Raw genomic sequence first — 113,516 nt, forward strand, 5'->3', positions numbered from 1 at the left:
TTCTGGTACCTCCCGACGGTCGTCGCCGATGTGGGCGAGGACGACGAGATCGCGCAGACCGAGGTGTTCGGGCCGGTGCTCACGGTCGTGCGGTACGACGGCGATGACGACGAGGCCGTCCGGGTGGCGAACAACTCGGTCTACGGGCTGTCGGGCTACGTGCAGACCTCCGACCCCGAACGCGCCTGGCGCATCGCCCGACGGCTGCGTACCGGCACCGTCAACCTCGGGCCCGCGTTCTACCTGTCGCCGGACACGCCGTTCGGCGGCTACGGCGTCAGCGGCGTCGGCCGCGAGCACGGCGAGGACGGCTTCCGGGAGTATCTGCAGGCCAAGACGATCGCGTACCCGCAGGTGTCGGCATGACCGGCCGGCTCGACGGCAAGACCGTCCTGCTGACCGGCGCCGGCTCCGGTCTGGGTCGCGAGAGCGCCCACCTGTTCTCCGCCGAGGGTGCGCGCGTGGTTGTCACCGACGTGCGTCCCGAGCGGGTCGAACGTGTCGTCGGCGAGATCAAGGCGGCCGGCGGGGATGTCACCGGCACGCCCTGCGACGTCCGCGACCCGAAGGACTGTGCGGCCGCCGTCGCCGCGGCGGTGGCGACCTACGGGCGGGTCGACGCGCTCATGTGCTCGGCCGGCATTCCGGAAGAGGGGTTCGGCGCGACACCGTTCGAGGAGGCCACGCTCGAGTCGTTCGTGGACGTCGTGTCGACCAACCTCTTCGGCGTGTACCACGCGGCGCGCGCCGTGGTACCGCACATGAAGGCGAACCGGGCGGGGACGATCCTCGCGGTCTCTTCGATGGCCGGGCTGGTCGCCTACCCCGGCTTCCCGGGCTACGTCGCCGCCAAGCACGGGGTCAACGGTCTGGTAAAGTCCCTGTCGCTCGATCTGGGGCGGTTCGGCATCCGGGCCAACGCGCTGTGCCCCGCGCACGGCATGAGCGTGAACTTCGCGATGCCGCCCGACGCCGAGGTGCTCGGCCTGTCGTACGAGCAGGCGCAGCCGTCGTGGGACCCCTACGCAGGGTCGATCCCCCTGAAGCTGGCCCGTCCCCCCGCTCTTCGCGACAACGCCAACGCCGCCCTGTTCCTGATCAGCGACGAGTCGGCGTACATGTCGGGCGTGTGCCTGCCGGCCACGGACGGCGGCAACCTCGCCCGCAGCTCGATCATCTTTCCCAGCGACCTCGACGCGTCGTCGGACACGGCACCCGACGGCGTGCTGCCCGCCGACCAGGCCGCCCGGCTCGCCTAGGCAGTGGAGGAACCATGACCGACAAGATCTGGGCCAGCTCGGCCGACTCCCATGTGCTCGAACCACTCGACCTGTGGAAGCGGGCGCTGCCCGCGGCGCTCGCCGAGCGGGCGCCGTGGACGGTGCGTGACGACAACCGCGAGACTGTGTACGTCGACGGTCAGGTGATGCGGCGCGACCCCATCTCCTTCTCCGACGCGATGCGACCCCCTGGCGCGGAGGACGTGTCGGCTCGGCTCCAGGACCTCGACGAGCAGGGCGTCTGGGCGGAGGTCGTCTTCCCGTCCCGCGGCCTGTGGATCTCGAACATGAGTGATGCCGAACTCTCCCGCGAGTGCGCCCGGGCCTGGAACGACTGGTGCGCCGCGGACTTCGCCAGCGCGTCGGCGCGGCTGCTGCCCTCGGCGATCGTGAGCGCGCTCGACGTCGCCGACGCGGTGAGCGAGCTGGGACGCGCGAAGGAGCTCGGCTTCCAACACGTCTACCTACCCACGACGCCGCCCGCCGGGATGCCCTACAACAACGAGATCTGGGAGCCGCTGTGGGCGGCCGCCGCCGAGGCCGGGATGGCGCTGTCGTTCCACGTCGGCACCGGGGCCTCGCCCGTCGTGGCGCGCGGTCCTGGCGGAGCCGTCATCAACTACGTCGAGACGACGATGCCGGGGCAGCGCGTGGTGACCCATCTCGTCGCCTCCGGTGCCCTCGACCGGCACCCGGACCTCAGGATCGTCATCGCCGAGGGTGGCTGCTCGTGGATCCCGGCGCTGGCGGACCGGATGGACGAGGGCTACCGGCAGCACGACATGTTCGTGCGCCCGAAGCTGTCGCGGCTGCCGAGCGAGATCATCTTTCGGCAGGTCTACACATCGTTCCAGCATGACCGCAGCGCGGTGCCGACGGTCGAGGCCCTCGGCTACGACAAGGTCATGTGGGGTAGTGACTATCCGCATCTCGAGGGGACCTTCCCGAACACGCAGAAGGTCCTGCACGAGCTGTTCGACGGGGTGGACCAGGCGGTCATCGACCGCATCACCGAGGGGACCATGCGCGAGCTGTTCGACCTGCCCGAACGGATCCCGGCGTGACGGCTGCGCTGACCACGGTCCGTGGCTGGGGCCCGCACGGGGTCGTCCTGTGCGCGTCGTGCCGCCGGACCGGCCTCTGCCGCCTGGGCGTCACCAGTGAGATCGTCGACGGCGACGCCGTCGCGTACGAGTTGCACTGCCCGCGCGAGCACGAAGGCGGCCCGAACGTCGCGCACGGCGGCTGGACAGCCGGGGTGCTCGACGAGCTCGCCGGGCACGTCGTGGTGCTCCGTGGGCAGCTCGCGGTGACGGGTCAGCTGTCGGTGCGCTTCGTCAGACCGGTGCCGGTCGAGCGGCCGCTGCTCGGCAGGGCGTCGCTCGTGCGCCGGGAGGGCCATCGGTGGTTCATCGAGGCCCAGATTGTGCTGGCGAGCAGCGGAGCGCAGCTCGCGGCGGCCGAGGCCGTCCTCGTGGCGCGGGACGCCGACCACTTCGCCCGCCACGAGCGATGGCTCGCCGAGCAGGAGGGATCGGCATGACCCACGGCCGCCCGGTGGCCGTCGCCGGTGTGCACGTCACCGAACAGGCGCGTCGCCTCGACGGGCGCACCTCCTTCGACCTGGCGCTCGAGTCGGTGCTGGGCTGCCTGACCGACGCGGGCCTGGACCGCGCCGACGTCGACGGGGTGCTGCTCGACTGGCCGGGCCCGGGCGGCATCGCGGGCGAGACGAGCTCGTGGGCCCGGCTGCTCGGGCGGCGGGCGTCCCTGTCGAGCGACACGATCATGGACAACGCCGGTGCTCGCGGGCTGCTCAAGGCGACCGCGATGGTGGCGGCCGGCTTCTGCGACGTGGTGGTGGTCGGGGGCGGCATGGCGGGCGTGTTCGGCGGCGGCCCGGTTCCCGGCGGCTCCGGCGCCACCTACAGCGACCTGTGGGGTTGCTACGTGGTGCCGCACTTCGCCCTGGTCGCGCAGCGGCATATGGCCGACCACGGCACCACCGCCGAGCAGATCGCCCGCGTCGCGGCAGTGATCCGCAACAACGGCCACGTCAACGAAGAGGCGGTCATGCACGGCCGCGGTCCGTACACCGTCGACGACGTCCTCGCGTCGCCGATGGTGGCGTCGCCGCTGCACCGTCTCGAGGTCTGCCTCACGGCGGAGGGCGGGGCGGCGTATGTCGTGACCACGCTCGATCGCGCCCGTGACCTGCGCCAGAAGGCGGTCGTCGTCCGCGGGGGCGGCATGGAGTACCACCAGGGCGCCTACGCCAACCCGGCCCTGCTGCGCGAGGTCGGTGACCTCGGGGCGCTCGCCATGCGGCGCGCCCTCGGCCTCGCCGACCTCGACCGCGGCGACATCGACGTCCTGTCCGTCTACGACCCCAGCTCCTTCGAGGTCATCCGGCAGCTCGAGGCGCTCGGGTTCTGCGAGGCGGGCGACGGCGGTGGCCTCGTCGACGCGGGGGTCATCGAGCTCGACGGTGCGCTGCCCGTCAACCCCGACGGCGGATGCCTCGCGCACTCCTGGAACGGAACGCAGCAGATGTCGATCCGCGTCATCGAGGCCGTGCGCCAGCTGCGGGGCACGGCCGTCAACCAGGTGGTCTCGGCCCGGCACGCCCTCGTGGCCAACGCGGGGTCGGGCGCCCAGCACTATGAACTGGCGATCCTCGGGGCGGACCGATGACGGAGCTGCCTGTGCCCGTCTTCGACGATCTCTGGGGGCCGTTCTGGAAGGAGCTCGTCGACGGCCGGCTGACGATGCCGCTGTGCCCGAACGGGCACAGGTTCTTCGTTCCGGAGCCGGTCTGCCCGACGTGCCTGAGCGCAACCTGGTCGTGGTCGCCGGCGGCCGGGCGCGGCTCGCTCTACTCGTGGTCCGTGGTGCACCGCGCCCCGGTGGCGGATGTCGCGACGCCCTATGTCATCGCCGTCGTCGACCTGGACGAAGGCTGGACCCTGATGACCCACCTCGTCGACGTGGCCCCCGGCCGGCCGTTGCTGGCCGGGGACCGTGTCGCGCTACGCATCACCCATCGCGGCGGGTGGGCGCTCCCGACCTTCGCCCTTGAGGAGGACCAGTGATCCTCGACGGGATCCGCATCGTCGACCTGACCACCGGACTGGCCGGTCCGGTCGCAACCCAGCTGCTCGCGGAGGCGGGCGCGGAGGTCCTGAAGATCGAGCCCCCCGCGGGCGATCCGGTCCGGTCCCGGCAGCCCACGGCCTTCGAGACCTGGAACCGCAGCAAGGACGGCCTCGTGCTGGACCTCGGCGACAGCGGCGACCGGGCCCGCCTCGACCAGCTTCTGGCCGGGGCGGATGTGCTGGTCCACGAGCTGACGCCGGCCCAGGCCACCGCGCACGGCCTCGACGACACCCAGCTCCGAGCCCGGTTCCCCGACCTGATCGCCGCCTCTGTCATCGGGTACGCCCACGGCCACTTGGACGCCGAGCGGCCGTGGGCGGAGATCCTGGTGCAGGCGCGGTCCGGGGCGATGGACGAGCAGCTCAGCCACCGCCCGGGGCCGTGCTTCCTGCGCTTTCCGATCGCGAGCTGGCCGACGGCGTACCTCGTGGCGGCTGGCGTGCTGGTCCGGTTGATCACCCGGCAGCGGACGGGCCGGGCCGGTCCGGTCCACACCAGCCTCCACCAGGGCCTGCTGGCCGTCCTGGCGATGCTCTGGAACGACGCGGAGTCTCCGAGTGACTTCCTGCGCGCGAAGATTCCGCTGCCCAAGGCGATGCCCTACGTCACGATGACGCTTTTCGAGTGCAGCGACGGTCGCTGGGTGCAGACGCTCGGCGGGTTCATGGAGAACCCGCTCGTCCTGGAGTCCTGCGCGATGCTCGGGGAGGAGCCGCCCTACTCGCCCTTCGGCACGATGCCGTCCGCCGAGGCGCAGGCGCTGTGGCGCCGGATGTTCAGGACCCGCCCCGCGCACGAGTGGATCGAGTCGTTCCACGCGACCGACGTCCCGGCGGAGTACGTCGAGGAGCTCGGCGCCGTCTTCCGCGACGAGCAGGTCCGGGTGAACGACTATGTCGTGGATCTCGACCATCCCCGGCTCGGCCAGGTCCGTCAGGCCGCCGCGCCCTTCACCACCTCGCCACCCTCCCGGGTGCGACGACCTGCTCCCGCACTGGACGAGTCCTGGACGAACTGGACAGACCGGCCCGCGGCCCACGTCAGGAACGAGCCGTACGCCGCCCGGCCGCTCGCGGGTATGCGCGTGCTCGACCTGGGCTCCTATCTCGCTGGCCCGCTCGCGCCGATGCTGCTGGCCGACCTGGGCGCAGACGTCATCAAGGTTGAGTCGACGACCGGGGAGCGGATGCGCCGCAGCGAGATGCTCTTCATCGGGGCCCAACGCGGCAAGAGGTCCCTGGCGGTCGACCTCAACCGGCCGGAGGGGAAGGAGGTACTGCGGCGGTTGATCCGCTGGGCCGACGTCGTGCACCACAACATGCGAGGCCCCGCGGCGGACCGGATCGGCCTCGACGAGGCGTCCGTGCGAGCTGTCAACCCCGGCGTCGTCTTCTCCCACGTCAGCGCCTACGGGCCGCACGGCGAGAAGTCGGCGTGGCCGGGCTACGACCCGATCGCCCAGGCCGCCAGCGGCTGGATGCTCGCCGGTGCCGGCGAGGGCAACCCGCCGCTGTGGCACCGCTTCGGCATGATGGATCACCAGGCGGCGCTCGCCTCGCTGCTGCCGACGCTTCTCGCCGTCTATGAACGCGATCGAACGGGCCGTGCCACCGGGACGACGTCCTCACTGCTGGCCGCGGCGACCATGACCAACAGCGAGACCTGCCTCGACCGCACGACCGGCGAGGTCGCCGCGGTCCCGGCCGTGGATCCGAACCTGTTCGGCCTCGACCCCTACTATCGGATCTATCCGGTGGGCGAGCGGTTCGTCGCGGTCGCTGCGACGACGCCCGAGCAACAGGACGCACTGCGAAGCGTCTGCGGCGCCTCCGACCTCGCCGCTGCGCTCGCCGACCGCGAGCCCGAAGAGCTGCTCGCGGAGCTCTCGCTGCGTGGCGTTCCGGCGGAGCTCGTCCGGACCGAGCAGGAGCTGGCCTTCCTCCGGGACGAGGAGAACCAGCGCCTGGGACTGGCGGTGTCCTACCAGCACCCCGAGTACGGCCGGCTGACCCAGCCCGGCGCCTTCTGGGACTTCGTCGACCAGGACCTGTTCCTCGACCGGCCACCGCCGACGCTCGGCGAGCACACGCGTGAGGTGTTGATCGAGCTCGGCTTCTCGGCGAAGGAAGTCGGCGCATTCAGGAAGGCCGGCCTCATCGCCGGCCCAGGGTTGGAGGACTCGTGAAACTGTCCGTCGGAAGCCGCCTGCACAGCCGGGTGGGGACCGCGTCCGTGATCGTCATCCGGGCGCCCAAGATCGATGTCGAGCTCGCGTGCGCCGGTCAGCCGATGTCGGACTCTGACGGCGACCGCGTCGCCGCCGACGACCTGGCTTTCGACCTGCCGATGGGCAAGCGCTTCGAAGACGCCGGACTCGGGCTCGAACTGCTCGTGACCTCGGCAGGATCCGGTCCGTTGAGCGTTGACGGCGTGCCCTTGACCATCCGCGCGCCGCGCACTCTGCCTGCCTCGGACTGACAGGTCGTCAGAGCAGGGGTCCTCGGTCTGGGCCGCGTAGTAGCTACAGGCTGTGGCCGGCCCGGCCTGTGCTCAGCGCAAGGTGGGAGGGGACTGTGACCTTCGCTTTGGTTCTGTGCGGTGGTGGCGTGGCCGGTGTCGCGTGGGAACTGGGCGTTCTCCGCGGGATCGCCGACGTCGACGAACCGCTCGCCGCGCGTCTGCTGGCCGCCGACACCGTCATCGGCACGTCGGCCGGCTCCACGGTCGCCGCACAGATCACCGGTGACACCCCGCTCGCCGCCCTCTACGACCGTCAACTGGCCCCTTCCTCCTCCGAGCTCGACATCGAGCTCGACCTCACGGAGCTGGCGAGTCGGCTCGGCACGGCGGTCGGCGGGGCCAGGGACGCCGCCGACCGCCGCCGTCGCATCGGTGCCCTCGCCCTGGCCACCGACACGGTCAGCGAAGCGACCCGTCGCGCCGTCATCGCAGGACGGCTGGACAGCGATCTGTGGCCCGTGCGGGACCTGCGCATCCTGGCCGTCGACGCGGCCACTGGCGAGCTCGTCGTGTTCACCCGCGACTGCGGGGTCGGCCTCGTCGACGCCGTGACCGCCAGCTGCGCGGTGCCGGGTGTCTGGCCGCCGGCCACCATCGGCGGACGCCGTTACGTCGACGGCGGCGTGCGTTCGGCGAGCAACGCCGACCTGGCCCGGGGAGCCCAGGCGGTACTCGTGCTCACCCCCTCTCCGCCGGGCCAGCCCGGCGCGTGGGGTGACCTGGGCGCGGAGCTGTCCTGCCTTGCGCCGGCCCGCACCAACGTCGTGTTCGCCGACGAGGAGTCGATCGACGCCTTCGGCGCCAACCCGCTCTCGGTAGCCACCCGCGGGCCGTCCGCCCGCGCCGGACGCATCGTCGGCCGCGCGGCCGCCCAGACGGTCGGGACGTTCCTGAACCCGAAGCAGTAGCCAGGACCGTCAGCACGCCTGCAGTCGCCCGACGGCCAGCCCATCAGCCGGAGAGCCAGGTCACCCGCCACCCGGGCCGGGCCGGCCGTGCTGAGCGCACGGGGAGCGGACGCACGAGTCCCGCGGACAGAGCTCACCACTCGGCCCCCGTCCTCAGGACGAGGCCTGACGGCGCGCCCGCCTCTCCCGTACCGCCGCCAGGAAGGCCTGGTGGTCGTCGTCGCCCATGCTGAATCGCTCCGCGACGAGGGCGTAGCTGCGTGTGGCGGCCATGTTCTGTTCGAGTACGAGGTTCAGGGCGCGCTTGGTGTCCTGCGCCGCGCGCGCGGGAAGCGCGGCGAGCCGGCCCGCAAGCTCACGGGCCACGGTCATCAGGTCCGCGGCCGGCGCGACCCTGTTGGCAAGCCCCATCGCGACCGCGCGGTCCGATCCGATCCTGTCTCCGAGGAGAAGGAACTCCTTCGCGTGCAGCATGCTCACGTGCGCCGGCCAGGTCGCCGATCCGCCGTCGCCGGCGACGAGTCCAACCGACACGTGGGGATCCGCGAGGTACGCGGAGTCGGCCAGCACGACCAGGTCGCACATGACCGCGATGCTGGCACCGAGGCCGACGGCGGGACCGTTCACAGCCGCGACCAGCGGGAGCGGAAACCGGAGCATCTCCTCGATGATCCGGCGGCCTTCCTCCATCACGCGCCAGCGACCCGCGGGGTCGACCGCCTGCATCATGAAGGCAAAGTCGCCGCCCGCGCAGAAGTCCGCACCCACGCCGGTAAGGATCGCGGCGCGGGCGCCGGGGTCCGCCGCGATCTCGGCCCAGACGGTGGCCAGCCGGGCATGCAGCTCGGCGTCGACCGCGTTGTGCGCGGCGGGCCGGTTGATCGTGATGATCCGGATGTCACCCTCGGCCGCGATCATGATGGCCGGCTGATCGGCGTCGCCCACCCGTCCTCCCGTCTCCTCGCATGACTGCTTCGGCCACCCTAGAGGGTTTTATGTCCCGCAGTCCATTAATAAGACCTACGTCTACGCCTCCATCGGCAAGGTCACGGCTGCAGTCCCGCTGGCCGGTGCCGCCGAGATCGACCTCGCCGCCGTCAGGTCACGGTGAAGCCGCCGTCTACGGCGAGTGTCTGCCCGGTGACGAAACTACCGGCGTCGGAGGTCAGGAAGACCAGCGCCGCGGTCAGTTCCTCCGGTTCGCCGAGCCGTCCGCCGAGTACGCGGGACATCTGGGCATCGAGATAGCCCGGCTGATACTCGTCGGTCATCTCGGAGCGGAAGAAGCCCGGGGCCAGGGCGTTCACCCGGATGCCGCGCCGGCCGGTCCACTGCTGGGCGAGATCCCGCGTCATCCCGATCAGCCCCGCCTTGCTCGCCGCGTAGGCGGCCTGTGGCAGACCGGCGGTGGTCAGACCGAGGATGCTGGAGATGTTGACGATGCTGCTGCCGGGCCGCATGACCCGGGCCGCTGCCTGGGCCATCCAGTAGCAGCCGTTCAGGTTGACGTCGATGACGGAGCGGAACTGCTGCGGGGTCTCTCTCAGCGCGGGGACAGCGGTGCCGATCCCGGCGTTGTTGACCAGAATGTCGACGCGGCCGAAGGCTTCCACCGCGGCGACGACAAGCGCGTCGCAGGAGGCCGGGTCGGCGACGTCGGTGGCGACCGCGAGTGCGCGACGGCCCTCCTTCTCCACGGTCTCGGCGGTGGTGGCGAGCCGATCGACCCGGCGGGCGCCCAGGACCACGTCCGCGCCCGCCTGGGCGAGGCCCCGGGCGAAATCCACCCCGAGACCCGAGGATGCTCCGGTGACGACGGCGACCCGACCATCCAGCCGGAACCGTTCCAACACTGACATGGCACACTCCTACTCGGTGAACTTCGGTCTCGGACCCGCGCCGATGATCGCCTGCGAGGTTTCGGTGACGGGAAAGTGCTTCCGAATTGGAAGCTCCCCGGCTCGTCGAAGCCGTTGGCCTCCGCCCGGACGCCGCCGCCGAGCTGCTGCCGGCCGCCGGCGACAACACCGACGGCGTACGCTCGGAATCCGCTTTCGTGAAGCTGTGTGGAGTGAGCCCGATTCCAGCATCGTCCGGTGAGACGAACTGGCACCGGCTCAACCGCGGCGGGAACCGGCAGGCGAACGCTGCACTCTACCGCGCCATGATCGTACCTATGCGCTGGCACCAGCCGACGGTGAACGACCGGACGACAAGCGCGGCAAGCTCACCGCGGCGGGGCGGTCGCGCCACACGTAGAAGCCGGAACGGGAGACGTCAAGCCAGGCGTACATCTGGATGATGGACGGCGCCGGTGTGCGGGCATTCGCGGTGGTGCGGGTGGCGTACTCCGCATCGATGAACTCGAACCTGTCGCTCACGATGATCCTTGGCGAAGTACGCTGCGGCTTTTTCGGGACCTCGTTTTCCATGTGCAGCTCACGGTTCTGCCGTTCGCGTTCGCGTGGCCGGACGTCGTCGTCGGCGGTCGGTGGCGGCGCCTCGCTGTGGAAATGGCCTCTGATCAGGCGCGGGCGAGGTGGCGGCTGATCACCATGCGCTGGATCTGGTTGGTTCCTTCAAGGATTTGCATGATTCCGCGGATCACGCTGCATACAGCGGCTGCTTGGTCTGCATGACCCGTTCGCGGAAGTACGGGTTCCGGATACTCGTGACACTGACAACATCGACGGCACGGCCCAGCAGTTGCTCCAGCCCTTCCTTCAGGGCGAAGTAGGTGCCGAAGTAGTCGAACCCTGTGCGAGCGTCGTCGAACTCAACCAGTACATCGACATCACTGGTGTCGAGATCGAAGGAGTTCCCGACGGCGGAACCGAACACGTCAAGACGCCGAATCCCGAGCCCTCGACACAGAGCCTGGATCTCCGCTCGTCTCGCCTAGATCAACGGATGCACGCCAACCTCCCCATGCGATTGTGCCCGACCGGGCGGCGCATAGCTCAGATCTGGGCATCGACACGGCTCCACCCGTGCCGAAGACCTCGCATCGTCGCCGTGTCGCCCCTGCTGGGACCAGCCAGACGATCAGTCGCAGCATCGTTTCATCGCACCCGCTGCAGGGTTCGCTCTGGGCTCCCGTTGCATCTGGCTGGAGCAGAGGTTCGCGTCGATGGGCGACATGGGGGCTGCGGTGGGAGGCCCGTCGGGGGACTTGCTGCGGTTGGCTGTGCGTCGATGGCCGCTGCCGGGATCTCCACACAGGTAAGGATGCCAGCCGCCGGGCACAGCAGCCGACCCGCCGGACGGACCGGCATCGTGTTCGAGCAGCAGGCTGCCGTCCTGCTGGGTCGGCTGGTCTTCTCCGCGCCCTGAGCCGGATCCCTTGGGTCAGTAGCGCCCAGATGAACGGCGGCGCGCCTCTGGCCGGGGACTCGAAGGCCACGCACGACATGGTGGGTGCGATCAGCCGCCTTGTCCTGGCCCGACGTTCCGGTTTCAGCCTGGGGGTGTGGCCTCTATCTCTCTGGGTACTTCGGGCTCCCCTCGGGGCGAAGCATGCGGGTGCGCCGGGCTGTGGTCATGATCGGTGTCTGGATGTAGGCATCGCCGACAGGAAGCTGTTCCAGGTCCTCGGACAGGTCCTTACCTGCCCGTGTGTGCAGGAAGCCGGCAGCCTTCCGTGACTGAGGGTAGTTCATCCGAAAGACAATCTTGGTGCCGGCGTTGGCGAGGACGTCGGGGTGGAAGTCGTCGATGCCCTGGCTCGCGACGATGACGGCCACGCCGAACTTCCGTCCCTCCTTCATCAGCTTCGGCAGGGTCGCGTCCTTGGCGAGGCGGTGCGCCTCGTCGAGGACGATCGCGAGGCGGAGTTCTCCGGTCTGGCCCCAGGAGAACATGTCCCGGTAGACCTTGCGGAGCAGGAAGGCGCCGGCGGCGATCTGCGCTTGTTCGACCTCGGCGAAGCCGTGCAGGTCGACGACCAAGCCCTCACGGATAAGATCCTGAATCTTGGCCCCGGCGCTGTCGGTGAACAGACCGTACTCGAGGAGCGGGCGGCAGCGCGCGAGTACGTTCTGCACACCTCGCTCCTTCTCTAGCGCGGCGATGTTGTCCCGGACCTCGTCGAGGGTCGGGATCCCGGCCGGGGTGGGCCCGCCGTGGCCGCGGTCCTCATAGGCCTTCGCCAGCGCCTGATAGAAGACGTCGCGCTGGATGTCCCCAAGTCCGCAGACATAGCCGAAGATCTCGGAGATGGACGTCGCGTTGATCCGGTAGGCGAACCTGCCGCTGCCGTCCGTGATCTCGAATGGTGAGAACGGCAGCCCATCGGTCGCGTTGTAGACCCGCAGTGATGGGGGCCGGCGGGCGTCGGTGCCGAACTGGCCATGGAAGTCGATAACCAGAGCCGGCAGGCCGTCGGCTGCAGCTCCCTGCAGGAGCCGGATCGTCGTCTCAGACTTGCCCTGGCCTGGAATTCCGAGGATGAACAGATGTGGGCTGCCGCTGGTGCTTGCCTCCCAGACGATCTCTTCTTCGGGCGGCAGGGTCCGGCCCAGGGTGACCCGTGCGGTCCTCAGTGGGTCTGGAGCCGCAGGCTCTGGGACTTCTGGGGTGGGAACTGGCCGGCCGTCGCCATGGATCCCGGTATCCGGCACCCCCGTGTCAGCCTGGTCGTGGTGTGGTGACAGTACGTCGTCGGGGCGGTGTGGCGCCTGGGTGGTCTCCGCCAGCGCTTCAGTTTCTTCGGAAGCCGCCCGCTGGGCTGGCGGTAGGACGGTGAGCGCATCGGCGCCGCACGGCGGTAGGACATAACCTGCGGGCTGGACGCCAGCCCCAGCAGGGTCGTCGGCGCCCAGGTTGTTGGCGGTGAGGCTGCGGATGCGGACGCCGTCGACCTGGAAGTCCGCTGTCCCATCCGCGTGGAGCACGACGATGTAGCCACTCCCGCGGTAGTCGATGGTCAGACCGGCGTTGTCCAGCCGCTCGATGGCCTCGGTCGCGCGGTGGAACTCGGCCTCGTTGGTGACCAGGCCGCGCCGTACCGCCCGGCGTAGGTAGAAGCGCAGCAGCGAAGCGAGCCGGGCGCGCTGCAGGGGTCGGTCGATACGCGCCGGCTCCTTGAAGAACAGCCCCTCGACGAGCTCGTTTGTGCGGAGAACCTGGCTGGCGATGTCACGGCCCAGGTCCTCGCTGCCGAGCATGCCGCGGGACTTGACCTCGACCGCCTCAATGCTGACCCGCCGGCTGGAGGGGAACCGGACCAGAAGGAGGTCGCAGCGGCGGGCCTGCTGCTGGGTGGCCTGGGACTGCCGCTGCGCGTGGACGCCGAACAGTTCGGGGTGCGCGTCGACGGGGATGACGATGGTGTTCTCGAGTTCGCCGCGCCGCCGCAGATGCGCGACGACCGCCGCGAGCGCCACGGCCTCCTTCGCGCGGTTGTCGTCCCCGGTTGCGGCTAGGACCAGCCGGCCGGAAACGAGTAGCAGCTCGTCGATCACCGACGAGACCGACTCGTCGGGCCGGGTGAAGCCGAGCTCGATCATCGCCTTGTAGAACATTTTCTCGACGTCGGCGCGGTATGCGGTCGTGATGGCCATCTGCTGGCCAATGCCGTCGAGGAACTCCGGAGCGTAGTCGAGGATGTAGCGGCGGCCGCTCGCGGTGCGGGCCGACGGGTCGTCGAAGGAGTCCAACCCGAGGAACCGGTCGAGGACGATGACCCAATCGCATCGCTCGTGCGCGATGTCAAGGATGTGCTTGGTCATCCCTGAGACCTCCATGCGAACCCGGGCATCCGCTGCGGCGCCTCGCGGCTCCGCGCTGGCCGGGGGAGGCCCATCGGTTGCGGGCGGGACGGGAACCGCCAAGGACTGGGTGGTGAGGAGGACGGTCGCATCAGTGTCGAAGGGGTCGGGCAGTGGCACGACACCGGTCGTTGCCGGGGCCGACGCCGCGGCGTCGGCCGGAACGCTCGACGCGGCGACGAACAGGGTGGTCACGGCTTCGGCGAACCGCCGGTGGATTTCGGTCACCTCGGCGCCACGGGCTGTGGGAAAGTCGATGCCTGTGACCCACCCGCCCTCCGGGTCGCGTTCGGTGACCGGTCGTGTGATCAGCCCGTGGAAGGACATGCTGCCTACCGCGGGAGCGGTGCGCGCGATGACCAGCTCGGGTCGGCTGAGGTCGGTGAGCACCGCCAGGTGGGCGTCGTGGGCCGCGTCGATCTCCTGGAGTGGGGCGACGGACAGCTCCAGCTCCGGGTCGAGGAATCCCCGCCCGCGGCGGGTCCGGGAACGGGTCTCCAGCAGGTCCCGTTGCAGTTCGCGCAGCGCCGGCAGCGGGCTGGTCTCGGACGCGCCTTCGCCGAACGCCTGGATGTACAGGTGCGGGGGCAGCGAGCTCTCGGCCTCGCCGTTGACGGAGTCCTCGTCCTGCTCCGTGGTCACGATGCTCAACGCGTCGGCGAGGAACGCGCCGCTGCCAGGATTCGTCGCGAGGATCCGAAGCCGCGCCGGATGCTGGTGAGTGCCGCGGTAGAGCCGCACCCGGTCGGCGAGCCGGCTTGCTGGAACCTCGCCGACGCTGACATCCGAGGCCGGCAGGCCGAGCGCGTTGATGATCTCACTCACCGCCGTAGCCGGGTCGGACTCGTCGACCGGCAGATAGAGGCCGTGCAGGAGCCGCAGGTTCTGGGTGAAGACGTAGGGCGCGCCAGCGTCGTTGTTGAGCAGGAACGGTACCCGGGCCGGGCTGAGCCGAGCCAGCAGCTCCAGGTCTACCTGGGCTGCGCGTTCTCTGGCGGGCATGGCGCGGAGCTGGCGGCGCCATGACTCCAACTCGGCATAGTAGGCCGCGTACCAGGCGACCCGCAGCGGGTGGGTGGGCAGCACGACCAGGGCGTCGACCGGCGTGTTGCGGCGGCCGAGGACAACGCGCAGCCGGAGGGTGTCAAGGGCGGTGAGCGCATGCAGGTCGGCGAGGCTGGCGCCGTCACGGCGCTGAAGGATCCGGCTGTACGTCGCCGTGTACCTGTTCGCCAGTGCGGTCAGTTCGTCGTCGAAGTCCGCGACCTCGACGAGGCCCCGACCGGACTGGCCGCGCACGGCCTCGAAGAACTCTCGGCGGACGGTACTGAAGGCGCGGCCGGCGACGCTCGCCCAGTCGGGGCTGGCCTGGGCGGTGCGTTCGGGGGTGAGGAGCTGGCCAGCGGGGACCGTCGCGGCATAGCGGCCGCCGTTGTCGGGCGTTTCGAGGATCTGCTGTTGAAGTTCCCGCAGCGGGATGCTCAGCGACATTCGGCCGCCGTGTCTGCGGCCGAACCGCAGCTGTAGATAGGCAAGGTCCGACTCCTGCCAGCCCTCGCAGGATTCGATGTCCGCCTCGGCACCCTCCGCCGCGGCCCGTAGCCGGGCGATTGGTAGTGACGGCGCGCTCTCCCGACGGACTGAGGTGCTCTCCGACGGTGGGGTGCTGTCGAGCGCGAACTCCTGGCTGATGGCCTGTGCCGGTTCTCCGTCCGCGAGCTTGAGCACCTGGCCGTTTCGGTCGAGCGCCTGGATGCGGACCACGACGACGGCGGGGGCGCGATCCACGCCCTCCGGATCGAGGTTGATAGTGAGCTTGCTGCTGTGCGCGGTGCCCTTGGGGGACGCGGTCGGCAGTTCCACGTCGAAGTCGGTCTCCGGGCCGTAGAACTCCTTCGACGGGAGCATCTCGACGCTCCATTTGGTGACGTCCTTGGGCTTGGCGGGCTCGGTGCTCCAGGTGAGCTTGACGAAGCCGCCCTTCGCCGAGCAGGTCGGCAGAGTGCCGTCCTGGGGGTCGCGAAGCCCCGTTCCGGCTGGGATGACGCCGTTGACGGCGAACGGGTTGACATACAGTGAGAGGAGGTCGCTGTCCGTCGACGGGTTTAGTGGCCAGTGCTCGAACGTGAGTTCCCGATGTGCCGGCGCGGCTAGTTCACGCAGCCAGGTTCGTTCGGACAGCCGCGGCACGGCGACGATGAACCGTTCGATCGCCCGGTAGGCATCGTCGTAGTGCTGGTGCAGCGGGCAGTTGCGTAGCCGGGTCCGGGCGTCATCCTGCGCCCGCGCCGGCTTGACCAGCGCCGCGACGCAGGCGGCGTTGTCCACCAGCCGCTCGGTGAACGGCGCTCCGCCCAGATCCGGGATGAGGCCCAGCAGGTGCAGGTTTGCCCCGGCCGCGTGGAGGGCGCTGTCCATGCTGTCCTCCCGTGACTCGTTCGCCGCCGCGTGAAGGGCCAGCAAGTATTCGGCCCGGGCATGCCGCGACAGCGGGAACACGCGGCGCTGGGTCGACTGCGCCTGCAGGACCTGGTCGTAGGTATCGCGCAGCGGGCGGGGGAGGTGGTTTTCGAGGTCGCGCAGGATCCCCTTGAACAACTGCTCGAGGTCGATCGCTTCGAACGAGTTCTCCAGGCTGCTGGCGGCCGGGCTGTCGACGCCGGCCGGGACGAGTAGGAGCAGCGCCGCGATCTTGCGGTTGCGCAGCTCGATCGCCCGTTCCGGGGAGATGACGGTGTCGTCGGCCCGGTTCTCGGTGCCCAGCACGGCGACCTGGGCGTTCGCGCCGCCCGTTGACGAAGGCGGCAACTGGGCGAGGACGATGGCCGCCGCGTCCCGGATGGCGTGGCAGTCGGACTCGAGCAGGTGGTCGAGCCGCAGGCATCGGCCTGCGGTGGCACCGCGCAGGAAGTCGTCCACCAGCAGCGTGGCGATCCGGGTGGCAAGGGGACGGCTCAGGTCAGTCATCGCCGCGCTCCGGCTGGAACGAGGGGATTGGTCACGTACTGGGCGTTGAAGTCATCGGACAGATCTGTGAAGAAGCCCATCTGGCGGAGTCGCCCGGTGAAGGCGGCGAGGTTCGTGGTCGCGACCGCCCGGGATGACGCATCAGCACGGGCCGTCGGTGGTCTGGCGATCAATATGCCCCATCGGGTCTCGAACGTCTGGAGCAGCGTCGCGAGCCGCATCCTGGGCAGCGGCTCGCCGCCAGCCGGGTCGACGAGGGTGCCGAGCAGCAGGGTTGTGAGCAGTTCGTCGGTCATCGCGTATCGCCAGGCCCGTCGGCCGCGTAGGTTGCCCCGGAGCAGCCCGGCCTGTCTGCGCATGCCGCCGGTGTTCCAGAACCACTGTCGGGCGGCCTGAATCGCGCTGCTCTTCTGTGACTCGCGGATCGCTGCCACGACCTGGTCGAGCTGCGAGCCGCTGGGTGTCGCCCGTTCCACCTCTACCCTGGCCTCGTCGGCGGAGCAGCCAGTGTGCCGCACGGTCTCCGTGATGATCTGCTCAAGCTCGATGCCGGCCCGGAGCTCGACGAGCGGCTCCTCACGCATCGCCAGTAGCCCGCGAAGCCAGTCGGGCCCTTTCTGGTCCTGGATGTAGGTCCGCAGTCTGGCGTCGTTGCGCCCGTACCGGTCGAGGGTCTTCAAGAGAAGCATTCCGTCGAGGTAAGCCGGCAGCCGTTCCAGGTCCCGTTCAACGCATTCCCCGGCGAGGCGGTCGGAATCGCCCCCGGTCTGGCGGGTGAAGTCGACGTAGATCTCAGTCTGCGCGTCCGAGTACTCGACGCCGAGGTCGGCGGACTCCGCGTTCCCCCGACACAGATCGTTGACCAGGTGGAACAGTCGCAGCGATGTGGTGAACAGGCCCAGGTTCAGCAGTGCCGCGAGATGATGGGCCAGTGCGATCGTGGGTAGCCGATTCTGATAGACGGCCAGGAAGTCGAGAAGCTGGTCGCCCAGCGTGACCATGACTCCGGGCATGATCGGATCCCAGTCGAATTCCCGGCTACTCGCCTGAAGCCTGCCCGGGGCGAAGCCCTCCAGGTAGTAAAGGGAGAGCAGAACGTTGGCGTCGAGATCGGTGCTCACCCCGTCGAAATCCGGAACGAATTTCTCGGAAATTGTCACGCCATGCCCGAACGCGCCGAGGAACAGCGCCCGCAGGGCGTCGGCGGGGTTCGGATGGCCGCGTCGTACCAGCGCATCCATCAGTAGGCGGTAGATGACCAGGTGTACTTTGCGGTGCCGGGCACCTCCCACCGGAAGCCCGGCCCGGTAGGCGCCAATGTGGATCGGCTGGACCGCCGCGAGCTGGACTTCCCGACGGCCACGTCCCTCGTGGCCGAGCCGCACGACCGTTGTGTTGATCCACTGTTCGAGTACCGCCCGACCGTGCTCATCGTCAAAGCCACGCAGGTTCGGGTGGCTCGCGAGCGCCTCGATGTAGCGGCGAGCCTCGGTGGGCTTCGCGTCCGAGCTGCCCAGCCGACGCCCGCGGGTTACCACCATCTGGAAGAGCACCGGCAGGAACCGGTCGACATCGAAGTCGTTCAGCTCGTACCCGGAGAGCTTCTCAAACGAGTACGAACGCAGGTCCTTCGTCGGGTACAGCCTCATCGGTCGGCTCCCAGCAGCTCGATCGTCGTGCCCGTCAGGTCGATGGTGTTGCGCCGCCCGTTGGGCTCGATGACGATTACCTTTTGTGCGCGTTCCAACGTTAAGCGCGACCGGAACAGCCCGAGTTCCTCCAGTAGCGGCGTCACCTCGGGGTTGGTGGGTAGGTAGCCCGTGGCGGCCCGCATGAGCAGTTCGAACAGGTCGACGTCAACGGTCATCGCCGCCTGGCCTTTGCTGTGGCGGAGAGTAAAGACGTCGGCGGCGGCCTCGACGTAGCTGTCGTCCGGCTGCTCTGCCTCGATCCGGAACTCTTCCGCAGGGAGGATCTTGACGACGGCACCCCCGTCATCCGTCGGCTCGCCGACCGACACCGCTACCCCCAGGTCGTTGTAGCCGACCGGGCCGATGCAGCGGGACAGCCCGCGTAGCAGCGGCTCAAGGAACTCGTCGCTCGGACTGCCCGCGAGAATCGCGGTGAACGCGTCCAGATGGCGGTAGGGCCCAAGGTGGCCGACTGCGGCCAGTTCCTCGTCCGCGGCGGTGAAGTAGTAACGGCGCTTCGCGCGGATGACCTCGTCGGCCGTGCGCGCCTTCGGAGCGAGCAGGCGCTCCGCCCTGGGCGCGGAAACGGCGCCAGGGTCGAGCATCCGCCACTCGTCGAGCAGGCGGTCGCGGCCGCCCAAGGCGTTGAAGGCCGCGGCGCTGAAATGCCGATCCAGCGCCGATAGGCCGAGCAACCCATCCCGGAACTCCCGGTGGATGTCCAAGCAGCCGAGGTCGACGGTCACCAGGTAGGCCAGCGCCGAGCGCAGGTCCCGGATCGTTGGCCGGCGGCCGCGCCGCAGGTGCGAGGTGAGGACCAGCCGGTGCAGACGGTCCTGGGCCTGGGGCTCGCGCAGGTCGGAGGCGTTACGGACAATCGGGCAACGAGGCTCGGCGAGACAGCCGGAGCAGGCGGACCACAGGTCGTCGGTGACCAGCGCGTCGAGCATCCGGACGGTCAGCGAGTCGGCTGCCGCCTCGGTGGACGCCATCGATCGCTTCTTCAGATCGACCCGGTCGATTCCGGTCTCTTCGGCCGTGGAGTCGTCGCCGTCAGTCTGGGTGAGCTTGTCGGCGATCTCGGGGTAACGGCCCGCCTCCCGTTCGAGGAAGTCGAGTAGCCGCCCGTCGTTCGCCGCGATCAGCGCCGTGTAGTGCGTGGCACGGGCCGGGTCGGTCAGCGGCTCGAGTGCCCTGCGGAGCAGGTCGTCCGCGGACATGTCCTCGTGCGACTCACTGGCGTCGTAGACGGACGCGAACTCGTGGCCGTCGAGTTCGAGCCGCCACCCGGACGCGTCGCGAGCGAGCACGGTCGCAGCACGCTCGAGCAGCGTGGCGCTCAGGCGTTCCAGGAAGGCGGTCTTGCCGTCACCCGGGTTGCCGCTGAAGACGACGAGCCTCGGCCGCCCGTCCACGATCCGCGGGACGAGGCGCTCGTCGAGTCTGGTCTCGACGTAGGTCTGGTTGGCGAACGGGGAGTCAAGGCCGCGGTTACCGCTGTTTCCGAGCCGGCTGTTGCGGAACAGCTGGCGAATGTCGTCCACGTTCGGGTTGACGAGCCAGGTCCGTTCGGGGGCTGTCTCGGTCTCCTGCCTGCTCTCCTCGAGGATCTTCGCGTCGTCCGGATGGATGGAGGACGGCTGTGCCTCCTGCGCGAGGCTGTGGGTGAGAGCGTTTCGGAAGGCCGAGGCCGATGCGAACCGACGGTCGGGATTCGGGTCGGAGCCGTGGAGCAGGACCTCGAGCAGCGTTGCCCCGCCGGTCGCCGAGACCTCCTCGTCCGTCGGCCGGACGAGGTTGGCCTTGTTCTGGTAGCGGCCGTTGTCCTCATAGGGGTAGCGACCGGTCAGCGCCTCGAAACACACGACGGCCAGGGAGTAGAGGTCCGCCGCGTCCGACCACGAACGGCCGGCAGCGATCTCCGGTGCCTGGTAGGGCAGGGTCCCGACGATGCTGTGGTCGGCGCCGTCGGAGGCCACGCCGAAGTCGATCAGAGTCGCCCGATCGTCCGCGTCCACGATGATGTTGTTGGGCGACACGTCGCGGTGCAGGACTTTGCGCTGGTGGGCGTACTCGAGGGCGTCGAGCATGTCGTGCAGGATCTTCAGGCAGGCCGCCGGGTTGCCCCGCAGCGTCGGGGCCAGCTTCTTGACCGTCTGGCCCTCGACGTACTCGGCGATGAGCGCGGGGCCGAACGGCTCCCACAGATAGTCCGTGGCCCGCACGATCCGGTCGTGTTTGAGTTTGTTCAGGTGCTTCAGCTCAGTACGTAGCCGGTCCTGCATCCCCATCGAATGCATGATCTTGAGGGTGTGGCGGATGTCCATCCGACGGTCGATCATCAGCCAGGTCATGGCGGTCGCGCCGGACCCCAGCTCCTCGAGGAGTTCGTACTTGTCGACCTTCGCTCCCCGCACGGGACGCGCCGAGCGCTTGCGCTCCTCACGCAGATAGCCGGCGAGCATTTCGGCGGCCTCGCGGGCGTCCGGTCGGTCGTTCGGGCTCACCGCCATGCAGGCTGCCAGCACGTTGCGAACGCGGTCCGGCAATGTCGTCGGAACCAGTGGTTCTCCCTGCGGGTCGGCCTTGTCCAGCTTGAGCCAGGCCAGGAGGCACACGGCCAAGGAGTAGACGTCCGACCGGTAGGTCGCCGCGTGGCCCGAGGCGCGGCACTCGGGCGCGCGGAAGGGGCGGCCAAGGTCGTCGATATCGTCCACATCGGTGATCGTGGCATCCGCGTTGGTGAACTTCGCCAGCAGGAAGTCGGAGAAGGTCACCTTGTCCGACGTCTCGGGCACCCAGATCCGGCTCGGATGCAGCGCGCGGTGCACGATCTCCGCGGCGTGGATGTCCGCCAGACCCGCGTAGGCGCACGCCGCCACCTCGGCAAAGGTCGCGGTCGATGGCCTGTCCCCAGCCACGATCCGTTGCCGCAACATGCTGAGGTCAGCCGGGGGCAGGTACATCGGCGCAACCCACAACTGGTCGTCGTTCTCGCTGAAGTAGGGCTCGACCTGGAAGACCACGCCGGTCGGGGCGAGCTTCCGCATCGCGTCGTACTCGCGCAGGACCTCCTTGTCGCTGGCTGCGAGCTCCTTCTCCGACAGCCCCTTGCGGACGTAGGTCAACAGGATCCGTGCGCTGCCATCGGGGTGCACGGCCACGTACCGCGGGCCGCGGGGTGTCGCGTCGAGCTCATCGATGATCGAGTAGCTGCCGAGCCGGGCTGGGCGGGCTGGGCGGTCTGGCAGCCCCTTGACCAGTGTCAGGATCTGCGCTCGGTACGGGCCGAGGTCGAACTGCTTCTTCATCGCCTGGTCGATGTCGAGCAGCTTCCGCTCGCAGCCGACCAGGCGGGCCACCTGGTCAGGGACGCGCGAGTCGGCGATGTCGAAGCTGACGTCCGACGAGGACAACACCACGAGATGGCGGACAAGGTGAACATCAGGGCGCTTGGGCACCACCCGGTCGAGCCGGGTGCGCAGTATGCGGGCAACACTGTTGACCTGGCTAATCGGGCTACCCAGCGCCTTGTGGGACTTGCGGTCGTACCAGAGTTCCTCGGTGCCTACGAGCTCGCCGTGCCAGGACTTCTCCTCGATGATGGTGACGCTGTTCGGGCCGACAGCGATGAAGTCCGAGTCGCGGGTCTTCGTGCCGCTGACGATCTGACGACCGCAGACAACCGTCCAGTCGTCGGGGAGGTGATCGCGAAGATAGACCGCGGTGGCCTCCTCGCCTGGACCGCCCCATGCACCGTGACGAACGATCTCTGCCACCATTGCCCCCGTCTTCTCGCCATCCTCGGCCGTCACCGGTCTGCTCGAGGCTGGCGCAACCGTCTCGCCACATTTCTATCGCTTGTCGCATATCCCCGGCGCGGAGGGTGCGGCAGACATGCAGCTCTAGCGAAGTCCGACTTTCGGTGACCTTGAGTAGTTGAGTGAATACTTGGAGACCGGTTCGCTGGTTGGCGTAGATAATTGGGTGAATCTGACAGATCCGTTCCAGGCGGCTTCCTTGTCGGACTGGCGCCAGCGAGGGGCCGGCGCCGTCGGCGCCAGCAATACCCACAGCCATAGGGCGTCGAGGTGCGGCTCATCCCTGCGGGTGGGGGCACACTGCCGGCCGTGCACGTGGGGGGCGATCTACCCTCGACCTCGCTGGGTAGAAGGTGTTTGAGATCGTCGGTTAGATGATTCTCTGTAGCGGTCGGGGTCCTGACCATCGGGCGGGTGCGCGCCGGTCGATCCGCCGGGCCATGACGCCGATCATCGCCCAGCGGATCAGGGCCTCGGCGTGGTCGGGGCGGCGTTCGTAGTCCCGGGCGTGACGACGGTGCGCGGTGATCCACGCCAGGGTCCGTTCGACGACCCAGCGACGGGGCCAGAGCTTGAAGCCCTTCTGCCCCGCAGGCCGGCGCACGACCTGCACCCGTAGGCCAAGCGGGTGGGCGGCCCAGTCCACGATCGTCCCGGCGAACATCCCATCGCCGAACACCAGCTGTAACCGCCGGCCGGCGAAGTAACTGTCGAGAAGAACCTGCCGCCCACCGGCGGTGTCATGCGTACTCGCGGGAACGACCAGCACAGCCAGCAGCAGACCCAGGGTTTCAACGACGAGGAATCGCTTGTGGCCGTCGACTCTCTTGCCCATGTCGAAGCCGCAGCTGGCCGCCGGGACGGTGTCGGCGCCCTTCACCGACTGGGAGTCGATGATCCCCGCCGTCGGGTCGGTGTCACGTCCTTCCTGCACGCGGAGCTGGTCGCGTAACGCGTCGTGGACACGTTCGGTCACGCCCTGGTCGTGCCAGCGGGCGAAGTAGTGTGGAGCGCCGCCATCCGGCGGCGCGTCTTCCGGCATTACAGCGTCCTTCCCTTCTCGAACCCACTGCCGCCCTTCCCCATGCACCGGGCTCTCCCCGGCTCGGAGTACTACGGCGGCTCCGTCCCACCCCACCGGTTCGACGGTCGGTGCGTCTATCCCGCCGGCCAGCTGGCTACCGGCCGGCCGGGAATCCGGACAGAGCGGTTCCCACGTTCACCATATTTCGTTTGTCGGAGGAGGAGGAGGAGGAGGAGCCCGACTGTGTCCCAGCGGCATCGCCACGGGTACGCCGCAGACTTTCCCCGTGGCCTCCGGCTCGGCGGTTTCAGACTTCCCTGAAGTTCCCTCACACCCGGGCGGGTGCTCGGTGCGCAGCGCGCCTGGCCCTTATCTACCAGATTTGAGCATTCCTGGCGGTGTGGCCGCCACCTGATCAAATGAGAATGTTGTGGGCTGCGGTGACCTGTTTGTCGGGTGCTGGGTCGCGGCTGGGATGATGGTGGGGCGTTGCCCGGTCGACGTCGGCTCTCTCTGGTGCGGACGAGCCCGTGTTTGAATATGGCGGCGGAGGCCTGGGGTACTTGTTCCTGCTGCCGTGAGCGCGTTCCTCGGTTTCCGTGTTCAGGCTTCCCCGGGCAACGCGCCCTGAAGAGTGTTTCCTGGTTGGGAAGGGAGGCAGAGGTGGAAGTGGTGTTCCCGCGCTGCGCGGGACTCGACGTCCATCGGGACACGGTGGCCGCGGCGATACGGATCCAGCCCGCGAAAGGACCCGCGAAAGTCGAGGTCCGAACGTGCACCACGACCGGCGGTCGCTGGGGCTCCTGGCGGACTGGCTGGCCCAGAACAAGGTCACGATCCCGGGGATGGAATCAACCGGGGTTTACTGGAAACCTGTCTTCCACATCTTGGAAGACCAGTTCGAGTGCTGGCTTCTCAACGCCGCGCATGTGCGTAACGTACCAGGCCGGAAAACGGATGTGGCGGACGCGGCGTGGCTCGCGGACCTCGTCGCGCACGGCCTGGCTCGGTCGTCGTTCGTTTCCCCGAAGCCGTTCCGGGACCTGCGGGAGCTCACCCGGGCGCGGCGTACGGTCGTGGAGAAGAAGACCCGCGAGGTGCAGCGGCTGGAGTAGCTCATGCAGGACGCCGGGGTGAAGCTGACGTCGGTGGCCTCCCAGCTGCTGGGTGTGTCCGGCCGGGCGATCCTGGAGAAGATGATCGCCGGTGAACGGAACCCCGAGTACCTGGCCGAGCTGGCACGCGGCCAGCTGCGCGGGAAGATCCCCCAGCTGAGCGAGGCGTTGGCGGGGACGTTCCGCTCCGGCCATCACGGGTTCCTCGCCGCCCAGCTGTTGGAACGCATCGATCTGTGCGACGAGATCGAGGAGCTCGACCGTCGGATCGAGGTGATGATCGCCCCTTTTGTCGAGACGGTGGACCGGGTCCAGACGATCCCGGGGGTGGGTAGGGTCACCGCGATCGTGCTGCTCGCCGAGGTCGGGATCGACATGTCCCGGTTCCCGACCGCGGGGCATCTGGCGTCCTGGGCGGGGATCTGCCCGGGGAACCACACCGCGGGCGGGAAACGGCTGTCCGGTCGTACCCGCCACGGGAACAAGCGGTTACGTACCTCGTTGACCGAGGCGGCGTGGGCCGCGGCCCGGAGCAAGAACGCCTACCTGGCGTCGCACCACGCCCAGGTCCGGGGCCGCCGCGGGGTCCAGAAAGCGATCGGGACGACCCGCCACGACATTCTCATCGCCTACTGGCACATCGTCGCAGGCAACACCGAGTATCGCGATCTCGGTGGTGACTGGCATGCCCGCCGGCGCCGGAACCCGGAGAAACGAAAGAACACCCTCGTCGGCGAACTGGAGAAGCTCGGCTACACCGTCACCATCGAACCAGCGGCCTAAACCCACTAATCCTCTGAAAACACATCCGCCACGCGTGGACCGACCGGCACTGGGTCCCCGTGCGATCCTGTATGCCCTGACCCAGCCTCTCCGAGGTCCGGTAATTCACTCCTCAGGTGGCTCGGGGTTTCACGGATGCAAAGTGGGAGGAGCGCCAGGCTCCTGGTAGTCGGCGTTCGATCGCACAGGGGCTTGGGATTGTCACGGATGCCCTTTTCGATGCTCCCGTACCGGCGGAGTTCGCCGAGCTTGTCCGTGAGGCCCTGGCAGGCTGGTCGTTCAACACCGGCGCGCGCACGGTAACAGGTCGGGATGGGCGCAGCCGTGAGGCCACGCCGCCTGCCGGCTGGGCGGGGGTGCTGGACTGGATGGAGCGGCATAGCAGGCCGGTGACGGACCTGGCCGACCCAGAGGTCGCTCGCGCGGCTCTCGGGGCATTGTCCCGACGGATGGACGGCCGCCCGGCCGTGGGGAACACCATAGTCCGCCGTCGGCAGGTCTTCGAGATGGCGATCAAATATGCGATTGCTCGTGGTGACTTGGATGTCAATCCGCTCGTGGGTCTCGACTGGAGGCCGCCGCGTAAGCTTGTTGCGGTCGATCGGCGCGTCGTCATCAACGCCGACCAGGCACGCCGCCTGTTCGCGGCGGTCGCGGAGAATGCCCCGGATCTTGAGGCCTTCTACGCCACGATCTACCATGCCGCGCTTCGGCCCGGCGAACTCCAGGAACTGCGTCTCGACCAGCTGACGCTGCCCGCATCCGGCTGGGGTGAGGCACTTGTGGACGCGAACAACCCTGAGATCTCGCCTCGCTGGTCCGATGCTCCGGAGGGACCGCGCCAGCCTCGCGAGCTCAAGCACCGGGCGAAGGGGGAGGTACGGCCGGTGCCGTTGAACCCGCCGCTGGTCGCGATCCTGCGCCGCCATATCGACACGTTCGGGGTGACCGCCGATGGTCGACTGTTCCGGTCGGAAAGGACGGGCCGGTGAAGGCGATCCGGTACCTCGCGAGGTGGCGGCAGGCCCGCGAAATGGCCCTCACGCCAGCCGAGCAGGCATCGCCGCCGGCGCGACGGCCCTACGACCTGCGGCACGCCGCCGTGTCCGGCTGGCTGAACGCCGGCGTCCCCGTCACTCAGGTCGCGGAGTGGGCGGGCCACTCCGTGCGGGTGTGTCTGCTCGTCTACGCGAGGTGCATCTCCGGTGGGGACGAGGCCGCCCGGCGGCGGATCGACGCGGCCTTGGCCGCCGAGAGCGAGACGCCCGAGGTCTCGCTGGCTCCGGAGCCAGCGGATTCTCATCCGCGCCCTATCCGCAGACAGCCGGAAACGACCGGACTGGACCGGACACCGCCGGACATCACCCTGGCAGAGCCCGAACCGACGACCGGACCCGAACTGGAGCTCTGACCAGCGTGAAGGCCCTCTGATCAGCCTCGGGCGAGGTGGCGGCTGATCACTAGGCGCTGGATCTGGTTGGTTCCTTCGAAGATTTGCATAGTCTCCCACGGGGCGCTGCGGCATATGGACCTTTCGGCTGGATCATGGCCATGACCTGCTGAGATCCTGACCCTGTCTGACTCCATCTGACCCTGTCTGACCCTGTCTGAACTCGCGATCACACCCAGAAAACGCCCAGAGCGTGGGTCGATCGCCCAACGGCACCCCGGCCAGATAGTGACTCTGGGTCACTATCTGCCGGACGCTCACCACACCCACACGGGCCTTCACTGCCAGTCCGCCTGCGACGCGAATGTGCCACGCCAAGAGCCGACATGGCGCTGGCAGGTGCTCCGTCGGCGTTACCAGCCGCCAGTTCGATGGCTGTTTCCGGCCGGTCCAGCGCACGGTGTGCCGGTCCGACAGATCGGCATACCGATCAGGCCATCCCATCTGCGCGAACCTTCACGCCCTCGGAGATCGCAGGTGCGATCGACATGTCCGCAGCCGTCCGGGACCCCGAGCCCGACAGCAGAGTGCGGTCGGGCATGATCGGGGAGGCGATTGTCCGGCACCGACGCGCGGGGCGGCGCCGTCCCACAGCCGCCACTGCTTGGAGGCAGCGATGACCACTTACACGCCCCGAGAGTATTCGTATCTCACCCTGGAGCGTTTCGAGCAGGACGCCTACCGCCTCGTGTGCCGCGTAGCCGGAGTCCCGGCTACCACGACCGGCTATGGGCTTCTCCACCTCACCGATGCCAGCGAAACTCGATGGACGGCCATCTCCGAGGATCTGATATACGTGGGCTTGTTGGCAGCGTTGCACCCGGTGGGACGGGCGGGACTGGAAATCCCAGCGAACAAATTCGCTCTTATCCGTCGCGGATGGCCGGATGAGTGGGCAACCCCTCCTGCTCGCAGGAGCCGGTGACGACCCTGCCGAGCTCGCCAGCTCACGTGCCGGCGAGCCGGGGTACGACAATGTCGCCCTGCTGGGCTAGCAGCCAGGCCATGTCCGTGCCGGCCAGGTATGCATATCCTCCCTGCCCCCAGCTCGCCCCCCAGGAGTTCGCGAGTCGGTACCGGTCGTGGGGGGCATCCCACGCGATGATGTCGTACTCATGGCCGCCGGCCAGGCCGCTGGACCGATCCACCGGGATCAACCCGTTGCGGTCCGGCTCGAACATGGAATTCAGCCAGAGAGTGCCGGCGGCGACCGGCCCGGACTGCAACGCGGAGCGCAACGCCTGAGTATCGAAGGCATGGGTGTAGCGGCGCATCAGCCCGGCTGCTTGCAATGCCTTGGCGCCGCCCAGGCCGGTGCTGCCGGTGTCGGTGGGTGGGCAGTGGCCGTTGACGTCGTCCAGCCAGGTGGCCAGATGATAGAAGTCGACCGCCAGCTTCTCGTCGACCTGGCGGCTGCCGGCGCGCAGGATGCCGTACTTGTCGGCGGTGAGGGTGACGGTGGTGCGCCCGGTGTAGCCCGCGGCGTCCGTGCCGACGATCCCGGCGACCGCGTTTCCCACGCAGGACCCCAGCTGTCCCTGATCGAAGATCGGCACCCGGCGGGTCCATTCCACGCTGTGCAGCGCAGATTCGGGCAGCACCTGGTGGGAGTAGGCCAGGGAACGGGGATCGAGATGGAAGTGGCGGCCCAGTGGATACCGGCTGCCCGTCCAGTCCAGGATCTTGATGTCGCCGACCATGGTCAGATCTCCCGTCCGGACGGCGCGCTGCTGCGGGCCGGCGCGTGCAGGGCCGCGGCCTTCACCTGGCTGCGGGCATGGGAGTAGAAGGCGGTGGCGATTGCTGATGCGACCACCCCCAGGGCCTGAACCAGCCCGTCGAAGCGGTGGACGTCCCCGATGCCGGGGTCGACCAAGGCGATGACGGCCAGCACCTGGGTGATCAGCATGCTGATCCCCTCCGAGGTCAGTAGACCCGGACGCACGTTCATGGTCACTCCTGGGTGAGTGGGTATGAGGTAGTGGCGGCGGTAGGGGGCGGCCAGTCCGGCGGCCGAGGCGGCAGCGGAACCCCGAAGTGGACGGCGATCGCCTCGACGCTGTCGATCAGCCAGCTCACCCCCGCCTCCAACCGGCCGGCCTTGCGGTAGGTGGCGTAGAGGGCCCCGCCGGGGGTGGCCTGCCGCAGGGGCTGCTGAGCCTGAAGGGCCGCGTCCTGCATCTGGGTCCACAGCAAGCTGAGCGTCGCCGCGGCCGAGCCGGCGGCGATGTCCCGCTCCTGATCCGGGGTGATCTGCTCTGCGGGCATGGTGAGCTCCTGAACGATCTGCTGGGCGCGGGTGAGGATCGCCGGGCGCTGCGCGGCGCGGATCGGGCCCGGACAGGCGTGGTTGCCCCACGCCGCCCCGCCGGCGGAGTGCAGGATCAGTCCGGGCGCCCCCGGGGTGTCCGTGGCCTGCGCCGGCCATCCGTAGATGACCATCCCGGTGGCGTAGGCCACCGCCACGGTCTCCAGCTGCGCGGCGGTCAACGGCTGGTCGGACCATCCAGCGGTCTCGATGGAGGCATACAGCCGGTTGCCGGCCATCTGGGCCCAGGCTGGCTGGTCCAGGGAGACGTACTGCTCACGCTCGCCGTTCATCCCGGCCCACAGGTGAGACGACGTGGTGCTGTCCGGATGGGAGAACGCCCCGTACAGGCTGCCGGCGGCCTGCGCGACGTGCAGCACCAGACCGATCGGCCGCATGGCCTGCTGGTAGTGGGCGTCCACCGGCCGCCAGGTGAAGGAGGGCACCAGAACGGTCATCGCCGGTACCTCACCGTGCAGTTCACCGGCTGCGGGATCGCCGCCAGATACGCCTGGTAGGCCGCGGTTTCCTGACGCAGGTAGGTGATCACCGGGCCCAGTCGGTCTGCGTACGGCCCGCCGGCCATCTCCTCGGCCAAGCCGTGGGCGTCGTCGCGCAACTGCTGGTTCTTCGCGCGCAACGCGGCGTCGGAGGCCTGCCGGGCCTGGCATGCCTCGATCAACCCGGCCCGGACCCGGCGGAACTCGCTCTGGTTGCGGTGCTGGATCCCTCCGATGCTGGCCGCGGCTGCGGCCAGCAGCAGCACCGCGACCAGCAGCACGGCGATGCGCCGCCGGGCCCGCTGGGTGGCGGCCGCGGTGGTGGCCTCCAGCCGGTCGATGCTGGTGGTGAGAGCGGCCATGTCGGTGGTGAGCTGGCGTACGGCGGTTGGCAGCCCGCCGGCCTCGCCGGCCACGTTGCGTCGGGATTCAGACACCGCCGCCCCCTTCCTGCGGGCTGTGGTGGGGATCATGCGTCTGGTCCGCCAGAGCGGCCAGGCCAGTCAGGACGGCGGTCAACTCCCGGCAGATCCGCCGTGCCTCGGCCAGCACCTGCCGGGCATCGAGGACCTGGGCGCGCACTGCCGGGTTATCGGTCATGGCCCGCCCTGCGCGCGCCGGGAGAGCACTTCCACGTACTCCTGGGCCAGATCCACCGACCGTGTCAGCGCCGGCATGACCTCGTCCCGCACGAACCTGGTCTCCTCCGCCAGCGCCGCCTCGACTGCGGCCCTGTCCTCCCGCAGCGCCGCGATCTGGGCGTCCCGTGCCTCGAGTTCCCGGGCGTGCACCGCTTTCATCTCCCGGTAGACCCGCACGCCCAGGGAGATCACCAGCACGAGGACCACGCCGAGGATGCCCTGGCTCAGCAGGGGGCCGAGCGGATCGGAACCGTCCATGGTCAGCCGCCCATTCCCCAGGGGCCGGGGACGCAGCGGACTCGGTCATCCCACCCTCCTCTCATGGGTGGTAGTGACTGAGATAGGCCGCGGAGGCCTGCGGATTGTTCGGTCCGCAGGACCGGTACAGCGTGGAGGCGACGTTGGTCTGCTCACAGTCGTCGAAATAGGCTTCATAGAGCAGAGTGCCTTTCGCGGACTGGAACAGATCCCACATGCGGTGGATGTAGAAGGGGTTGTCGCCTCCGGCGTTACCCTGGCCAACCGCGGTGGGATTGTGGTTGATCCCCCACTCGCCCACGGAGAACAGCTTGTGATGGTTCCTGGCGAACGTCAGGACCGAACAGATACCTTCCGAGGCGTTGCAGGAGGAATTCCATGCGGCCTGATTCGGGGACGGGGGGTAGTGGTCGTAGTTGTCGGTGCCGATCACGTCCACGTAGGCGTCGCCCGGATAGCAGTTGAAGGCGCTTCCGCCGCACACCCCCGGCGGGGTACTGTGCCCGTTGATCGTCCAGTCGATCACCACCTGCGGGTCGGTGGCCCGGATCGCCGTTGAGATCTTCTGGAAGCAGCCGATGAACGGTCCAGCGTCGTTGTCGGGATGCCAGTACATATAGGTGCCGTTGAACTCCCAGCCCACCCTGACGATGGAGTTCGCGCGACCGTTGTTGACCAGCACCGTGCCGAACTGCCGCCAGTAGGAGTCATAGGCCCCGCTGGCGCAGGCCCCGATACTGGCCCCGACGTTCTGCGGGAACAGCGGCTGGCTGATCGACATGCGGCCCGGCCAGCCGCCGACCGCGTTGAACATCCACGCGCTGTTGGTGACCCCGCCCCAGGAGGTCCGGTCGGTGTAGGCCAGGTCCAGGTCGACCGCGCGGCCCCGCCAGTTCCCGAACCCTTGGACCTGATCTCCGCCGTTGATCCCGGACAGCCACGGCAGCCCGGACAGCGGGCCGTTGCCCGCACCGCCACCGCCGGTCGGGGACACCGACGGGGACGCGGACGGGGTCGTGGTGGGGGCGACCCCGACGGAGTACACGTCGGCCTTGTCGAAGGTCAGCGTCGGCCCGCCGGTCGCCTGGGGGTTGTGCTGTCCCGTCAGGGTGATGATGGTGGTGTGGTTGCCGCTGGCCAGGACCGGTGAGGTCCACACCAGGTCCGGGGCCTGCCCTGCCGCGCGATACCAGTCGGCCGTGCCTTGGCCGGCCCCGTCGGTGGCGATGCTGTCGATGCCGCCCTGGGGTTCCTTGACGCCGTAGACCTTCAGCTGCACCCCGGCCCAGGTGATCGTCACCTTGTCCCCGGTGGCCGAGGCCCATCGGTAGGAGCTGTTCGCGGTGCTGGCCACGGCGGTGTTGCAGCCGGCGGCGCACTGATGCCAGTTCGCGGCCGGGGTGTAGGACACCGTGTTGGTGGTCGTCCCGATCGCGGTGTCCTCGATGGTGGTGGACAGCACCGGTGCCCCGGTCGGGGTCACGGTCGGCGCTGTCGAGGTCGGGGCCGGCCCCGGCCCCGGATTGCCTCCTGCGTAGGCGGTGTACCCGAAGGTGATCTGCCGGCTGGCCGCCGGCGCACCAGTCGAGGTCAGGAACTGCACGCGGAAGGCACTCGCGGTGACCTGGTCGACCGCGTGGATCAGTGGGGCGGTCGGTTCCACCACCACCGCTGCCGGCACCGGCAGCATCTGCAGCCCGACCGTGCAGTAGCCGGAGGGGTCGGTGGTGCAGGTGACCGTGTCGGCCTGCAACGCGACGGTGGCCGTGACCTGCCGCGGCTGCTGCGGCAGGGCGGTCCCTACCGTCACCCCCACCCCGGCTGCCACCAGCATCCCGACCGTGGCGAAGACCGCAGGCCGGCCGCCCCACCAGCGTCGGACCCTGCGCACCCGTGTCACCTTCCAGCCCCCGCTCATACGCGCTGCCAGACACGCAAATAGTCAATGTCCATCGAGGCCGGAAACCGCGTGGTGCTATCAGGCCCGCCGTGCAGCGGCGGCCAGTTCCCACCGACACTCAAATTCGCGATCAGGTAGAACGGATAGGCTTTGAACGCCGCAGGATCGTGATACCCGTTGCATTCCCCGGGATGATTCGCGGCATAGATCTCCGTGCAGATCGACAGCCGGGCTCGGTGGCCGTCGATGTACCAGGACAAATGGTCCGGTTCCCAGTCGAAGCCGTAGACATGAAAATTGGCCGCAGTATCGGGACCCGTGATGGTAGCCGTGGCAGTGTCTCCGGCCTGACCGCTGACCGCATCATGCTCGGTGAGGTGGACGGTGGTCGGATCGTTCCCAGCGATCTCGAACACATCCTCCTCGCCGGAATCCGGCCAGCCGCCGTACACACGCTGGTCCGGCAACATCCACAGCGATGGCCAGAAACCGTTGCCGCTCGGGACGCGCACCCGCCCCTCGTAGTAGCCGTAGGTGAACTGGAACGGGTGATAGCCGGGATTGTTGGCCCCGAACACGTCCGGGCCCGTGGACACCATCCCCGAATAGATCTTCCCGCCGGATTGCGTGGCCGTCAGGTGCAGTTGTCCCCCGGAGACGGACACATTGTCGTTGCCGGTCGGGGCGGTGTTGTAGGTCTCCTGCTCGCGGTTGTACGGCTGGCAGGAGCTGGAAAACGACGGGTTGCACAGTACCCACCGGCTCAGGTCCAGCGCGGTGCCGGTGAAGTCATCCGCGAACGGCAGGGTCCAGGCCCCTGTCTGCCCCACCGGCCCGGTGGGGCCGGCCGGCGGGGACGTCGTGGGGGACGGGGAGACGGTAGGAGAGCCCGGTGGGCCGAGCGGCGTCTCGGGTCGGCCCAGCACAGCCGTGTACGCGAAGCGCACGGGGGTGGATGCCTGGGGGTTGCCGGTGACCCCCAGGAACCGCACCCGGAAGCTGGCCGGGGTGACCTGGTCGACTGCGTGTAGGGCCGGCAGCGCGGTCTCCACCCGGACCGCCGCCGGCTGCTGGAGCAGCCCCGTGCGCACGGTGCAGTACCCGGCGGTGTCCGTGGTGCAGGTGACCGTGTCGGCCTGCAGGCCTACCGTGGCGCCCGCGCCGCTGGAGGCCGGTCCTCCGATCGCGGTGAGCAGCGCGAGCGCGCCCAGCAGCGCCGTCATGGTCCGTGCCAGCCGCGTGCCCATCTCAGGACCACACCGGGGTGACGACCGCGGACATGTAGCTGGCAGCGGTGGTTACCGCGCCGTTGCCGGAGCCGCCGAATCGCAGGGCGTTGACCTGGATGCTGTACGCCCCGGAGATCACCCCGGTGTTGCCCGGGGCGTGCCGGATGTAGCCGGAGATCCCGGACTCCCACGGCACGCTGGTCAGGACCGCCCCGGACAGCGCGGGCGGGGTCTGCCCGGTGCCGTTGCGTACGTTGAGGGAGAACACGTCGGACGGCTCCGACTTGGCGATCGATGCCTGGACGACGAACGCGACCTGGACGCGGCAGCCGTAGTCCGGCACCTCCAGCCGCATGATTCCGACCTCGTTGGTGATGCCGGTGACGGGCACGGACGTCGCGGACAGGTAGCGGGAGGGCCACAGCCCCCGCCATTCCGCTCCGTCCCAACCAAAGGGCAGGCCGCTGTCCTGCTCGACCGCGATGTCCCCGGAGCCCTTCTGGCCGATCTGCAGGCGGGCCAGCCGGTTCGCGACGGTCCGGATCCGCGGGGTGGCGGTCCAGGCGCTGCCGTCGTAGACGGCATGGCAGCCCGGGTTCTGCAACCAGGCGACCATGCCCCCGGAGGGGGTGAGGACCTTGCTGTCCCGGTCGGAGGCGTCCGCGTAGGACATCACCAGCCGGGGTTCGACGGCGACGGCGAGCGCCTGGATCTGGCCGGGGCCGTTGGGGGGGTCAGCCTGGGCCGGGTAGGGCAGGCCCTGCATCGACGTCGTGCCCACCCGGACCCCTTCGGTGGTGCCACCGCCGGCGCCCCCCGGCACGGGGATGGTCGGCAGGCGACGGGCGGGGTCCGTGTCCTCCCGTCGCCTGCTCAGCATAGCTACCCCCATCCCCGGTTGGGGGTGAAGAGGTAGGGGGTAGGGCCATGCCGGCGCGGCGGATGCGTCCCAGCACGATCATCTGCCCGCCGCCGTGCAGGACCAGCACCACATGGCCGGCCGCCGGCTCGGTGTAGGAGTCCAGCACGGCGATGTGGTCCACCGGGTCCGGGTCTCCGCGGACCTGCAACGCGAGGGTGCCGTCGGCATTCACGGCGGTGACCACCCCCACCCCCCACGGCACCCCGGCGGACGCGGCCTGGGCCAGCGCCATGGCCAGATCGAGGCGGGCCGCCATCAGGACTCCGCCGGTGCGGTGTAGGCACGCGTCTGGATGGTCATCGGCTGACCCGGCACCAGCGGGATGGTCATCTGATCGATGATCTGCCGCTCCGCATGCGCGTCCGGATACACCGCTTGGATCACCTGGGAGCCGTCCAGCGCCGCGTTGACGATGTTGGACACCTGCAGGACCGAGGTCCACTGGGTGACCTGCGCCAGCAGAGCCCCGGCCACGGCCGCCCCTTGCGCGTTGTTGCTGATCAGCGGTGAGGAGAAGAACCGCGGCTTCTTGCCGAACGGCCCTTGCCAGGAGGTGTGGCTGCTGGGGTCGGAGTCGACCAGCATCACCTGCACGGGGGTCTCCCCATCCAGCCGTTCCCCGCGCACCACTACTGCGTTGAACGTCCTGGTGCGGCCCACCCGGCGCGTAGCGCCGGTCATCACCCCTGCCGGGCCGGCATCGACCGTCCAGACCGGTGGATCGGCCAGGGTCGCCACCGGCTGCACCACGGGATGCCCCCGCGCATCGAAGTAGCCTTCGGCGCCGATGGCGTCCTCCAGTTGGCCGATCGCGGCCCACCGGTCGGCGTCGGTCCATGTCATCTGCGCGGCCACCGTGACGGCATCCGCGCGGATGATCGGACTGGTGTTGATCGCCCCTGGGGGGAGGGCCAGGCCCATAAGTCGGGCGATCTCGCTGGCCACGGTGGCGCCGGGCAGGCTCTGCGTGGTGGCGGTGAACCGGTAGTCCGTGACGAACCCGCCCCGGTCCGACGTCTGGGTCAACGACACCCCGCTGGAACTCTCCACGACCGCGTCGGCTTCCTCGAGGTGGAACAGGCCCAGCGGGCACCACTCGATGCTGCCGTCCGGGTAGACCAGCCCCCAGTTGACGTATAGTTCGACGCCGTTGACCCCGGACAGCAGGTCCGTCACCTGCCAGGGGGACAGCCCCGGGGCGGCGATGGTGCAGGTCAACTGCCGGCGGATCCGCTGGGTGGCATCCACCTGGACTTGGCCGTCGACCACGGGTAGCCCGTCGGGGTAGCCGGGGATCTGCACCCGGGTGGAACCGACGTAGGGCACGATCCGCGCGGTCATGGAGTGCGGGCCGCGCAGGGCATCGAGGAACTGCTGGCTGACCAGCAGGGCCGTGACCGTGACCGTGTTGGAGATCATCGAGCTGGCTGCGAGCTCGCCGTCGACGGCCTGGTAGTGCACCGGGGTGTTGGTGGGGGCGGCCGGGTCCGACCCGGTCCATACCCCGCCGGTCAGCGTGGCCGGGGTGGCACCGGCGATCGGGGTCCTCACCCCGTCCGGCCCCACCCGGTAGATCGTCGCCGTGGTGAACTGCGGCCACCGCAGCGACAGGTCCACCGTGCTGCCGGAGGTGGACACGGTCGCGGTGAGCCGCGCCGGGTAGAGGGCGCTGAGCAGTGCGGCCCCGTCCGGCACCCCCAGCCCGGTGCACGCATCCCAGCCGGCGCGGGCGCTGTACCCCCGGTTGTTTCCGGCCACGATGTCGCGGCAGACCTGCGGGTTGCGGTACAGGAAGGGGTGCAGGTGGCCGACGCGGTAGCCCAGCGTCTGGGTGAGCTGGGCGGCGAGTCCGGCCAGCATCGGGGACACCGCGCTGGTCCCGCCGATGACGGCCCACTGGCCGCCGACCAGCACGATGCTGGTTCCGTCCGCGGCCGCGGTCGCAACGTCCGGGCCGCCGCGGCCGATACGGCTGCCCGGGTTGATGGACGGGGGGATGTTGGTGCTGGCCTGGTAGTCCGGTAGGTCGAACAGGTCGGAGATGCCGCCGCCGCTGTTGCCGTCTGCCCCGCCCCAGTCCCAGACCACCTCATCGGTGATCGTCTGGCCGGTGCGGACCAGCGTGGTGCCGCCGCAGGCCAGCATCCACGGGCTGCTGGCCGGGTAGTCTGCGTGCGCCAGGCCGTCGTGGACCCCGTCGGAGCTGCCGTCATCCCCGGAGCTGCAGGTGCAGGTGATCCCGAACAGCGCGGCGGTGTGTAGAACATCCTCCAGGGCGCTGATGGCCGCGGGGGTCCAGTTCTGTTCGGCGCTGCCCCAACTCAGGCTGATCGCGCACGGGCTGGTCACCGTGTCGTGGATGGCCGCGAGGTAGGCATCCACGAAGCCGGCGCTGGTGTTCGGGGCGACGTACACGGCCTGGCGGGCCTGCGGAGCGACCGCGCTGAGGATCGCGATGTCCAGCATCGTTTCGACAGAGCCGCCGTCGGAGCCCGGGCTGTTCGCGGCACCGTCCACGGAGATGGAGCTGACCTGTGGGGGGGTGTGGCCGATCGCGGACCAGTAGGTGGCCAGGTCGGGCAGGCTGTAGCCGCCGCCGAACTCCAGGATGGCCACGGTCTGACCACCTCCGGTCGCCGGGTAGTGGTCCCGCGCGGCCAGCGCGGTCGCGTAGAAGCGGCTGTCCGCTCCGCGGGCATCGGGGCCGGGGGAGGGGCGGTGCCGGTGGTGGGTGCGCAGTGCCGGCCGGTCGTCCAAGCCGAGCACCGCCACGACCCCGGCCAGCTCCTCGGGTATGTGCACCGGGCCGGTGCGCCCGCGGTACCAGCCGCCGGGATGCTCCCAGCGGTCCAGCCGGACCCGGAAGGCACGGCCCATCTGCCCGACGGAGCCGGCCAGCTTGACCGTCCGGGCCGGCTGGTGCTCCTCGACGACGTCCAGGTCGTGTTCGGCGGCGAACAGGCGCAGCGCGGCGAGGTCCTGCGCGCGGGCGCCGTGGCGGGCCGCGAACTGGCGGCGGTCCATTCGCACCGCGATGTCGGGGAGCGGTTGGGTGGGGCGCAGCAGCACCGTGACCTGCATGCGCGTGGAGCGGTCCAGCAGTCCCCGCCGGCGCGCGCCGCTCATCGGACGCCGGTGGCTGCCGGCCAGCGGCCGGTACCCGCGCGGGGTGGCCATCACGGGCTCCCCGGGGCCGCGGCCGGCGCGATGGCTGTTTCCAGCGCCGTCCACGATGTCTTGGCCAGCGTCACGTCGGCCCAGGTCTGGTAGGTGGCCAGTACGTCGGCCCAGGTACCGCCGTAGGTGGTGCCGGTGCCGCCGCCGGCTCCGATGCCGTCGCCGGGGCTGGCCGCGCGGCCTAGCCCGGAGGGGCGGCCGGTGTAGGTGACGGGCAGAGTGTGCACGCGGGCAGGTAGGCCGTAGCCGATGCGACTGCTGTCGTAGGCCCCGACGGCGATGTACCCGGAGTCGTCCCCGGCGGCGTCCGCGGCAGGGGCCCGGTAGTACAGCGTCTGGCCGTCGTCGAGCAGCGCCTCCAACGCGCGCCGTTCCTCATCGGTGAACGTCAGGATCTTCAGGGTGGTGGTGGGGGCCCAGCGCCGCCCGGACACCACGATCGGGTCCTCTCGGCCCAGCACCTGGAAGACGCCCTGGGGCAGGGTGCGGTTCTTGGTGGTGGCATGGTCCTCCGCTGGTGTGATCCGCATGGACAGTGACGGGCGGCCGGGGCTGATGAGCCAGTAGCCGGTGGAGCCGGGCAGGGTGACGGGCTGGCTGATCACCGCGCTGCCGGCCGGCTCGGTGGCCGTGTACCAGACGGGGCGGTCGGCGGGGGCCTCGACGTCGGCCCCGACCCACTGCCCGGAGGTGAGGGTGGCAGGGGCGGCCGACCGGACCGGAATGACTGTTCCTGTGGGGTCGGAGCGGGTGACGGTGACGGTCACGGGCTGGTTGGGCCCGGTCCATGCCACCTGTAGGTCGATCCGACCTGCCTGTACGTTCGGAACCGCGTAGATCACTCCGCCGAGCAGGGGTCGGCCGGTCAGGCTGCCCCGTTCGTGGATCTGCCCGGAGCCGACGAGGTGACATACCCCGGCTGCCGTGAGCACCCCGTTGCCGCTGATCTGCCCGGAGCCCTCGCCCGGCTGACCGGCCGAGCCCCCGAGAACGGACAGCGCCGCGGTGCCGCGCAGTGCCGCGGCCCCGCTGGTGTGGGGGTGGCCCTCCCCGACGGCCAGCGTCCCGAGGCCGCTGACCGTGCCGGTTCCGGTGCCGGAGGCGGCCACGGGCAGGATTTCGACGGCCGCCCAGGACAGCGGCCCGGACGGCGCGGTGGTCGACAGCATCATCGGCTGTCCTTCGGCCCCCGCCGCGGTGCAGTACAGGGTGGCCGCGGTCAGCGGGGTGGCCGCGCTGTACCGGGTCACCCCGCTGCCGGGGGTGGGGGCGGCGCCGTTGGACCAGTCCGCGTAGATCCCCCACAGCCAGGAGCCGGTGCGGCTGCAGGGGACCTGCACGGACAGCAGACCGGTCGCGGTGCCCTGCGCGACGGTGCCGATCGGGCTGCCGGGATCCTGCCCGGTGAACACGATGACCTGCGCATACTTGGCATAGCTGTTGTCTGAGGCCCCGACCACGGTGACGGTGCGGGGGATTGCTGTGGTGGTCACGGCCCACCACAGCACCGCCTCGTCGTAGGCACTGGTCCCCCCTGCCCGGCCGGCAAGCTGCCAGGACAGGCCGCCGGTGTCAGTGATCCAGGGACCCACGCTGCCGCCGGCGTAGGTGGAGCCCACCTGCGCGGCCACCAGCAGCAGCGCCCCGGTCGGGGCGGTGAACGGGGCGGTGGTGGCCGGCCCGCCGCCGGTGAACTCCGGGACCAGGACCGGCGGCGGGGTGGAGGAGTCGACCGCGAGCATCCGCTACCCGCCGATGCTGGCCAGGCCGCCGGATGAGGGGTTGGTCAGCGTGTAGGTGCCCTGGGAGCTGTAGGGCTGGGGGGTCCCCAGCGGGGCGCCGCCCTGGAACACCCCGCCGCTGGCGGAGTCCCACGTGCCGACGAACGCCACCGTCGCCCCGCCGGGGACGTCGAACGTTACCGAGCTCGCCAGGTTCTTCGCGCCGGCCGCGGCCGGCGACCAGGACGCTGGCTTACGGGCATAGGCCGGGCTGCCACCGGCCAACTCACTGTCCCCGGCCGCGCCCGGGTCGGCTGCGTGCAGGGAGAAATAGAGGGCCCTGTTGGCCCCCAACTGATCGAGCATGTAATTCTTTGCCGCCGCGCTGAATCCCATTTTGGCTCCCTGTCAGCCTCTCTTGATACCGCCGCGGAACGCGGCCGCGGTTTTGCGGTCGCGGTGGTCGATGCGGACGTCGATGATGTCCGTGATCTTTTGGTCGCCCAGGTAGACGTGAATGTCTCCGAGCTGCACCGGTCCGGCAGCTCCCCCGGACCGGCCGGAGGCCAGGTTCTGCAGGGTCTGCCACTGGCCGGGGGTGAACACGGCCGCAGGCTCCCCTGCCCCGGTGGCATTGAGGACCAGGCTGTGGCCGGGGGGCAGAATGCCACCGGAGTCGTAGCCCAGGTAGGAGCCGGAGTACAGGTTTTTGATGCGGTCGGGGCTGCCGTAGGTGTCCTTGATGTACCGCTCGCTGCTGATCAGGTTGTCCAGAGGGTTGAAGATGTCCCCGAATCCGCTCAGCATGTGCGCGCGGAAGGTGGACGGCAGCATCTGCACCAGGCCGGTGGCGTGTTGCCCCAGAACCGCGGTTGGGTTGACTGCCCGAGCGTTGCCGCCCGATTCCAGTTGGACCAGCCGGGCCATGTCCGGGGCCCAACTGGCCGGCAGCCCGTTGATGGCCAGGGACTGCGTGATGAGCGCGGTCAGGTCCGCGGAAAGGCCCTTCTCTGCCCCGCCACCGAATATGGCATGCAGGGCAGAGGAGCCCAGGTGTTCAAGGCCGGAGAGAGCCCCGCTGGCCGCCTTCTTGGCTAGGCCGGTGGCCAGCCCGGGGACTTTCTCCAGGATCGAGCCTAGGTCGTCCAGGTGCTGGACGACCCAGCCCCAGGGGTCCTGCAACGCACCGGAAAAGATTTTGTCGAAGATGCCTCCCATGCCGGCCCCACTTGATACGATGCCCTTGATCAGTCCGCCGACGATGTGACCGCCGATATCGGCCATGACGGTGGACGGGCTCTTGATCCCGAAAAAGTGTTTGACCCCGTCGATGATCGAGGTGCCGATATCCTTGATGGTGGTCCACACCGTCTTCCCGGCATCCTTCAGGCCGTTGATCATCCCGTCGATGATGTCTTTGCCGGCGGTATAGAGCAGGGTGAGGGCGCCCGATCCGAAGTCGGAGAAGAACCTGGTGACATCGTGGAAGGCGGTGCTGACCAGACTTTTCACGTCACCCCAGAGCTTCCCCCAGCGCCCTGTGAAAATGTCGATGAAAATGGCGGCAATGCCAAGGATCAGATCGAGCGCGGTCTTGATCGCGTCGTGTATCAGCGTCCACGAGAGGACCACGGACCCCTTGACCAGATCCCAGGTAATCCGCCAGTAAATCAGCAGGGAGTTCAGGGCGAACTGAATCGCACCGAAGATGACGGCCCAGGAAACACGGAAATCGGTTTCGACGATCGCCCATGTTTCCCGCCACAATGCTTTTATCTGCTCGCCGTTGTTATGCCAGAAATCGACGAAGACGCCGATTTCTCCGCGTATCCAGCTCAGCGGTCCGGCGATGAAGGCGCTGATTGCCTCGGAGACAACGGACCAGACTTCCCGGCCGGCGGTCTCGATACCGGAAAACGCGGCTCTGGCACCGTCGTGGAACCACGACACATGCCGGTAGGCATAGATCAGGGACCCGACCAGCAGCCCGATCCCGATCACGAGCAAGCTGATCGGGTTGGCGACCATCACCGCGTTGAGCAGCGTCTGCGCGGCGGCCAGCGCACCGGTCGCCAGGCGCCACGCGCCGATGGCCCCCACCACCAGCCCGATACCGACGGCCCAGCTCCGGACCAGCGCCTGGTGCCGCTCACCCCAGCCGACCGCCAGGCGCACCGCCGAGGTCATCCCTCGGATCGCCTCACCGGCCCCGTCGAACGCCTCACGGGCCAGGCGTCCGGCCCGGACGGCAACCGACTGCCAGCCCAGAATCTCCCCGGGATTCAGCTGCCCCTCGAAGCCGCCCCGCGCGAGGGTGAGCGCCGGAGTGACCTGCCGGCCCACCGCGCGCACTGCCGACCCGGCCGCGGCCGCCGCCCCGGCTGCCCCCTGCGGCGCGGGCCGTCCCGGGCGCAGCGTCAGCGTCCCGGCCGGGTCACGGGTGGGGGGCTGGAACTGGCCGCGCAGCCCGCCGGCGAACCCGGTCCACAGCCCCCGCGCGGTCGCGATGTCCCCGGTGAGGCTGCCCAGCCAGCCGGAACGGACCTGCGGGGACAGCGCCTGCCCGCGCATCGCGCCGACCAGCGCATCCCAGTCGGCCCGGACGGTGTGCAGCGTGCTGTGGGCAAACGCGCCCAGCCGACGCAGGAACCCCAGCACCCCGGAGCCGGGATCTGCCCCAGGCCCGGCCCGGAACCCCTCGATCAGGGCACGCCACAGCGGGCTGACCGTGCGGATCGCCGCGGCCAGCGTCCCGCCGATCCCCCCGGCCAGGTCCAGCAGCCCCTTGAGCAGCAGGGTGACCATCGGCAGAACGACGGTGCCCGCTTCGATGCCGAACGTGCTCAACCCGGCTTTGGCCCGGTCGACCTGGAACCGCAGCGTGGAGGTGACCGTGCTCCAGCCGGCCACGTTCTTACCCGCCCGGTTCGCTGCCTCACTGATATCCCGCGTGTTGGCGATCAGCTCCTGCATGTGAGGGCCGGTGAGCTGCGCTGCCGCCGTGAATCCCCGGGTGCCGCCGACGATGGCATGCAACGCTGAGACCTGGCGGGCAGCATCGTTCGGGAACGTCGTCCCGATGTGCTGCTCGATCAGTTGGAGAGTGGCGACCAGACCTTTCTCTGCCAGGGAGTGCTGGACCTGCGTGACTTCCAGCCCCACCTCGGCCATGGCCGCGGCCGCCTCCCGCGACGGCGCGGCCATGCTTTGGAGCATGAATCGCATCCCGGTGCCGGCCGACGCGGCGTCATGGGTGACGGAGGTGATGGTGGCCATCGCCCCGGTGACCTCAGCCAGTGGCACATGAAGTGCATTCGCGACCGGCGCGATCGTTTTCATGCCCAACGCCATGTCCTGCATGCGGACACCGCCGTGTGCAACGGTCTCCACCATGATGGACATGGCCCGGTTGGCCTGGCCGACCGGAATCTCATAGGAGCGCATCACGGTCATCAGGGACGTGGAGACCGTCTCCATGTCCGCCATTCCGGTGCGGGCCCCTTCGGCCGCGGCGTGCAGTACCTGGAGTGCCGCGGCCCCGTGATACCCGTCTGATTCGATTGAATAGATGCCTTTTTCTAGCTCGATCGCGGTGACGCCGACTTGGGTGGACATCGATTTCATCCCGTCGGCGATCATCCCGAGATTTCCGGTGGCCTCACCCGCCCCGGTGGAAAGATCCTTCAGTCGGAATTCGAAATCCTGCGTCTGATGTGCGGCCGTGGCAAGCCCATGAACGCCCTCCAGAACGCCAAGGATGGCCGCGAAGTCTTTCAACTGACCGAGCAGCCCGCCGCCGAGGAAACTGCCGCCCTGCACGGCCGCCGCCCCGGCAGAGCCGGCCGCCTCCGCCCCGGCGATCTCGGCGCGTAGTTGCTGGACCTGCCGTTGGGCCGCAGCCGTATCGGCGTTGACCCGCACCGTGGGGCGCATGTCGCGGGCCATGGCATCCACCCGGTCCAGACCGCGCATGACCTGCCGGCCGTCGACATCCAGGCGGACGGTGGGCCGCATGTCGCGGGCCATCACCTCAACCCGGTCCAGACCGCGCATGACCTGCCGGCCGTCGACGTCCAGGCGGACGACCGGCTTGAGGTCGCGGGCCATCACCTTGACCTGGTCGTAGCTGGCCCGCACCTGGGAGATGTCGGCCCGGGTTTTGATGACCAGCTCGCGGCTCATCGCCTTGTCAAAGAAAGCATTGATCTGCGTGAGCGCCGGTTTGGTATTGGCATTGACCATCGCCCATGCCTCACCGACGACGCTCTGCATCGCCTTGCACCTCCTTCCCGCCCGTCGCACGGGGAATGTCGGGTCAGCCGCCGGTCATCGCCCAGGCCCGCTGCAACGCGGCCTCGTCCTGCGCCCAGGGATTCGGCCCGTATTTGCGGATCCGTTCCGCATCGTGCGGGTCATCCGGGTGGGGTGTGGCCTGCGCGCCGCTGCGGCCCGGTAGCGGCTTCGCCAACTGTTCGTCCAGGGATTGACGGACCTCTGCCCGGCTGGCCCACGCAGAGGTCATGTCATCGACGATCAGCGCATACAGATGCGCGACTACCCGGTGAGCAGCGGTGGTTGCGGGGTCAACACCGGACCGTTCCAGGCGGGGTCCGTAGTCACCCCAGTAGGCGGCCCCGTTGGCGAGGATCCGGGCGACAGCCGGGTAGGGCGCCGGGAATATGCTTCCATCAGGACTCGGAACAGCTTTTCGAAGTAATGGGCATCGATGGTCGCGCCGCCCGAGGTGGTCATCAGCAGCCGCTGAAAACGTTCCTGCTCCTCCTCCACGACAACTCCGCGGACGAAATCGACCATCGCGGCCGCGCCCAGTGCCTCATCTCCGGTGTGCTCGGCCAGACCGAACCGCAGCATGTGAAGAAAAGGCGCCGAGTCCACCCCGTGGAAGGTGTGGATCTCCGGCTCGGTGAGATCCTTGCGGTGCATCGCGATCCGGATGATGACCGGGTCCGCCGGCTCTGCCGGGTGAACATCGATCCTCAGCTCGGGCATGTCCGTCCCTTCTATGTGATGGTGAGGTGAAGGTTGTCCGACAGATATCGGTTCGGCGCGGTCCCCGGATGGTTAACTTTGCGGAGAAACACCCAGGTGTTTCTCTGCGGCCAGTAGAAATGCAGAACGCCGTCCCGGCGGCGAGGGAAGATCGTGTGGGGTCGGCTGCCCTCGTGGTGGAGTAGCGCGATCGGATCCGCGGACCCCACCCGCACCGACGGGCCCAGAGGGCTCGCGATCGACTGGATGGTCAGGCTGTCCCGCAGTTGCCCGACACGCCGGTCACGGGCCCGGCCCAGTGGGTCGGGCACGGCAACGCCCACCTGCCTGCGGGCCGCGACCAGCAGCACCGTCCCGCGCCGGTAGACCTCCCGACCCACCGGACCGGTCAGGCTGACGAAGAACTCGGCCTGCCCGGCCGGGTTCGGCACCCACCAGGCGCTCACCGGACCGGGGCCTGCTCGAGCGCCAGGCCCACCTGGGCCTGCACCCCGGCCAGCCCGCCCTGCGGGCCGATCGGGGTGATGGGGGAGATGACGATCGGCACCCCGGGGCCGACCAGAAGATGTCCGCGGCGGGCGTTCTCCAGCAGGTCCTGGAGCACGGCCACATCGATCCACGCCGCGTCCGCGTCGGCGGCGACGTCGAGCGGGTCGGGGGCGTACGCGCCGTCCTGCCCCTGGACGTGGACGGCCCGCAGGATGCTGACCTGCCAGGTGGCCGTGCGGAACGCTGCCGGGGGCCGCTGCCACAGGGCGACCTGCTCGCCGGGATGCCCGGCAGCCAGCCCTACCAGGTGCACCACCAGCTGTTCGTCGTCAGCCGGGGCCACCTGGCCGGGGGCGGTGTACCGGCGGTCCGGCAGGGGCACCCCGGCCTGGTGGAAGCCGGCCTCGACGACGGCGAGGACGCGACGGCCCTGGGCGGCCAGCGCGGATGCGGCCAGGGCCATATCAGCCTCGCCGCCCGGTCGGAGCGCGACCGCGCCGCCCGGGCGGCTCGCGGCGGCCGGGCAGCCCGGTGTCGGCCCGCCCCGTGGTGTCGGACGGGAGGGGAGTGGGTTCGGCCGGGATCTGCTCGGCCGGGCGGTGGATCGCGCTGGAGGTGCTGGTCGCTGACGGGTCGGGGGCCTGCGCGACGGCGCTCAGCGTCGCGACCAGCTCAGGGTCGTCGGAGGAGATGCCTCGGTGTTGCAGGGAGGTGAGTGTGCGAGCAGCCCGGTCCGGGTCGCCGCGGACCGCGGTGATGATCTGCTGGCGTTCCAGGGTGGACAGCATCGGACCCCACACCGGTGACGGTCAGCCCACCGCCAGGCGGTGGGCGACGTGCGGGAGGGGGTCCGTGTCCCTCGCTGTCCAGCCTAGCGGTCACCGCCGTCCACCGGGGGTAGGTCACCCTCGGCGGTAGAAGGTGGGGGTGGGGCGCTGGGGGCTGGCTGGGCGGCCTTCGCGTGCCGGGGGGAGCGGGCCTGCCCGCCGCGCGGGACATGGCCACTCGGACGGGGCACGGCATCGCGGCGCCGCTGCAGGTAGGCGGCCAGTGCCTGGTCCCCGATGCGGGCCACTTCCGCTGCCAGGTCCGCGGCCTGCTGCGGGTGGCGATGCTCCGCGGCCAGCTGGTCGATTTCGTCCGCGCTGGCCCCGGCACGTTCCAGCCGGCCGTACAGCACGGGGCCGAGGATCTGCAGGGTGGTGGGCATGTCAGCCTCCTGATCTGCGGGTGCTGCCGAGGTCCGGGGTCCACACGGTGGGCATCCGGCGCAGCCTGTCCGGGTTGACCGTGCCGAGGAACAGCTCTGCCTCAGGGACCCCGACCCCGCCGTCGGCGTCCAACGCCTGGTTCGCCACCTCGACGGTGACGCCGGCACGCTTCACGGCCGTGGCGCGGGCCGGCAAGGTCGCGCCGGTCGCCGGGTAGCCCAGCAGCTGAGCGATGGAGGCAGCCAGCGCGGCCGCGGCCAGCTTGCCCATCGCCGGGGGCGCGGTGCCGTAGGTGCAGGTCACGGCGAACGTGCCTGGTTCGGTGGGGGGCAGGTCGAGCTGCTGGTGGGAGGGCCAGCCGTAGCGGCGGGTGGGGACCGCGGTGGCGGTGGGCCGCACGCGCACCAGCCACCGTTGCTCGTCGATGCGGTACTCGGCCGGGGGGATGATCTGCCCGTCCAGCAGCACCTGGACGATGCTGCGCAGCGGGTACACCCCGAGGTCGACGGCCGGCGGCCAGCCGCCGCCACCGCGGCGGTCGTACACCCGGTCCGGGGTGAGCGCCGTCCACACGTCCCCGCTGGCATAGCCGTAGCAGCTGGCGAACGTGCCGAGGCCCGCGCCGATCCGTCCGGGGAGCGGGTCGGCGCTCGGGCGCATCGTCGCGGTGAGCAGCCCGGGGTAGAGCCGCCCGGACCGCAGGTAGAGGACCTCGCTGGCCGCCTCAGCACACTGCTGGAGCACCCGGCGGTCGACGCGGGCCATGCGCGGTCGGGCCGCGACGTCGTCGGCGCTGATCCACGGGGTGGGCAGCAGTGGGGCCGGATCCGGGCTGGCGGTGGGGCTGGAAAGTGCCGCCTCCACGCGGATGTGGGCCCAGGTGTGCAGCGGCCAGGTCTCGCTGGCCCCGCCGGGCAGCGTGACGTGCCATTCCCCGGCCAGATTCCCCGGGGCGGCGGTGTCCTCGAGCGTCCAGGGGTACTGGACCAGGCCGCCTGCCGCGTACACCACCTGCGCGGGCGCGTTGATGACCACCTCGCCGCCCACGGTGGGACGGGCCACGAACCGGACCGCGGCCCCGGTCAGGTCCTGCGGGCTGCGGCTGATCGGGTTGAGCAGGGTGTCGGTGAGCGTCGGCTGAGTGTCCCCCTGTCCGACCTGGAAAACGGGCAAATTGCTCATGAGATCGTGATGCCGTAGCGGGTGCCGTACCAGCTCATCAGCGCGGCCAGCTCCCCGCCGCTCAGGGCCCTGCCGTACACGGTGAGCTCGGCCATTTCGCCGTCGTACCAGTTCGAGTTCGCGCCGCTGTTGGTGCCCAACCGCAGCCCCGGCAGGGCGGCAGAGGCGCCGGTGCCGGTGGTGCCCGTGACGGTGGCGGTTCGGCTGTCCAGGTAGATCGCGCTGGCGCCGCTGTTGTACAGCACCGCGATCACATGCCAGGTGTCCAGCGTGATGCCCTGGTTGATCTCACTGACCGCCCCTGCGCCGGCGGACAGGGTGGTGCCGGTGGAGATCCCCGCGTAGGCATAGGTTCCGCTGCGGCCGGTGAACAGGTTCCCGGTGTTCCCCGTGTAGATCTTCGCGATGGCGATCACGGTGAGGGGGACTGCCCGCTTGCCGGCCCACACCCCGGAGTCCAAATTGTGATTGGACGCGGCGGTGAACACCAGCGCGGGCCGGCCGTTGACCCTGCCCGTCCGGTACACCGGCCGTTGCTCGACGGTGGCCTGGGTCAGGGCCGCGGCCTCCAGCCCTGCGCTCGGCGTCCAGGAACCTGCCGCGGTGCCGTCTGCCAGGCCGAGGCTGCCGGCATCCAGCCAGGTCAGTAGTCCTGCCACCTGCCGGGGGTCGAACGGGGGAAGGGTCACCGCCGGGGGAGCGGGCGCAGTCAGCGTGGCAATGATCTGGTCGGCCATCGTGCGGTGGCCACGGTCTGTCTGGTGGACGAAGTCCGCCGGGTCAATCAGCAAGGATGCCTGGTCGGAGGCCTGGCTGGTGGGGTAGACACCGGAGATGTCCAGATAGTCCACCAGCCCTGGATGGGCTGCGGCCACCGCGGCCATCGCGGCGGTGTAGGCCGACCAGGGGTAGGCAGAGCCGGAGACATCCAGCCGGAGGTAGGTGGCGATCACCAGAATTGACGGAGTCGGGGTGACTGCGCCGGCCACGGCGTTGATGAGGGTCTGCAGGTTGGCCTGGAACGCTGTCGGGCTGACCCCGCCGGCGAAGTCATTGGCACCCAGCATGATCGTGACGAGGCGGGGGGACAGAGCTGCCAGCCGTTGGAACAGGCTGGGGGATGCCCCGGCCCAGGACGCCGCGGTGGTGCCGGCAGCGCCGGAGGTGTAGATCCGGATGCCGCTGATCTCATCCCCGCCGCGGACGTAGATTCCGTTGATCACGGTGGCCGTGCTGGCGGTGATCGTGATGCTGTGGGAACCGAAGCTCAGCACGGGGGAGATGTAGATGCCGTCGTGCCGGTCGGCGGTCCCGGCGGTGTCTGGGGTGATGGTGGCGCCACTACCCCCGTCCACGGCGACGGTGAACGCGCCGCTGTTGGGGCCCTGGACGAAGTGGACGTCGAAGCCGGTGCCGGCCTCGGTACGGCTCATGCTGGCGGAGGCGGTCAACGTGACCGAGGCCAAGCCCAGCCCGTTGCCGTCCGTGCCGTGGCTGCCGGAGACGGTCCACCCGGTGTCGGTGGCCAGGATATGCACCCCGCCGGTCACCCCCGGGGGGTTGTAACGGGCGTGCAGGTCCACCCCTACCTGGTCGGTGTAGCGGCGGGTGCGGGCGGTGGCGTTGTACCCGGCGGTGGTGGAGGAGCCGATGCATACCGCGGACACCGGGCCGTACAGCCGGTTCCCCAGCCCGCCGCGCCACGCGGCGAGCTGGGGGCTGGTGACGGCTTGGGAGCCGACCGCGGCCTGCGCCGGTCCGATCCCCAGAGTGCGCAGCGAACCGGTCGAGGCTGCGGCGTCCACGGTGCCGGCGGCGACCGTGCCGGCACCGGTGCCGATGGGGAGCTGGGCAACAGGTACCCGAGCACTGCTGTCCAGCCCGGCGTACCCGTTCGGGGTCCCCTTCGCGGCGACGTTCTGCTTGCCGGCCAGATCCGCCGGCAGCCCGGCCACGTCGGCCTCGACCAGCGTCACCGCCCCGGTTCGCCCTGCCACGGATGAGACGGGGATGGCTGGGAGCTGGCTGGAGGGCACCAGCCCGTCGGCCCCGAGTGCCGCGTACCCGTTCGGGGTCCCCTTCGCGGCGACGTTCTGCCTGGCGGCCAGATCCGCCGGCAGCCCGGCCACGTCGGCCTCGACCAGGGCAATGTCCCCAGTCCGCCCTGCCACGGAGGTCACCGCGGTGACCGGAAGCTGGCTGACCGGTACCCGCCCATCGGAGCCGAGCGCCGCATAGCCGCCTGGCTGGCCCTTGTGCGCCGCCAGCTCCACCCCGGTGAGCCGGGGATCATTGCCGGCGGCGACCGTTGCCGGGCCGCTGCCGACCGGCAGTTGTCCCACGGGCACCGTCCCGGCGGCATCCAACGCCGCATAGCCGCCTGGCTGGCCCAACGCGGAGATCACCTGACGGGCGGCCAGATCCTCGACCAGTCCGGCGATGTCCGCCTCGGTCAGCACCACCGCCCCGGTGCGCCCAGCCACCGTCGTCACCGGGGCTCCCGAGCCGGGAATCTGGGAGGTCAGCAGCAGCCCGTCCGCGTCCAGCGCCGCGTAGCCGCCCGGCTGGCCGCGACGACTGGTCTGCTCGGCCCCGACGAGCCGCGGGTCGTCGGCGGCAGGGATCGTGCGTGCTGTGCTGCCGATCGGCAGCGCCTCGAACGGCACCCGTCCGTTCGGGTCGGCAGGGGCGTAGTCGTCGGGATCCCCGCCCACCGGTACCGCGCGCAGCTCCACGCCAGGGCCGACGAGATCGTAGAGGCCGGGTTCCGTCCAGAAGTCCAGCTGCCCGGTGATCGGGTCGACGATCACCGGGTTGTCCGCCAGGGCGCTGCGGTCCCGATCGGCGTAGAGCATGGCCGGCATCCCGCTGCCGGTCGGGTAGACCGTGACCGGCACCCCGCGGGCGATCTGCCCGTCGGTGCGCAGCGCGGTCTCCGCGTATCGGCCGGCGTAGGTGGCAGTCAACGTCTTAGCTCCAGTCGGTGGTGAGCTGGAACGGGGACAGCACCCGGCCGGCGCCGGCGGCGCCGGCAATGATCGCGGTGGCGCAGGCACGTGCCCCGAGCTCGTTCAGGTTGATGCCGTCCGCCGCGTACAGACCGGGTGCTTTTCCGACAACTGCATCCACATCGGCGTAGACCACACCGTTGACGAATTCAGCGCACAGGCCCTGGATCGCCGTATTCCACGCGAAGACATCGGAGTCGGTGACGCTGGTGGGGAACGCTGCGTAGGCGCTCGCGTCTCGCAGCCGGGGGATCCCGCACACCACGGTGAGCGGGGGCATCGGGGCTTCGGCCTGCCAGTAGTCCAGGCCGACGTCACCGCCTGCGTCGACGGCGGTGATCGTTCCGACGATGGTCTTGCCGGCGTCGGCGGCGACCAGCCCGGGGATGCGCACGGCTATGTGGCCGTGGGCACCCCCCGCCGGCATGATCGCCGAGGTGCTGGTGGTGCCGCTGGTGCCGGTGGAGGCGGTCCCGGACCAGCTGATCGTGCCGCCGGTGGTGCCGGCCGCGCCGATCAGGCCGATGGTCACCGTGCCGCCGGGGAAGTCGGCCGGCAGGGTGATCGTGAAGCTGCTGCCGGTGGAGGCCCAGCTCCAGTAGCCGCCGCCGCTGTTGTAGCTGATGGTGGTGATCTCAGAGCCGCCGGTCAGGGCGACGGTGCTGTCGGTGTGCTCCCGCACGGTGGCCGCGCGATGCCGGGAGATCACCGCCCGCAGTGCGTGGATGAAGGCGTCGCGGACATGGGTCGACGGCCCGAGCGCGCCGAGGTCGTAGATTCCCCAGCACAGGACGGCGGTGCCGTCCCGGCCGATGTACGGCGCTCCCCGGACGGTTTTCGGTTCGGCTTGCAGGACCTGCGGATAGCCGCCTGCGCTGTCCCCTTCGGCCAGAAGCAGCGCGTCGTCGGCAGCCCGGTTGGTCACTCGGCTGTCCGGGAGTCCGCACAGGGCTTGGACCAGCCGGTCGGCCCGGAACCCGGCGGATTCCACCGCCCCCGCGATCCGGTGGAACACGCTGTGCCCGTAGAACATCAGCTGGCGGGGCAGGATCGGCATGGCCGGCAGGTTGGCGGCCGGCAGCAGCGCGGCCGCGTCCAGAGGGGCGTAGCCGCTGGCGTGGCCGCGGCGGGCGGTCTGCTCCGCTTCGACGATCCGCGGATCGTCCCCGGCAGGCACGGTGCCCGAGCCGGTGCCGAGCGGCAGGTAGCCGAGGGGCACGTGCCCGTTGGCGTCCAGCGGCGCGTAGCCGCCCGGCGCGCCTTTGCGGCTGGACTGTTCGGCGTCGGCCAGCCGTGGGTCGTTGCCTGCGGCGATCGTGTCGGCCAGCGTCCCGACGGGTAGCTGGCGTGCGGGCACCGTGCCGGTCTGGTCGAGGGCGGGTACGTCGGCCGGGTCCAGCACCACCGGTGCGGCGAAGACCACGACCCGGTCGCCGACCAGGTCGTACACCCCGGGCTCGGCCCAGAAGGCCAGCAGACCGGTGATGGGGTCGGCCGTGACGGGGTTGTCGGCGGCCGCGGATCGCTGCCGATCCACGTACAGCTCCGCGGGTACTGCGGAACCCGCGTGGAACACGGTCACGGCCGCGCCCTTGGCCAGGGTGCCATCGGTGCGCAGCGCGACCTCTGCATACCGGCCGGCGTGGATCATGCTCATGGGGTGGCCGCCCCATAGACGACGGCGCCGGTGAACGTCAACGCGCCGATGGCGTAGGAGGGGCGCAGGTCCATGTCCCCGGCTGGCCCGCTGTAGGCCAGCACGGGCGGCATCCCGGACAGGAAATTCGCCCCCAGCCAGGTGCCGGCCAGCGTCGGCCCGGCCTCGGCCAGCGTGTCCACGAAGACGGCGAAGCCGTACCGGCTGCCGCGGAGGAGGCTGACCGTGCTGATCGAGGTGGGGCTGGACGCGCCGTTGTCGACGATCCGCCGTGAGCAGATCTCCTCGGTGCCCGCCCACAGCGTGGGGTCGGCCGCGGTCCGGCCGATGCACACCAGGTTCGACCCGGCGCTGTCCACCAGGTAGAGACCCATCCGCGCGGTTGTCACCCCGGCCGATGCCCCGCCCACCAGGAAGGTGGTGAGCAGGCCCGTCGACAGGGTGACGTCCGCGGTGAACATCCCGACCAGCACGCTGCCCGGGGAGAGCGTCAGGTAGGAGCCGGCCCACAGCCGGTGCATGGTCTCCGCCCGCCAGGCCCAGGTCCCCCCGGACACGGTGTAGCCGGCGGCGCCGAGGATCCGCGGATCGTCGGCCGCGGCGACCGTGCCCGGCCCGGTACCCACCGGCAGCCGGGCATAGGGCACGCGTCCGGACGCGTCGAGGTCGGCATACTCCCGCGCGTCGGGCACCACCGGCACCGCGTAGACGACTTCGGTCGCGGCGGTGAGGTCGTACAGACCGGGGTCGGCGTAGAAGTCGAGCATGCCGCTGGCCGGGTCGGTCATCACCGGGTTGGAGATCAGGATGGTGCGGGTGTGATCGGCATACAGGGTGGCCAGCGTGTTGGTGCCTGCCACATGGACTGTGACCAGGACGCCCTTCGCCAGCGTCCCGTCTTCCAGCAGCAGGGCCTCCGCGTACCGGCCCGCGTACGTCGCCATCGGATGCCGTGGTCAGAGGACCAGGTAGGAGAAGGAGAAGGTGCCGGCGGCCTGGCTGGCGGCCGGCGCCGTGTGCGCGGACACCGTGAACGCTGTGGTGCTCGGCCGGCCCGCGAACAGCCCCAACTGTTGGGTGGCGTCGTTGTTCGGGCTGATGATGACCGCGCGGGGTGCGCTGGCCCACGCCGTCGAGAAGCTGACAATCACCTGCGCGCCGGCCGCCGGCGAGCCGCTCCCCGACCCGAACGTCACAGTCCCCGACTGATCATTGCTGGGGCCGACGACCGGTGCAGGCGGGGAGGTGCCTGCCGCCGCACCGGCTGCGGCGGTGACCGCAGGGGCGCCGGACACCAGGCGCTTGCTGGGATCCAGGCCCGGGTAGCCGGAAGCTGTGTCCCGCTGGTTGGCGTCCTGGAACTCTGCGGCGTCGGGGACCACCGCGACACCGGACACGGTAAGGCCCGGGCCTGCCAGGTCGTACAGCCCAGGGTCGGCCCAGAACCCCAGCACCCCGGAGACCGCATCGCTGGTGACCGGATTCGCCGCCGTCGTGCTCTTGGTCCGGTCGGCGTAGAGGGTGGCCAGGGTCGTGGTGCTCGGCAGATAGACAGCGATCGCCCCGCCCTTGAGCAGGCCCCCGTCGCTGGTGAACGCGGCCTCCTCATACCGGCCGGCATAGGTGTAGGTCATCCGGATGCCCTTCGCGCAGGGGTGAGCAGGACAGGCAGCGGTCAGTAGGGCAGGGCAGGGGTGGGCTGGTAGCCGACCGTGGGTAGGGGGTAGCGGGCCTCGCGGCGGCGGAAACTCACCCGAGAGCTGTCCTGCTGCCAGCCGCCGTCCGGCCCTCGACCCCAGTACAGGTTCGTGAACCCGAAGCCGCTGAAGCTCGAGGCGAGCGGGGAGGTGTCCAGCGTGCGGCTGCCCTTGTTCCACAACATCACCCGCGGCCACACCCAGTGGATGTAGGGCGGGTTCGCCGGACCTCCGTCAATCACGGCGCGGGACCATGCTTCGATGCTCACCCCGCACGGGTTGGGGTCGGTCTGCAGGTCGGGGTAGGCATACCCTTCCGTGCCGTAGCCGCTGGTGGAGTTGGTGGCCGGGGGGCCCGGCACGCATCCCATCGGGGTGGTGCCGGTGTCCACGAACGTGGTGGCCCCGGCCGTCTCCAGCGGGACCACGGCGATCTGCGCGTAGGAGGCACCGACCTGCCGGTAGATCCCGGCCATGGTCGCCCCCGGGGTGAGCGGGATGCTGATGCTGACGCTGCCGTTCGGCCCGATGACCGTGGTGCTGAGCGGGCTGGCCGGGGTGGTCTCCCCCCGATAGTTCATCACCGTGATCATGTGGCTGTAGGTGCCGGAGGGCATCGACCCGCCGGTCGAGGAGGGGGTAGCGGTGGCCACCGGGGCGGTCAGCGGCGGATCGTTGCTGGTGAGCACGGTGCCGCCGGTCAGCAGCTCCTCCAACTCCGGGTCCGGCGCGGTCAGGTCGACGGACACCGTCAGCCGCTTGGGCAGGTCCGGGGTGCGCCAGGTGACCGCCAGGTTCCCGGCCGCGTTGCGGGCGCTGGTGTCCTGGCCGTTCTCCATATCCTGCGCGAAGTCAATCTTCGCGTACTGGTCGGTGACGACCATGTTGTTCGGACCCTGCGCGATGTGCCCCATCGAATCCAGCCGGCACACCCGCATCGCGACCGACAGTATGGAGGCGGCACCGTCGTTGCCGGTGGGGGAGACGGCCGGTGATGTCGCGGCACCGACGACGATAGGCATCTGTCAGACCTCCAAGTCCGTCTGCACCGCGAAATGCACGCTGTAGTCCCAGTAGGCCGCCGCGGCACGCTGAGCGGTCACCGCCACCGTGTTCACCGACCTGTCCAGATCGGCCAGCCACTCCCCATCGACGATGTAGGGATCTTCCAGCCTTATGTGGATCATCGACGTGGCATACAGCCAGGCGGCCCCGACGTTCGGTGTGCTGCCGCCGGGACCGGTTCCCGGGTATCCCGATCCGGGGACGACAATGCTGTCCATCAAGGTGAGCAGGTATTTGCCCTCACGGCGGATCAATCCGTTTGCCTGCCACAGCGGTAGCATTTCGGGAAGGCAGTGGATCATGCCTCGGCGGCCGGGGCCGATGGGCTGGCCGGTGGAGACGTTCACCGCGTCCTGCGCCCCGGAGGGGGCCGCCGCGCCGGCGTTGGCCAAGGCCTGCTCCAGCAGGCCCAGCGCGCGCAGCGGGGCCACCGGGCCGCCTGCCGGGGTCAGGTCCACCACCGGACCGCCGTCGGCGATGACGGGCATGGCCAGCCACCGCTGCGGATAGCCTTTGGCCTGGGCAATCGTGCCCGTCCACAGCTCGTACTCCACCGCGGAGGAAGTACCGGCGACCAGGCTGCGAAGCGCCCGATCCTGCCACTGGGCCGCGTCCAGGCCGAACGTCGACCGGGGCTCCTGGTGGGACACGACGAACGGGACATAGTCCACGCGCGCCGGCAGCACCACCTCTGCCCCGCCGCCACCGGGATACAGGCTGTTGGCAGTCGTGCGGTCGCAGACGTCGATGCTCTCCGGCTGCGTTGCCCCGTAGGGCAGGAACGCAAAGCCCCGTGGCCAGGAGGCCGCGACCTTGTCGTCTTCCGGGTCGGCGGTGACGGCCGCGCGCAGCAACGACAGCGCGGGTGGAGAGAGAGCTGGTGGAGCAACCGGAATCGCCATCGAGGGAATAGCGGAGCTGACCGTGATGGCCACCGGCCTGCACCTCCCAGGACATGAGAAAACGGCGATCAGGGGTCGGGATGGTCTGCCGGGAGGACGGACCAGGACACTCCCGGCAGACCATCCACGTCTTAGAAGGAGCCGCCCGCTCCGTGCGCAGCCGATGCGGCCCCGACCAGAACGGACGGGGCCGCGCTGGTGGCGATCGGAAGTGAACTACCACCAGTCGGCAGGACCGTGGAGATCACACGGTGTGATTCCAGGCCTCGGAATGCCACGTTCTCAAACTGCTCTGTGAACGTCTGATAGTCGTTCGTCCCATTTAGGATGTGGTCGCGGACAACACCGAGGTTCAGAGATCCGCCGTCCAGGCGCAGAAACGTCCCCTCCGGGAAAATCCACCAGTGCAGCTCGGTGGGCCAGCCGTTGAGGTAGGCCACGGTCTGCGCGCCGTCGAGCTGCTGGGAGACCGGGGTCGGGCCACCGGACCACACCGCGGCGCCGTCGGCCGGTTCCGATTCCTTCAGCCAGGTGATGTTGCAGTTGCGGGCGGTGAACCAGGACTCGATCTGCGCGTCGGAGATCGCGCGGATGTTCGTGCCGGCGTCGTCGTGGGCCTGCTCGCGCAACACGTCCACGCGGATCAGATCCCGCGCGAACTCCGGCATCAGCACGCGCCACCGCTGGCCCAGCGGCAGACGGGCACGGTAGCGGGCCCGTGCCAGGTACAGGTCGAGGGTGGCCAACACGTCGCGATGCACACCGAGCAGCCGGTTGGCCAGCACGGTCGTGGACGCCGTGGTGATCTTCCCCAGGAGGTAGAGCTCGGTGAAACGGGCCGCGTAGGTCATCACGACCTTCGTGGCAGCGGCCACCTGTTCCGGGCTGTACCGGGCCATCATGTTGCCGACCTGCACGATCGTCGGGATGGCGTCGACCAGGACCTCCTGCTCCGTCCCACAGGTGATCACCCCGTGGGGTTTGGTGGCACCCCCCGGGTTGGCATCCGTGGCCTCCGTCCACAGGCTGGTGGAGGCGGTGGCCACCGTGTCGGTGATCTTCGGGCTGGACACCCAGCGCAGACCGCCGCGGGTGGCGTTGAACGACGGCAGCGCGTTCTCCAACGGCCGGCTGTCGTCCCCCCAGGTCGGTATGGCGTAGTCCACCTCCACCGGGGTGCAGATCCCGCCCGACGCGACGATCGCCGACGACGAACAGACCTCGTCGATCTTCTCCTGGTCGCGGACCGGATCCCCGGTGAGCGTCCGCTCCTCCGGATAGGCGTCGACCTTCCACCGAGCGACATGCTCACGGGGGAACGCCCGGGTGCCGAAACGGCCCAGCTTGTCGGAGATCAGCCGGCCCATCGTGTCCCAGCTGTCGATCGCGTCGCCGACCCGCACATGCGGGGATCCGGTCGCGGACATGTAGGCACCCATGCGCGCTCGGCCCGCCACCGCTGTCTGCGGGCGGCGGGCGGGATCCGCGGCCGGCGGCCGATGCGCGGACATGGCTCCCACCGGCGCCCGCACGGCCGGCGACGTCGAGCCGGCCCCGGAGGTCGTGGCCGGGTCAGCGGGTTCGGGGAGGCCAGCGTCCCCGCCGGCGTCCGGGCCGGTGTCCTCTACGCCGGTTGCCGCGCCGGCCGGGGGAGGAGGGACGGGTTGCGGGGGTGGCGGGGTGGGGTGGACCGCGTCCCGGAGCCGGGCGGCCTGCTCTTCGGCTGCCCCCAGGGCAGCGATCCGGGTCCGTACCGCACCGGTGGCCTCGCCGATCCCCGCGAGCACGCTGACCTGTTCCGGGGTGCGCGGTGCGTCGTCCTCCCCGTAGATCGCGTCGAAGGCGGCGACCAGCGCCGTCTCCACGCGAGCGAGGTCAGCGGCGGACAGCCCGACGATCTCCTGGTGGACGGTGGCCAGGGAGGCGGCTGGATCGTCGGCGCTGTCCAGCGCGGCAATCAGATCGAGAAGAGCCTGCAGGTGCACGACTACTACCCCTTCGGGGCGGCGACGGATGACCTGAGCGGTCCCGGTCGCCATGCGCCCTGGGGTGTGTCGAGGCGGCTATGCCGGCCCTCCAGCTCGTACCCTGCCGACGCTACCACCAGGGGTGGCCTGTGGGGTAGGGGTAACTCAGGCAGCGGTGCGCTGGTGCACGGCGTCGCGCAGGCTCCGCGCGGCCAGTTCCAACGCCACCTGGCTGCCGAGGGCGGCCTGCTCCGCGATCCGCCGGCTTTCCGCGAGATGTGCCTGCGCGGCGGGGTCCAGTCCCGCGCGGCGCCGGCGGCCCAGCGCGGCCAGGGTCGGGCCGCCGGCCGCCACCAGCGCCAGCGGCTCCCCGGAGGCGGCCACGGCCAGCCGTGGAACCGGAAAGGCCGGGGTGTTGACCGCGAGCGCGGCCACCAGATGCAGACGGCCGCCGATGCGCCGCCAGTCCCCGGACAGGGCAGACCCGCGCAGTGCCCGGACCTGCTCCTCACTCACCCCGGGCCGCATCGCCCCGGCGACCCAGATACCCCACGCGTCCTCACCGGCCACCACGTCCGCCACGCCCGTGGCCGTGTTGTCGTAGTGCGCGATGGCCTGCGCGGCGGTGATGTCCGGCCGGGTGGAGGCGTGTCCGGTGTTCATGGTGATCGGGCCGGTCGGGATCAGCTGCCCGTCCTCGCAGGACACTGCCCCCGTCCGGTAGTAGGGGTAGGTGTAGCCCGGGCCCATCCTGGGAGCGCGTAGTCGCGCGCCGCCGGCACCGATGTGGTCGGTCATCCAGTCGGCCAGGTGTCCCCAGATCTGGCCGGAGTCCTCGATCGTCACCGGGGTGAGTTCGGTCAGGTGGGGATCGGCGAACCAGGCAGCGGGGGGTCGTGCCGGGTAGGCCGATGCGACGATGCGGGCCGGCTCCGGCGGGTGGATGGTCCACGCCGGCCAGGCCGAGGCCGCCATCGCTTCGCTGTCGTCGGTCTGGTCGGCCAGGGCCTGGGCCGGGGAGGGCAGCGGCTGCCCGTCGTCGTCCAGGCCGACGATGTAGGCACCGGCGAACGCGGGATGCGGTACCACCGTGAAGCCCATGACTTCACCGGCCGTGACGACCAGCCGCTCGGCGATGGGGTAGCCGTCCTCGTCCTCCTCCAGGACCTCCCACTGCGCCACGCAGGCACCGAGGTCCCCGGAGACCCCGTTGAGCTGCCCGGCATAGATCCGCCGGGCGAAGCTCTGCGCTTCTTCCCGAGTGTCGAACTCCCCTGCGGCATAGAGGGCCTGCGCTCCGTCGGGGTACACGTCACCGCGGCCGTCTGGTTCGCCGGCCACGTCCCGGCGGGCCAAGCTGGTGATCCGCCCGACGTGCACGGCGTCCGTGGTGGGCAGGTTGCCATGCGGGGCCCGGTCGGTGGCCATGAGCGTCAACGGGGCGTCGCGCCAGGTCAGCGCGTTGGGGGTGATGTATCGGCCGTCGGAGGTATCGACTCCCTCCACGATCCCGACGGGGATCGCAAAACCGATCAGTGGCCCGGTGGTCTCCGGCTCCGGGCTGTCCTCACCGTCGTCGGTCTCCTGCGCGAGGCTGGCATCGGCCCGGTCCGCCGCGGGGGTCTCAGCAGGCGCGGGCGGCCCGCCCGGCTCTGCTCCCGTGGCTGCGCTGGTCTCGGTGAGCTGCTGCGCCGGCTCGGCCGGCGGCTGGCTGGGGGCGGTGGTGGCCAGGACCGGTGGCATGCGGACCCCTCCCCGCGCGAGGCGCGGGACGTCCGGCAGGCTCGGGGTCCGTGTCCTCCCAGCCGGTGAGGTCCAGGGTAGCTACCTCACCTCCGCGAAGGGCTACCTGCGCGAGTGGCGGCGGGCCGGGAGGGGGTAGACGGAGGCCTGTCGGTGCTGCGGGGCACCACCAGGGGCCGGTGGGACGGCGGCGGTGGGAGATGCCGATAGCCCCACACCGCCACCAGCGTGATCACGATCAAGACGGCAGCGGCGACCAGGATGATCCGGTACTCCCGCATCACAGGGCCCCCACCGTGCGGCCCAGCGCCCGCCAGTCCCGGCGGAACTGGTTCTGCGCGGCGGTGAGCTGCATCGTCCCGGCACACACCCGCCCCCGTACCAGAGCCACCGTGGTCGGCATTTTGCTGCCGGCCGGCACCGGCCACAGATTGCTCAGATCTCCCGCCGTGCCAGGGGATCCGCCCACTTCCAGGGGAACCACGTACGCGACGGCGAATCGGTCCAGCGGCATCCCCCCGTACCCGTAGGCCGTCATCAGCGACTTAAGCTGATCGTTTACCATCGCTGCGGGCAGCCGACGCGCGTCCACCCATCCCGGCGCGCACACGGTCCGGCGCACGGTGGCGGCACTGACCGCGGCATTCCGGCTGCCCGGCGAGCACCCCGGATCCGGCAGCTGACCGCCTGCCCGTGCATGGCAGCGGATCACCCCATGGGGGATGGCGATCGGACCTGCCTGGGCCATCAGCCCCGCGTCGGACCCGGCCGAGCAGCCCACCACCGTCACAGCCGCGGCCGTCACCACGCTCACCGCCACCCACCACCTACGCATCATGATCACGTCACCCCTTCCTGCGATCAACTCTATGGGGTAACGGTAGCGGTAGATATGGCTGCGTGCGGGGTGAGGTAGGTAGGGTTGGGGTCATTCGGTCGCCGGGACCGGTGGACCGTCCGGTCCGGATCTGTACGGACGGCCCCGGCTGTCCCGAGCGGGACAGCGTCCCGCCGGGAGGACGCTGTCCCGCTGTGGAGGGAACGGCCCGGCGGCCGAACCCATCGTTAAGAAAGGGCGATCTCCATGTCCTGGCCTGCCAGCGGCGACCCCCTCACGTTCGGTGATACCGAGTGCATCAGCCTGCGTTCCGGCGCCCGCGTCATATGGGAGGCGGGCTTCGTCATGGACGTCGGGGGGCTGGTCAGAGAAATGCTGGTGCAGATCAGGCCGGACATGAGCATGGCCGATCCCAGATCCTTGGAGATCTGCCGCTTCGGTGAACGCTTCGCGCTGCCCGACGGGGTCGACGCCGCCCTGATGCACCCGGAGGCCGGAAGGATGGTCGTCCCGCTGGCAGAGGCCGAAGCGGCCGAGGTGATCGCCACCGCCCTGCGCGACACCCACCTGTTCGGGGTCGTCCCCAGCTTCGACGCGTTGCGGCTGGAACTGTGGCTCCGCGCCCAGCTGGGCAGCAGCTACACCTGGGAGAGTGCTCCCTGGCATTACCAGCCCCACGACGTGGAGGACCTAGCCGCCGGGGTCCTGATCGGCCAGGCGGCCACCGGCCTCTACCCGCGCGCCGCCGCTGCCCTTCGGCAGCTGGGCATGCCCTACAACACCGACGTCCTGTTCCGCTACTTCGACGTCCCGGACAATCCAGAAAGCCGCCACACTGCATTGGGGGATGCCCGCGCTGCCTACGCGCTGTGGCAGAAGATGCACGTCACCTCCGGGTTCAGCGTCGACGCTCTCAATGTGTCCTCCTCCACGGTCGCTCTGATTCTTTCTTTGACGTCCTGGGGGGACACCAGCGCGGACGTGCTGAGCCGTTTGGCTAGCCTTCTCCATGAGCAGGTCCCAGACGGACAGGTGATCATTCTGGAGCCGGGGGGTTCACTCCGCGAAGCCGATGCCGACGCCATGGCCCGGGCGGGGTGGGTCCGATCCACCACCCCGCCCCGCTCGGACGACCAAGCCCAGTCCGCGACGGAGCACCGGTGATGCGGCGGTAGGGGGTAGGGGTAGCCTCGGGGCTGTTGGAGGCCCCCGGACCCGACGCTGGTGACGTCGGGGATGCACCGGGGGTCAGACACGCGACGCCCCATGGAGACGCACGTGCCCGTACGCATTCTGACCGTCCCTTCGGCTGCCAGGAAGCGGGCCGCAGACAACCCCACCTCACCGAAGGCCCGGTCCAGGGGGACCGGCGCGGCATGAAGGGGTGGTGGCAGCGGAGCCGGCCACTTCGACTACCGCTCACCATGCTGATCTTCAGTCTGGGTATGAGCGTGTTCGCGAACGGCGAGCACGCCCTGATCTATCACCGGGCGCAGCTGTCCGCGTGGGCATCAGTGCTGCTGTCGGCGACCCCGCCGGTCGCGGTTCTGGGCTCGCTTCACATGCAGCTGTCCCCGTTCGGCCAGCCCGGTTCCTCGGGCCAGCGGTACGGCGACTGGGCGCTGACCGGCGCGGTATTCGCGTTGTCGTTCGCGTTGTCGTTCGAGACCCTGTGGCAGATCGGCCTGATCATCGGGCTCGACCACCACTTCGCCTGGATGTTCCCCGCCGGGCTGGACCTGGTGGCCGTGCGCGCGGCGGTCCTCGCGGATCGGATCGCTCGTCGCTCGGCCCCGCTTCTGACTGACCCTGCCGCCGCGGCGGAGGCAGTCGCAGGCGAGACAAGCCCGACCGAGGTCGAGGTGTTCGGGTCGCCAGCTCGTAGATGGCAGCCTTGGCGCAGCCGCGCGGCTGGCTCGGTCGCGGTCCGGCCGGCCCCAGCGCATCCTCTCCTCGACGCAGCCTCGCCTGGACACGCCGCGGTCGCCCCGGAGAACGGCAGCCCGACATCGCAGCCCGACGAACCCAGGCAGCAGCTGCACGTCGGCGTGCAACCGGACGCCGCGCGGGTCCACTCTGAACCGCCGCCGGCTGAGGATGGCAAAGGTCAGCCGGATGATGTGCCGGCACAGGACCCCGAGGTGCCGACGTGGCCGGCCGACGACGTCGCACGGGCCGCGAAGGCCCGGGAGATCGCCGCCGACCGATTCCGGCAGGAATGGGAACGCCATCGCCGCTCCCCGCTGAACATCCCCGCGGCCGAAATTCTTTCCTGGGTACCCGGTGCCGGCATGCGTGAGGGATGGGCATACAAGCATCGCCGGAAGGCCGCCGACGCTGCCACGGTCGCGACAGGGTGATCCGGCAGGGCCGGTCGAGCGTGTGCGGTACCTGCGACCGTGACCGCACACCGCACTGGTGTGCGGTCACCGCTCACGATCCGCTGACGGTCATGTGACTGTGCAGCAAGCGGGATGCCGGCCGTGAGGGGCCCCGCACGAGCGTGATGGCTGCCTGGACAGCCGTTCGACTGCCCCTGATTCACCCCCCTGACAGGAGCTAGCCCCGAGCAGCTGGCGGCCGGCGAGGCTGGGTGCCATGCCGGAGCCTCCGGACGGCCGACGTCCTTCCCCGGCCGGCACCGGCCGGGGAAGCAGGCCGATCATCGTGATGTGACGCGCGTGAATTTTCGGGACGATGTCGAGGCGTGCGAGGCGCAGGTGTGGCTTCCGGGACGGCTGCTGATCGAGCTGGGCGCGGTCGTGGACGGCCTGCACAAGGTGGCCAACCCGTACCGGTGTTGGCTACCGGCCGAACACCCGGGTGAGCACTGGAGTCTGGGAATGGAGGCCACCGGCGAGGTGGGCCACTGGATCGTGTGGTCGGATGCAGCCCCACCGCGCTTGCTGGTGGCCGGCTTCTGCCACGCGACGCTGGAGACTTTCGACCTGCAGGAGATGGTCTACTGCAGGCTGGCCCGCGAACACCAGTGCCGTCATCTGGGCTACGGCCACATCGACGCTGATCGGCTCGGAAATGCAGCCATGAGCGTGTGCTGGTAGACGATGTTTGCCGGCCTGATCTGCGTGAATCGCCGTCAACAACGGGGACGCCGACGGCCTGGTGCCCCTTCGGCAGGGCCTGCACGCTCGTGCAGGCCCCGGCAGGTCTCCGGCGGCGCCATCGAGCCGGGGACCCCCTTGTGGACAGCGACCTGAACGAGTGCACGGTCGTGAGCGCCGATCGGCGGAGTCCAGTCCGGCCGACGGCGCCGGCCTCCACGACCTGACCGACGACCTGCACGTACCCGCCGGCCGCGACCACACAGCCCACCGCGCGATCCGCGACGCCGAACCCCATGAGGGCAGAGCGCGCTTCCACCCCGTCATCGCTCACCCGCAGGATGCTCGAGGCGAAACGTCACCTGCACGGCCATGCGGATGCCGGCGGCGGTCTCGGTACTGTGCAGCCCAGACCGCACAGCACCGCACGGCCGAACAGCGCAGGTTCACGGCCATGAGCATGCTGTGGACCCGTCGCACTGCCTCTGCCACGGGTGGAGGCCGCACGGCGCAAACGTGACTATCGTCGTGCCGCGGGCATTCCGGGAACATCCGACGTAAAGTAGTTACCGATCTTGTCGGAGGAGGTCTTCCCCCATGCCCGCACGTAGGAGCGACACCCCGGTGCTTCACGCGGTCCACCCCGGTGCACAATCACGCTACGCACGCGGGGGAGGGGAGATGAGTAGGCACTGCGACCATGAGACAACGTCGGGAGCCCTGCGCGCCGCGTCGCGTATTGCCGTCGCCCCGACCGAATACACGCTGGACGGCGAACCGCAACCGGCGGGCCTGATCACCCTGTATACCGCGGTCTGTGCCCATTGCGACCGGCGGCTGTTCCAGACCCACCGCACCGTCTACGCCGCACGGCCAGGCGGTCCGGCCATCCATCGCGGCCCCTGGTTCACTGACGCCCCGGACCCCGGCCGCAGACTGTCCGCGGTTCCTGCCGTAGGGGCAGGCTGACCGGAGCAGGGACAGCTCGCGGGGGGTTGGTTCTCCCGGTCGCTGTCCTGCTGTAGGCTGCCTCTGCGCGCCGGCTCCTTTCGTACGTTCTTTGTTGACAGCCGGAATCCCGGTATAAGCCCGTCCGATGGCCCCGGCGCGCACCTCTCCTTCTCCGTGCTGCTAGGCGCGGCCGAGCCAGGCTTCGACTGCCGCGTCGACGGTGGCCTGGGTCCACAGGGGCGTGCGGCCCAGATGGAGATCGGCAGGCGGCACCACCAGGCTGCCCGGCCGGCGGGTCCACCCGTTCCGCGCGGCCGTCAGAGCCACCTGGAAGTCCTCCGGGTCGGCCGTCAGCCGTTGCGCGAACTCCGCGGCGCTGACGTACCGCTGGTCGCCGCCGCCACCGATACCCCTGATTCCGATCTTGGACAGTTGCGCCATGGCCGGCGGCTGTTCGGCTGGCAGCATCCGATCGCGCGCTGCTCCGGCCCGCTCCGCATAGATCAATATCTCCAGCGCCGACCACAACGGCGTCCGGCCCGTGCGGCTGCGCGCAGGGGGCAGCTTCGAGCGCGGGGAACCGGCGTTCTCCCGGATCGTCTTCGCGGACAGCCCGATCAACGCGGCAGCCGCACCACTGTCGATCAGCAGATCATCCTGCGTGTTCACCAGCAACGCCCAGGCGGACAGGCGTCGGTCGACCTCGGCCCAGAACGCCTGCCGCATCGCCTGCGTCCCGTCGTACTCCTTGTAGATGGGCGCGCTGCCCAGCAGCCGGCCGCCACGGCTGCGGAGAGTGCCGGCGGCCCACTGGGCCACGGCTTCCGGGCCAGCGAACCCGGTGACCGCCAGCGGCCGGCCCGCGGCGCTAACGACCACTGCGGCCAGCTTCGCCTCGGGGTCCTGCAACGCTCGGGGGAGCCGCGCGGGCAGGGGAGGCTGATCGCCTAGCCTGTGCGGGCTCGTCAGCTGCGCATCTGCTTGGAGCACGGTGAAGCGGGGCAGCGCCGCCACCAGGCGGCCCGCTTGCTGCTGGGCAATCACCCTGGCCTTCTCCTGTGCTGTCTGCGCATCGGGATAGCGACCCAACGCGACCGCTTGTTCGTTGGCCGTCCGTAGCAGCCCGCACCATGCGGCGCCCGGCATGGCATCACCCCTTCCGCGGCATTCAATCGAGAGCCATTCTTTGTTGACGTAGGTAACTTTACACGAGTTCTGTTTGCGGTGCGCTACCTGTCCTCACTCGGCGCGGCTGCGCCTCCCCGAGCAGGTGGTGACCGCGGGTGTCGGCACGGGGTTCCGGCCGGTGCCGACACCGGCCAGCCCCTCCGCAGCCTCACGCAGTGGCAGTCTGAGCGCATGAACCGTGTGCTGTACCCGGCCCGCGCGGTCCTGCCTGACGGGCGCACCATCCAGCCCGCGAAGGTGGTCGTCACCGACGCCGGCACCGTCGCCGTCTACGGAGTCCACGGGGGAACCCCCTACGCCGCCTTCCGTGGGGGCATCGCCGAGGTACGGGTGGACAACCTGGACACCCCGCAGTTGCCGTCCGATCGCCGGCACCTGGAGGTCGCCGTGGAGGCGGGCGGCATCCTCACCGTCCACCAGACCGGCCACTGCAGCTCCTGCGGCCCTCTGGGGCGCCTCATCCCGCACGAGCTCCAGCCGTGACCACGGCCCTGCCGCCCGCGGGACGGGCTGGGCACCGCAGCACCGCCCCTGAGTAACGGGGACCTACCCCTGGTCACCTACCCCAAGGGGACCGGTGAGGGAATGCTGGAACGGTGACAACTCCCTTTGCCCCCGACCAGGGCGACCTGGTCACCGCCGCGCACCCCGGTCCGCCCGATCTGTCCTGGAAAGACCTCACCGCGCTCACGCCCGAGGAGCAGATACGGGCCTACTGCCTGAACCTGGCCAGGGTGGACCTGGCCGACCCCGACCAGCCGCCGCCCCCCTGGGAAGAGGTAGCCGCCGCTGCGGCCGGGTACCTGCGGTTCATCCGCAGCGGGCAGGAGCCCGAGGCACCCCGTGAGTAGCCTGGATGTCCTGCTCTACCTCGGCGCAGTGGTACGCCTAACCAGGATGGCCACCGCCGACCGCATACCGCTGGGCGCGCTGCGGACGAAGGTCCTCGCGTTGGGGCGGACCAGGACACGACGTGAGGTCATTCCGAACGTCGGGACCGTGGAAATCCAGCCCGCGTGGGCCGAACTGTGGGCCTGTGAGGCGTGCATGTCGGTCTGGATAGCTTTGGGGTATGCGCCGGCCTACTGGGCTTGGCCCACTGTCATGTTCTGGCCCTCTTTGGCACTCTCCGGGTCGCTGATGGCAATTGCGGTGCCTCTGCTCCTGCGCCAGATGCGATAGCCACCCCTCACCCCATCTACCTTTCCCTACCGCCCACTCGGAGGGGTAGGAGTGACATCCTGTGGGGTATGTCGTCCCCGCAGGGTAGGTGAGCCGGTGGCAATGTTCCGTCGTTCCGGATCTCCCCGCCGGGGGCGGCTGCTGGTCGCCTCCGGCGCAGCCCTGGACATCACCGACAAAGACGTGGTGAAACGCGAAAAACGGTTGAGGCAGGCATGGCAGCCCGAAGCATGGGCGTACCGGGACCTGATTCCGGAGCTGCGCTACGCCCACGATTGGCTCGGCTCCGCCGTTTCCCGCATGCGCCTGTTCGCCGCCGCATACACCGATGATCCGGCCGCCCCGCCTGTCCCCGCCGAGGAGGTCTCCGACCTGCCGACCGGGCTGGCCGACGCGGCCCGGGCCCAAATGGAGCGGCTGGGCTCCGGACGAATGGCAATTGCAGCCCTGCTGCACACCCTTTCGGTCAACCTTGAGGTACCGGGCGAAACGTATCTGGTTGGGCTGGAGGAGCCAGGGGGTCAGGAGGACTGGACCATCCGCTCCGTCGACGAACTGGTCCCGACCGACGAAGGCTACCGCTTGCGTGATCTTCCCGCGGACGGGGCCGGCTACACCGTCAGCGGGGAACTACTGGATCCACGGCACAGCTATGTGGCCCGGCTATGGCGTCCCCACCCCCGCTACCGCGCGTTGGCCGACAGCCCCTCCCGGGCCATCATCGAAATCTGCGAGGAACTGCTGGACCTCTCCCGAGGGGTCCGCGCCGCTGCGAAAAGCCGCGCGATGACCAACGGCCTGTTGCTGGTCCCCGAGGAGCTGTCCGTTGCCGTCGGCGACCAAAGCGACAGCAACGCGACCGCCGATCCGTTCATGACCATGTTCACCCGGGCGCTCATGGCCGCAATCGTGGATGAGGGCTCCCCATCGGCGGTGGTGCCGATGGTGCTGCGCGGACCATCCGACATCCTCGAGACGATCAAATACCTACGCCTGGAACGCGACATCGACCGCACCGGGGTCGACACCCGCGCCGAACTGATCCGCCGGATCGCGACGGGCATCGACCTGCCCCCCGAAGTGCTTCTGGGAACGGCGGACGCTAACCACTGGACGGCCTGGCAGATCTCCGCAGATACATTTCGACACCACATCGAGCCGAAAGTCCTGTTCCAGGTTGATTCGCTCACCGCTGGGTTCCTGTGGCCGGCTCTGGCAGCCGAAGGATTTGATGCGGCGGAATACCGGCGCGTTGTCATCTGGTTCGACCCCACCGAGCTCATCAAACCACCCGATCACACTGCCAACGCACTCCAACTGTTCGACCGCGGCGCCATCAGCTGGGACGCGCTGCGCCAGGCCGCGGGCTTTGCCGAGGCCGACGAACCCACCCCGGAACAGCTCCTGATGCAATTGATCGCCCGTCTCAAGGCGCTACCGCCCCCCGTGGTGCAAGCAGTCGTGCAGCGGATGGACCCCACCCTGAAGATCAAAGAAGTGGTCCCGCCGCCCATCCAGGAACCCGACGGTAACGGGAACGAACCCTCGGAGCAGGACCCCCCGGCCGAGCAGGGTCCGCCCGAGGACGACGAGCCCCCCACCGGCCCACCCGCCAACCCCTCCCACGCCGTTCAGCCCATCACCGCCGCCGGCGGCCGCGGCACCGATCCCTACCGCTTCGCGGTCGCCCTGGCCGACAGCGACCGCAGCATCATCGACCGGCTTCAGGTAGCTGCAGACGCGGAGATGCGCCAACTGCTCGGCCGGGCCGGAGCGCGGATCCGCACCCGCGTCCGGGCCGACCACCACGCCAGCAGCGCCATCAACGGAATCGCCAACATGCGGGTGTGCGCCACCCTAGGACGCGCCCGCGTACTGGCGGCCTACGCCGAACTGGAGGACGAAGGCGAGGACAGCCGATGGGATCAGCTGGCCGAGTTCTGGCGTGAGCTGATCGCCGCCGCCCTCGCCCACATCCACGCCCGCTTGGGCCACCTCATCCCGACCGCGACCGCAGCGGACCTGGCGGAGCTGGGCAGTCTGCTGCACCAGCATGCCGATGCCGCGTGGCAGTGGCTGGCCACCGCCCTCAACGGCCTGTTCCGCCGGCTGCTTTACACGCCGGACCCGGAGCCGGTCACCCTGCCTGACGAGCCCGCCGGCCCAGTGCTCAGCGATGGCCGAATGCTGATCCCCGCGCGGCTGATCCGCGCCGCGCTGGCGATGGCCGGCGGTGCAGGTGGAAGGGAGACCTCCCCTGGTCTCGGCACGGACGGCACCCTCGCAGATCCGACAGAGCTGCTGGGCGGCCTGGCACTCGGCGCGGACGTGCTGGCATGGCTGGCTCAGCATCAGGTGCGAGTTCAGGGATGGGAGTGGCGGCACTTCACCCTGTTCCGTCGGGCGTTTCGGCCGCACCTGGAGCTGGACGGGCTACACGTGACCGGCCTGTCCGACCCGCAACTGATCAATGCTAGCGCGTTCCCGCCGACCGCAACCCTCTTCCCCGGAGATCACGAGGGCTGCCGGTGCGACCTGATCCCGCTTCTACAGGTGGCGGCCAGCGAAGCCAACGCGCAAGCCGCTTGAGTGAGTGGTGTTTTCGCCGCAGTCCGAGGCGAGGAGTGCTGCGAGGTTGTGCACGGCCGACGCCGCGGTCGGGTCGTTGTCGCGGTCGGCTGCGCGGGCGCGTCGGGTCAGGTCCGCTACGCGTTCGTCGAGTGGGAGGCAGGCAGGGCGAGGACGGGGCAGGAGGGGAAAGCGGCGGGCCGTCGGCCCGGTCGGGTCCACCTCATTCCCAGGTGACGGTGATGGGGCGGTGGGGGCGATGCAGGACGAACCGGCCACCGTCAGTGTTGGCGGTGGGGGGTGTGTCGGGGAGTGCGAAGGTGACGTGGCGATGCCGGAAACCCTGATCCCACAGCGTGATTTGCTGTCCGACGTCGGTGGCGAGCTGCTGTCCGGTGGGGCCGTGGCCGAGGACACCGACCTCGTACTGACGGCTGCCGTCCGCGGCCGGCGGGGCTGGGCGCAGGGTCAGGTAGGCCAGGCTGCCGTCCGCGGCGCTGGTGGACATCGCAACGGTCGAGAACATCGGAGAGACCAGGCCGCGCTTCTTCGCCGCGGTGTCGACGTTCATGCGCATGAGGGGGTTGGCCAGTCCGCAGGCCAGCCACAGGTAGAGCCACTCGAACGACTCTCCCGGGCCGAACACCACGCCAGTCCACGCCTCATAGCGGGGGGTGTCTAGGACGCCGGTGAGGGTTTCCTGGTTGGTGGCGTGGCTGTTGTCCCGGTGGGTTTGCAGGGTGACTTCGCCGGTGCCGGTGAGGTCGACGGTGCCGCGAGCGTCATCGCCGAAACCGCGGAGGGGCATGAACGTGCACATTTCACTGCCGCGGCTGATCCACCCGTCTTGGTCGCGCTCGAAGATGATGCTGCGGGAGGCCGCGCCGGCCAGGCGCAGCGGCACGACCAGTCGGCCGGCGGGGGCGAGCTGGTCGAGCCAGGCGGTGGGGGTCTCGACGGCACCGACGGTGGCGATCACCCGGTCGTACGGTGCTGCGTCGGGGTGGCCGAACGCGCCGTCGCCGAGGACGACGTCGACGTTCGTCACCCCAGCCGCGGCCAGGTGGGTTCGGGCGCTCTCGACGAGGTCTTCGTCGATGTCGACTGCGGTGATGTGGCCGGAGGTGCCGACGATGGCGGCCATGAGCGCGGCGTTGTAGCCGGTGCCGGCGCCCACCTCCAGGACGCGGTGGCCGGATTCGAGGTGGAGCTGTTCCAGCATCATCGCGACGATCCGGGGCTGGGACGCGGCGCTGATGGACACGCCGCTGTCGTGCTTGGTGTAGACGGGATCGTCGGCATACGCCTGCTCGAGGGGCACGCCGGGCAGGAACAGGTGCCGGGGTACGTCGCGGATCGCGGTCTCGACCTCGGGCGTCTTCACGGTGTCCTGGCACAGACGGTCGGCAAGCTTGGCGCGCAGGTCGCGGGCGGGGTCGGACGAGACACTGGCGTCGCTGACAGTGGCGGGCATGTCGCGGAACCTTATCGGTGTCGGGTTTGACGGACGGCGATGTCTGCCAGATTGGGTTATGGGGGTGTATTGCCAAAGACGGCCTCCTTGGCTGCTCTTGCGAGTGTGGTCTGGGTGGTTGCTGTGAGTCCGAGTCGGTTCCAGTGGAAGATCACGTGTAAGGCTATGATCGCGCGTATTCCGCGGGTGAGTGTGCCGTTTTCCCGCAGGGTTCGGAGTTTCTCGCCTGTTTCCTTGAATGCGTTGAGCCAGTCGCGGCCGATGAGGTCTGCTCGGGCGTCGCGGAGGAGGAGGTGGCGGACGTCGCTGGTGAAGGATGCCCATGCCTGGGGGTCCGCTGGTGCGCCGGCCGGGCCGGGGCGCTGTTCGACGACCCGTGCCCACACGTCGCCCTGCTCGTTGAAGTCCAGTCCGGCGGCTCGCATGAGCGCGGTGCACAGCACGAGGGAGTGTTCCCGCCGGTCGGCGGGGTCGTCGCGGAGGAACGTGAGCAGGTGGCGGCTGTCGTGGTGGAACAGCGTGTGCGCGGTGTTCATGCTGCTGGGACCGCCGAAGGCGTGGACTTCCGGTTCGTAGATGTCGGCGGTCCAGCGGACCCCGTCGGTGAGCGGTAGGTGGATGGGGTCGGGGTTCGGCTCGCCGTGGCCGATCGTTTCCCGCGCGACCAGGTAGCGGATACGCCAGGGGCCTTTGCGGATGAAGAACCAGGCGGTGATGAGGCTGTCGGCTTCGGCGGCGGGCAGGACGCGGGCGAGGTGGTCGATGGCGTGGCGTTCCCGCTGGTGGGGGTCGGGGCTGGGGTAGGTGATGTTCACCTGCTTCCAGGCCGTCTCGTTCATCGTCGGACCCTTTCGGTCAGCAGAGCAGGAGGCAGGCGTCCCACCGGGTCGTGGTCCCGGCGATGGCCAGGTGGGCGCCGGCCGCGCCGTCGAGGAATCCGGCGGGTTCGGTTGCCGCGGGCGTGGTGTGCTGGTGCAGGCGCGCCAGCGGTTCGATCGGGATCGGGGTGAGCGCGTCGGCGGCGATCCGGCGTGCGGCGGTGAGGAGCCCGGCGGTTCCGTGGCACAGGCCGCGGTCGACGAGGCTGCCGAGCTGTGCCGGATCGGTGATGCAGGCGGCGAAGGCTCTTTCGGTGGTGCGCTGGCGGGCGGTGTCGCCGAGGGCGCGGCCGGCGAGCTGCTGGGCGCGGGCGATGCCGGGCGCGCCGTAACACCACGACAAACGCGGCGGGCGGGACAGGTGTAGTTCGCCCCGGTCCAGGTCGTCGAGCGTGACGAACTCGGGCCACCACGAACCCTCGCTGGTCTGCCGCTGCCAGGTGTCCAGCCACTGGCAGACCCGTGTGATCGCCTCCGCGTGCCCGTCGACCGTCACGCCGTCGATCAGCGTGAGGGCTAGGAGCGCGAGCGGGCCGGTGATGCCGTGAGCCAGCCCGTGATTACTGTGCCCGCCCGGCGGGGCCGGTTGGTCGCGGGTGGGGCCGTGCGGGCACCACCAGCCGGGGAGGCCGTTGATGGGGTCGGTCAGGCGCACCAGGTAGGTGAGCACGTCGCCGAGCAGGTCACGTTCACCGACGCGGCGCAGGGCGATGCCGAGTCCGGTCAGTCCGCGGATCAGGTCGTACTCGGCGTATTCCGGCCGGCGGCGATGGTCGATGCGGCGGTGGGCCGCCCCGAGGCGGCGGCGGGTCAGCGTCGCGGTTCCCGCTGCAGCGGTGGCGGTGGCTCGCGCGAGGCCGGGCTGGTCGGTGCCGGCGAGGACGAACGCGAGGGCGGGAGCGCCGTAGTAGAGGCTGGCGCTGTCGGCGATGCTGACGCCGTCGGCGACGGCCTGCTCCAGCGCCGTGTACATCGCCGCCCGCGCGCCGGTTTCCTGGTGGAGCAGGGCGATGCCCGCCGCTCCGTCGGCGAGGGACTGTCCCGCTGTCATGATCTGATCCGGGCGAGGTCTGTCTGGACGGTGGCGCGGGCCAGGCGCAGGCAGTGCCGTTCGGATGCCAGGTCGGGGCCGATCATGCGAGCGTGGTGCAGGTGCAGCAGGTCGGCCAGCATCTGGTCCAGGTCGAGGCCGTCTCGGGCGGCGAGGGTCCGGTAGGTGGCCAGCGCCGCGGTCAGGCCGTCGTCTCCGTAGGGCGCGCGGGCCTCGGCGAGTTGGGCGGGTTCCAGGCGGGGCCCGCCGCCGTGGGGCGCGTGGTCGACGAGCCAGCGCGCACCGTCACCGGTGAATCCATCAGCAATGGTGATCATTCCTGCTGCGGTGGCGCCCTGCCGGTTCCCGGACGGCCAGGCGAGGGCGGCGCGGGAGTCGGCAGCGAACACCGCTTCGGCTGCGGCGAGGGTCGGGCCGCGTCCCCAGCGGGTTTCGGGCCGGTAGGTAGCCAGGGTGTAGTCGGCCAGCAGTCCGTCGTTGTGCAGCCGCTCCGCCCACCCGGCGAGGTCGTGGGCGACGTCGGCGAACCGGGCGGCGCCGCATAGCGGGGTGCGTAGCCGTAGGTGTGGTTCGGGGTGTGGGTAGCGCAGGAACCACCAGCCCGTGGGCAGGCCGGGGAGTTCGCCCAGTCGGGTGAGGATGTGATCGGTGTGTCCGTGGAGGCGGGCGTCCAGCCAATGCGACCGGCCGGGCCTGTGGGCAAGGATGCTGACGGGATGGGCCGGCCGGGCAGGCGGGTGGTGGGCTGGCGGGGTGCGGGTGAGGGTGAGCAGGAGCTCGGCGGGTCTGCCGTCGATCCACCCTGCCGGTCCGTCCGTCTCGGCGAGGACGGCGTGTCCGTGCCGGTCGAGATGGCTGCGCAGGACCCCGAGGTGGGCGTTCTCGTCCAGGTCGAGCCGTAGCCGTACGTCGTCGCCGCCGATCAGCACCTCTCGTGGCAGCCGGCGGCGTTCGTGGTGCTGGTGCCAGGCGGCCCGCCACTGCGACCAGGGTGCGGTGCGGGCGGGTAACGCCTCCGCGGGGATGATCCAGCGGGCCGGGTGCAGGATCGAACGACCCTGGCGGACCCGCGGGAGGAACGGCAACGTGCGAGCGTGCCCCCAGTCGAACCGGGCGCACGGCGCTGTCCACGCTGTCCAGATCTCGGTGAGGAAGCGGACGAGCGGCTGCTGGCGGGTCGTCAGGAGCACGCAATTGAACAACAGCGGCTCGACCGGCCGACCAGTCAGGCGCGACACCAGCCAGAGCCGCTGCCCGTCGGCGGCCACCGCCAGGTCGTCCACCGTGCATACCGGATCGGGATGGAGGTCGCCGACGGGCAGCACCGGTAGCAGCTCAGGCGTGCGGGCGACGGTAGCCAGCCGGGGGTCGAGCGGAGGCCCGGACAGCTGCACGGCGTCCGCGCCGGGTAAGGCTGTCGGCAGCTCGGCGTAGACGTTGCGGAACTGGTCCAGCTCGGTGGGGGTGAGCAGGTGCAGGAACCGGCCACCGGCCACACCGGCGTGGCGGGCCCCGCTCACCACCGTCAGGGTGAACGCGCCGCGGTCGAGGTCCTGAAGCGTTTCCGCGGTGAGAGTGAACCGCAGTTCGGTGTGCGGGATCGGCGGCCGCTTGTCCTCGCTCCGAAGCCGTCCGAACAGATCGTCGTCCAGGACCACCTCGGCACATCCGTCCAGAGCAGCACCCTGGGCGAGGGTCGCGAGCAGAGCATCCCGGGCGGTGAACATCGCCGCATCACGGCGACGCGACCCCCGGTAACCAGCGGGGAACCCGAGAACGCCCACGACCTCCCGCAGCGGCACAGCCGCGCCCGGCCCCCACCGCTCACTGAACGCGGAATGATAGGCGTCCCAGCCAGGCAGGCGTGGTGCGATGGCGACGAGCGCGGCGGCGGCGTCCTGCGCCTCGCGGACCACCGCGGGAGGCAACGTCACCGAGCAGTCGACCCGTAGATCGACCGCGATCCGCTCGCCTGGGTTGGGGAGAGCGATGTGGCGGGCCAGGTGCGCGGCCGGGTCGGTGACGGTCATCGGAGGGCGGACTGCCGACAGCAACACACCCGCGCCCACCAGGGCGGCCAGCAGTCGCTCCACCTTCGCGGTTGCCGTGGCCTGGCCGTCGGTCACCGTCGCGGCCAGTTCCCGGAACGGGATCGGGGCACGGGCCTTCTCGATCGCCACCCGCACCGGATCAGTCAGCTTGATCTCGACGTCCCACACTTGGTCGCCTTCGGCGCGTGCGCAGGGCAGCACCCATACCCCGCCGCGCGGATACCCCAGCGTGTTCGTCATGACTGTGACCTTGCGCAGCGTCGCCAGGTCCCGCTCCGCCGCTGCCGTGTAGTCGGCGACGGAGCGGTCGTCCAAGCGGACAACTTCGTGGTGCTGGTCGCCCCACCGGACTGCCGCGCGGGGGCCGAACGCGAGGGGAGCCACGCCGGCGAACCTGCCGAAGGGCGTTGGCCGGGTCGTCCACCGCAGCAGATAGCGGACCGTCGTCTCCACCAGACGCCGCAGCCTGCGCGCTGCCATCGGTTCCTGGGCAAGCACGTGGGTGATCTGGGCGGCCAGCTCAGGGGCAGCCTGGCCGACGGCCGCCGCGAACTCCGGCAGCGCCCATACCTCCCGCAGCCACTCCAGCCACTCGCCGGCCTGGTTCGCGGTCAGATCGGGCCATGCGGGAAGCCGCAGATCTCGGGGGTAGGAGGCGGCCCTGATCAATGCCACGTTGGCCGCTTGGTACATCTCTGGCTCCGCGTCGCTGGATGGGCGGAGCGCCCGGCCGGAGTAGGCCGGGCGCTCCCGGGGCAGCGGGTTCAGCTGCCGTCAGCCTTGGTCGTGCATGCGTCCGACCTCGTGTTGCCCGAGCCACAGTTGTCATCGGTGCTGGTGGCGTGGCCGCTTGCGGCGGTTCCGGCGTCGACCAGGCGCAGATCCAGTTCGTAGTCGTCGTCCATCAGGGGGTTCCCTTCTCATGGGGGGTGAAGGCCAGGACGAGGCGGCAGTGCCGCTTGTCCAGGACCGCCCCGTCCGGCAGGTCGCCGTCCGGGGTGCGCGTGGGAAGGACATGCAGCACCGGCGGCGGGCTGCCCGCCTCCACCCACGCACGCATGTGCTCGACCATCCGCCCGGCCGCCGCAGCGGCCACAATCCCGTGGGCGCATGCTCCAAGATCGAAATGCCGGTCGGTCCAGCGCAGCGCCGACCGGTAGGTCAGCGTCCCGGCCTCCAAGGTGGCCGGGACGGCGAACCGCCACGAAGGCGTGACGATGCCGGCCTCGACGGCGTCCTCCTGCGCGGAGAGCACAACGAACTGTTCCGCGTCGCGTCGCGGCCGGGTCGCCAGCCACAGATCGAGGTCGGACAGGTCAGTGCGGGGCGGCAGGCTCACCCCGGCCCACACCTGCTCGCGCGGCGTCGTAAGGAGATCAGCGACCGCGGCCGGGTCGACGTGCTGGCCCTCATCCAGCCGCAGATGAACCCCGTCCGCGATGTCTACGTAGCGCACCTCACGGGCGCCGGCGCCCTGCATCGAGACGAACCCGCACAACCGCTGGCTCACGCTGACCAGACGGTCCTCGCGGCGCCGCAACGCCCACGACCGGGACATCCCGAACGTGCGCAGCGGCAGCACCAGCACGCCATCATCGGTGAGCTGATCGATCCACGCGGGCGGGATATCCCACGACCCGACCGTGACGATGATCAGGTCGAAGGTGCGGGCCGGCACGATCGGATGCTCGGCGTCCGCGCACACCACGGTGACGTCGTCATAGCCGGCCGCAGCCAGGCAGGAGACCGCCCGATCGGTCACCTCACGGTCGATGTCGACCGTGGTGACCGATCCCGATGCGCCCACGAGTTCCCGCAGCAGCGAAGCGTTGTAGCCACCGCTGCCGATTTCCAGCACGTGGCGGCCATCCAGCCCGTTGAGCGCGTCCGCCGCCTGACCAAGCATCCGCGCGATCAGGAACGGCGCCGACACCGAGCTGATGGCTTCGTCGCCGCGCATCTTCTTCAGGACAGCTTCGTTCTCATACGCCTGTTCCAGCGGAAGGCCCGGCGTGAACAGCTCACGGGGAACGGTCCGCAGCGCCCTCTCCACCTCCGGTCGCGGCGAGGAGCCTTCCGCCGCCTGATCGGCCACGAACCGGTCGACCATCGCGTTACGAAGGCTCTCGCTGCCCATCGTGCCGACGCTCGTCATGGTGTCCTCTCTCGATTTCGCAACTCAGCGGCATGTACGACGTCGACGGTCAACCTGTCACCTCAATCGCTAGATGAATTGTCCCCGCAACTAGTTCAATGATTCGGATGAACTGTGTTCCCGGGGGTCTCCGTCGTCGTCCGAGTCTGCCACCGCCACTGCGCTCTACCTCGAGCGGCTGCGCGGCCCTGGTCGCCCGCACCCGCCGGCGCGGACCGACCCGCGGATCAAGGCCGTCTCCCGCTTTTGCTGGCTAGCGTGACCCACCACGATGGTGCGAACCGACAGCGCCGGCACTCGCGGAGGGACAGGGGTCCATTTCCACCTCCTTTTGCGGAACGTCGGCGATGAGGCTGGGAGTAGGGCCGCCGGCTAGAAGCGGTTGGTTCCTGGGGGTGTTCTCACCATGCACGTCCGCGGCCCGTTGGGAAAGGGCTGTGCGCCTAGTTGGCACAGACGATGCGGAACACGCAAAACCTGTGCACATCCCAACACACCCCGCTATGGTGCAGGCGGGGGTGATGCCCATGGACTCCACCTCGAACCACGATCCGACGATCGGTGAAACGATCCGGCTCGCTCGCCTCGCGGCCCACCAAAGCCAGCGGCAACTCGGCGCGACGCTGGGCTACTCCGCCTCGGCAATCAGCCGGCTGGAAACAGGCAAGAGCTCCCTAGACCTGGACACGCTGCGTTCCATAGCAAACGTCCTGCACATTCCCCCGGAACAACTCGGGCTGGCTCCCGCCCACCGCAATCCCTCCGACACGCCCGTCGCCCCCGCAACCCTGGAGATACCTGCTGCTACGCTGACCGCGACGGACACGAAGGATGGTGACGACCGGGTGCATCGGCGCAGGTTCCTCGCGGCCGGAGCAGGAGCAGCCGCCGCGGTAGCCATCGGGGCGCCCGCCCATGCGACGCCAGCACCACCGCAGGAGATATCGACCGCCCGGCTGGACCAGGTGCTGTTCACCGCCGCTCCCGCTGTAGCCCCCGTGGCCGTCGAGCAGTTACGGGCCGCGCTCGCCGCCGCCCGCAGCGACTTCCGTGCCGCCCGGTACGCCACCCTCGCCGATCAGCTACCCCACCTGATCACCCTCGGTGAGACAAGCCAGGCGGCAAGCATCGGAACTATCCGCGAGGCCACGTCCGCCGTCCTCGCCGACACGTACTCCCTCACCACCGAGTGGTGCATCAAGCAGCACCAAGACCCGCTGGCATGGGTCACCGCCGACCGGGCACTGCGTGCCGCTCGCGCGAGCGGCAACCCGACGACCCTCGGCGAAGCCGCCCGCATGGTCGCCATCGCGATGCGCCGCGTCGGCCACTACGACGCCGCCGCGGACCTGCTCACCACCACCGCGCTCAACCTCGGCGCCGACCACGGCAACCCCGACCCCAACACCCTCGCCGCGTACGGCTCCCTGCTGCTGACCGCCTCCTACGCCGCAGCGCAAGGCGGCAACCGACCCACCGCCCTGGACCTGGCCGGCGAAGCCGAACAAGCAGCGCACCGCCTGCACGACCGCCCCGTCACCGGCCTGTTCACCCCGGACTTCACCACCCAGCAGGTCGCGCTCTACCGCATCGGCGTCCACCTCGCCCTCGGCGACAGCACCGGAGCCCTCACCCACGCCCGCACCGTCGACGTCACCCGCCTACCCTCCCCGGAACGGCAAGCCCGATACTGCCTCGACGTCGCCCGCACCTACCGCACCCTCGGCAAACCGGACAAGGTCTACCAGGCCCTGCTCGCCGCCGAACGGTACGCACCAGAAGACGTCCGACGCCCCAGCGTCAGAACCGTCGTCGGTGAACTGCTCTACGCCCCAGGCAACATGCCCGGACTCCGCACCTTCGCCCACCGCATCGGCGCCTCCGCGTGAACAATCCCCGAAGACCACTTTCCCCAGGCGGTGCGAACGGGTGAGCCGGCTCTGTACCGCACCGGCCGGCCATGCGGATGGTCTGCTTCTCCAGGCCCACGACGATCAGGAGAATCCCCTCAGGGACCCGTTGAAGATCGTGCGGGGTGCGAGGCTCAGGATGGTGTTGGTGCACGCGGCGGATCGCCGCCTCGACAGCCGGCGTCTGAGTGGTGTTCTGGCTTAGGACGAGGCCAGGCGGGCGCGTGGTTCGCTGGCGGATCGATCCGCGGCTTCTACGCCGGCACGTTCTGCGAGCGGCGGATGATGGTGTCGTAGGTGTCGGCGGTGCGGTGCAGCCCGCCCGCGAGGCTTCGGGCGAAGGTGTCGAGGCGGTCCTGCACGTCGGCGGCGTGTTCGTCGGGCTCGGCGAGTTGTTCGAGCTCGAGGAACACGCCGGCGCCGTCGACCTCATCGAGGCAGAGAGTGATGTGCCCGTGGCGGGTGGTGCGGCGTCGTTTGACGATGCGGACGGTCGGGGTGAAGCCCATGGCGAGGATTGCCTGGTGCATCTGCTCGCGGTCGGCGATCTCGGTTTCCTGTTCGTCGCAGGCCATGGTGTTGTCGACCGGGGTTTTCACCGTGAACAGGTGCCGGCCGTCCTGGCTGCGTAGGCGCGCGAAGGGAACTCCGATGCGGCCCATGCCGTACCGCCAGCCGGCGCGGGCGTAAGCCTGGTCGTCCTGGACGACGGGCGGGGTGAGCGTCAGACCGCGGTGCTGCAGGGCGGCGTGGAGCTCGTCGGGGTCGTCGACGCGGTACTTGACCTCGATCTCGCGGATGGGGCTCACAGGGCGGGGTCCTCCAAGGCGTCCGGGGGCGACCGAAGCCTAGCGGGACCGGGCCGGGCGGAAGGGGCGCCGGGCCGGGGTCAGAAAAGCGTGTCGGGTTCGTCGGCGCCGCCGGCCACGGTGATGGGGCGGGGTTGGGCGCCGGGGATGGTGAGGGTCAGGGTGAGCGCGGAGTGATCGGACAGCTTCGTAAGGCGGGGCTCGTCGAGGTAGTCGCAGGCCTCGACACGGTCGCGCAGCGCGGCGGAGCAGAAGGCGTGGTCGTAGCGATAGCCGTCGCCGGAACGGCCGACCCAACTGTAGGCGGCGTCGGTGGGGTGCAGGACGCGGAAGGCGTCGACGAGGCAGTGTTCGTCGAGCAGGGCCCGGTAGAAGTCGTACTCGAACGGCGCGAAGAACGGGTAGCGCGGGCTGTGGTCGGGTTCGAGGATGTTCAGGTCGCCGAGCAGGACGGTGGGAAGGTGTTCGCTGCCGGCGAGCGCGGCGTGGCAGGCCGCGAGCCATTTGGTTTTGCGTTCGGTCTTCTCGGCGCTGGCGTCCCGGCTGGGCACGTACAGGCCGATGAGCCGTAGCGGGCCCAGGTCGGTGGGCACGGCGGCGGCGGCGGCGCGGGCGGCCAGGTAGCCGACCCGATCGGGGAACGGATCAGGTTCAGCCTCGACCCGGCTGACGACCATGGTGCCGTAGTGGCCGTATTCGGGCCAGCGGTGCACCACCTGATGGCCGGCGCCGGCGAAGGCGTCGGCGAGCAGGTGGCATCCGGCGCTGTCTTTCGTCTCGGTGAGCACGAGGATCTGCTCGTCGCGGCTGGTAAGCCAGTCAAGCTGGCGTCGAGCACGGTCGGCTGACGGGTTACCGATGTTGAAGGTCAGCAATGTCAGCTTGGCCGGAGAGGTCACCGTTTCTCCGTTGTGCGTAGAGGATGAGGATCTGCTCGGCGAGCATCCTCCCAACCTCGGCACCGGGGAGGGCGGTGGAGTCCAAGACGGACACGGGCCAGCCCACCTCGGTTAAGGCGGCGACCGCATCCTGGTAGTAGCTGGTTTCGAGGCAGGCGGCGTCGGGGTGGCGTTCAAAGCGGCTGTTCGTGACCCCGCCGCGGGCGGCCATCCGCGCGGCGATCGCCGTCGGAGCTGCGGTGAGGATCACCGCCAGGTCCGGCTGCAACAACCCGGCGTTGATCTCCAAGATGGTGGGGATTGTGATCGCGTCGAAGCGTTGGAGGACGAGGCTGGAGGGGATGTACCGGTCGCTGACGACGACGTCCCCGGCGTCGAGGCGGGGGATGATTTCGGTGGTGACGTGGTGATGGCGGTCGCCGGCGACGAGGTGGGCGAGGGCGAGCCCGCGGTGGCTGTTGGTGCTGGCCCGGATGAGGTTCCCGATCGGGCTACGTGACGGTTCGGTAGTCGCATGGATCGGCACCTTCTGGTCGCGCAGGATCTCGGTGACCGTGGCGAGGGTGGTGGATTTTCCGACGCCGCCGGGTCCGTCGACGCTGACGAACAGGCCGGGCCTCACGCGGACACCAGCGGCAGGACCCTGCGCGGCTGGGGGGCGGTCGGGCACAGCTCGTCGAGGGCGCCGATGCGCTGCCCGGCGGAGATGACCGCCGCCGCGCAGCCTTTGCCGCAGGACCCGGCGATGGTGCAACTCTGGCAGGAGGTGTTGGTGCCCATCGGGTAGCGGTCGGTGAACCGGAAGGCGTCGAGGCGGGCGGCGAGGTCGGGGTCGGTGAGGATGTTTCCGGCGATGAACTCGGCCGGGTCGTGCGGGGACTGCGGGGTGCGGGCGGCGAACACCAGGTAGGGGCAGACGGTGACGTCGCCACCGGTGAACACGTAGATGATCGTGCCGGCTTCGCAGCCGGCCAACGGCAGCCCGCCGAAGTTCGGGAAACGGATGTGCACAACGTCGAGGTCGTCGCTGTCGAACGGGGCGGTGCGGGCGACGATGTCGGCCATGTGCTCGTCGGCGGTGGCCAGCGCGCGCTGGGCCTTGACGCCGCGGCCCATCGAGGACAGTGGGTTCATCAGCACGTAGCGGGCGCCGTGCTCGGTGGCGAACGCGCACAGCGCCTGGTACTCGTCGATGTCGGCCAGGCTGTTCGGGGTGCACAGCAGGCCCTGGAGCAGGCCCGCGGCGGCCAGGGCCTTCGTGGTGGCGATCGTCGTGTGGAAGCTGTCGCGGTCGCCGCGGAACCGGCCGTGGGACTCGGGAGCGAAGCCGTCGAGGGAGACGTTGCAGTGCACCCCACCGATCGCGGCCAGCGCGTCGATCTGGGCGGCGGTCAGGGTCGTGGCGTTGGTGCAGATCCCTACCGCCATCCCCGCCGAGCGGAATGCGGTCACGACGTCGAGGAAACGGAGGTGCAGGGTGGGTTCCCCGCCGGTCAGCGTCACCCGCTCCACGCGGCACTCGGCCAGCCGGGGGATGACCGTGTCGACGATCCGTTCGTAGGGCATGGTCTGGCCCTGCCGTGTCGCGGAGACGAAGCAGTGCGCGCAGTGCAGGTTGCACCGCTCGTCGATCTGTACCAGCGCCTTTCTGCTCTCTCCGTCGGTGGTGGTACGGAAGTAGCAGGACGATGCCTGTTCACCTGCGCGGGCGATGTTCCGGGCCGACATGGGACACGCTCCTCCGGATACCTGTGACCGGATTGCCACGACCCGCAGTGTCCCCGTTTCCCGATATCGCCGTCTCGATGTCCCCGAGAACATCTCGGAGTAGTTTGGGGGGGAGCTGTTCGCATTTCCCCGCCCGTTTCCCCGGAGAACATTGGAAGGCGGCTCGTGTGGCAGACATGCCTGTGCAACTATCAGTTTCCGCGGCCCAGGAGATCGCCGATGCGCTCGGCTGCCCGGCGCCGCTGCTGGACGTCACCTTCGACCAGCTCCGCACCTTGCTCGCCGTCTGCCAAAGCGGTTCTCCCCTGCAGGCCGCCCGCCTGCTGGGTCGGGAGCATTCCAGCGTCCGCAAACAGGTCGACACCCTCAACCGCATCTTCAGCGCGATCTGCGGAGAGCCGCTTGCCGTCAAACAAGGCCGTGGGCAGGACTATCTGTTCACCCCCACCGGCGAGACCGTCGCGGGGATCGCCCGCGCGATGTTCACCGAGTGGACGACCGGCATCCTTGACCGCCGGCGCCGCCTCGGGTCCACCATCACCGTGGCAACCACCGAGTTCACCATCGACTTTGTCGCTCAGGTCTGGCCCGCCGTGGCTGAGGAGTTCACCCGCCGAGAGATCGATTTGAACATCGTCCACGTCCGATCCCGCGAGCTGTGGGCTCAGCTCGACGCCAAGAACGTCGACCTCGTCGCCGGCAGCATCCCCGCCGGTCCCGGCCCCGACCCGATCCCCGACGCCTATGAGGTCCTGGAGTGGCACCGCGAGGACCTGGCCCTGCTCACCAACCTGCCCCTACACGACCTGCCTGTTGACGCGGTCGACCAGCAGCGCCTGCCCACCATCCCGCTGCTGGCCCCGTCCGCCGGCCTGATCGCCGAATTCCTCCGCCGCTGGTACGGGCCGGACTACGCCAGCCAGCTACGGATCGTCGCCGAAGCCGACAACATCTACTACGGCCTGGCGCTTCTGCGCTCCCCCCTCGTACGTGGCGCACTACTCGCCACCCACGCCACCGCCCAAGCGGCTCTCGACGGCCGACTCCCCGGCGGCCCCGGACTCCGCCTAGTCCGGCTCACCGACGACTACCAGCCCCCGCTCCAGGTCCTCGCCGGCATCTTCGGCAGGAAAGGAGAACGGCAACGCTACGACGCCCACCATCCCCTCAACCTGCTCTGGAATGCCCTGACCGCCCACGTCACGGCGCGACAGTAGCTATAAGACGCCGCACGGCTTGGCCTTCAGTCCACCCGATGGCCCCATCTTCGGCACCGCAGTACGGTTCGATACCGACGACTGGCTTCGCCCCGACGATCGGATGCCCGATGACCGGTACCTGGCAGGACGCCGCGCTCGTCGCGATCGACCTCGAAGGCACCGGCGCCCAGGACGGTGATCAGGAAGACATCCTCGAAATCGCCCTCGTGCCCCTGCACGCCGGCGCGATGCAGATCGCCGAGTCCTACACCACGGTCATCAACCCCGGGCGGCGTATCGCCGCCCGGCCATGGCTCTCACCTGGCCTGACGAACCAGGTCCTCGCTGGCAGTCCACCACTTGGCCGAGTGGAACCCGAGCTCGCCGCCCGGCTGAATGGCCGGATCCTCGTCGGCCACAACGTCGGCGTCGACTGGCGTCTGCTGCACCGCCGGTGCCCCACCGTCACACCCGCCGGGCTGCTCGACACCCTTCGACTCGCCCGACACCTCGGCGTGCGTACAGGTAACCCCCTCACCACATTGCTCGACCGACACGACCTCACCCGGCAGGTCACCGAACTGGCAGCGGGCAGCCAACCCCACCGCGCACTGTGGGACGCAATCGGCGCCGGGCTACTCCTCGCCACCCTCACCCACCAATTCGACAGCTCTCGACCGGCCACACTCGACGAGCTTCACAACCTCGCCGGAATCCCCCTCAGCCTCCCTGTCCCAGGATGGCCCACAGGCGACCAACCCGGGCTGTTCTGAGATCGGTCGACCTGTCTCATGCGCGGGTCAGACCTCGGCAAGCCGCTGGCCGAGTGCGGCGACTTCCCGCAGATCGGGATGATCTTTGGTTAGCTCAACATGTACCCGGCTCGCCCGGGTGACGACCGGGGCGGACGGCCACGCCTCGGAGACCGTGAGGGCCTGCGACGCCGCTTCGGCAGCGCGGCCGGGGTCGGTCGTCCGCAGCGCCAGAGCGAGTGCACACCACGTGACACTGCGGCTCTGCGTGTCGTATGGCTTGTAGATCTCGATCGCATCGTAAGCGGCGGGCTCGGCGTCTGGATCATTGATCTCAGCGAGGGTGAGAGCGGTGTACAGATGCTTCTCTTCGGGGTCGAACAGGGCAGCGCCGGCGCGGCGCTTCACCGCGAGCGGCGCCTCCTGCATAACTTCGAGCGCCTGGCGTGCGCGGTCAGGGCGGTTTCCAGCGCCCTCAGCCACAGCAGCATAGGCGGCAAGGCGCGGCAGGACATAGGGGTCGACCTCGGGCTGACGTATCGCGTTTTGCGCGAAGCGAGCGGCTTGCGTGTAACGCCCGGCGTTGAATGCAATGCACGACCGGAGACCGGCGACACTCCCGGCAAGCAGAGAGTCTCCGGCGTGGGCGGCGTACTGCTCGGCGACTGTGGCGAACCCCGCGGCGAGCTCACGGTCGCCGGTGTGGTAACCGAGGCGTGCCAGATAGTACGCATACTGGCCGGCGATGCCCGCGACTCGGGCCTGTGTCTCCGGCTGGCGCGTCGCCTGCGCGATCTCCTCGGACTGCTCCCAGCAGGACAGGAGAGCGCCGAGCAGCTTGTCCTGGGGCGTAGACCAGTAGGTCTCCGCGATCGTGGTCGTGCCCTCTTCGAGCCGGGTCAGGGTCCACTCCGCCGGCGTCGTCGACATCGCCAGCGACGCGCGTTCCGCGAGCGAAAGCGCGGCGGCGATGGCGGGCGTGGCCGCTCCAAGGCGGAGTAGTGCGCGTCTGTCCGTAGTACTCACCTCCTCCGTTATCACTGTGCGCTCCAGGATAGGGAGGAGTCCACCCCGTGGGAGGTCGAGCCCGGCGTCCCGCGCGGCGGCTTCGAGCTTCGCTGCCTGCCAGGCGCGGATCAACTGGCCATCGGCGCCGAGCTCGTTGTCCAGATCCCTGACGACGTGCCTGACGGGGAGCAGTTTGGGATTCGCGTTCTGCTGGCCTCGTATCGCGGCGGAGACCGCGTACCGGTTACTGCCGATCGCGTCCGCCAGCTCCGTGAAGGACCGATCTTGCTGCTTGAAGAGCCGATCGGCAAGGGCCGCGAACGCCTCGCGGGCGCTCGGCGACGGCGGATCGTCGTGCACGGTGGTGGGCTCCCCTCCCGGCGGTGGTCACGTTACTCGGTCGTGAACGCGTGCGTTCCCAAGGAACAGTCTGTACCAGATCTGCCGCACACGGTTGCATGTCCCCTACCGGCGGATGCGTCCGCTGTCACCCAGCGTTCAGGAGGAGGGCCTGTGGTACCGACTGGTCCTCCTGTTGGGATGCCGACCGCCGCCGGGGGCGGCCGCCGCTCGGATCGAGCTGTCCTCGCGGATCCGCCCACGGGGAGTGCTGGTGTCGAGCTGCGCGGAGGCTCGGCGGCGGCCACCCGTCCGGGGAGGGGGCCGGTTACAGATCTGCCGACCCCCTCTCTTCCGGTCCGTAGCCCGGGCAGGGCCTGGACTGAGTTGCGGACCATGTACGGCTGGTAGGTCGCCGGGCTGCCGGCGCCTCGGTCTACCAGGATTTGTCCTACCGGTGCATTCTGGCCGCCATTTCCGTGTCGGCGTCCTTTGACCTGCCCTATCCGTGGCCCGTGGCCTGCCCAGACGGCGTGTTTTCCCCTTCACGTCCTGTGGACGGCTGCGATTGAAATGCGGATAGGGCAGCTACACCTTCACATTCCCTCTGGAGATCCACATGCTTTCTCTTCCTGGCGCTGTCGCCACCTCGGTCGTCCCGACGGCGGGGTTGTTCATCGAGGAGCTTCACCATCTGCCGCTAGAGATGGCGCAGCTCCCGAAGATTGCCGGTGCGTGCACGGCCTACACCGAGCAGGTCGAGAAGCTGGTGGAGCAGCGGGGCGGGGTCGCCGTCGCTCTCCACCAGGTGCTCAACCGGCCGCACCGGCTGTTGCCGGAGGAGGTCACCGCCGCGCTGGCCCAGGTCGACGCCTACGCCGACCTCGTCCGGGACGTCGGATACCTGTACGTCGAGTCGCTGACGGCGGGCCGGGCGCATCTGACCGACGAGCAGATCGTCGAGGCGGCCCGGCTCCGCACCGGCCAACTGGACAAGGTCAGGGCCCTGCTGCTCGGCGGCATCGGGGGAACCCGCTCCGCTGAGCCCGCGCCGGAGCCGGTCGCGGCCTGATCCCCGTCGTCTCCCTGCCCGCGCCGCGCCAGGATCCGCGGGGATCCCGTGGGTGGGGAGGCTCCATCTTCCTGGAAGGAGCAGCCATGGACAGTCCGCCGGTGGTCGCGGGCTGTGCGCTCACCCGGACCGGCGACCAGATCGCGATCCGCTATGCCTCCGTCGGGGTGGAGCGTGAGCTGCGGATGCCGTGCGCGGCCTGGGCGGGTCTGGCTGACGCGGTCCGCGCGGGCACGCTCGACGCGCTGGATGACAGGTGGGTGCGTTGGGCCGGCCGGAACGCGGTCGGCTTCGCGGCCCTGCGCGGCGGTCAGCTCCACCTCATCCACGGCGATCAGTACCCCCGCGAGTACCGCCTACCGGCTTCGGCGTGGGAGGCGGTCACGGCGGCGGCCCGCGGCACTGAAAGCGACCCTCTCATGCCAGCAGGAGTCCAGTGACCACCACAAATCACGAAGGGATCGAGTCTCAGCCTCGGGAATGGTGGCAGACAATGACTGATTCTTCGCTGTCCTCGGTGGACCTGAGGACCGACCAGCCGCATTCAGCGCGGATGTACGACTACTACCTGGGTGGGAAGGACAACTTCCCGGCCGACCGGGAGGCCGCGGAGGACGCGCTCGCCGTGTTCCCCAGCGCGCGGGTGATGGCCCGGGAGAACCGCGAGTTCATGGCCCGCGCGACCCGCTACCTCGCCGGTGAGGTCGGGGTCCGGCAGTTCCTCGACATCGGCACGGGTATCCCGACGAGTCCGAATCTGCATGAGGTCGCCCAGGGCATCGCTGCGGACACGCGGGTGGTGTATGCGGACAATGATCCGATCGTGCTGACCCACGCCCGTGCGCTGCTGACCAGCACCCCGCAGGGCCGGACGGCCTACCTCGACGCCGATCTGCGCGACCCCGAGCGGATCATGACCGCGCCCGAGCTACAGAGCACCCTTGACCTGACCGAGCCGGTTGCGCTGTCCGTCATCGCGATCCTCCATTTCGTGCCCGACGACGCCGACCCGTATGGGATCGTCCGCCGGCTGCTGGAGGCGTTGCCCTCCGGGAGCTATCTGGCGCTGACCCACGCGACCGCCGATCTCGATCCGGCGGCGGGGCAGATGGCGGAGAAATACCGGGAGCAGGGGATCACCGCGGTCGAGCGCAGCCACGCGCAGATAACCAGTTTCTTCGCCGGCTTGGAGCTGGTCGACCCGGGTGTGCAGGTGGCGCACCGGTGGCGTCCCGACGACCCGACGGCCGCGGATCTCACGGATGCGCAGGTGAGTATCTACGCCGGGCTCGGACGCAAACCATGAGCGCGTTCACCCCGGATGATCCCCCGCCCGCTATCGAGGTGGATGGGGCAGTGGATTCCGAGACGGTGCGGGAGTTGCTGCTGGAGGGGGCCGGTGCGGGCTCGGTCCTGACCCTGTCCAACCAGGACCTGCCGGGCCCGTGGGCCAGCGCGGGCCAGCCGGTGGAGACGCTGGAGTCGGTGCCGGAGGACTGCATTGACGGTGTTCTCGCCGTTGAGGGGTTCACCACGGTGCCGGTGCGGCCCCGGATGGGCCAGATCGCCCGGGTGCTGCGGATCGGGGGCTGGTTCGGTTTGGCCCAGTCGGATCACACCTGTACGTTCGCGGGCCTGCATCTGGGCGGGTGGACAGGCGGGGAACGCCGGGCCCTCGACGCGGCGCTGCTCGCTGCGTTTCCGCACCAGCGGGGCGCGGTGGTCGAGGAGCTGATCTGGGAGGCCCGCGAGCAGGGTCTGCGTCCAACCCGTCTGCATCTGGGATTCGCCCACCGGAAGGTGGGGGCCGGGGATCTGGATGACTACCTGCGTGAGGGGCCTGCGGCCGGGATACCCGGCCCGCTGGATCGGATCACCGCCGCGGCCGGGGTGACGCTGGCCGACCGGTACGCCGAGGTGTGGCAGGACGCGACCGCGACCGGGCCAGTCACGATGTCCACGCCGATGGTCGTCCTGGCCGCGCGACGGGTGGCGGGAGATCCGCTGGCGCCCGTCGCCGGGCCCGCGCGCCGTCTCCCCTTGCTGGCCGAGCCGATCCGCAGCCCTCGCCCGGAAGCAGAGCGGGCGATCATGGACGCTCTGGGTAGACATCGGCGGCGCTGGGACGACCTGGTCGCTGGGACGCGCAGAGAGTCCCGGCGGGAACGGCAGGGGTCGGCATGAGGCCCACCCGGCCGGCGACCACCCCCGCCGTCGGGCGCGGCGGTGAGCTGGGCCGCGGGCGATGAGCGGCGAGGCGGACCGCCGGGCTCGGTGGACGTTCGCAGAGGAGGATCCACTGCCGCTGCTGGTCGGCGGGGCAGGGCTGAGGGACCTGGTGTACGCACGAGCCGACCTGGGGTCCGGTGCACGGGTGCTGGATGTGGGCGGGGACCCGCAGCTGTCCCGTGAGGTGGCCGAGCACGCCGGTGCCGGCACCGAGGTCGTGGTGCTCGCAGGCGACGACGCCCAGGTCTGGAACGGGCTGGCGCTGGACGACGGCGCGGTGGGGCTCGTCGTCGGCAACGACGCGCTGCGGGGCCCACTTGCTCCGGCACTGGCCGAGATCGCCCGGGTGGTGCGCCGCGGCGGGTGGGTCAGCCTCATTCAGCCGGCGCATGGCCGGGTGTTCACGCCCGCGCTGGCCGAAGACGGGCCGGTCTCGCAGCGGGTACTGGAAGGCGAGGTGATCTGGGCGGCGCGCGCCGTCGGACTGCTGCCCGTCATGGTCGGCCTGGGATTCCAATACCGTGAGGCCCCGGTGGGCGCCGTCGACGGTGTGCGTAGCCCGGTTACGGCCCTGCCCGTCACGCTCGCGACTCCGGTCGTGCAGATCGACGCGGTCCGCGTCGATCCGCGTCCGGACCGTGCCGTTCCACCGGGCAGCGGGCCCGAGTGGTACGAGGCCTACCGGCGGGCGCTCGACCAGGCCGTCGCCGTGGGGATTCCGCTCGCCGCCTGGCAGATCGCGCAGGCGATCGGCAACCACCTTGCCCGCGAGAGGGACCCGCTGTGCCACTGGCCGAGCAGGGTCGCCCCGATGTGGACTCCCTTTCACACTCCCGGCGACCCGCGATGACGCCGACCTCTGGAGATGCGATGCCGCCCGACGATGAAAGCGACGTGAACGCTCAGCTCCTGGCGGAGTACAAGCGATTCACCCGCAAGTGCTTGCGGGTGCTCGGTGCCGCTGCGCTCGTCGCGATTGTTCTCATGCTGTCGAGGGTCCTGTGAGCGACCACGACGATGCTGACCTGCATTCCCATTCCAGCGAGTCGGACGGCACCGTCCGCCCGAAGGAACTCGTCGGCCTGGCCGCCGAGGCGGGACTGAAATACCTCGGGTTGACCGATCACGACACCACCAGCGGTATCGACGAGGCCGCCGGCGCGCTGCCCCGCGGGCTGACGCTGCTGCCGGGCGCGGAGCTGTCGTGCTCGGTGACGGTGAACGACCGGCCGCGCACGGTGCACGTGCTGGCCTACCTGTTCAACCGTGAGAACCCGGCGCTGGGCGAGGTGATGGGCCGTGTCCGCGCCGACCGGGAACGGCGGGCCCGGGAAATCGTGGCGCTGCTGGCAGCGGACGGCCACCGGGTGACCTGGGAGGCGGTGCAGGCGCTGGCCGGGACTGGGTCGATCGGGAAACCGGCCATTGCCCAGGCCCTGGTCAACGTCGGTGCCCTGGCCGACGTCGGGGCGGCGTGGACGCCGGAGTGGCTCGCATCCGGTGGCCGCTACCACGTGCCGAAATGGCAGCCGGACGCCATCGACGCCATCAGGCTGGTCGAGGCGGCGGGCGGGGTCACGGTGCTCGCCCACCCGCTGCGCAAGGACCGCGGCGGGCTGCTCACCGACCAGCATCTGGCCATGTTGGCCGCGGCCGGTCTGTTCGGGATCGAGGTCTTCCATCCCGAACACGACGCCGAGCAGCAGCGCCGGCTGCGCGGGCTCGCCGCCGATCTCGGTGTCGAGGCGACCGGGGGCAGCGACTACCACGGCGACCGCAAACCCCAGCCGCTCGGCGCGCACCGCACCTCCCGCGAGGTGGTGGAGCGGCTCATCGCGTCCGCGTCCGGTGCCACGCCGATCCGCGGCTGATGGGCATCTGCCGGTCGCGGCGGGTCCGGGGGGCGGATCTCGACGGCCTGCCCGAGCAGACCCGGCGGGACATCGAGGAGGCGACGCGGTCGGCGGACGTGTGCCTCGCGGGTTTCTTCCTGTCCTGCGTTCTGATCATCGTCGTGGCACACGTGTAGATCGTCCGTGCGGGCCACGGCCGGTACGGACGGGAGAGGTCTTGAAGTGCAGGTGGGGGAGATGACCGCGGGAACGGCGGTGTGGTCGGGACGGTGGCTGGGCCTGCTCGATGCCGCGGGTAGGGCGGCGGCGCTCACCCTCGGTGTGGAACAGGTCCTCGACGCCCGCACGGTGATCGTCCAGCAGGACATGCCGGCCGACGAGGTGGTGCTGCTGGTGGCCGGCTGGGCGCGGAGCACCAGCATCACGCCGTCGGGGCGGGTGGTGCTGCACGACATCTACCATCCCGGCGACATCCTGGCGGAACGGCCGGGCAGCCCGCGGACCGCGACGGTGACCGCCGGCAGCACGACACGGCTACGGCGGATCCCGCCCGGCGACGTCGCCGCGTTCCTGGCCACCCATCCGGGGGCCGGGGCGGCGTGGCGGCAGAGTCTGTGCGCGCAGCGGCGCGCCGCCCGCCGGGCATGGTGGGCGGCCCCGCACCTCCCGGTCCCGCGCCGGGTGGCCAGGCTGCTCCTCGAGCAGCATCGGGCATTCGGCCAGGACCCGACGCACACCGGCGGGATCCCGCTGGTCCAACGCGACCTCGCCGCGATGCTGGGCCGGTCGGTGTCCCCGGTCCAGGCCGCGGTGGGCGGCCTGCGGCAGGCGGGGGCACTCGACATCGTCTCCAGCTCCCGCTGTATCCGGATCGTCGACCTGGCCGCGTTGCAGCAGCTGGCCGGGGAGCCGGTGCCTGTGGACGGCCTGCGCTGCGGGCCGGCGGCGCAGGGCTGCGTGGTCTGCGGGGAGAACCGGTGACCCCCCGCCCGCGGCCGGGACGGCGCCGCGGCCGGTTCCTCGCGCAGAGCCGTGCGGCGCTGCTGCGGCTCTCCGCACGCCCACCGCAGGTGCCGGCCGGCGTCCTCACCCGCGAGCAGGAAGCCGTGTTCCGCGCCCACACCCGCCGGGTGGACCTGCTTCACGCCTGGTATGCCGACGCAGCCGCGGAGCTGCAGCGTCCCGGTCGGCGTCCCGGCATGCCCGCGCTGCCCGCGCACGACGCCGGCCGCCGGCCGGAGAGCGAGGGGCCGATCGCGTCCCGGGGGGCGTCATGACCGGCCCGCCGGCACGCGCGGACCTGGGGGCCGGGGAACCGGCGGTGCCGGCCGTGGTCGGGATCGGCGCGTTCCCCGTCGACTACCGGCTGGCCGACCCGGCGGGGTGGGGCCGGCTGCGGGGCCCGCTGGCCGCCGCGGGCATCGACGTCACGATCGGCGGGGAGACGCTGCTGCCCGCCAGGATGCGCCTGGACCCGGCCGAGGCCGGGACCGTCGACACGATCACCCTCGGCGGGCCCGCGTTCACCGCCCTCGCCGCGCTGCGCCACCTCGACCCGACGCTGCCCCTGGGCGTGGTCGGGATGGCCGGGCAGGTCCCGGCGGGTGTGACCCCGATCCGGACCACCCTGGACGACCTGCAGATCGACACCCGGTTTCTGTTCGCCGCCGACGCGCCGGCGCAGAAGTGCCTGACGCTGCCCGGACCGGACGGGCAGCAGACCCTGCTCACCCAGCCCGGGGCCACCACCGCCCTGCCCGACCATCTGGCCGCCCAGCGCGCGGCGCTGGTGGACTACCTGGCCGGCGCCCGGATCATCCACCTGACCAGCGTGCCGGGCACGCAGGCCGCTGCGGCACTGCTGGACCTGCTGGGAGCCGTGCACGCCCGCCAGCCCAGCATCACGATCAGTATCGATCCGGGATTCTGGGCGGCCAGCCCCGACCCGACCGTGAGCGCGCTGCTCGCGCTCGGCTCCCTGCTGCACCTGACCCCCGCCCAGTGCACCGCCCTCGCCCAGAGGCGCGCCGCGGACCCGCCGGGGCAGGGGCATGTCGATGCGGCCCACAGCATCCTGGCGCGGCTGGCCGAACCAGCCACCGTCGTGCTGCGCGAGCCCGGCGGGGCGCTGCTCACCCGTGACCTCGGCGAGGATCTGGAGACCACCGTCTACCGGCATGATCCGCTGCCGGCCGGGCAGATCCTGACCCCGACCGCCGGGGCCCTGTTCGCCGCCGGGATCCTCACCGCGACGCTGCGCGGCGACCCGCAGCCCGGCCCGGACCTCGGCGACGCGCTGGCCCGCCACGCCCTGCACCACCCCGGCCCCAGCGCGTACGCCGCGTTCCCCGCGCTCGCCCGCGAACATCTCGGCGAAACCCCCACCAGCCCGGCAGCCAGCCACCCCGCCACAGAGGCCCGGCGGCCAGGGTCCGCTGTTCCCCGCCACATTCCCAACGCCCTGACCGGAGGCCGTGACCTGCACGCATGCCTGCTCATGGCCTGGGACCTCCTCGGTCACCGCACCCGGCTGACGTTGGACGAAGCCGACACGATCATCGAACCTCAGCCGAGGGTGCAACCCCGGCCGTCGGCGATGCTCGCCTGGCTCGCGGGCACCGACCATGACGTCGAGCACGTCGAAGCCCTCGACATCGACGCGTTCACCCAGGCCCCACAGGTCCGCGCCAGCCGGGACCTGGCCCGCGAGGCCGCGACACTGCGCCGCGGCCTCGCCGCGGGCGTGGTGTTCCAGGACCGCACCCCCGATCTCCAGGATGCCGCCCGGCGGATCAAGGACGGGTGGATCGGCATGATCCACCTGCAGCATCCGCGGTCCACCGTGCTACTCACCGCGATCGACGGGGACGACGCCGTCCTCCAGGTCCCCGGACCGCCGGCCCAGTGGGACTGGCACGCCCCGCGGCAGTTCGTCGAGGACTCCCTGCGCGTCGGCCGACCGCCCGCCTCGATCACCTACATCCGGCCACGGCACCACCCGGCACCGGCCACCGCGCCCCGCACCCCGATGACGGGACGGGCCACGCCGGGTCTGCTCGGATCGCCGACGGAGGTCCAGGATGCCGGGTGAGTCGACTCCGGGTGCAGAGGTTCGAGCGGATGCCCGTCCGGACCTGCGGGGCAGGGGATCTGGACCGCTCTGTCCTCCCCGCGGTCCGGCTGCTGCCGACCCCCCTCCGTCGCGTCCGCCCGGCGGCGGATGGCCGCGCGACACGAGCGTGCCGCGGGAGTGGTGGGCGGCGGTGCCAGGTCGCAGAGCTGCGCTGCCCCCCCGACGTGTTCCCGACCGGGCCCTTCCCGCGCACCCCACCCACCCCGGCTGCCCACCGGCGATCAGAAGGGAGAACCGATGACCCCCACTGCTTCCGTCGACTTCAACACCATCGAGCCAGGCGACCTCATCAACGTCGGAGCCGACCGGCTCTCGGGCGGCGTGCCCGCCGTGGGAGACGTGATCTTGTGCGACGACGGGGAGAGCCAACAGGCGTCCGCGGTCCTCGTCGCCGTCGAGGGAGACCGGCTGACGCTGCGTCTGGACATGACCTCGTTCGTGTTCACGCTGCCCTGGCCGAACGACGACCGGCTGCACGGAGAATCCGGCGTCCCACCAACACCGAGCTGCCGGGTCTGCCCGCGGTGGCGGCAGCCGAGGGACACGGCAGGTCTTCGACCAGCCGGGATCGGTGCGCTGATGATGCAGAAGCGGGATCCGGGGCGGGCTCCCGGGGACGCGGGACCGCCGGTGGCGGAATGCGTCGTGGCGGTGGCCGCGATGCTGGCCCTGATCCTGCTGGCGCTGACACACCCGCATCTGCCATGAGGGGCGATAGGGCGCAGGTGCGGCACCTGCACGCCGGCCCCCGTACCCTCGGCGGGCCAGGCCGGGAGACACAGCGGTGGGCGGGCCGGTTCCTGGGCACCCTGAGCCCGCAGGCCCGGGCCGCCGTCCTGAGCATGGGGCATGGAGACGTGGTCGCCGCGGGTGAGCCCGTTCTGGCGGAACCCGACGTGGGCCGGCTCGTGGTCGTGTTGCTCTCCGGCTGGGTGACGGTCACCGCCGCGGCGCAGAACGGGACGACGGTCATGCTTGCCGTGCATCACGGCGGTGAGGTGGTGGGCGCCGAGTCGGTGGCGGCGGTGGGCGGGCTGCGGGTGACAGCGGGGGCGCTCACGCTGGTCCGGCGGATCCCGGCCGACCGATTCGCGGAGGTCCTCGCCGCGCACCCGTCCGCCGCGGAGGCGTACTGCCGCGCGCAGTGCCGCCTCCTCCGACAGGCGACCCGGCAGTGGATCACGGGTCTTGCGCCGGTCCCCGTGCGCGTGGCGCGTACGGTGCTCGACCTGACCCGCGGCTTCGCGGACCGGCGCGACGCGGCGGGATCGGTGGTGATCCCGTTGAGCCAGGCCGAGCTGGCGGAGCTCGCGGGTGCGTCCCTTCCCTCGGTGCAGCGTGCGCTGAGCGGTCTGCAGGACACGGGTGTCCTCACGCTGGGCCGCCGCGCCATCAGCATCGTCAACCTGCCCGCGTTGGTGGCGGCGGCCGGGACGGCCGCCCCGCTGGCCGGTCCCGGGGCAGACCTGCCGGATGCCTGCCCTGGCTGCCCGCAGCCGCCAGCCGCATCCCAGCGGGGAGACGAGCCACGCCGCCCCCGGCTCGATCGTGGTATCGAGGAGGCTGTGTGACCGACGAGGACGTGCGACGGCTGCTGTTCGGCGACGACGAGCACTCCGTCGATCGGCCGGTACACCGACCCGTGACGCCGCAGGCGAGTCGTGTGGCGTCACCGGACGGGTTGCACTGCGCGCAGGCATGTCTGGTCATGGCGGTGGAGAGGCTAGGCCATCCGCAGCGGCTGACCCTCGCCGAGGCCGAACAGATCACCGGCTTCCGGCCGGGGGTGGAAACGTGGCCCTACGCGATGCTCGCCTGGCTCGCCGAGAACGGCTTTGAGGTCCGGCACGAGGACCCACTCGACGCTGTCGCATTGACCCGGGACCCGCAGGCGGAGCTGCGACGCTCGGGCCTGGACGAAGAATCCCTGACCTACCTGATGACGATCAGCGACTTCGATCGGGAGCGCGCGGCGATCACCCGCTGTCTGGCCAGCAGACAGGTGTCCTTCGCCCCCGGCATCCCTGATCCGCGGCTGTTGCCGAGCCGCCTGCACGCCGGCTGGCTGCCGCTGCTGTGCCTGGACGCCGCGGTCCTCGCCCGCCGGGACCGGGGCGGGTTCGAGGGCCACATGGTCCTCGTGACCGCGACGATCGGCGACTACGCGCTGGTGCAGGATCCGGGGCCGCCGGCCCGCTGGGACTGGGCAGTCCCCCTGCAGCACCTCGCGACAGCCCTGCGGTCCCCGGCCGAGACCTCCGGGACGATCACCTACGTCAGGGCGGCGACGGGACAAGCCACGCCGAGCCCGGGACTGCTGTCCGCGGAGGCTTCATGATTCCCGCGATCCGCCCGAGGGCCGCGACGGTCCAGGGCCTGGACGGTGTGCAGGCGGGTCGGCTGCGCGCGGCCCTGGCCTGGGCACACCAGTGCGCGAGCCGCACGGGGACGTTTCCTGCCACCTTGCTGGCGGACCGTCTGCAGGTGCCGGTCGACGAGGCGGCGACCCTGCTCAACAACCTCACCCTGCTCGGCGTGGCCGAGCGGTACCGCGCGCCCAGTGATGCCTGGGTGTATGCCTGCGGCCCGCTGCTCGCCGCGGCGCCGGCCGCCGATCCCGCGGCACGCCCGCAGGAGGAGATCCTGCCGCGGGAGCTGTGGGCGGCGATCATCATCGCCCAGGCCGAGACCGGCCTGGCCTCGGGCGAGGCCATCGCCGAACTGCTGGACACCTCCCGGCGCGTGGACCGGGTCGATGTGACGTTGCGCCTCGCGGTGCTGGCCGTTCGGGGACTGCTCCTGCTGGGCCCGGACCGGGGTGCCGCGCACCGCCAGTGGCAGGCGACCGCCCGCGGAACCTACCGGTCCCGCGACCTGCTCGCACGGGCGCTCACCGACCACGAGGTGTGGACGGTGCTCGGCGCCGACCCCCTGGACGTCGACGTGGACCTCCTCACCGCCGCCCGCCGCCTCGGTGTCGCCGGGGAGCGGTTGGAAGGGTGGGTGGATCGGCGCACCCGCGCCGGTCATTTCACCCGGGTCGGCCCGGGGCTGCGGCTCACCGACGTCGGCCGGGAGGCGATCAACGCCGTGCGGGAAGGCCCGGGGCAGTGAGACCGCACCCCTGCCGCCACCAAGCTGGCCCCTTCCGCTGCCTAGGGACGGAGCCGGGGTGCGGCACGCGGGGTGGTGCCCGCCTGCCGCACCCACAACGTGTGCCAGCCGCGACGTTCGCACAGCAGGCCGCCGGCTACCGGGTCCCCGCCGGGGCCCGGCCGCCGTGGCGCCGGCGGGCCCGGTGACGGTCCAGGACATCGGGCAGGCATCTGTCCATGCTCTGCGGGCGTCTCTGCTGGTCGCGGCGGCCCGCACGGCCCGCGCGGGCCTGTTCTCCGCCGGGCACGTCGCGGCTGCCCTGGGAGTCCCGGACAGAGAGGCGGGCCGCTGGCTGGACCTGCTCGCCGTACTGGGCCTGCTCGCCCGCTACCCCACGGCGGTCCGGGCCTATGCCTGCCAGCCGCAGCTCGTCGCGGCGCCGGCCGCAAACATCCGCCCGCTCGACGAGGTCAGCCCGAGCGAGCTGTGGGCGGCGGTAGCCACAGCACAGCTCCCAACAGGCGCCGCAACCGCGGAAACGATCGCCGCGCTCCTGGACTCCTCGAGCGGTCGGGTGGACCGGGTCGACCTCCTGCTGCGCCTCGCGGCGCTCTCCACAGGCGGGCGGGTTCCCACCGGCCTGCGGCTGACCGACAGCGGATGGACAGCCGGCGCGTGGCCGCCGCCGACACTGTGATGCGCCGAGTCAGCGGGTTCGCCGCTTTTCTGCGGGCGGAGACCACCGGCGGGCTGCTCCTGCTCGCCGCGACGGTGGCCGCGCTGGTCTGGGCGAACGCCGCACTCGGCATCCACCACACCGTGGTGCACCTGGCCGTCCCCGCGGGTGTGACAGAAAAACACGTTGCCGAATAGAAACGGAAAGGACATGAAGGTGACCAGGATCGGTACAGTGAAGCGGTTTACCAAAGAAACAGATGTGCAGGTCGAGGTAAACCTCGACGGTACGGGCGTGGTGGATGTCTCCACCGGTGTCGGGTTCTACGACCACATGCTTGCCCAGCTCGGCAAGCACGGCCTTTTCGACCTGTCGGTCAAGACCGTGGGCGACCTCCACATCGATGCGCACCACACCGTCGAGGACACGGCCATCGCGCTGGGCGAGGCATTCCGGCAGGCTCTCGGAGACAAGGCCGGCATCACCCGGTTCGCCGATGTGACGGTTCCCCTGGACGAGGCCCGCGCGCACGTCGTGGTGGACCTGTCCGGCCGGCCGTACCTCGTCCACGACGAGCCGGCAGGACTCGCCCCCATGATCGGTACGTTCGACACGACGCTGACCCGGCACATCTTCGAATCCTTCGTGGCGGCCAGCCGTATCTGCCTGCACATCGAGGTGACCCGCGGGAGGAACGCGCACCATGTCGTCGAGGCCCAGTTCAAAGGGGTTGCGCGGGCTCTACGCGCCGCCTGCACCCTCGACCCACGGATCGTGGGCGTGCCCAGCACCAAGGGAAGCCTGTAAGCGCCTGCCCCGACCTCGCCGAGAACGGGGCGTTGGAAGAAGATGGACCCTCGGTCAGTCGGCCTTCTTCAGCACCTGCATCTTCTCGGTGCGGCTCGGCGGGCGACGCAGCAGCGTCTCTGCCTATTCCTGCCGGCGGCGCGTCTGCTCAGCCTGCAGTTTCTGGGCGAGCTGACGTGCGAGGATCAGAGTCCACTGCTCGCGCAGCTTGGCTATCATCCGGCCGCGCAATACCGGGATGTAATCCTCGAATGAGAGATCGAGTTCCTCGGATTCGTCGTGGAGGTCCATAGAATGTTCGCACCGGGCCGGCCCCGGTATCCCTATTGCGCGGCGGCGCTGTTGCCGGCGAGGGCCGGCTCCTTTCTGGTGCGAATAGTCTGCCGATCGGATCAGTTTTCCGGCTATGCTGTGACTGTCATGGCGGGCTGTCCGGCGACGCTGGCGTGCTCCACACCCATACCCGGCGCCGAGTCGCTCGGGACGGTGGTCGTCGCGCCAGCGCGTCATGGCAGCTCGGCCTCCCTTATCGGCGTGGCGCTCATCGTCGCGCAGCGAAGCCACGCATAGCCGCGGTCACTCTGTCACTATCTGGAGCTATCGCGGGAGAATCGAGGGTGGGGGACGTGGTGACACGGGCGCTTGCCGGTCTGGAGCCGTGGGACGACGCACGTCCGCGGCGGATGATCTGTATCCATGGTGCGGACCCTGCCCGGCGGCTGCAGGTGAGCGAGCGGGTGGTCCGGGAGTTCCACGCCCGGGGGTCAGGGCGCACACCTGCCGCGGGGGACGACGCCCACCGGCCGGCGCGCACACGTGTCGCGCGGGTCGACGTCGCGTCGCTGGGCGACGATCCCGAGCGGTTTCTGGTGGCGCTGCGGACAGCGGTGGAGGTCGGCCCGGTGATACCGGGCGACTTCCCCGCGTTCGACCTGGGCCTGCTGATCTACTGGGCACGCTGGCATCCGGAGGTAACGCTGGCGCACCACGTCATCCGGCGTGCGGTGTGCGGGCCGACAATCGCGCGCCTGCGAGTCGCGCAGGCTCTCGACGACCGTGCCCGGAGCGTGAGCGGCGACGGGGAGCCGTCCTGGCTGGACCTTCTCCGCGCGCCGGAGGTCGCGACGCTGCGCGAGCAGTGCCCGGCGTTGGACCATGTCGTCACTGGTCGCCCGGAGCAGATCCGGCCGTTGCTCCCGGGCCTGCTCGGCTGGGACCTCCAGCGTCGGACCGAGCTCAAGGTCGTGGTCGTGCTCGACTCCGTGGACGCCGCCCGTGGTCTGTCGGCCCGGCCGGGCGATCTGGAGGAGGTCATCGTGGGGACCGCGGACCTGCCGACGCTGGTCGTCGTGTCGTTGCAGTCACCGGAGTGGGCCTCTCGTCGGGCGGGCGCCCTACACCCTCACGTCGATCTGATCGACGCCGCTGCAGAGGCAGGGGCAGGGGCGTGACGCCCCGACGTCGGGCTGCCAGCCGAAGGGACGTCGGATGATCTTGAAGATCATTGCGCAGAATCTTGCGAACGGGGCGCTGGCAACCGGGGACGGTGACCCGGAGGACAGGTGGCCGGATCTGCTCGCGCGGATCGCCCCGCACCGGCCTGATCTGCTGCTGCTGTGTGAGGCGTCCGACTGGCATCGTTACGGTCATAAACAATTAGCGAGGGCTATGCGTGACCTGGACATGGACGCATGCCCGCTCCCGCCGTCGAGCACCGGCATTCGCCCCGCAGTCATGTACCGCGGGGCGACGATCGGTCGATGGGTACGGTACAACGACGATTGGTCGCAGACCACGGTGCACGGGTTCGGGGTGGCCGCGTTTGACATCGGCCTTCGGAAACCGCTGTCCGTTGTCGCCGCCCATTTCGATCCGCACAGCCCGGACAAAGCCCTCCAGGAAGCAAAAGTGGTCGCGACCCGCGGCTACAAGTATGGGCCTCTCGCCCTTGTGGGCGGCGACATCAACTATCCTCCGACGCGCGGGCCGGCACCGGCCTACGGTCGGATGCGCCCGTACAACCGGGCCGCCCGCACGCTGGTTGGGCCGGATGGCACCCTGCAGCCTGACACCCGGGTGGCAGGCATGTTGGAGCGGTGCGGCTATCAGGATGCCGCGCTGGAGATGTTCGACCGCTCCGGTGACGAGACGCTGCTACGCCCCACTGGAGCAACCGATCGTATAGACCAGATCTGGGTCACGACACCCCTCGCGCCGGCCGTCATCGGCTACACCGTGCTCGATACCCCCGAGGGGGCGAGCGACCATCACGGGGTGATGGTCGAGCTGGACACCGACCTCATCGACGCCAGCGACCTGTGGGACTATCGGTAGCACTGCCAGCGATCACAGGAGAACCGTGCGAGAGTTCGAGCTGCCCGCCGAGATGCTCCGTCGTACAGGCCAGATGGACGCGCTCGGCGGTCGAATCGTGCTCGCCGTTCTGGACGGCGACAGGGACACGCTGGCCGAGGTCCTGAACCAGCTCTCCACCTGGGACCGCGACCACGGCGGCTGGCCGTACCACAGGGCGCCGTTCAAGATGGCGTACAGGACCGCGGCTGGCCATGCCTCCACCTTCCTTCGCCTGGCGGAGGAGAAGGGCCTGTCCACGGTCGACACCGCCCTTGATCGGCCTCGGGCTCTGGTGGAGCAGTATGCCCCGGACAGCTACCGGGAGCAGGCACTGGCGCATCTCAGCGCATGGGACAGGGTGGTCGAGCCTGATGTTGCTGCTGTCGTCGCCGTGGCGGCGGTCGCAGCGGCACTCGCATCCCAGAAAGCTCTTTTCCCGTCGCAGGAACAGGCGAAGCTGACGCTTGTCCGTCAGATCCGCCGCGCCGAGTCGGAATCCATTGGCTCGCCGCCGCAGGAGCGCACGGACGTCGGCGACGACGAGGCCGTGGCGTTCCTCGATGAGCTCCTCGGCGGCGACGCCGGACTGCCACACAGCCCGAGCAGATGGGGACTGTGGGAAATCGACATGGTCGCGGCTGTCAAGCGTCATCTGCTGGAGACCCCGGCGTCCGCCACCAGCGCGGCCCAGCGCGACGACCTGCGCCGGCGGATCGTGGCCATCCTGGAGTCCGCAGCCGCAGACCTGAAAAGCAGGAATGAGGCGAAAGCGGCGAAGGTACGACCGGGCGGGCAGCGGACGCAACCCAAGAAGAGAAAGCCCCGCAAGGGCAGGTAGGAACCTCCCGCCCGATACCGGAGACGCGACTACCGACGTCAGCTATCGGTGGCACCCTCACGCTCTTGTTGGACCGCGAGCATGGCGGTGACCATGGCCTCGGCCATCAAGGGAGTGAAGACACCGACGCCAGGTTCTAGGAAATGGGACTTCACCAGCTTCTCGTAGTGCGGATTCTTGCTCAGATCATAATTCGTCTGGGCTGCGACCGCGAACGACAGTAGATCCTTCCATGAGAATTCCCCGTTCTCATATGCCATTCTGATTGCTGCCACAATTGCCGCGAATCCGGGATTATCTCTGTTCATAGAAAAACTATACCGATCAGCGGGGTTGCAGCCGTAAGCGGACTGTGCGTGCCGGGCCCGACTCGGGGTGGTGGCACCTGGTCGACGGCCCGCGCAGTGACGCGCGTTGCTCCGAGCGCCACCGCCGCGTACCGACACACCTTGCCTGAGTAGTTCACCGCCCGAGGTGAGGGGTTGGGGGCCTCTTCCGCCGCCCGGCGAGAGTCCAGATGCCGGCGAGGATGAGGAACGCGAAGAGCAGCAGTCCCGCGTCGAGGATGGTGAGCAGGAGCGCGCGGTCGCGGAAGCTGAGGGTGCCGGTGAGGGTGACCCGGAGCGCGCTGACGACGAAGACGATGGCCACCGCGAACACCACCAGCAGTTCCAGGGAGCGGACCGCAAGGGTGTGGGCGCGGTCTTGTTGGGGGCTGTCCTGCTCCGATGCGCGGGTCTGCTGAGGGGCGATCGAGGCGGCGAGTTCCTGCCTCTGCTGGATGCCGGCGCGTTCTCGCAGGTACTGCTCCTGGAGGAGGTTGTGGCTGATCCGGGTGCCGATCGCGGGCAGCAGACGCAGCGCGGTGTCGATGGAGGCCAGTGCGTCGGCGTAGTCGCCGCACAGGCGTTGGCCGCACGCGAGCCGAAACCGGAACAGATGGTCGTCCGGGAATGCGGCGACGGCGTCGGCGGCGCGTCGGTGGAGCTGCCCACCCCGGTCGGGGAAGGGCGGCGCGGCCGCCAGCGCGTTGAGGCAGACATCAACGACCGCACGGGACCGGGGCGCACTCCAGGCCCGCTCGAGCAGGTCAAGTGCCGTGCTGGTGGGGATGCTGCGGCTGCCAAGCGCGGCATAGGCACGCAGCGCGGTGAACAGCGGATCCTCACGGTGCTCACCGGCGGCGACCGCAAGCAGGGAGGATTCGAGGAACCAGGCGAGTTCGTCGAACCAGAAGTTCGCCCTAAGCTTGCCGGCGTGGAACAGCGTGGCGAAGAAGTAGATGTCGGCCGAGTCCGGGTAGGTCTCAAGGATCCGACGGGTAGCGCCGGTGAGGTCGTCGCGGGACTCGACGGAGTCCCGGGTGATGAAGGCGTAGCCCAGCGACCACCTCTCGATGATGTCCGGGCGGACCGGCGGCTCGGCGTGGTCGTACAGCCAGCGGGCGCAGCGGGCCGCGACCTCGACGGTCGGCTCGCGCAGGAACCGGCGGCGCCAGTAGCGGTCGGCGCAGATCAGCCGGGCGTCGGTGAAGTCCGCCGACGGGATCTGGAAGGGGGGTTCGAGGTTCGCGTCGATCAGCTCGGCGGCGAGATCCTCGCAGACCCGGTCCAACGCGCGGGAGCCGGCGGAGGCGGCCTGACCGAGCCGCGCGTTGATCGATCCGACGTCCATGTGTCCCCTTCCGGCGGATCTTCACCGGATATGTACCACAGGGACGCGGGCCGGATCGGTACTTACTGCGAACATGCAGGTCGATGCGGTCACCGCCGCGTAGGCGGATCGCTCTCCTGCGGCACGCACATCGCCGTGGCGGGCCGACGTGATCACCGTTGGCTGGCGCACCGGCCGTGAGCTAGCCGACTTCCCCCGCTGGCTAGCCGCCTACCGCCGTTCGACCACGCTGCATTTCAACGCCTGTCGCGGTCGCGAGGGCGCAGGGACCAGCGGGCTGCGTACCCGAGATGACCCCCTCGCCGGTACGGCACACCGTCCGCAAGCAGGTCGTCAGATTCAGCGGTCGCAAGTGCCATCGGCCGCTGGGGGCGGCTGAGTACCGGGCAGACCGTCAGCGCCAGCGCCGCGCAGCGGCGGTGCACGGCGGTATCGCTGACGATCCGCCCGTCGGCGACGAAGACGGCGGCGGAATCGGGCAACAGCAGGCCGCAGACCTGGCAGAGCCAGTCCTGCTGGCAGAGCCGCCGCCGCTCCCCGTGCAGATGACCCCACCAGACCTGGCCGGCGATCACCAGCGTGATCCAGGGGACGGGAAGGCCGTCCATCTGCGGCCGGGGCCAGCCGGCCGGGGCACCGGCGGCCTGCGGGTGCTGCCACAGTGGGATGGTCATCCCCGCCGCCGCGCACCAGGTTGTTGCGCAGACCAGCCATGCGTCTGCCGCCACCAGGCGCATCGGGATGCCGCACTCGACGCAGGGACAGTCCGGGATGGCCGGGACCTTTCCCTGGCTACCTCCGCGGCGGGGATGGCCCGGCGTGCGGTTCTCCGCGGTCATTGGACGCGTGCGAGCACGATGTCCAACGGTTCGGGGTCCAGGAGTCGGCCCAGGTCGACGTCCAACGCACTGGCGATGATCAGTGCCTGGCCCAGGCTGATATCGCGGCGACGACCGCTTTCCAGGTCGGTGACCGCGGTGCGGGTCAGCCCGCACCGGTCGGCGACCTGTTGCTGCGTCAGCCCGCGGAGTTGGCGGATGGCACGCAATCTCTCGCGAACCCTCTGCACACCGGCCGCACTGTCCGCGTCGGACTCTGACGCGGCCTCGCCGTGATGATGCGCATTCTTGCGACTCATATTTTGATTCTAGTCGAGATCTACAACATCGCTGTAAGGGGTCGGGTGGTGGCCCTCCCGGGCTGGCGACCCCCATTCGGACCGGACGGCAGGCGTGCCCCGCTGTCATCGGCGGACTCCAGCTCGACCGGCCCCCCGCGGCGCGCGAACGCCAGCAACAACGCGTCGGCGTTGTCGGGGCTGCGCCCGGTGCGTTTCCGGAGCTCCTCCTTGGACTCGATGACGATCCGGTCCCCAGCGCCCTCCCGCCAGATGGGGTCCAGCAGTTGCGCGGTCGTGTCGTCAGCGTTCTCCATCACGGACAGGTCCCACCCCCCCTGCTCGGAGAGCAGACGGCCGACGCCCCACCACAGCTCCGCCCGCATGTTCAGGTACTTCTCCGGCTCACGGGACTTGGCGCCGAACCGGATCGGGTTGACCGCGACCCCGCGCACCTTGTGCTGTTTCAGCCAGCCCCGCAGCGCCGCGGCGATGCCCCACCCAGGCCCTCCCGCGTCGATGTTGACGGTCTTCGCGCCGGTGATGAGCACTGCCTGCCCGATCAGCTTCACTGCCTGCTCCGGCTCGGGGGTCCGGGCCTGCCACTCTCGGCCGGCCTGCACGCCGCGGCGTTCCCGCACGACGGTCCAGTCGCGCCCTTCGCCGACGTCGACACCCAGACACACCGGCCGCAGCTTCGACGCGGGCCAGGGCTCATCTCGGCCGATGCGGCGCTTGGCGACATCGGACGCTTTGATCACCTTCCAGGCGACGTCCTTCGGGAACTGCGCGAGGACCTTGGAGATGTAGACCGGGTTGTCCTCGCCCCACTCCCGCCGTTTCTCCTCGGCCCACGCGCGAGACAGCAGGGCCTGCCGCAGGTCATCCGGGATCTGCTCCCCGGTGAACGCCGGGGTCTCCGCGGCCGGAATGGTGATCACATGCCAGGACGGCAGCTCGCAGACCTGCGCGAAGTAGCTGGTCGGGTCGTCGGGATTGCCGATGGCCAGGATCCGCGCGTTCTCGTTCGTCGCGATCGAGTCCGCGGCGATCCACAGCTGCTGGGGGATACCGCCGGCCTCGTCCAGCACGACCAGCGGGTACTGAGCATGGATGCCCTGGAAGCCCCCTTCGTCATGATCGGCCGGTTTGCGGCCGAAGGCGACCAGGTCGTCATCGATGAGCCATTCGGTCTGGTTCACCCGGCCCAGCGGAGGGTTCATCAGCCGGGACAGGCGGCGGATCTCCCGCCACAGGATCGCCCGAACCTGCGGGAACGTCGGTGCCGTCGTGATCGCGAAGGCGCTGCCCGGGGGGTGGGTGTCCAGCCAGTGCGCGACCGCGGCCGCGGCCACGAAGCTCTTGCCGGCGTCGTGGCAGGACGGCACCGCAACCTTGCGGTGGACCCGCAATGCGTTGATGATCTCCTGCTGTTTCGACCACAGGTGGACTCCGCCCAGGCGGTCCCTGGCCCAGCGCACCGGCTCATCCCGGTAGAAGCCCATCCGGTTTCGGCGGGTCTGCTCCTCCACCCGGCTGCGGGCCAGCCGGGCAGCTTCGTGGCGTGCTCGGCTGTGGAGTTCAGGGGGCAGGCGGGCCAGCAGGACGTCGACCTGCCGGGCCAGGTCCTGCCCGCCACCGGCGATCACCCCTCCACCCCATCCATAGGGGTGATTGTCTAGGGGAAAGCGGTAGAGGATAGGGGTATGGCAGCGCGCGAGGTGCAGTACGTGCGGGTTCGTGATGTAGTGCCCGCGATCCGCAACGCAAAAAATCATGACCTGCTGCGGATCAGCGGACTGATCCGTCGCTTCGGCTTCGTGGAGAGCGTTGTCCGTGACGGGCGCACCGGCAGGCTGGTGGCCGGCCACGGCCGGCTGGAAGCCCTGCTCACGATGGAGCAGGACGGGCAGTCACCCCCGGAAGGCATCGCCGTCGACGAGGACAGCGCGTGGCTGCTGCCGGTCAGCGTCGGCTGGGCATCGCGTTCCGATGGGGACGCGGAGGCGCTGGGGGCCGCGCTCAACCGAGCGCCGGAGCTGGGGGGCTGGGACCACACCCAACTGGCCAGCATCCTGGCCGAGATCGACGACGCCGATCCCGACCTGCGAGCTCTGATCGGCTGGGATGACCGGCAGTTGACCAACCTGCTGACCCTGCTGGACCCCGACAACTGGGATCCACCGGCACCAGCCGCACCCCCCGGCCCCCACCTTCAGCCCGCCGCGGCGGGCCGGACAGGCAGCGCGCCCGACGCTGGCGCCGGCGCCGGCGCCCCGCAGGACCTGATGCCGCGCATCGAGCTGACCGTGTCCAGCGACGTGTTCGAGGCCTGGCATGCCCTGCTGTCCAGCTACCCGGGGCGTTCGGACACGGACAAACTGATCGCCCATCTTCGTTCCACCGGCCACCTCACATGAGGCACCCCGACTCGACCACCCCCGGGGGGCCGCCCACCATGAATCTGCTGTGGTCCTACGTGTATGCCCGCACCCTGGATTTGGATATCTTCCTGGGTGGTCTGCCCGTACCCCGGCTGAGATTCTTCGCCGACTCCGGCGCGCACAGCGCACGCACGCTGGGACTGGACATCAGCGTCGACGGATATGCCGCGTGGGTCAAACGCTGGTCCCACTGGTTCACCATCTACGCGAACCTGGATGTGATCTGGGCGCCGCGTGCCACCTACGACAACCAGAAGAGATTGGAAGAGGTCCACGGGCTCCACCCCATGCCCGTCTTCCACACGGGCGAGCCGGTCAGCGTCCTGGAACGCTACCTGAACGAAGGCTACACCTACATCGCCCTGGGGAAGCTTCTCGGTAACAGCGTGAAAGTCCTGCGCCCGTGGTTGGACCAGGTTTTCCGCATGGCAGAGGGCACCGCGGTGTTCCACGGGTTCGGCATGACCGTCTGGCCGTTGCTGCAACGCTACCGGTTCTACTCCGTGGACTCCTCCACCTGGGGTGCCGGCGTGCGCTACGGCCGGGTGAACCTGTTCCATGACGGCCGGTGGGTGGAGTGTCGGCTGGGCTCGGTGGAATCCGCACGGAAGCATCACCACGTGCTGGAGGCCTACGGGCTGCCTGTGGCCGCTGTCAGCCGCCGGCACTACGACCCCGAACGGGTGGCCGGGGCCTGCGCGGTAGCGATCTACCGGGCCAGCCAGTGGCTCACCGCACGCCTGGGCCCGGTCGAGTTGCCTCCTGGCCGGGGCTACCCGCCCCGGCCGGCAGTGGCCCAGCCCGCGCTGGTGTCAGCAGGGGCACCCGGTACGGCCGGGCCGCAGATCTACCTGGCCGAAGCCTGGCATGAGGCACACCGCCGCCACGCCGCCGGTCTGCATATCTATCTGGCCGACGCATCAGAGTCCTGGACTGGCCGTGCAGCCAAGGGAATAGGGGCCATGACATGAGGCGAACTGTCGCCGTCGGACCGTTCCCGGTCTTCTTCGGGAACGTCAACACCGCGATGAACCTGCGCGGGCACTATCACACCGGCTCTGTGACCCTGATCTATGAGTCCACCGGTCCCCACGGCTACCCCTCCTTCAAAGCCACCAACGATGCCATCCGGGAACGCCTGCAACAGCTCACCGAAAAGATTTTCCGGGATGCCACCAATGAGGACGTGACCGATCGGCTGTTCGCCGCGTTCGACGGATGGTCGGCCCCGCAATGGCAGCAGTGGGGCGGTGACTACATCCTGCACGCGGTACACCTGGCCGTGCAAGGCGTGCTGGACAGCATCGGTCACGACGACTCCACCACCATCTACACCACCGCGAGGGATTGACGATGCCCGCATTTGAGATCAGCAAGACATTTGAGTTCAGCGCCAGCCATCGCCTGTCCGGACTCCCTGCCGACCATAAATGTGCCCGCCTCCACGGTCACAACTACACCGTGCGGGTGCAGTTGCGGGGTGAAACGCTGGACCCGGTCGGCTTTCTCCTGGACTACGGGGAGCTCAGCCCGGTCCGCGATTGGATCGACGCCGCACTGGATCATCAGCACCTCAACGCCTGCCTGGATTTCAACCCCACCGCAGAGCTGCTGGCCCAGCACCTGGCCGGCACGGTCCGCCAGCTGGTACCGATACCCGACGGGGTACGGGTGGCAGTCGGGGTGTCGGAAACCCCGCGCACGTGGGCGTTCTACCGCGAAGCCGAGGCCGCGCAGTGAGCGGCCCCCACCGGCCCCGCCCCGACCAGGGCGCGCGGGGCGGCGCTGTCCACTTGCCGGTGGCTGAGGTGTTCGGCGCGACGGTGCAGGGTGAGGGGCCGGCAGCCGGCCGGCTGGCCACCTTCGTGCGTCTGGGCGGCTGCAACCTGTCCTGCTCCTGGTGCGACACCTCGTACACGTGGGACGGGGCCCGGTTCGACCTCCGCACGGAGATCACGTCCACCGCGGTGGAGACCATCGCAGCGAAGGTCACCACCGACCTGGTTGTGATCACCGGGGGTGAGCCGCTGCTCCACCAGGAACGGCCGGGTTGGACGGCGCTACTGCGCACCCTGACCCAGCAGCAGCGCGCCATCCACGTGGAGACCAACGGCACCGTCCGCCCGACCCCGATGTCGCTGCAGCACGTGGCCATGTGGGTGGTGTCCCCGAAGCTGCGCAACGCCGGCACGCATCGGGGCCGTCAGCGAGCCCGCCTGGCCACAGAGTGGCCGGCCCTGGCCGCCCAGCACGACGGCCGCGCACACCTGAAGATCGTGTGCGAGGGGGCGGACGACGTCCAGGAAGCCGCGCGGCTGGCCGAACGCTGGGGCTGGCCGGCAGGGCAGGTGTGGGCCATGCCGCAAGGGGCCAGCGTGGAACGGCTGGCCCAGACCTGGCCTGCGGTGGTGGAGGCTGCCGCGGCGGCCGGGCTGAACGCCAGCCACAGGCTGCACGTGCTGGCCTGGGGCCAGCAGAGAGGCCACTGACCCCGATGGACACGACGCGGGCCGTGGCCGCGGTGGAGGAACTGCTGGCCGCGCTCGAGGTGAACGAGGCCGACCACACCGCGGACACCCCCCGGCGGGTGGTCCGTGCCTGGCAGGAAACACTGGCCGGCTACCAGGCCGACCCCCGGCGGCATCTGGCCCGCACCTTCACCGCGCCGGACGATCCCGGGCTGGTGGTCGTGGCCGGCCTGCACCTGGTCACCACCTGCGCCCACCACCTGCTTCCCATCGTCGGGCGGGCCACGGTGGCCTACCGCCCTGCCCCGGGCGCGCCGGTGGTGGGGCTGTCGAAACTGTCCCGGGTCGTCGCGGACTACGCCGCGCGCCTGCAGGTGCAGGAACGGCTCGGCTGGCAGATCGCCTCGGCGGTCCAGGACTGCCTGGCACCGGTCGGGGCCGGCTGCGTCATCACCGCCGTCCACGGCTGCATGACGGTGCGCGGGGTCCGGCAGCCCACAGCGGTGACCACCACGGCGGTGTGGACCGGCACGTGGACGCCGGAACACCCGGACGTGGAGATGGTCGTCGCGGAGCATCGCGCAGCAGGGTAACCCTCTACCCCTCACCGCTACCACGGTCACCCCATGGGGTGGATGATGGGGTCCATGGCCGCCCGTGAGCTGGAGTACGTGCGGGTACGGGACGTGGTCCCGGCTACCCGCAACCCCAAAGAACATGACCTTCCGCGTCTGGTGGACCTGATCCGACGCTTCGGCTTCGTGGAAAGCGTCGTCCGCGACGGGCGGACCGGGCGACTGGTCGCCGGCCACGGCCGCCTGGAGGCCCTGGAGGTAATGGAGCGCAGGGACCAGTCACCCCCTGACGGGATCACAGTAGACCAGGACGGGGCCTGGCTGGTGCCGGTCACGGTCGGCTGGGCCTCCCGCTCCGACGACGACGCTGAGGCGTTGGGGGTAGCCCTCAACGCCGTCCCGGCCCTGGGCGGCTGGAACTCCGCCACCTTGGCCGAGACGCTGCGAGACATCAATGCGGTCGATCCGGATCTGCGCAGGCTGATCGGCTACGAGGACGCGGAACTGGACGACCTGCTGGCCGGGCTCCAGGAAGACGGCGGCGGCTGGGACGACGACCCCGCCGAGCAGGCGGCCCCCCGGACCGGCGGGGCCGACCCGACGGACCGCAACCAGCGGCGCTCCACCAGCCTGGCGGAGCTGGCCGACGGCTACGACGACCAGGCATCCCGGATCATGGTCCTGTCTTGGGAGGGCCCGCGGTACGTGTGGGCTGTCCAGCAGCTCCGGGAGCTCGGCGAGCAACGTGGGCTGGACAGCAACGCCGACGTGGTCCTGGCGCTCATTGCGGATGCCGTCGGACAGGCCCCGCCGGATGCCTGACTGGACGGTGGTGCCCGCGCGGCGCCGGCTCAGCCGAGAGCTGGCCGACGACCTCATCGGAACCCGGCCCGCGGCTGCCGAACCAACGATCACGGAGGCGACGGTCGCGGTCGACGACGACGGCGCCCCGGTGTTCGCTTACCTGCCGGCCGGTGAACCGCAGGAGGTCATGGCCCTGCGACGCGCGGTGCTGCGCATCCGCTGTGAGGCCCTGAGTCGGGCCAAAGGGGCCCTGAATATCTCTAGGAACTTCGGTTTCACCCCACGCCGGCCGGTGTACGGGCGGGAAGGCTGCCAGATCGGCCGGCTCGCTGCCGAAAGCCCCCAGGAGCATCGGGTCCTGGAACGGTGGGCGCTGCTGTTGGAGCGCACGCTCGACCAGATCGACCCGAGCATCGTGGCTCGCGACGCGCAGACGATGACCCAGGTCGATTCCTCCTGGCGGCTGGGCGGCGGCCGGCTGTGGACGTCCGGGGTCATCAACCGGTCGTCGGCTCTGCCCTACCACCGGGACCGCTTCAATTTTTCGACGTGGAGCGCGATGCCGGTCCTGCGCCGCGGGATACGCGGCGGCTACCTGGCACTGCCGGAGTGGGGTGAAGTGATCGCCTGCCGCGACGGGTGGACGCTGTTCTTCGTCGGCCGCCAGCACGTCCACGGGGTCACCCCGATGCGCACTGTGCAGCCCGACGGCTATCGGTTCAGCGTCGTCTTCTATGCCCTGCGGGGCATGAAGGACTGCCTCAGCGCGGCCGTGGAGACCGCCTACGCACGGCAGCGACGCAGCCAGCGCGAGCGGGCAATGGCCGCACGGCTCGCCGCGGGACAGCCGATGCTCCCATGACCCCGACCCCGCACAGCGAACAGATGTTCGGGACCTACTGGCGGTGGCACCAGCTGCAGGTGACCACCCGCGACATCGACCCCGTGTACCCCGTGCTGCGGCACGTCATTCGGGCCGCGGGGCTGGACCGCGACCAGGCCGTGTGGCTGGTCGTCCTGCACGTGGCCTACTACCAGCTGGGCTCGGCGCTGGCTGCGTGGGGCGCGCAGCCGGTACCGGGCGGGCCGCGCCCCGGGCTGCTGACGCTGCCGACCGGCACCGAACGGCGAGCGCACCGCGACGTCCGCCAGTTCGCCCGCCACTGGGCCGGGCTGTTGGGGGCCTTCGACCGGCACGGCGGCCCGGCCGGCTGGCTGGACGCCGGCGGCGCGGACTGGCGCCGGCTGAACGAGCACGTCGCCCAGGTGGAGGGCAACGGACGGTGGGCGGCCTACAAGACCGCGGAGCTGGCGCAGAAGGTCCTCGACGTGCCGACGGTGGTGGCGGACGCCGGGCATGCGCACTCCACCGGGCCGCGGCGGGGCTTGGCGCTGCTCTACCCGCGGCTACCCGCGGGGAACAGGCCGGTCGACATCCAGGTGCTGGACCGGTATACCCGCAGGCTCGCCCGCCGGCTGGGCGAGGCGGACATCGGCCAGGTGGAGACGTCGCTGTGCGATCTCCACAGCCTGACCCGTGGCCACTACTACCTGGGCCACGACATCGACGCCATGCAGCAGCAGCTCACCCGCGTGCCGTCCGACCTGACGGCGGCGGCGTTCGCCGCGCGGGCGGCCCGGCTGCCGGCGGCCTACCTGGGGGAACGGGGCGGCTGGTCGGGGGTGGATCGGGAGAGGAAACGGGTCTATGCCCGGCAGGGGATCATCTGCACGCGGTAGGCGGACGCTGCTCTACCTCATCGGGGAACCAGGGGTCGGGAAGAGCACGTTGATGGCCTCCCTTACCGCCCGGTGGGTGCGGGCCCCGTTGCCGGGCCAGCCGGGACGGGATGCGTTGGCCGACCGGCGCAGCGGCCAGGTGGTGGCGGTGGAGCTGGGACGGCGCCGCCGGGCGTTCTCCGGCACCGATGCGTTGCCGATGGATGCGGTCGTGGCTGCGGAACGCTACGTCCGATCCGGTCAGGCTGCCCGGGAGACGGCGCTGCTGCTGGGAGAGGGCGCCCGGCTGGGCTGCGCGCGGTTCCTGGCCGCGGCGGTCGCCGGCGGCTGGACGGTGGAGCTGGTCTACCTGCACGGGACGGAGGTCGCGGCGCAACGCCGGGCCGGGCGCGCGGCGGGGCAGGATGAGCGATGGGTACGCGGGGCAGCCACCCGGGCCCGCCGCCTGGCCGAGGGCCCGCCGGCGGGGGTGCTGGTCCACCGGGTGGACGTGGCCGCCGAGGTGACCCTGCCGGACGTGCCGGGGCTGTTCGACGCCGGACTTTGCGCATGATCCACCTGGAGGGGATGGGGTGGCTCGGCGCTGTCCTGGCGTTCCGGCTGGACCGGGAAGGTGTTCCGTTCACCTGGCACGACATCGATGCCCCGTACGTCGCGTGGCGGGCCTCGACCGGTCTGGTGTACCCGGCCGGCGACGCACGCAGCCAGGCCGGGCTGGCCGGGTGGGGGCAGTGGGCTCGAGACGGCTGGCTGCCGGCCGGAACGGTGGAACAGGTGGGCTACGTGTATGCGCACAAGGCACCCCCCCACCAAGGCCGCTATCGCACGGTGCCGCTGGCCCCTGGGGTGACCCTGGCCGATGCCCCGGCGTTCGCGGTGCACGTGCCCAGGGTGGTTGAGGCGGCGCGGCAGAGGTTCGCCGAGCGACGTCGTGCCGGCCGGCCGGCGGGCGCGGTCACGGTGCAGGCCCACGGCAGCACGCGGGCGAGGGCGGTGATGTGGGGATGGTCGGCGCCGGTGCGCCTGGCGTTGCCGGCGCAGGTCGCGGAACTTCCCTACCGGGCGGCGTTCTACGGGCGGCGAGTACGTCGCCTGGTGTACGCCTACCCGATTCCCGGCAGGGCGCAGTGGTGGTGGGCCGGCTCGGCGCTGGTGCGGCAGACCCGACCGCGCCGGCTGGACACGGCCCGTCAACTGGCCCGATGGGACGAGGACTGGCAGGCGGTGTGGCCGCAGGTACACGTGATGGAGCGGGCACGGGTGGTGGAGGGGTGGCGCCCACGGCCAGCGGACGGGGACCAGGCAGGGGTGGTCACCGACGTCGGGCAAGGGGTGGTGACGGTGCCGGCGTTGTGGCACTCCGGGGTGCGGTGGGCTCCGGGGGTAGTGCGTGAGGTGATGAACGTGCTGGCGGTGTGGGGTGAGGTCATACCCCGATAGCAGGCGGTGAAAATTGGTGCACGGATCGTTTGCGCGTCCTCCGCGGCACGTATAGAGTTACCAATGTCAACGAAGAACGCCAC

General features: G+C 70.1%; 108 protein-coding genes and 2 pseudogenes (1 of these 110 cut by a window edge). 54 read left to right on the forward strand and 56 right to left on the reverse strand.

Annotated elements, in window-relative coordinates; genetic code table 11:
* The 9 genes from FRAAL_RS11470 to FRAAL_RS11510 form a co-directional block, all read left to right on the forward strand.
* Positions 1-366, forward strand: the 3' portion of a protein-coding gene (locus FRAAL_RS11470; RefSeq protein WP_041939169.1) for an aldehyde dehydrogenase family protein. The gene continues 1,113 nt to the left of window position 1, outside the view; the window shows 366 of its 1,479 coding nt (coding positions 1,114-1,479); the start codon falls outside the window, past its left edge; the stop codon is at positions 364-366.
* Complete coding sequence (locus FRAAL_RS11475; protein ID WP_011603786.1) at positions 363-1,259, forward strand: SDR family NAD(P)-dependent oxidoreductase; 897 nt, start codon at positions 363-365, stop codon at positions 1,257-1,259. The genes FRAAL_RS11470 and FRAAL_RS11475 overlap by 4 nt, the downstream gene beginning before the upstream one ends.
* Before the next feature lie 14 nt (positions 1,260-1,273).
* Complete coding sequence (locus FRAAL_RS11480) at positions 1,274-2,344, forward strand: amidohydrolase family protein (RefSeq protein WP_011603787.1); 1,071 nt, start codon at positions 1,274-1,276, stop codon at positions 2,342-2,344.
* Positions 2,341-2,823 (forward strand): PaaI family thioesterase, encoded by a 483-nt coding sequence (locus FRAAL_RS11485; RefSeq protein WP_231861612.1) that lies wholly within the window; start codon positions 2,341-2,343, stop codon positions 2,821-2,823. The genes FRAAL_RS11480 and FRAAL_RS11485 overlap by 4 nt, the downstream gene beginning before the upstream one ends.
* Positions 2,820-3,974: a thiolase family protein gene (locus tag FRAAL_RS11490; RefSeq protein ID WP_041939170.1), complete on the forward strand. Its 1,155-nt coding sequence runs from the start codon at positions 2,820-2,822 to the stop codon at positions 3,972-3,974. Before FRAAL_RS11485 ends, FRAAL_RS11490 begins: the two co-directional genes overlap by 4 nt.
* Positions 3,971-4,372 (forward strand): Zn-ribbon domain-containing OB-fold protein, encoded by a 402-nt coding sequence (locus FRAAL_RS11495; RefSeq protein ID WP_011603790.1) that lies wholly within the window; start codon positions 3,971-3,973, stop codon positions 4,370-4,372. The genes FRAAL_RS11490 and FRAAL_RS11495 overlap by 4 nt, the downstream gene beginning before the upstream one ends.
* Positions 4,369-6,621 (forward strand): CoA transferase, encoded by a 2,253-nt coding sequence (locus tag FRAAL_RS11500; protein WP_011603791.1) that lies wholly within the window; start codon positions 4,369-4,371, stop codon positions 6,619-6,621. Before FRAAL_RS11495 ends, FRAAL_RS11500 begins: the two co-directional genes overlap by 4 nt.
* Positions 6,618-6,914: a hypothetical protein gene (locus tag FRAAL_RS11505; protein ID WP_011603792.1), complete on the forward strand. Its 297-nt coding sequence runs from the start codon at positions 6,618-6,620 to the stop codon at positions 6,912-6,914. Before FRAAL_RS11500 ends, FRAAL_RS11505 begins: the two co-directional genes overlap by 4 nt.
* A 95-nt stretch (positions 6,915-7,009) precedes the next feature.
* Entirely contained in the window at positions 7,010-7,864 is an 855-nt protein-coding gene (locus tag FRAAL_RS11510) for a patatin-like phospholipase family protein (protein ID WP_041939171.1), read from the forward strand.
* Between the two features lie 153 nt (positions 7,865-8,017).
* Here FRAAL_RS11510 and FRAAL_RS11515 read toward each other — a convergent pair whose 3' ends face one another.
* Both FRAAL_RS11515 and FRAAL_RS11520 read right to left on the reverse strand, forming a co-directional pair.
* On the reverse strand, positions 8,018-8,809 hold the full coding sequence (locus FRAAL_RS11515; RefSeq protein ID WP_011603794.1) for an enoyl-CoA hydratase/isomerase family protein: 792 nt from the start codon (positions 8,807-8,809) through the stop codon (positions 8,018-8,020).
* 152 nt (positions 8,810-8,961) lie between these two features.
* Positions 8,962-9,723 carry an SDR family NAD(P)-dependent oxidoreductase gene (locus FRAAL_RS11520; protein ID WP_011603795.1) on the reverse strand — a complete coding sequence of 254 codons (762 nt, stop codon included), beginning with the start codon at positions 9,721-9,723 and terminating at the stop codon, positions 8,962-8,964.
* Positions 9,724-9,809: 86 nt separating this feature from the next.
* Between FRAAL_RS11520 and FRAAL_RS36335 the strand changes: the two are divergent.
* Positions 9,810-10,007 (forward strand): annotated as a pseudogene (locus tag FRAAL_RS36335) (transposase); the annotation flags it as partial.
* 31 nt (positions 10,008-10,038) lie between these two features.
* Here FRAAL_RS36335 and FRAAL_RS36340 read toward each other — a convergent pair.
* The 6 genes from FRAAL_RS36340 to FRAAL_RS11550 form a co-directional block, all read right to left on the reverse strand.
* Positions 10,039-10,296, reverse strand: a complete 258-nt coding sequence (locus FRAAL_RS36340; RefSeq protein ID WP_011603796.1) for a hypothetical protein — start codon at positions 10,294-10,296, stop codon at positions 10,039-10,041.
* Between the two features lie 172 nt (positions 10,297-10,468).
* Positions 10,469-10,747 (reverse strand): nucleotidyltransferase family protein, encoded by a 279-nt coding sequence (locus FRAAL_RS11530; protein WP_083866769.1) that lies wholly within the window; start codon positions 10,745-10,747, stop codon positions 10,469-10,471.
* Between the two features lie 593 nt (positions 10,748-11,340).
* A complete protein-coding gene (locus FRAAL_RS11535) occupies positions 11,341-16,599 on the reverse strand; it encodes an ATP-binding protein (RefSeq protein WP_011603798.1) in 5,259 nt (1,752 codons plus the stop codon).
* Positions 16,596-18,248 (reverse strand): methylation-associated defense system protein MAD7, encoded by a 1,653-nt coding sequence (gene mads7 / locus FRAAL_RS11540; protein WP_011603799.1) that lies wholly within the window; start codon positions 18,246-18,248, stop codon positions 16,596-16,598. Before mads7 ends, FRAAL_RS11535 begins: the two co-directional genes overlap by 4 nt.
* Positions 18,245-22,105, reverse strand: a complete 3,861-nt coding sequence (gene mads6 / locus FRAAL_RS11545) for a methylation-associated defense system protein kinase MAD6 (protein WP_011603800.1) — start codon at positions 22,103-22,105, stop codon at positions 18,245-18,247. Before mads6 ends, mads7 begins: the two co-directional genes overlap by 4 nt.
* 376 nt (positions 22,106-22,481) lie before the next feature.
* On the reverse strand, positions 22,482-23,153 hold the full coding sequence (locus FRAAL_RS11550; protein ID WP_011603802.1) for an IS5 family transposase: 672 nt from the start codon (positions 23,151-23,153) through the stop codon (positions 22,482-22,484).
* A 645-nt stretch (positions 23,154-23,798) separates the two neighbouring features.
* Here FRAAL_RS11550 and FRAAL_RS36265 point away from each other — a divergent pair.
* The 3 genes and pseudogenes from FRAAL_RS36265 to FRAAL_RS34835 all read left to right on the forward strand — a co-directional run bounded on the left by FRAAL_RS36265 (position 23,799) and on the right by FRAAL_RS34835 (position 26,444).
* Positions 23,799-25,033, forward strand: a pseudogene (locus FRAAL_RS36265) (IS110 family RNA-guided transposase).
* Positions 25,034-25,482: 449 nt separating this feature from the next.
* On the forward strand, positions 25,483-26,025 hold the full coding sequence (locus FRAAL_RS34830; RefSeq protein WP_050997096.1) for a site-specific integrase: 543 nt from the start codon (positions 25,483-25,485) through the stop codon (positions 26,023-26,025).
* Positions 26,022-26,444: a site-specific integrase gene (locus FRAAL_RS34835; RefSeq protein ID WP_011603807.1), complete on the forward strand. Its 423-nt coding sequence runs from the start codon at positions 26,022-26,024 to the stop codon at positions 26,442-26,444. The genes FRAAL_RS34830 and FRAAL_RS34835 overlap by 4 nt, the downstream gene beginning before the upstream one ends.
* A 986-nt stretch (positions 26,445-27,430) precedes the next feature.
* Here FRAAL_RS34835 and FRAAL_RS11565 read toward each other — a convergent pair.
* The 30 genes from FRAAL_RS11565 to FRAAL_RS32945 form a co-directional block, all read right to left on the reverse strand.
* A complete protein-coding gene (locus FRAAL_RS11565) occupies positions 27,431-28,183 on the reverse strand; it encodes a C1 family peptidase (RefSeq protein WP_011603810.1) in 753 nt (250 codons plus the stop codon).
* Positions 28,184-28,185: 2 nt separating this feature from the next.
* On the reverse strand, positions 28,186-28,434 hold the full coding sequence (locus tag FRAAL_RS11570; RefSeq protein WP_041939174.1) for a hypothetical protein: 249 nt from the start codon (positions 28,432-28,434) through the stop codon (positions 28,186-28,188).
* A gap of 2 nt (positions 28,435-28,436) precedes the next feature.
* Positions 28,437-29,249 carry a peptidoglycan recognition protein family protein gene (locus FRAAL_RS30400; RefSeq protein ID WP_050997097.1) on the reverse strand — a complete coding sequence of 271 codons (813 nt, stop codon included), beginning with the start codon at positions 29,247-29,249 and terminating at the stop codon, positions 28,437-28,439.
* Positions 29,246-29,728, reverse strand: a complete 483-nt coding sequence (locus FRAAL_RS32930) for a hypothetical protein (protein WP_157892053.1) — start codon at positions 29,726-29,728, stop codon at positions 29,246-29,248. Before FRAAL_RS32930 ends, FRAAL_RS30400 begins: the two co-directional genes overlap by 4 nt.
* A complete protein-coding gene (locus tag FRAAL_RS32935; RefSeq protein ID WP_157892054.1) occupies positions 29,721-29,891 on the reverse strand; it encodes a hypothetical protein in 171 nt (56 codons plus the stop codon). Before FRAAL_RS32935 ends, FRAAL_RS32930 begins: the two co-directional genes overlap by 8 nt.
* Positions 29,888-30,190, reverse strand: coding sequence for a hypothetical protein (locus FRAAL_RS11585; RefSeq protein ID WP_011603815.1), 303 nt, complete (start codon positions 30,188-30,190; stop codon positions 29,888-29,890). Before FRAAL_RS11585 ends, FRAAL_RS32935 begins: the two co-directional genes overlap by 4 nt.
* Positions 30,191-30,251: 61 nt before the next feature.
* Positions 30,252-32,081 (reverse strand): beta-mannanase, encoded by a 1,830-nt coding sequence (locus FRAAL_RS30405; RefSeq protein ID WP_157892055.1) that lies wholly within the window; start codon positions 32,079-32,081, stop codon positions 30,252-30,254.
* A 23-nt stretch (positions 32,082-32,104) separates the two neighbouring features.
* Positions 32,105-33,337: a glycoside hydrolase family 16 protein gene (locus FRAAL_RS11595; protein ID WP_011603817.1), complete on the reverse strand. Its 1,233-nt coding sequence runs from the start codon at positions 33,335-33,337 to the stop codon at positions 32,105-32,107.
* 1 nt (position 33,338) lies between these two features.
* Entirely contained in the window at positions 33,339-34,100 is a 762-nt protein-coding gene (locus FRAAL_RS11600) for a hypothetical protein (protein WP_157892056.1), read from the reverse strand.
* The gene (locus FRAAL_RS32940) at positions 34,054-34,497 is read right to left on the reverse strand and encodes a hypothetical protein (RefSeq protein ID WP_011603819.1); all 444 of its coding nucleotides are present in this window, start codon (positions 34,495-34,497) and stop codon (positions 34,054-34,056) included. The genes FRAAL_RS11600 and FRAAL_RS32940 overlap by 47 nt, the downstream gene beginning before the upstream one ends.
* The gene (locus FRAAL_RS30410) at positions 34,497-37,418 is read right to left on the reverse strand and encodes a DUF5047 domain-containing protein (protein ID WP_157892057.1); all 2,922 of its coding nucleotides are present in this window, start codon (positions 37,416-37,418) and stop codon (positions 34,497-34,499) included. Before FRAAL_RS30410 ends, FRAAL_RS32940 begins: the two co-directional genes overlap by 1 nt.
* Positions 37,418-39,160: a hypothetical protein gene (locus FRAAL_RS11615; RefSeq protein WP_011603821.1), complete on the reverse strand. Its 1,743-nt coding sequence runs from the start codon at positions 39,158-39,160 to the stop codon at positions 37,418-37,420. The genes FRAAL_RS30410 and FRAAL_RS11615 overlap by 1 nt, the downstream gene beginning before the upstream one ends.
* A gap of 3 nt (positions 39,161-39,163) precedes the next feature.
* A complete protein-coding gene (locus FRAAL_RS11620; protein ID WP_162137469.1) occupies positions 39,164-39,493 on the reverse strand; it encodes a phage tail fiber protein in 330 nt (109 codons plus the stop codon).
* Between the two features lie 54 nt (positions 39,494-39,547).
* Positions 39,548-43,411, reverse strand: a complete 3,864-nt coding sequence (locus FRAAL_RS11625; RefSeq protein WP_041939178.1) for a phage tail tape measure protein — start codon at positions 43,409-43,411, stop codon at positions 39,548-39,550.
* A gap of 43 nt (positions 43,412-43,454) precedes the next feature.
* On the reverse strand, positions 43,455-43,661 hold the full coding sequence (locus tag FRAAL_RS11630; protein ID WP_011603824.1) for a hypothetical protein: 207 nt from the start codon (positions 43,659-43,661) through the stop codon (positions 43,455-43,457).
* A 32-nt stretch (positions 43,662-43,693) separates the two neighbouring features.
* Positions 43,694-44,149 carry a hypothetical protein gene (locus tag FRAAL_RS11635; protein ID WP_011603825.1) on the reverse strand — a complete coding sequence of 152 codons (456 nt, stop codon included), beginning with the start codon at positions 44,147-44,149 and terminating at the stop codon, positions 43,694-43,696.
* 11 nt (positions 44,150-44,160) lie between these two features.
* Positions 44,161-44,595, reverse strand: a complete 435-nt coding sequence (locus FRAAL_RS11640; RefSeq protein ID WP_041939179.1) for a phage virion morphogenesis protein — start codon at positions 44,593-44,595, stop codon at positions 44,161-44,163.
* Positions 44,592-45,101 (reverse strand): hypothetical protein, encoded by a 510-nt coding sequence (locus tag FRAAL_RS11645; RefSeq protein ID WP_011603827.1) that lies wholly within the window; start codon positions 45,099-45,101, stop codon positions 44,592-44,594. The genes FRAAL_RS11640 and FRAAL_RS11645 overlap by 4 nt, the downstream gene beginning before the upstream one ends.
* Position 45,102: 1 nt before the next feature.
* Positions 45,103-45,426, reverse strand: coding sequence for a hypothetical protein (locus tag FRAAL_RS11650; RefSeq protein WP_157892058.1), 324 nt, complete (start codon positions 45,424-45,426; stop codon positions 45,103-45,105).
* An 83-nt stretch (positions 45,427-45,509) separates the two neighbouring features.
* The gene (locus FRAAL_RS11655) at positions 45,510-45,848 is read right to left on the reverse strand and encodes a hypothetical protein (RefSeq protein ID WP_041939180.1); all 339 of its coding nucleotides are present in this window, start codon (positions 45,846-45,848) and stop codon (positions 45,510-45,512) included.
* A 1-nt stretch (position 45,849) separates the two neighbouring features.
* The gene (locus FRAAL_RS11660) at positions 45,850-47,031 is read right to left on the reverse strand and encodes a hypothetical protein (RefSeq protein ID WP_011603830.1); all 1,182 of its coding nucleotides are present in this window, start codon (positions 47,029-47,031) and stop codon (positions 45,850-45,852) included.
* Entirely contained in the window at positions 47,028-49,997 is a 2,970-nt protein-coding gene (locus FRAAL_RS30415; RefSeq protein WP_050997098.1) for a GDSL-type esterase/lipase family protein, read from the reverse strand. Before FRAAL_RS30415 ends, FRAAL_RS11660 begins: the two co-directional genes overlap by 4 nt.
* 4 nt (positions 49,998-50,001) lie before the next feature.
* Positions 50,002-51,696: a hypothetical protein gene (locus FRAAL_RS11670; RefSeq protein ID WP_157892059.1), complete on the reverse strand. Its 1,695-nt coding sequence runs from the start codon at positions 51,694-51,696 to the stop codon at positions 50,002-50,004.
* Complete coding sequence (locus tag FRAAL_RS11675; protein ID WP_011603833.1) at positions 51,693-52,640, reverse strand: hypothetical protein; 948 nt, start codon at positions 52,638-52,640, stop codon at positions 51,693-51,695. The genes FRAAL_RS11670 and FRAAL_RS11675 overlap by 4 nt, the downstream gene beginning before the upstream one ends.
* Positions 52,641-52,652: 12 nt before the next feature.
* The gene (locus tag FRAAL_RS11680; RefSeq protein ID WP_011603834.1) at positions 52,653-53,330 is read right to left on the reverse strand and encodes a hypothetical protein; all 678 of its coding nucleotides are present in this window, start codon (positions 53,328-53,330) and stop codon (positions 52,653-52,655) included.
* 41 nt (positions 53,331-53,371) lie between these two features.
* Positions 53,372-54,415, reverse strand: a complete 1,044-nt coding sequence (locus FRAAL_RS11685; RefSeq protein ID WP_041939181.1) for a hypothetical protein — start codon at positions 54,413-54,415, stop codon at positions 53,372-53,374.
* Between the two features lie 3 nt (positions 54,416-54,418).
* A complete protein-coding gene (locus tag FRAAL_RS11690) occupies positions 54,419-55,393 on the reverse strand; it encodes a hypothetical protein (protein ID WP_157892060.1) in 975 nt (324 codons plus the stop codon).
* A 98-nt stretch (positions 55,394-55,491) separates the two neighbouring features.
* A complete protein-coding gene (locus tag FRAAL_RS11695; RefSeq protein ID WP_011603837.1) occupies positions 55,492-57,399 on the reverse strand; it encodes a major capsid protein in 1,908 nt (635 codons plus the stop codon).
* 93 nt (positions 57,400-57,492) lie between these two features.
* Positions 57,493-59,070, reverse strand: a complete 1,578-nt coding sequence (locus FRAAL_RS30420) for a hypothetical protein (protein WP_011603838.1) — start codon at positions 59,068-59,070, stop codon at positions 57,493-57,495.
* Between the two features lie 280 nt (positions 59,071-59,350).
* Positions 59,351-59,884 carry a hypothetical protein gene (locus FRAAL_RS32945; RefSeq protein WP_162137470.1) on the reverse strand — a complete coding sequence of 178 codons (534 nt, stop codon included), beginning with the start codon at positions 59,882-59,884 and terminating at the stop codon, positions 59,351-59,353.
* Between the two features lie 270 nt (positions 59,885-60,154).
* Between FRAAL_RS32945 and FRAAL_RS11710 the strand changes: the two genes are divergently transcribed.
* From FRAAL_RS11710 to FRAAL_RS11720, 3 genes are all read left to right on the forward strand, one after another.
* Positions 60,155-61,072, forward strand: a complete 918-nt coding sequence (locus tag FRAAL_RS11710) for a hypothetical protein (RefSeq protein WP_011603841.1) — start codon at positions 60,155-60,157, stop codon at positions 61,070-61,072.
* A 350-nt stretch (positions 61,073-61,422) separates the two neighbouring features.
* A complete protein-coding gene (locus FRAAL_RS11715) occupies positions 61,423-62,268 on the forward strand; it encodes a DUF2637 domain-containing protein (RefSeq protein ID WP_157892062.1) in 846 nt (281 codons plus the stop codon).
* 312 nt (positions 62,269-62,580) lie between these two features.
* The gene (locus FRAAL_RS11720) at positions 62,581-62,970 is read left to right on the forward strand and encodes a hypothetical protein (RefSeq protein WP_011603844.1); all 390 of its coding nucleotides are present in this window, start codon (positions 62,581-62,583) and stop codon (positions 62,968-62,970) included.
* A 1,131-nt stretch (positions 62,971-64,101) separates the two neighbouring features.
* On the opposite strand, the gene FRAAL_RS11725 is transcribed toward FRAAL_RS11720, so the two are convergent.
* Positions 64,102-65,067, reverse strand: a complete 966-nt coding sequence (locus FRAAL_RS11725) for a hypothetical protein (RefSeq protein WP_011603846.1) — start codon at positions 65,065-65,067, stop codon at positions 64,102-64,104.
* 213 nt (positions 65,068-65,280) lie between these two features.
* On the opposite strand from FRAAL_RS11725, the gene FRAAL_RS11730 reads away from it, so the two are divergent.
* From FRAAL_RS11730 to FRAAL_RS11745, 4 genes are all read left to right on the forward strand, one after another.
* Positions 65,281-65,592, forward strand: coding sequence for a hypothetical protein (locus FRAAL_RS11730; RefSeq protein WP_157892063.1), 312 nt, complete (start codon positions 65,281-65,283; stop codon positions 65,590-65,592).
* A gap of 113 nt (positions 65,593-65,705) precedes the next feature.
* A complete protein-coding gene (locus FRAAL_RS11735; protein WP_011603848.1) occupies positions 65,706-65,960 on the forward strand; it encodes a hypothetical protein in 255 nt (84 codons plus the stop codon).
* A complete protein-coding gene (locus FRAAL_RS11740) occupies positions 65,953-66,291 on the forward strand; it encodes a DUF1360 domain-containing protein (protein ID WP_011603849.1) in 339 nt (112 codons plus the stop codon). Before FRAAL_RS11735 ends, FRAAL_RS11740 begins: the two co-directional genes overlap by 8 nt.
* 96 nt (positions 66,292-66,387) lie before the next feature.
* Positions 66,388-68,880 carry a hypothetical protein gene (locus tag FRAAL_RS11745; protein ID WP_157892064.1) on the forward strand — a complete coding sequence of 831 codons (2,493 nt, stop codon included), beginning with the start codon at positions 66,388-66,390 and terminating at the stop codon, positions 68,878-68,880.
* Positions 68,881-69,082: 202 nt separating this feature from the next.
* On the opposite strand, the gene fxlM (FRAAL_RS11750) is transcribed toward FRAAL_RS11745, so the two are convergent.
* From fxlM (FRAAL_RS11750) to fxlM (FRAAL_RS11770), 6 genes are all read right to left on the reverse strand, one after another.
* Positions 69,083-70,333 carry a methyltransferase, FxLD system gene (gene fxlM / locus FRAAL_RS11750; protein ID WP_011603851.1) on the reverse strand — a complete coding sequence of 417 codons (1,251 nt, stop codon included), beginning with the start codon at positions 70,331-70,333 and terminating at the stop codon, positions 69,083-69,085.
* A 56-nt stretch (positions 70,334-70,389) separates the two neighbouring features.
* Positions 70,390-71,172, reverse strand: coding sequence for a thiopeptide-type bacteriocin biosynthesis protein (locus FRAAL_RS11755; RefSeq protein ID WP_011603852.1), 783 nt, complete (start codon positions 71,170-71,172; stop codon positions 70,390-70,392).
* Between the two features lie 16 nt (positions 71,173-71,188).
* Positions 71,189-72,262 carry a lanthionine synthetase C family protein gene (locus tag FRAAL_RS11760; protein ID WP_011603853.1) on the reverse strand — a complete coding sequence of 358 codons (1,074 nt, stop codon included), beginning with the start codon at positions 72,260-72,262 and terminating at the stop codon, positions 71,189-71,191.
* Positions 72,259-75,006 carry a lantibiotic dehydratase gene (locus FRAAL_RS11765; protein WP_011603854.1) on the reverse strand — a complete coding sequence of 916 codons (2,748 nt, stop codon included), beginning with the start codon at positions 75,004-75,006 and terminating at the stop codon, positions 72,259-72,261. Before FRAAL_RS11765 ends, FRAAL_RS11760 begins: the two co-directional genes overlap by 4 nt.
* Before the next feature lie 71 nt (positions 75,007-75,077).
* Positions 75,078-75,218 (reverse strand): FxLD family lanthipeptide, encoded by a 141-nt coding sequence (locus FRAAL_RS31630; RefSeq protein WP_083866771.1) that lies wholly within the window; start codon positions 75,216-75,218, stop codon positions 75,078-75,080.
* On the reverse strand, positions 75,218-76,468 hold the full coding sequence (fxlM, locus tag FRAAL_RS11770) for a methyltransferase, FxLD system (RefSeq protein WP_011603855.1): 1,251 nt from the start codon (positions 76,466-76,468) through the stop codon (positions 75,218-75,220). The genes FRAAL_RS31630 and fxlM (FRAAL_RS11770) overlap by 1 nt, the downstream gene beginning before the upstream one ends.
* Before the next feature lie 527 nt (positions 76,469-76,995).
* On the opposite strand from fxlM (FRAAL_RS11770), the gene FRAAL_RS11775 reads away from it, so the two are divergent.
* Positions 76,996-78,357 carry a helix-turn-helix domain-containing protein gene (locus FRAAL_RS11775; protein WP_011603856.1) on the forward strand — a complete coding sequence of 454 codons (1,362 nt, stop codon included), beginning with the start codon at positions 76,996-76,998 and terminating at the stop codon, positions 78,355-78,357.
* 275 nt (positions 78,358-78,632) lie between these two features.
* On the opposite strand, the gene FRAAL_RS11780 is transcribed toward FRAAL_RS11775, so the two are convergent.
* From FRAAL_RS11780 to FRAAL_RS31635, 4 genes are all read right to left on the reverse strand, one after another.
* Positions 78,633-79,187 carry a class IV adenylate cyclase gene (locus tag FRAAL_RS11780; RefSeq protein WP_011603857.1) on the reverse strand — a complete coding sequence of 185 codons (555 nt, stop codon included), beginning with the start codon at positions 79,185-79,187 and terminating at the stop codon, positions 78,633-78,635.
* Between the two features lie 80 nt (positions 79,188-79,267).
* A complete protein-coding gene (locus FRAAL_RS11785) occupies positions 79,268-80,086 on the reverse strand; it encodes an exodeoxyribonuclease III (RefSeq protein ID WP_197537266.1) in 819 nt (272 codons plus the stop codon).
* The gene (tmk, locus tag FRAAL_RS11790) at positions 80,040-80,708 is read right to left on the reverse strand and encodes a dTMP kinase (RefSeq protein ID WP_011603859.1); all 669 of its coding nucleotides are present in this window, start codon (positions 80,706-80,708) and stop codon (positions 80,040-80,042) included. The genes FRAAL_RS11785 and tmk overlap by 47 nt, the downstream gene beginning before the upstream one ends.
* Positions 80,705-81,814 carry a radical SAM protein gene (locus FRAAL_RS31635; protein ID WP_011603860.1) on the reverse strand — a complete coding sequence of 370 codons (1,110 nt, stop codon included), beginning with the start codon at positions 81,812-81,814 and terminating at the stop codon, positions 80,705-80,707. The genes tmk and FRAAL_RS31635 overlap by 4 nt, the downstream gene beginning before the upstream one ends.
* A gap of 176 nt (positions 81,815-81,990) precedes the next feature.
* On the opposite strand from FRAAL_RS31635, the gene FRAAL_RS11800 reads away from it, so the two are divergent.
* Complete coding sequence (locus FRAAL_RS11800) at positions 81,991-83,031, forward strand: LysR family transcriptional regulator (RefSeq protein WP_041939187.1); 1,041 nt, start codon at positions 81,991-81,993, stop codon at positions 83,029-83,031.
* A gap of 110 nt (positions 83,032-83,141) precedes the next feature.
* The gene (locus tag FRAAL_RS11805) at positions 83,142-83,786 is read left to right on the forward strand and encodes a 3'-5' exonuclease (protein WP_041939188.1); all 645 of its coding nucleotides are present in this window, start codon (positions 83,142-83,144) and stop codon (positions 83,784-83,786) included.
* 27 nt (positions 83,787-83,813) lie between these two features.
* Here the strand turns inward: FRAAL_RS11805 and FRAAL_RS11810 are convergent, their stop codons facing one another.
* Complete coding sequence (locus FRAAL_RS11810) at positions 83,814-85,133, reverse strand: hypothetical protein (protein WP_011603865.1); 1,320 nt, start codon at positions 85,131-85,133, stop codon at positions 83,814-83,816.
* A 598-nt stretch (positions 85,134-85,731) separates the two neighbouring features.
* Between FRAAL_RS11810 and FRAAL_RS11815 the strand changes: the two genes are divergently transcribed.
* From FRAAL_RS11815 to hisB, 17 genes are all read left to right on the forward strand, one after another.
* Positions 85,732-86,184: a hypothetical protein gene (locus tag FRAAL_RS11815; protein WP_011603866.1), complete on the forward strand. Its 453-nt coding sequence runs from the start codon at positions 85,732-85,734 to the stop codon at positions 86,182-86,184.
* An 86-nt stretch (positions 86,185-86,270) separates the two neighbouring features.
* Positions 86,271-86,624, forward strand: coding sequence for a hypothetical protein (locus FRAAL_RS11820; RefSeq protein WP_011603867.1), 354 nt, complete (start codon positions 86,271-86,273; stop codon positions 86,622-86,624).
* Positions 86,625-86,677: 53 nt separating this feature from the next.
* The gene (locus FRAAL_RS11825) at positions 86,678-87,490 is read left to right on the forward strand and encodes an SAM-dependent methyltransferase (RefSeq protein ID WP_050997101.1); all 813 of its coding nucleotides are present in this window, start codon (positions 86,678-86,680) and stop codon (positions 87,488-87,490) included.
* Between the two features lie 50 nt (positions 87,491-87,540).
* Entirely contained in the window at positions 87,541-88,368 is an 828-nt protein-coding gene (locus FRAAL_RS11830) for a hypothetical protein (protein ID WP_041939191.1), read from the forward strand.
* A gap of 61 nt (positions 88,369-88,429) precedes the next feature.
* Positions 88,430-89,263, forward strand: coding sequence for a class I SAM-dependent methyltransferase (locus tag FRAAL_RS11835; protein WP_011603870.1), 834 nt, complete (start codon positions 88,430-88,432; stop codon positions 89,261-89,263).
* A 151-nt stretch (positions 89,264-89,414) separates the two neighbouring features.
* A complete protein-coding gene (locus FRAAL_RS11840) occupies positions 89,415-90,284 on the forward strand; it encodes a PHP domain-containing protein (protein WP_011603872.1) in 870 nt (289 codons plus the stop codon).
* Positions 90,284-90,442 (forward strand): hypothetical protein, encoded by a 159-nt coding sequence (locus FRAAL_RS32950; protein ID WP_011603873.1) that lies wholly within the window; start codon positions 90,284-90,286, stop codon positions 90,440-90,442. Before FRAAL_RS11840 ends, FRAAL_RS32950 begins: the two co-directional genes overlap by 1 nt.
* Positions 90,443-90,503: 61 nt before the next feature.
* Positions 90,504-91,247, forward strand: coding sequence for a Crp/Fnr family transcriptional regulator (locus tag FRAAL_RS11845; RefSeq protein WP_157892065.1), 744 nt, complete (start codon positions 90,504-90,506; stop codon positions 91,245-91,247).
* Positions 91,244-91,543: a hypothetical protein gene (locus tag FRAAL_RS11850; protein ID WP_041939193.1), complete on the forward strand. Its 300-nt coding sequence runs from the start codon at positions 91,244-91,246 to the stop codon at positions 91,541-91,543. Before FRAAL_RS11845 ends, FRAAL_RS11850 begins: the two co-directional genes overlap by 4 nt.
* A complete protein-coding gene (locus FRAAL_RS11855) occupies positions 91,540-93,357 on the forward strand; it encodes a PfkB family carbohydrate kinase (protein WP_011603876.1) in 1,818 nt (605 codons plus the stop codon). Before FRAAL_RS11850 ends, FRAAL_RS11855 begins: the two co-directional genes overlap by 4 nt.
* 279 nt (positions 93,358-93,636) lie before the next feature.
* Positions 93,637-94,107 (forward strand): hypothetical protein, encoded by a 471-nt coding sequence (locus FRAAL_RS11860; RefSeq protein WP_011603877.1) that lies wholly within the window; start codon positions 93,637-93,639, stop codon positions 94,105-94,107.
* On the forward strand, positions 94,104-94,970 hold the full coding sequence (locus tag FRAAL_RS11865) for a Crp/Fnr family transcriptional regulator (protein WP_157892066.1): 867 nt from the start codon (positions 94,104-94,106) through the stop codon (positions 94,968-94,970). The genes FRAAL_RS11860 and FRAAL_RS11865 overlap by 4 nt, the downstream gene beginning before the upstream one ends.
* The gene (locus tag FRAAL_RS11870; RefSeq protein WP_041939194.1) at positions 94,967-95,737 is read left to right on the forward strand and encodes a hypothetical protein; all 771 of its coding nucleotides are present in this window, start codon (positions 94,967-94,969) and stop codon (positions 95,735-95,737) included. The genes FRAAL_RS11865 and FRAAL_RS11870 overlap by 4 nt, the downstream gene beginning before the upstream one ends.
* Complete coding sequence (locus tag FRAAL_RS11875) at positions 95,734-96,513, forward strand: hypothetical protein (protein ID WP_011603880.1); 780 nt, start codon at positions 95,734-95,736, stop codon at positions 96,511-96,513. The genes FRAAL_RS11870 and FRAAL_RS11875 overlap by 4 nt, the downstream gene beginning before the upstream one ends.
* 184 nt (positions 96,514-96,697) lie before the next feature.
* On the forward strand, positions 96,698-97,192 hold the full coding sequence (locus tag FRAAL_RS11880; RefSeq protein ID WP_011603881.1) for a hypothetical protein: 495 nt from the start codon (positions 96,698-96,700) through the stop codon (positions 97,190-97,192).
* A complete protein-coding gene (locus FRAAL_RS11885) occupies positions 97,171-97,368 on the forward strand; it encodes a Na+/H+ antiporter NhaA (RefSeq protein ID WP_041939196.1) in 198 nt (65 codons plus the stop codon). Before FRAAL_RS11880 ends, FRAAL_RS11885 begins: the two co-directional genes overlap by 22 nt.
* Before the next feature lie 13 nt (positions 97,369-97,381).
* Entirely contained in the window at positions 97,382-97,978 is a 597-nt protein-coding gene (gene hisB / locus FRAAL_RS11890) for an imidazoleglycerol-phosphate dehydratase HisB (protein ID WP_197537268.1), read from the forward strand.
* Between the two features lie 123 nt (positions 97,979-98,101).
* Here hisB and FRAAL_RS32955 read toward each other — a convergent pair whose 3' ends face one another.
* On the reverse strand, positions 98,102-98,269 hold the full coding sequence (locus FRAAL_RS32955; protein ID WP_157892067.1) for a hypothetical protein: 168 nt from the start codon (positions 98,267-98,269) through the stop codon (positions 98,102-98,104).
* Between the two features lie 335 nt (positions 98,270-98,604).
* Between FRAAL_RS32955 and FRAAL_RS11895 the strand changes: the two genes are divergently transcribed.
* From FRAAL_RS11895 to FRAAL_RS11905, 3 genes are read left to right on the forward strand one after another with little or no spacing between them, the layout of a single operon-like run.
* Positions 98,605-99,429 (forward strand): hypothetical protein, encoded by an 825-nt coding sequence (locus tag FRAAL_RS11895; RefSeq protein ID WP_157892068.1) that lies wholly within the window; start codon positions 98,605-98,607, stop codon positions 99,427-99,429.
* A 37-nt stretch (positions 99,430-99,466) separates the two neighbouring features.
* The gene (locus tag FRAAL_RS11900; RefSeq protein ID WP_011603887.1) at positions 99,467-100,312 is read left to right on the forward strand and encodes an endonuclease/exonuclease/phosphatase family protein; all 846 of its coding nucleotides are present in this window, start codon (positions 99,467-99,469) and stop codon (positions 100,310-100,312) included.
* 25 nt (positions 100,313-100,337) lie between these two features.
* The gene (locus FRAAL_RS11905; protein WP_011603888.1) at positions 100,338-101,171 is read left to right on the forward strand and encodes a hypothetical protein; all 834 of its coding nucleotides are present in this window, start codon (positions 100,338-100,340) and stop codon (positions 101,169-101,171) included.
* A gap of 38 nt (positions 101,172-101,209) precedes the next feature.
* Here the strand turns inward: FRAAL_RS11905 and FRAAL_RS11910 are convergent, their stop codons facing one another.
* The 5 genes from FRAAL_RS11910 to FRAAL_RS11930 form a co-directional block, all read right to left on the reverse strand.
* On the reverse strand, positions 101,210-101,479 hold the full coding sequence (locus FRAAL_RS11910; protein ID WP_162137471.1) for a hypothetical protein: 270 nt from the start codon (positions 101,477-101,479) through the stop codon (positions 101,210-101,212).
* A 154-nt stretch (positions 101,480-101,633) separates the two neighbouring features.
* Positions 101,634-102,845, reverse strand: coding sequence for a hypothetical protein (locus FRAAL_RS11915; RefSeq protein ID WP_011603890.1), 1,212 nt, complete (start codon positions 102,843-102,845; stop codon positions 101,634-101,636).
* Between the two features lie 236 nt (positions 102,846-103,081).
* Complete coding sequence (locus FRAAL_RS11920; RefSeq protein ID WP_041939198.1) at positions 103,082-103,519, reverse strand: hypothetical protein; 438 nt, start codon at positions 103,517-103,519, stop codon at positions 103,082-103,084.
* A 161-nt stretch (positions 103,520-103,680) separates the two neighbouring features.
* Positions 103,681-103,983: a helix-turn-helix transcriptional regulator gene (locus FRAAL_RS11925; RefSeq protein WP_011603892.1), complete on the reverse strand. Its 303-nt coding sequence runs from the start codon at positions 103,981-103,983 to the stop codon at positions 103,681-103,683.
* A gap of 20 nt (positions 103,984-104,003) precedes the next feature.
* On the reverse strand, positions 104,004-105,833 hold the full coding sequence (locus FRAAL_RS11930) for a hypothetical protein (protein ID WP_157892069.1): 1,830 nt from the start codon (positions 105,831-105,833) through the stop codon (positions 104,004-104,006).
* Here FRAAL_RS11930 and FRAAL_RS11935 point away from each other — a divergent pair.
* Genes FRAAL_RS11935 through FRAAL_RS11985 form a run of 11 tightly spaced genes read left to right on the forward strand, consistent with a single transcriptional unit; the run spans position 105,822 to position 113,433 of the window.
* The gene (locus FRAAL_RS11935) at positions 105,822-106,382 is read left to right on the forward strand and encodes a hypothetical protein (RefSeq protein ID WP_162137472.1); all 561 of its coding nucleotides are present in this window, start codon (positions 105,822-105,824) and stop codon (positions 106,380-106,382) included. The two genes, FRAAL_RS11930 and FRAAL_RS11935, sit on opposite strands and share 12 nt — an antisense overlap.
* 38 nt (positions 106,383-106,420) lie before the next feature.
* Positions 106,421-107,377 carry a hypothetical protein gene (locus FRAAL_RS30425; protein ID WP_157892071.1) on the forward strand — a complete coding sequence of 319 codons (957 nt, stop codon included), beginning with the start codon at positions 106,421-106,423 and terminating at the stop codon, positions 107,375-107,377.
* A complete protein-coding gene (locus FRAAL_RS11945) occupies positions 107,374-107,757 on the forward strand; it encodes a hypothetical protein (RefSeq protein ID WP_011603896.1) in 384 nt (127 codons plus the stop codon). The genes FRAAL_RS30425 and FRAAL_RS11945 overlap by 4 nt, the downstream gene beginning before the upstream one ends.
* 2 nt (positions 107,758-107,759) lie before the next feature.
* Positions 107,760-108,146, forward strand: a complete 387-nt coding sequence (locus FRAAL_RS11950; protein ID WP_041939200.1) for a 6-carboxytetrahydropterin synthase — start codon at positions 107,760-107,762, stop codon at positions 108,144-108,146.
* A gap of 59 nt (positions 108,147-108,205) precedes the next feature.
* A complete protein-coding gene (locus FRAAL_RS11955) occupies positions 108,206-108,895 on the forward strand; it encodes a 7-carboxy-7-deazaguanine synthase QueE (protein WP_197537269.1) in 690 nt (229 codons plus the stop codon).
* A 5-nt stretch (positions 108,896-108,900) separates the two neighbouring features.
* On the forward strand, positions 108,901-109,467 hold the full coding sequence (gene folE, locus FRAAL_RS11960) for a GTP cyclohydrolase I (RefSeq protein WP_011603899.1): 567 nt from the start codon (positions 108,901-108,903) through the stop codon (positions 109,465-109,467).
* Between the two features lie 54 nt (positions 109,468-109,521).
* The gene (locus tag FRAAL_RS11965; protein ID WP_157892072.1) at positions 109,522-110,271 is read left to right on the forward strand and encodes a ParB N-terminal domain-containing protein; all 750 of its coding nucleotides are present in this window, start codon (positions 109,522-109,524) and stop codon (positions 110,269-110,271) included.
* Positions 110,264-111,115, forward strand: a complete 852-nt coding sequence (locus FRAAL_RS11970; RefSeq protein WP_157892073.1) for a hypothetical protein — start codon at positions 110,264-110,266, stop codon at positions 111,113-111,115. The genes FRAAL_RS11965 and FRAAL_RS11970 overlap by 8 nt, the downstream gene beginning before the upstream one ends.
* Positions 111,112-111,993: an ADDT family thymidine hypermodification transferase gene (locus FRAAL_RS11975; RefSeq protein WP_041939201.1), complete on the forward strand. Its 882-nt coding sequence runs from the start codon at positions 111,112-111,114 to the stop codon at positions 111,991-111,993. Before FRAAL_RS11970 ends, FRAAL_RS11975 begins: the two co-directional genes overlap by 4 nt.
* 52 nt (positions 111,994-112,045) lie before the next feature.
* Positions 112,046-112,546, forward strand: coding sequence for a P-loop-containing protein (locus tag FRAAL_RS11980; protein WP_231861614.1), 501 nt, complete (start codon positions 112,046-112,048; stop codon positions 112,544-112,546).
* The gene (locus FRAAL_RS11985) at positions 112,543-113,433 is read left to right on the forward strand and encodes a hypothetical protein (RefSeq protein WP_041939202.1); all 891 of its coding nucleotides are present in this window, start codon (positions 112,543-112,545) and stop codon (positions 113,431-113,433) included. The genes FRAAL_RS11980 and FRAAL_RS11985 overlap by 4 nt, the downstream gene beginning before the upstream one ends.
* The last annotated feature ends 83 nt before the right edge of the window (positions 113,434-113,516 follow it).

The sequence above is a fragment of the Frankia alni ACN14a genome (genome assembly GCF_000058485.1).
Lineage (GTDB): Bacteria > Actinomycetota > Actinomycetes > Frankiales > Frankiaceae > Frankia > Frankia alni.

Excerpts from the sequence above, each read along its gene's own strand:
- FRAAL_RS11475 (WP_011603786.1), top strand. The coding sequence starts at position 363 with ATGACCGGCCGGCTCGACGGCAAGACCGTCCTGCTGACCGGCGCCGGC.
- FRAAL_RS11480 (WP_011603787.1), top strand. The coding sequence starts at position 1,274 with ATGACCGACAAGATCTGGGCCAGCTCGGCCGACTCCCATGTGCTCGAA.
- FRAAL_RS11490 (WP_041939170.1), top strand. The coding sequence starts at position 2,820 with ATGACCCACGGCCGCCCGGTGGCCGTCGCCGGTGTGCACGTCACCGAA.
- FRAAL_RS11495 (WP_011603790.1), top strand. The coding sequence starts at position 3,971 with ATGACGGAGCTGCCTGTGCCCGTCTTCGACGATCTCTGGGGGCCGTTC.
- FRAAL_RS11520 (WP_011603795.1), bottom strand. The coding sequence starts at position 9,723 with ATGTCAGTGTTGGAACGGTTCCGGCTGGATGGTCGGGTCGCCGTCGTC.
- FRAAL_RS36340 (WP_011603796.1), bottom strand. The coding sequence starts at position 10,296 with ATGGAAAACGAGGTCCCGAAAAAGCCGCAGCGTACTTCGCCAAGGATC.
- FRAAL_RS11535 (WP_011603798.1), bottom strand. The coding sequence starts at position 16,599 with ATGACTGACCTGAGCCGTCCCCTTGCCACCCGGATCGCCACGCTGCTG.
- mads7 (WP_011603799.1), bottom strand. The coding sequence starts at position 18,248 with ATGAGGCTGTACCCGACGAAGGACCTGCGTTCGTACTCGTTTGAGAAG.
- FRAAL_RS11550 (WP_011603802.1), bottom strand. The coding sequence starts at position 23,153 with ATGCCGGAAGACGCGCCGCCGGATGGCGGCGCTCCACACTACTTCGCC.
- FRAAL_RS34830 (WP_050997096.1), top strand. The coding sequence starts at position 25,483 with ATGGACGGCCGCCCGGCCGTGGGGAACACCATAGTCCGCCGTCGGCAG.
- FRAAL_RS11565 (WP_011603810.1), bottom strand. The coding sequence starts at position 28,183 with ATGGTCGGCGACATCAAGATCCTGGACTGGACGGGCAGCCGGTATCCA.
- FRAAL_RS11570 (WP_041939174.1), bottom strand. The coding sequence starts at position 28,434 with ATGAACGTGCGTCCGGGTCTACTGACCTCGGAGGGGATCAGCATGCTG.
- FRAAL_RS30400 (WP_050997097.1), bottom strand. The coding sequence starts at position 29,249 with ATGACCGTTCTGGTGCCCTCCTTCACCTGGCGGCCGGTGGACGCCCAC.
- FRAAL_RS32935 (WP_157892054.1), bottom strand. The coding sequence starts at position 29,891 with ATGACCGATAACCCGGCAGTGCGCGCCCAGGTCCTCGATGCCCGGCAG.
- FRAAL_RS11585 (WP_011603815.1), bottom strand. The coding sequence starts at position 30,190 with ATGGACGGTTCCGATCCGCTCGGCCCCCTGCTGAGCCAGGGCATCCTC.
- FRAAL_RS11595 (WP_011603817.1), bottom strand. The coding sequence starts at position 33,337 with ATGGGCACGCGGCTGGCACGGACCATGACGGCGCTGCTGGGCGCGCTC.
- FRAAL_RS32940 (WP_011603819.1), bottom strand. The coding sequence starts at position 34,497 with ATGGCGGCCCGCCTCGATCTGGCCATGGCGCTGGCCCAGGCCGCGTCC.
- FRAAL_RS30410 (WP_157892057.1), bottom strand. The coding sequence starts at position 37,418 with ATGGCCACCCCGCGCGGGTACCGGCCGCTGGCCGGCAGCCACCGGCGT.
- FRAAL_RS11615 (WP_011603821.1), bottom strand. The coding sequence starts at position 39,160 with ATGCTCGCGGTCGACTCCTCCACCCCGCCGCCGGTCCTGGTCCCGGAG.
- FRAAL_RS11625 (WP_041939178.1), bottom strand. The coding sequence starts at position 43,411 with ATGCAGAGCGTCGTCGGTGAGGCATGGGCGATGGTCAATGCCAATACC.
- FRAAL_RS11630 (WP_011603824.1), bottom strand. The coding sequence starts at position 43,661 with ATGACCTCTGCGTGGGCCAGCCGGGCAGAGGTCCGTCAATCCCTGGAC.
- FRAAL_RS11635 (WP_011603825.1), bottom strand. The coding sequence starts at position 44,149 with ATGCCCGAGCTGAGGATCGATGTTCACCCGGCAGAGCCGGCGGACCCG.
- FRAAL_RS11645 (WP_011603827.1), bottom strand. The coding sequence starts at position 45,101 with ATGGCCCTGGCCGCATCCGCGCTGGCCGCCCAGGGCCGTCGCGTCCTC.
- FRAAL_RS11650 (WP_157892058.1), bottom strand. The coding sequence starts at position 45,426 with ATGCTGTCCACCCTGGAACGCCAGCAGATCATCACCGCGGTCCGCGGC.
- FRAAL_RS11655 (WP_041939180.1), bottom strand. The coding sequence starts at position 45,848 with ATGCCCACCACCCTGCAGATCCTCGGCCCCGTGCTGTACGGCCGGCTG.
- FRAAL_RS11660 (WP_011603830.1), bottom strand. The coding sequence starts at position 47,031 with ATGAGCAATTTGCCCGTTTTCCAGGTCGGACAGGGGGACACTCAGCCG.
- FRAAL_RS11670 (WP_157892059.1), bottom strand. The coding sequence starts at position 51,696 with ATGAGCATGATCCACGCCGGCCGGTATGCAGAGGTCGCGCTGCGCACC.
- FRAAL_RS11675 (WP_011603833.1), bottom strand. The coding sequence starts at position 52,640 with ATGGCGACGTACGCGGGCCGGTACGCGGAGGCCCTGCTGCTGGAAGAC.
- FRAAL_RS11680 (WP_011603834.1), bottom strand. The coding sequence starts at position 53,330 with ATGACCTACACCTATGCCGGCCGGTATGAGGAGGCCGCGTTCACCAGC.
- FRAAL_RS11685 (WP_041939181.1), bottom strand. The coding sequence starts at position 54,415 with ATGCCTATCGTCGTCGGTGCCGCGACATCACCGGCCGTCTCCCCCACC.
- FRAAL_RS11695 (WP_011603837.1), bottom strand. The coding sequence starts at position 57,399 with ATGGCGACCGGGACCGCTCAGGTCATCCGTCGCCGCCCCGAAGGGGTA.
- FRAAL_RS30420 (WP_011603838.1), bottom strand. The coding sequence starts at position 59,070 with ATGCCACCGGTCCTGGCCACCACCGCCCCCAGCCAGCCGCCGGCCGAG.
- FRAAL_RS11710 (WP_011603841.1), top strand. The coding sequence starts at position 60,155 with ATGTCCTGGCCTGCCAGCGGCGACCCCCTCACGTTCGGTGATACCGAG.
- FRAAL_RS11725 (WP_011603846.1), bottom strand. The coding sequence starts at position 65,067 with ATGCCGGGCGCCGCATGGTGCGGGCTGCTACGGACGGCCAACGAACAA.
- FRAAL_RS11730 (WP_157892063.1), top strand. The coding sequence starts at position 65,281 with ATGAACCGTGTGCTGTACCCGGCCCGCGCGGTCCTGCCTGACGGGCGC.
- fxlM (WP_011603851.1), bottom strand. The coding sequence starts at position 70,333 with ATGCCCGCCACTGTCAGCGACGCCAGTGTCTCGTCCGACCCCGCCCGC.
- FRAAL_RS11755 (WP_011603852.1), bottom strand. The coding sequence starts at position 71,172 with ATGAACGAGACGGCCTGGAAGCAGGTGAACATCACCTACCCCAGCCCC.
- FRAAL_RS11760 (WP_011603853.1), bottom strand. The coding sequence starts at position 72,262 with ATGACAGCGGGACAGTCCCTCGCCGACGGAGCGGCGGGCATCGCCCTG.
- FRAAL_RS11765 (WP_011603854.1), bottom strand. The coding sequence starts at position 75,006 with ATGTACCAAGCGGCCAACGTGGCATTGATCAGGGCCGCCTCCTACCCC.
- FRAAL_RS31630 (WP_083866771.1), bottom strand. The coding sequence starts at position 75,218 with ATGGACGACGACTACGAACTGGATCTGCGCCTGGTCGACGCCGGAACC.
- fxlM (WP_011603855.1), bottom strand. The coding sequence starts at position 76,468 with ATGACGAGCGTCGGCACGATGGGCAGCGAGAGCCTTCGTAACGCGATG.
- FRAAL_RS11775 (WP_011603856.1), top strand. The coding sequence starts at position 76,996 with ATGGACTCCACCTCGAACCACGATCCGACGATCGGTGAAACGATCCGG.
- FRAAL_RS31635 (WP_011603860.1), bottom strand. The coding sequence starts at position 81,814 with ATGTCGGCCCGGAACATCGCCCGCGCAGGTGAACAGGCATCGTCCTGC.
- FRAAL_RS11800 (WP_041939187.1), top strand. The coding sequence starts at position 81,991 with ATGCCTGTGCAACTATCAGTTTCCGCGGCCCAGGAGATCGCCGATGCG.
- FRAAL_RS11805 (WP_041939188.1), top strand. The coding sequence starts at position 83,142 with ATGACCGGTACCTGGCAGGACGCCGCGCTCGTCGCGATCGACCTCGAA.
- FRAAL_RS11815 (WP_011603866.1), top strand. The coding sequence starts at position 85,732 with ATGCTTTCTCTTCCTGGCGCTGTCGCCACCTCGGTCGTCCCGACGGCG.
- FRAAL_RS11820 (WP_011603867.1), top strand. The coding sequence starts at position 86,271 with ATGGACAGTCCGCCGGTGGTCGCGGGCTGTGCGCTCACCCGGACCGGC.
- FRAAL_RS11825 (WP_050997101.1), top strand. The coding sequence starts at position 86,678 with ATGACTGATTCTTCGCTGTCCTCGGTGGACCTGAGGACCGACCAGCCG.
- FRAAL_RS11835 (WP_011603870.1), top strand. The coding sequence starts at position 88,430 with ATGAGCGGCGAGGCGGACCGCCGGGCTCGGTGGACGTTCGCAGAGGAG.
- FRAAL_RS32950 (WP_011603873.1), top strand. The coding sequence starts at position 90,284 with ATGGGCATCTGCCGGTCGCGGCGGGTCCGGGGGGCGGATCTCGACGGC.
- FRAAL_RS11845 (WP_157892065.1), top strand. The coding sequence starts at position 90,504 with ATGACCGCGGGAACGGCGGTGTGGTCGGGACGGTGGCTGGGCCTGCTC.
- FRAAL_RS11855 (WP_011603876.1), top strand. The coding sequence starts at position 91,540 with ATGACCGGCCCGCCGGCACGCGCGGACCTGGGGGCCGGGGAACCGGCG.
- FRAAL_RS11860 (WP_011603877.1), top strand. The coding sequence starts at position 93,637 with ATGACCCCCACTGCTTCCGTCGACTTCAACACCATCGAGCCAGGCGAC.
- FRAAL_RS11865 (WP_157892066.1), top strand. The coding sequence starts at position 94,104 with ATGAGGGGCGATAGGGCGCAGGTGCGGCACCTGCACGCCGGCCCCCGT.
- FRAAL_RS11875 (WP_011603880.1), top strand. The coding sequence starts at position 95,734 with ATGATTCCCGCGATCCGCCCGAGGGCCGCGACGGTCCAGGGCCTGGAC.
- hisB (WP_197537268.1), top strand. The coding sequence starts at position 97,382 with ATGAAGGTGACCAGGATCGGTACAGTGAAGCGGTTTACCAAAGAAACA.
- FRAAL_RS32955 (WP_157892067.1), bottom strand. The coding sequence starts at position 98,269 with ATGGACCTCCACGACGAATCCGAGGAACTCGATCTCTCATTCGAGGAT.
- FRAAL_RS11900 (WP_011603887.1), top strand. The coding sequence starts at position 99,467 with ATGATCTTGAAGATCATTGCGCAGAATCTTGCGAACGGGGCGCTGGCA.
- FRAAL_RS11910 (WP_162137471.1), bottom strand. The coding sequence starts at position 101,479 with ATGAACAGAGATAATCCCGGATTCGCGGCAATTGTGGCAGCAATCAGA.
- FRAAL_RS11915 (WP_011603890.1), bottom strand. The coding sequence starts at position 102,845 with ATGGACGTCGGATCGATCAACGCGCGGCTCGGTCAGGCCGCCTCCGCC.
- FRAAL_RS11920 (WP_041939198.1), bottom strand. The coding sequence starts at position 103,519 with ATGACCATCCCACTGTGGCAGCACCCGCAGGCCGCCGGTGCCCCGGCC.
- FRAAL_RS11925 (WP_011603892.1), bottom strand. The coding sequence starts at position 103,983 with ATGAGTCGCAAGAATGCGCATCATCACGGCGAGGCCGCGTCAGAGTCC.
- FRAAL_RS30425 (WP_157892071.1), top strand. The coding sequence starts at position 106,421 with ATGAATCTGCTGTGGTCCTACGTGTATGCCCGCACCCTGGATTTGGAT.
- FRAAL_RS11945 (WP_011603896.1), top strand. The coding sequence starts at position 107,374 with ATGAGGCGAACTGTCGCCGTCGGACCGTTCCCGGTCTTCTTCGGGAAC.
- FRAAL_RS11950 (WP_041939200.1), top strand. The coding sequence starts at position 107,760 with ATGCCCGCATTTGAGATCAGCAAGACATTTGAGTTCAGCGCCAGCCAT.
- folE (WP_011603899.1), top strand. The coding sequence starts at position 108,901 with ATGGACACGACGCGGGCCGTGGCCGCGGTGGAGGAACTGCTGGCCGCG.
- FRAAL_RS11965 (WP_157892072.1), top strand. The coding sequence starts at position 109,522 with ATGGCCGCCCGTGAGCTGGAGTACGTGCGGGTACGGGACGTGGTCCCG.
- FRAAL_RS11970 (WP_157892073.1), top strand. The coding sequence starts at position 110,264 with ATGCCTGACTGGACGGTGGTGCCCGCGCGGCGCCGGCTCAGCCGAGAG.
- FRAAL_RS11975 (WP_041939201.1), top strand. The coding sequence starts at position 111,112 with ATGACCCCGACCCCGCACAGCGAACAGATGTTCGGGACCTACTGGCGG.
- FRAAL_RS11980 (WP_231861614.1), top strand. The coding sequence starts at position 112,046 with ATGGCCTCCCTTACCGCCCGGTGGGTGCGGGCCCCGTTGCCGGGCCAG.
- FRAAL_RS11985 (WP_041939202.1), top strand. The coding sequence starts at position 112,543 with ATGATCCACCTGGAGGGGATGGGGTGGCTCGGCGCTGTCCTGGCGTTC.